The sequence below is a fragment of the Haemophilus haemolyticus genome, from assembly GCF_003352385.1.
Taxonomy (GTDB): Bacteria; Pseudomonadota; Gammaproteobacteria; order Enterobacterales; family Pasteurellaceae; genus Haemophilus; species Haemophilus haemolyticus_I.
The window spans coordinates 1565927-1681269 of sequence record NZ_CP031243.1 but is presented as its reverse complement, the minus strand read 5'-3'; the positions used below and the strand labels follow the sequence as shown (position 1 = coordinate 1681269).

111 protein-coding genes, 1 tRNA gene, 1 other RNA gene and 1 pseudogene (2 of these 114 running past the window's edge) are annotated in these 115343 nt (G+C 37.8%); 68 read left to right on the top strand and 46 right to left on the bottom strand.

Annotated elements, in window-relative coordinates; translation table 11 throughout:
- From tsaE to dksA, 4 genes are all read right to left on the bottom strand, one after another.
- On the bottom strand, positions 1-289 hold the 5' portion of the coding sequence (tsaE, locus tag DV428_RS08140; RefSeq protein ID WP_114909354.1) for a tRNA (adenosine(37)-N6)-threonylcarbamoyltransferase complex ATPase subunit type 1 TsaE. Its footprint begins 188 nt before the window's first position; only the first 289 of its 477 coding nucleotides appear in the window; the start codon lies at positions 287-289; the stop codon falls past the left edge of the window.
- Positions 290-364: 75 nt separating this feature from the next.
- Positions 365-847 (bottom strand): 2-amino-4-hydroxy-6-hydroxymethyldihydropteridine diphosphokinase, encoded by a 483-nt coding sequence (gene folK, locus DV428_RS08135; protein ID WP_114909353.1) that lies wholly within the window; start codon positions 845-847, stop codon positions 365-367.
- A gap of 8 nt (positions 848-855) precedes the next feature.
- On the bottom strand, positions 856-2214 hold the full coding sequence (pcnB, locus tag DV428_RS08130) for a polynucleotide adenylyltransferase PcnB (protein WP_114909598.1): 1359 nt from the start codon (positions 2212-2214) through the stop codon (positions 856-858).
- 248 nt (positions 2215-2462) lie between these two features.
- Positions 2463-2900, bottom strand: a complete 438-nt coding sequence (dksA, locus tag DV428_RS08125; RefSeq protein ID WP_009766772.1) for an RNA polymerase-binding protein DksA — start codon at positions 2898-2900, stop codon at positions 2463-2465.
- 259 nt (positions 2901-3159) lie between these two features.
- Between dksA and DV428_RS08120 the strand changes: the two genes are divergently transcribed.
- The 6 genes from DV428_RS08120 (at position 3160) to DV428_RS08095 (ending at position 12020) form a co-directional block, all read left to right on the top strand.
- Entirely contained in the window at positions 3160-5526 is a 2367-nt protein-coding gene (locus DV428_RS08120; protein WP_114909352.1) for a DNA internalization-related competence protein ComEC/Rec2, read from the top strand.
- Positions 5527-5566: 40 nt separating this feature from the next.
- Positions 5567-7330, top strand: a complete 1764-nt coding sequence (msbA, locus tag DV428_RS08115) for a lipid A ABC transporter ATP-binding protein/permease MsbA (RefSeq protein WP_114909351.1) — start codon at positions 5567-5569, stop codon at positions 7328-7330.
- Between the two features lie 72 nt (positions 7331-7402).
- Complete coding sequence (gene lpxK, locus DV428_RS08110; protein ID WP_114909350.1) at positions 7403-8401, top strand: tetraacyldisaccharide 4'-kinase; 999 nt, start codon at positions 7403-7405, stop codon at positions 8399-8401.
- A gap of 70 nt (positions 8402-8471) precedes the next feature.
- On the top strand, positions 8472-9236 hold the full coding sequence (gene kdsB / locus DV428_RS08105) for a 3-deoxy-manno-octulosonate cytidylyltransferase (protein ID WP_114909349.1): 765 nt from the start codon (positions 8472-8474) through the stop codon (positions 9234-9236).
- Between the two features lie 143 nt (positions 9237-9379).
- Positions 9380-11209, top strand: coding sequence for an excinuclease ABC subunit UvrC (gene uvrC, locus DV428_RS08100; RefSeq protein WP_114909348.1), 1830 nt, complete (start codon positions 9380-9382; stop codon positions 11207-11209).
- 97 nt (positions 11210-11306) lie between these two features.
- A complete protein-coding gene (locus DV428_RS08095) occupies positions 11307-12020 on the top strand; it encodes a TerC family protein (protein WP_114909347.1) in 714 nt (237 codons plus the stop codon).
- A gap of 53 nt (positions 12021-12073) precedes the next feature.
- Here DV428_RS08095 and uxuA read toward each other — a convergent pair whose 3' ends face one another.
- On the bottom strand, positions 12074-13258 hold the full coding sequence (gene uxuA, locus DV428_RS08090) for a mannonate dehydratase (protein ID WP_114909346.1): 1185 nt from the start codon (positions 13256-13258) through the stop codon (positions 12074-12076).
- 27 nt (positions 13259-13285) lie between these two features.
- Positions 13286-14035 (bottom strand): GntR family transcriptional regulator, encoded by a 750-nt coding sequence (locus DV428_RS08085; RefSeq protein WP_005687499.1) that lies wholly within the window; start codon positions 14033-14035, stop codon positions 13286-13288.
- Between the two features lie 160 nt (positions 14036-14195).
- Here DV428_RS08085 and DV428_RS08080 point away from each other — a divergent pair, with 160 nt between their 5' ends.
- From DV428_RS08080 to DV428_RS08050, 7 genes are read left to right on the top strand one after another with little or no spacing between them, the layout of a single operon-like run.
- Positions 14196-15224, top strand: a complete 1029-nt coding sequence (locus tag DV428_RS08080) for a zinc-binding dehydrogenase (RefSeq protein WP_114909345.1) — start codon at positions 14196-14198, stop codon at positions 15222-15224.
- Between the two features lie 26 nt (positions 15225-15250).
- Positions 15251-16237: a DctP family TRAP transporter solute-binding subunit gene (locus tag DV428_RS08075; RefSeq protein WP_114909344.1), complete on the top strand. Its 987-nt coding sequence runs from the start codon at positions 15251-15253 to the stop codon at positions 16235-16237.
- Positions 16238-16275: 38 nt separating this feature from the next.
- Positions 16276-16773, top strand: a complete 498-nt coding sequence (locus DV428_RS08070) for a TRAP transporter small permease (RefSeq protein ID WP_081277682.1) — start codon at positions 16276-16278, stop codon at positions 16771-16773.
- 9 nt (positions 16774-16782) lie between these two features.
- Positions 16783-18054: a TRAP transporter large permease gene (locus tag DV428_RS08065; protein WP_005668000.1), complete on the top strand. Its 1272-nt coding sequence runs from the start codon at positions 16783-16785 to the stop codon at positions 18052-18054.
- A gap of 19 nt (positions 18055-18073) precedes the next feature.
- Positions 18074-19018: a sugar kinase gene (locus tag DV428_RS08060; protein ID WP_114909343.1), complete on the top strand. Its 945-nt coding sequence runs from the start codon at positions 18074-18076 to the stop codon at positions 19016-19018.
- A gap of 11 nt (positions 19019-19029) precedes the next feature.
- Positions 19030-19875, top strand: coding sequence for an SDR family oxidoreductase (locus DV428_RS08055; protein WP_162790802.1), 846 nt, complete (start codon positions 19030-19032; stop codon positions 19873-19875).
- 15 nt (positions 19876-19890) lie between these two features.
- Complete coding sequence (locus DV428_RS08050) at positions 19891-20529, top strand: bifunctional 4-hydroxy-2-oxoglutarate aldolase/2-dehydro-3-deoxy-phosphogluconate aldolase (RefSeq protein WP_114909341.1); 639 nt, start codon at positions 19891-19893, stop codon at positions 20527-20529.
- A 51-nt stretch (positions 20530-20580) separates the two neighbouring features.
- On the opposite strand, the gene DV428_RS08045 is transcribed toward DV428_RS08050, so the two are convergent.
- The gene (locus tag DV428_RS08045; RefSeq protein ID WP_005628024.1) at positions 20581-20907 is read right to left on the bottom strand and encodes a zinc ribbon domain-containing protein YjdM; all 327 of its coding nucleotides are present in this window, start codon (positions 20905-20907) and stop codon (positions 20581-20583) included.
- Between the two features lie 103 nt (positions 20908-21010).
- Between DV428_RS08045 and DV428_RS08040 the strand changes: the two genes are divergently transcribed.
- Complete coding sequence (locus DV428_RS08040; RefSeq protein ID WP_114909340.1) at positions 21011-21565, top strand: YtfJ family protein; 555 nt, start codon at positions 21011-21013, stop codon at positions 21563-21565.
- A gap of 56 nt (positions 21566-21621) precedes the next feature.
- Here DV428_RS08040 and DV428_RS08035 read toward each other — a convergent pair.
- A tRNA-Ser gene (locus DV428_RS08035) sits at positions 21622-21711 on the bottom strand.
- Between the two features lie 180 nt (positions 21712-21891).
- On the opposite strand from DV428_RS08035, the gene DV428_RS08030 reads away from it, so the two are divergent.
- The 5 genes from DV428_RS08030 to DV428_RS08010 are packed head-to-tail and all read left to right on the top strand — an operon-like array spanning position 21892 to position 25990.
- Positions 21892-22554 (top strand): Bax inhibitor-1/YccA family membrane protein, encoded by a 663-nt coding sequence (locus tag DV428_RS08030; protein ID WP_005635459.1) that lies wholly within the window; start codon positions 21892-21894, stop codon positions 22552-22554.
- Between the two features lie 60 nt (positions 22555-22614).
- Complete coding sequence (locus DV428_RS08025; protein WP_114909339.1) at positions 22615-23679, top strand: YcjF family protein; 1065 nt, start codon at positions 22615-22617, stop codon at positions 23677-23679.
- A complete protein-coding gene (locus DV428_RS08020) occupies positions 23679-24353 on the top strand; it encodes a TIGR01621 family pseudouridine synthase (protein ID WP_114909338.1) in 675 nt (224 codons plus the stop codon). The genes DV428_RS08025 and DV428_RS08020 overlap by 1 nt, the downstream gene beginning before the upstream one ends.
- A gap of 47 nt (positions 24354-24400) precedes the next feature.
- Positions 24401-25204 (top strand): exodeoxyribonuclease III, encoded by an 804-nt coding sequence (gene xthA, locus DV428_RS08015; RefSeq protein ID WP_114909337.1) that lies wholly within the window; start codon positions 24401-24403, stop codon positions 25202-25204.
- A gap of 9 nt (positions 25205-25213) precedes the next feature.
- Positions 25214-25990, top strand: coding sequence for a TIGR01619 family protein (locus DV428_RS08010; RefSeq protein WP_114909336.1), 777 nt, complete (start codon positions 25214-25216; stop codon positions 25988-25990).
- A gap of 53 nt (positions 25991-26043) precedes the next feature.
- On the opposite strand, the gene mreD is transcribed toward DV428_RS08010, so the two are convergent.
- From mreD to DV428_RS07990, 4 genes and pseudogenes are all read right to left on the bottom strand, one after another.
- Positions 26044-26532, bottom strand: coding sequence for a rod shape-determining protein MreD (mreD, locus tag DV428_RS08005; protein WP_114909335.1), 489 nt, complete (start codon positions 26530-26532; stop codon positions 26044-26046).
- A pseudogene (mreC, locus tag DV428_RS08000) lies at positions 26532-27586 on the bottom strand (rod shape-determining protein MreC). Before mreC ends, mreD begins: the two are co-directional and overlap by 1 nt.
- An 80-nt stretch (positions 27587-27666) precedes the next feature.
- Positions 27667-28722, bottom strand: coding sequence for a rod shape-determining protein (locus tag DV428_RS07995; RefSeq protein WP_005637582.1), 1056 nt, complete (start codon positions 28720-28722; stop codon positions 27667-27669).
- Positions 28723-28857: 135 nt separating this feature from the next.
- Positions 28858-30636: an ABC transporter ATP-binding protein/permease gene (locus DV428_RS07990; protein WP_114909334.1), complete on the bottom strand. Its 1779-nt coding sequence runs from the start codon at positions 30634-30636 to the stop codon at positions 28858-28860.
- A 204-nt stretch (positions 30637-30840) separates the two neighbouring features.
- Between DV428_RS07990 and DV428_RS07985 the strand changes: the two genes are divergently transcribed.
- The 11 genes from DV428_RS07985 (at position 30841) to miaB (ending at position 42273) form a co-directional block, all read left to right on the top strand.
- Entirely contained in the window at positions 30841-32496 is a 1656-nt protein-coding gene (locus DV428_RS07985; protein WP_114909333.1) for a putative transporter, read from the top strand.
- Positions 32497-32621: 125 nt separating this feature from the next.
- A complete protein-coding gene (gene rsfS / locus DV428_RS07980) occupies positions 32622-32930 on the top strand; it encodes a ribosome silencing factor (protein ID WP_114909332.1) in 309 nt (102 codons plus the stop codon).
- 53 nt (positions 32931-32983) lie between these two features.
- A complete protein-coding gene (gene rlmH, locus DV428_RS07975) occupies positions 32984-33451 on the top strand; it encodes a 23S rRNA (pseudouridine(1915)-N(3))-methyltransferase RlmH (protein WP_114909331.1) in 468 nt (155 codons plus the stop codon).
- Positions 33452-33471: 20 nt separating this feature from the next.
- Complete coding sequence (mrdA, locus tag DV428_RS07970; RefSeq protein WP_114909330.1) at positions 33472-35427, top strand: penicillin-binding protein 2; 1956 nt, start codon at positions 33472-33474, stop codon at positions 35425-35427.
- Positions 35417-36532 (top strand): rod shape-determining protein RodA, encoded by a 1116-nt coding sequence (rodA, locus tag DV428_RS07965; RefSeq protein ID WP_114909329.1) that lies wholly within the window; start codon positions 35417-35419, stop codon positions 36530-36532. The genes mrdA and rodA overlap by 11 nt, the downstream gene beginning before the upstream one ends.
- Before the next feature lie 52 nt (positions 36533-36584).
- The gene (locus tag DV428_RS07960; protein ID WP_114909328.1) at positions 36585-37445 is read left to right on the top strand and encodes a septal ring lytic transglycosylase RlpA family protein; all 861 of its coding nucleotides are present in this window, start codon (positions 36585-36587) and stop codon (positions 37443-37445) included.
- Positions 37446-37460: 15 nt separating this feature from the next.
- A complete protein-coding gene (locus DV428_RS07955) occupies positions 37461-38642 on the top strand; it encodes a D-alanyl-D-alanine carboxypeptidase family protein (RefSeq protein ID WP_046950214.1) in 1182 nt (393 codons plus the stop codon).
- 103 nt (positions 38643-38745) lie between these two features.
- On the top strand, positions 38746-39024 hold the full coding sequence (ybeD, locus tag DV428_RS07950) for a DUF493 family protein YbeD (RefSeq protein WP_114909327.1): 279 nt from the start codon (positions 38746-38748) through the stop codon (positions 39022-39024).
- Position 39025: 1 nt separating this feature from the next.
- Positions 39026-39664: a lipoyl(octanoyl) transferase LipB gene (gene lipB, locus DV428_RS07945; RefSeq protein WP_114909326.1), complete on the top strand. Its 639-nt coding sequence runs from the start codon at positions 39026-39028 to the stop codon at positions 39662-39664.
- 51 nt (positions 39665-39715) lie between these two features.
- Positions 39716-40678: a lipoyl synthase gene (gene lipA, locus DV428_RS07940; protein WP_005628755.1), complete on the top strand. Its 963-nt coding sequence runs from the start codon at positions 39716-39718 to the stop codon at positions 40676-40678.
- A gap of 170 nt (positions 40679-40848) precedes the next feature.
- On the top strand, positions 40849-42273 hold the full coding sequence (gene miaB, locus DV428_RS07935; protein ID WP_114909325.1) for a tRNA (N6-isopentenyl adenosine(37)-C2)-methylthiotransferase MiaB: 1425 nt from the start codon (positions 40849-40851) through the stop codon (positions 42271-42273).
- Between the two features lie 69 nt (positions 42274-42342).
- On the opposite strand, the gene ung is transcribed toward miaB, so the two are convergent.
- Positions 42343-43002: a uracil-DNA glycosylase gene (gene ung, locus DV428_RS07930; protein ID WP_114909324.1), complete on the bottom strand. Its 660-nt coding sequence runs from the start codon at positions 43000-43002 to the stop codon at positions 42343-42345.
- 267 nt (positions 43003-43269) lie between these two features.
- Here ung and grcA point away from each other — a divergent pair, with 267 nt between their 5' ends.
- The 5 genes from grcA to era all read left to right on the top strand — a co-directional run bounded on the left by grcA (position 43270) and on the right by era (position 48265).
- Complete coding sequence (gene grcA / locus DV428_RS07925) at positions 43270-43653, top strand: autonomous glycyl radical cofactor GrcA (RefSeq protein WP_005628746.1); 384 nt, start codon at positions 43270-43272, stop codon at positions 43651-43653.
- A gap of 167 nt (positions 43654-43820) precedes the next feature.
- Positions 43821-45617, top strand: a complete 1797-nt coding sequence (lepA, locus tag DV428_RS07920; RefSeq protein WP_114909323.1) for a translation elongation factor 4 — start codon at positions 43821-43823, stop codon at positions 45615-45617.
- Between the two features lie 8 nt (positions 45618-45625).
- Positions 45626-46675 carry a signal peptidase I gene (gene lepB / locus DV428_RS07915; protein WP_114909322.1) on the top strand — a complete coding sequence of 350 codons (1050 nt, stop codon included), beginning with the start codon at positions 45626-45628 and terminating at the stop codon, positions 46673-46675.
- 1 nt (position 46676) lies between these two features.
- A complete protein-coding gene (gene rnc / locus DV428_RS07910; RefSeq protein WP_114909321.1) occupies positions 46677-47360 on the top strand; it encodes a ribonuclease III in 684 nt (227 codons plus the stop codon).
- Positions 47357-48265: a GTPase Era gene (gene era, locus DV428_RS07905; protein ID WP_114909320.1), complete on the top strand. Its 909-nt coding sequence runs from the start codon at positions 47357-47359 to the stop codon at positions 48263-48265. The genes rnc and era overlap by 4 nt, the downstream gene beginning before the upstream one ends.
- 67 nt (positions 48266-48332) lie before the next feature.
- Here era and rsmC read toward each other — a convergent pair whose 3' ends face one another.
- The gene (gene rsmC, locus DV428_RS07900; protein WP_114909319.1) at positions 48333-49325 is read right to left on the bottom strand and encodes a 16S rRNA (guanine(1207)-N(2))-methyltransferase RsmC; all 993 of its coding nucleotides are present in this window, start codon (positions 49323-49325) and stop codon (positions 48333-48335) included.
- Between the two features lie 94 nt (positions 49326-49419).
- On the opposite strand from rsmC, the gene DV428_RS07895 reads away from it, so the two are divergent.
- From DV428_RS07895 to rimI, 3 genes are read left to right on the top strand one after another with little or no spacing between them, the layout of a single operon-like run.
- Positions 49420-50007 (top strand): YdgH/BhsA/McbA family protein, encoded by a 588-nt coding sequence (locus DV428_RS07895; RefSeq protein WP_114909318.1) that lies wholly within the window; start codon positions 49420-49422, stop codon positions 50005-50007.
- A gap of 1 nt (position 50008) precedes the next feature.
- Positions 50009-50413 carry a DNA polymerase III subunit psi gene (holD, locus tag DV428_RS07890; protein WP_114909317.1) on the top strand — a complete coding sequence of 135 codons (405 nt, stop codon included), beginning with the start codon at positions 50009-50011 and terminating at the stop codon, positions 50411-50413.
- A 2-nt stretch (positions 50414-50415) separates the two neighbouring features.
- Positions 50416-50856 carry a ribosomal protein S18-alanine N-acetyltransferase gene (rimI, locus tag DV428_RS07885; protein ID WP_114909316.1) on the top strand — a complete coding sequence of 147 codons (441 nt, stop codon included), beginning with the start codon at positions 50416-50418 and terminating at the stop codon, positions 50854-50856.
- A 44-nt stretch (positions 50857-50900) separates the two neighbouring features.
- Here the strand turns inward: rimI and fdhE are convergent, their stop codons facing one another.
- The 4 genes from fdhE to fdnG all read right to left on the bottom strand — a co-directional run bounded on the left by fdhE (position 50901) and on the right by fdnG (position 56615).
- The gene (gene fdhE / locus DV428_RS07880; RefSeq protein WP_114909315.1) at positions 50901-51809 is read right to left on the bottom strand and encodes a formate dehydrogenase accessory protein FdhE; all 909 of its coding nucleotides are present in this window, start codon (positions 51807-51809) and stop codon (positions 50901-50903) included.
- A 73-nt stretch (positions 51810-51882) separates the two neighbouring features.
- Positions 51883-52599: a formate dehydrogenase subunit gamma gene (locus DV428_RS07875; protein WP_005628717.1), complete on the bottom strand. Its 717-nt coding sequence runs from the start codon at positions 52597-52599 to the stop codon at positions 51883-51885.
- On the bottom strand, positions 52592-53530 hold the full coding sequence (gene fdxH, locus DV428_RS07870) for a formate dehydrogenase subunit beta (protein WP_114909314.1): 939 nt from the start codon (positions 53528-53530) through the stop codon (positions 52592-52594). The genes DV428_RS07875 and fdxH overlap by 8 nt, the downstream gene beginning before the upstream one ends.
- Position 53531: 1 nt before the next feature.
- Complete coding sequence (gene fdnG, locus DV428_RS07865) at positions 53532-56615, bottom strand: formate dehydrogenase-N subunit alpha (protein WP_153066474.1); 3084 nt, start codon at positions 56613-56615, stop codon at positions 53532-53534.
- Positions 56616-56890: 275 nt separating this feature from the next.
- Between fdnG and fdhD the strand changes: the two genes are divergently transcribed.
- Positions 56891-57703, top strand: a complete 813-nt coding sequence (gene fdhD, locus DV428_RS07855; protein ID WP_114909311.1) for a formate dehydrogenase accessory sulfurtransferase FdhD — start codon at positions 56891-56893, stop codon at positions 57701-57703.
- Positions 57704-57741: 38 nt separating this feature from the next.
- Here the strand turns inward: fdhD and DV428_RS07850 are convergent, their stop codons facing one another.
- On the bottom strand, positions 57742-57975 hold the full coding sequence (locus DV428_RS07850) for a zinc ribbon domain-containing protein (protein WP_114909310.1): 234 nt from the start codon (positions 57973-57975) through the stop codon (positions 57742-57744).
- 198 nt (positions 57976-58173) lie between these two features.
- Here DV428_RS07850 and DV428_RS07845 point away from each other — a divergent pair, with 198 nt between their 5' ends.
- From DV428_RS07845 to DV428_RS07760, 18 genes are all read left to right on the top strand, one after another.
- On the top strand, positions 58174-59760 hold the full coding sequence (locus tag DV428_RS07845) for a carbon starvation CstA family protein (protein WP_114909309.1): 1587 nt from the start codon (positions 58174-58176) through the stop codon (positions 59758-59760).
- A 205-nt stretch (positions 59761-59965) separates the two neighbouring features.
- On the top strand, positions 59966-60421 hold the full coding sequence (gene mraZ, locus DV428_RS07840; RefSeq protein WP_053465430.1) for a division/cell wall cluster transcriptional repressor MraZ: 456 nt from the start codon (positions 59966-59968) through the stop codon (positions 60419-60421).
- A 37-nt stretch (positions 60422-60458) separates the two neighbouring features.
- On the top strand, positions 60459-61424 hold the full coding sequence (rsmH, locus tag DV428_RS07835; protein ID WP_114909308.1) for a 16S rRNA (cytosine(1402)-N(4))-methyltransferase RsmH: 966 nt from the start codon (positions 60459-60461) through the stop codon (positions 61422-61424).
- 2 nt (positions 61425-61426) lie between these two features.
- Positions 61427-61750 (top strand): cell division protein FtsL, encoded by a 324-nt coding sequence (gene ftsL / locus DV428_RS07830; protein WP_114909307.1) that lies wholly within the window; start codon positions 61427-61429, stop codon positions 61748-61750.
- A 12-nt stretch (positions 61751-61762) separates the two neighbouring features.
- Positions 61763-63595 (top strand): penicillin-binding transpeptidase domain-containing protein, encoded by a 1833-nt coding sequence (locus DV428_RS07825; RefSeq protein ID WP_114909306.1) that lies wholly within the window; start codon positions 61763-61765, stop codon positions 63593-63595.
- Between the two features lie 9 nt (positions 63596-63604).
- Positions 63605-65071: a UDP-N-acetylmuramoyl-L-alanyl-D-glutamate--2,6-diaminopimelate ligase gene (gene murE / locus DV428_RS07820; RefSeq protein WP_114909305.1), complete on the top strand. Its 1467-nt coding sequence runs from the start codon at positions 63605-63607 to the stop codon at positions 65069-65071.
- Between the two features lie 13 nt (positions 65072-65084).
- Positions 65085-66458 carry a UDP-N-acetylmuramoyl-tripeptide--D-alanyl-D-alanine ligase gene (murF, locus tag DV428_RS07815; RefSeq protein WP_114909304.1) on the top strand — a complete coding sequence of 458 codons (1374 nt, stop codon included), beginning with the start codon at positions 65085-65087 and terminating at the stop codon, positions 66456-66458.
- On the top strand, positions 66452-67534 hold the full coding sequence (mraY, locus tag DV428_RS07810; RefSeq protein ID WP_005630348.1) for a phospho-N-acetylmuramoyl-pentapeptide-transferase: 1083 nt from the start codon (positions 66452-66454) through the stop codon (positions 67532-67534). Before murF ends, mraY begins: the two co-directional genes overlap by 7 nt.
- Before the next feature lie 121 nt (positions 67535-67655).
- Positions 67656-68969: a UDP-N-acetylmuramoyl-L-alanine--D-glutamate ligase gene (murD, locus tag DV428_RS07805; protein WP_114909303.1), complete on the top strand. Its 1314-nt coding sequence runs from the start codon at positions 67656-67658 to the stop codon at positions 68967-68969.
- 22 nt (positions 68970-68991) lie between these two features.
- Positions 68992-70176 (top strand): putative lipid II flippase FtsW, encoded by a 1185-nt coding sequence (gene ftsW, locus DV428_RS07800; protein WP_005630352.1) that lies wholly within the window; start codon positions 68992-68994, stop codon positions 70174-70176.
- A gap of 11 nt (positions 70177-70187) precedes the next feature.
- The gene (gene murG / locus DV428_RS07795) at positions 70188-71243 is read left to right on the top strand and encodes an undecaprenyldiphospho-muramoylpentapeptide beta-N-acetylglucosaminyltransferase (RefSeq protein ID WP_114909302.1); all 1056 of its coding nucleotides are present in this window, start codon (positions 70188-70190) and stop codon (positions 71241-71243) included.
- A 96-nt stretch (positions 71244-71339) separates the two neighbouring features.
- Positions 71340-72767 (top strand): UDP-N-acetylmuramate--L-alanine ligase, encoded by a 1428-nt coding sequence (murC, locus tag DV428_RS07790; protein ID WP_114909301.1) that lies wholly within the window; start codon positions 71340-71342, stop codon positions 72765-72767.
- Between the two features lie 85 nt (positions 72768-72852).
- On the top strand, positions 72853-73773 hold the full coding sequence (locus tag DV428_RS07785) for a D-alanine--D-alanine ligase (RefSeq protein ID WP_114909300.1): 921 nt from the start codon (positions 72853-72855) through the stop codon (positions 73771-73773).
- Positions 73773-74537 carry a cell division protein FtsQ/DivIB gene (locus tag DV428_RS07780; RefSeq protein WP_114909299.1) on the top strand — a complete coding sequence of 255 codons (765 nt, stop codon included), beginning with the start codon at positions 73773-73775 and terminating at the stop codon, positions 74535-74537. The genes DV428_RS07785 and DV428_RS07780 overlap by 1 nt, the downstream gene beginning before the upstream one ends.
- Positions 74538-74552: 15 nt before the next feature.
- A complete protein-coding gene (gene ftsA / locus DV428_RS07775) occupies positions 74553-75830 on the top strand; it encodes a cell division protein FtsA (RefSeq protein ID WP_114909298.1) in 1278 nt (425 codons plus the stop codon).
- Between the two features lie 81 nt (positions 75831-75911).
- Positions 75912-77174, top strand: a complete 1263-nt coding sequence (gene ftsZ, locus DV428_RS07770) for a cell division protein FtsZ (RefSeq protein WP_005637676.1) — start codon at positions 75912-75914, stop codon at positions 77172-77174.
- Positions 77175-77217: 43 nt separating this feature from the next.
- Positions 77218-78135, top strand: a complete 918-nt coding sequence (gene lpxC / locus DV428_RS07765; protein ID WP_005630366.1) for a UDP-3-O-acyl-N-acetylglucosamine deacetylase — start codon at positions 77218-77220, stop codon at positions 78133-78135.
- 124 nt (positions 78136-78259) lie between these two features.
- A complete protein-coding gene (locus DV428_RS07760) occupies positions 78260-79417 on the top strand; it encodes a chorismate mutase (protein WP_114909297.1) in 1158 nt (385 codons plus the stop codon).
- Positions 79418-79455: 38 nt separating this feature from the next.
- Here the strand turns inward: DV428_RS07760 and rapZ are convergent, their stop codons facing one another.
- From rapZ to yjgA, 6 genes are read right to left on the bottom strand one after another with little or no spacing between them, the layout of a single operon-like run.
- Positions 79456-80313, bottom strand: coding sequence for an RNase adapter RapZ (gene rapZ / locus DV428_RS07755; protein ID WP_114909296.1), 858 nt, complete (start codon positions 80311-80313; stop codon positions 79456-79458).
- A 15-nt stretch (positions 80314-80328) separates the two neighbouring features.
- Complete coding sequence (gene ptsN / locus DV428_RS07750; protein WP_114909295.1) at positions 80329-80823, bottom strand: PTS IIA-like nitrogen regulatory protein PtsN; 495 nt, start codon at positions 80821-80823, stop codon at positions 80329-80331.
- 2 nt (positions 80824-80825) lie between these two features.
- The gene (lptB, locus tag DV428_RS07745; protein ID WP_114909294.1) at positions 80826-81551 is read right to left on the bottom strand and encodes an LPS export ABC transporter ATP-binding protein; all 726 of its coding nucleotides are present in this window, start codon (positions 81549-81551) and stop codon (positions 80826-80828) included.
- Positions 81552-81553: 2 nt separating this feature from the next.
- Positions 81554-82072, bottom strand: a complete 519-nt coding sequence (gene lptA / locus DV428_RS07740) for a lipopolysaccharide transport periplasmic protein LptA (protein ID WP_114909293.1) — start codon at positions 82070-82072, stop codon at positions 81554-81556.
- The gene (lptC, locus tag DV428_RS07735) at positions 82053-82661 is read right to left on the bottom strand and encodes an LPS export ABC transporter periplasmic protein LptC (RefSeq protein ID WP_114909292.1); all 609 of its coding nucleotides are present in this window, start codon (positions 82659-82661) and stop codon (positions 82053-82055) included. The genes lptA and lptC overlap by 20 nt, the downstream gene beginning before the upstream one ends.
- Positions 82662-82711: 50 nt before the next feature.
- The gene (gene yjgA, locus DV428_RS07730) at positions 82712-83248 is read right to left on the bottom strand and encodes a ribosome biogenesis factor YjgA (protein WP_114909291.1); all 537 of its coding nucleotides are present in this window, start codon (positions 83246-83248) and stop codon (positions 82712-82714) included.
- Between the two features lie 88 nt (positions 83249-83336).
- Here yjgA and pmbA point away from each other — a divergent pair, with 88 nt between their 5' ends.
- Both pmbA and hpt read left to right on the top strand, forming a co-directional pair.
- Entirely contained in the window at positions 83337-84692 is a 1356-nt protein-coding gene (pmbA, locus tag DV428_RS07725) for a metalloprotease PmbA (RefSeq protein WP_114909290.1), read from the top strand.
- Between the two features lie 211 nt (positions 84693-84903).
- The gene (hpt, locus tag DV428_RS07720) at positions 84904-85443 is read left to right on the top strand and encodes a hypoxanthine phosphoribosyltransferase (protein WP_105877320.1); all 540 of its coding nucleotides are present in this window, start codon (positions 84904-84906) and stop codon (positions 85441-85443) included.
- A gap of 55 nt (positions 85444-85498) precedes the next feature.
- Here the strand turns inward: hpt and nrdG are convergent, their stop codons facing one another.
- On the bottom strand, positions 85499-85966 hold the full coding sequence (nrdG, locus tag DV428_RS07715; protein WP_050822885.1) for an anaerobic ribonucleoside-triphosphate reductase-activating protein: 468 nt from the start codon (positions 85964-85966) through the stop codon (positions 85499-85501).
- Between the two features lie 128 nt (positions 85967-86094).
- On the opposite strand from nrdG, the gene ffs reads away from it, so the two are divergent.
- Positions 86095-86193, top strand: an RNA gene (gene ffs / locus DV428_RS07710) — signal recognition particle sRNA small type.
- A 20-nt stretch (positions 86194-86213) separates the two neighbouring features.
- Here the strand turns inward: ffs and cydC are convergent.
- From cydC to ydiJ, 7 genes are all read right to left on the bottom strand, one after another.
- Positions 86214-87944 (bottom strand): heme ABC transporter ATP-binding protein/permease CydC, encoded by a 1731-nt coding sequence (gene cydC, locus DV428_RS07705; protein ID WP_114909289.1) that lies wholly within the window; start codon positions 87942-87944, stop codon positions 86214-86216.
- Entirely contained in the window at positions 87944-89704 is a 1761-nt protein-coding gene (gene cydD / locus DV428_RS07700; protein WP_114909288.1) for a heme ABC transporter permease/ATP-binding protein CydD, read from the bottom strand. Before cydD ends, cydC begins: the two co-directional genes overlap by 1 nt.
- Positions 89705-89766: 62 nt before the next feature.
- Positions 89767-90723 carry a thioredoxin-disulfide reductase gene (gene trxB, locus DV428_RS07695; protein WP_114909287.1) on the bottom strand — a complete coding sequence of 319 codons (957 nt, stop codon included), beginning with the start codon at positions 90721-90723 and terminating at the stop codon, positions 89767-89769.
- A gap of 73 nt (positions 90724-90796) precedes the next feature.
- A complete protein-coding gene (locus DV428_RS07690; protein WP_114909286.1) occupies positions 90797-91654 on the bottom strand; it encodes a co-chaperone YbbN in 858 nt (285 codons plus the stop codon).
- Between the two features lie 78 nt (positions 91655-91732).
- Positions 91733-92704, bottom strand: a complete 972-nt coding sequence (gene hemH, locus DV428_RS07685) for a ferrochelatase (protein ID WP_114909285.1) — start codon at positions 92702-92704, stop codon at positions 91733-91735.
- A complete protein-coding gene (locus tag DV428_RS07680; RefSeq protein ID WP_114909284.1) occupies positions 92701-93117 on the bottom strand; it encodes a hotdog fold thioesterase in 417 nt (138 codons plus the stop codon). The genes hemH and DV428_RS07680 overlap by 4 nt, the downstream gene beginning before the upstream one ends.
- 13 nt (positions 93118-93130) lie before the next feature.
- Positions 93131-96214, bottom strand: a complete 3084-nt coding sequence (gene ydiJ / locus DV428_RS07675) for a D-2-hydroxyglutarate dehydrogenase YdiJ (RefSeq protein ID WP_114909283.1) — start codon at positions 96212-96214, stop codon at positions 93131-93133.
- A 380-nt stretch (positions 96215-96594) separates the two neighbouring features.
- Between ydiJ and ompA the strand changes: the two genes are divergently transcribed.
- Positions 96595-97653 carry a porin OmpA gene (gene ompA, locus DV428_RS07670; RefSeq protein ID WP_114909282.1) on the top strand — a complete coding sequence of 353 codons (1059 nt, stop codon included), beginning with the start codon at positions 96595-96597 and terminating at the stop codon, positions 97651-97653.
- A gap of 150 nt (positions 97654-97803) precedes the next feature.
- Entirely contained in the window at positions 97804-98127 is a 324-nt protein-coding gene (gene grxD / locus DV428_RS07665) for a Grx4 family monothiol glutaredoxin (protein WP_114909281.1), read from the top strand.
- A 76-nt stretch (positions 98128-98203) separates the two neighbouring features.
- On the opposite strand, the gene hisC is transcribed toward grxD, so the two are convergent.
- Positions 98204-99304: a histidinol-phosphate transaminase gene (gene hisC, locus DV428_RS07660; RefSeq protein ID WP_114909280.1), complete on the bottom strand. Its 1101-nt coding sequence runs from the start codon at positions 99302-99304 to the stop codon at positions 98204-98206.
- An 89-nt stretch (positions 99305-99393) separates the two neighbouring features.
- Positions 99394-100482, bottom strand: a complete 1089-nt coding sequence (serC, locus tag DV428_RS07655; protein ID WP_114909279.1) for a 3-phosphoserine/phosphohydroxythreonine transaminase — start codon at positions 100480-100482, stop codon at positions 99394-99396.
- A gap of 186 nt (positions 100483-100668) precedes the next feature.
- Between serC and DV428_RS07650 the strand changes: the two genes are divergently transcribed.
- A complete protein-coding gene (locus tag DV428_RS07650; RefSeq protein WP_053465463.1) occupies positions 100669-101013 on the top strand; it encodes a DUF496 family protein in 345 nt (114 codons plus the stop codon).
- Between the two features lie 39 nt (positions 101014-101052).
- On the opposite strand, the gene DV428_RS07645 is transcribed toward DV428_RS07650, so the two are convergent.
- Both DV428_RS07645 and DV428_RS07640 read right to left on the bottom strand, forming a co-directional pair.
- Positions 101053-101619 carry an aminotransferase class IV family protein gene (locus DV428_RS07645; protein WP_114909278.1) on the bottom strand — a complete coding sequence of 189 codons (567 nt, stop codon included), beginning with the start codon at positions 101617-101619 and terminating at the stop codon, positions 101053-101055.
- Positions 101619-102605 carry an aminodeoxychorismate synthase component I gene (locus tag DV428_RS07640; protein ID WP_114909277.1) on the bottom strand — a complete coding sequence of 329 codons (987 nt, stop codon included), beginning with the start codon at positions 102603-102605 and terminating at the stop codon, positions 101619-101621. Before DV428_RS07640 ends, DV428_RS07645 begins: the two co-directional genes overlap by 1 nt.
- Positions 102606-102646: 41 nt before the next feature.
- Between DV428_RS07640 and DV428_RS07635 the strand changes: the two genes are divergently transcribed.
- The 4 genes from DV428_RS07635 (at position 102647) to DV428_RS07615 (ending at position 106246) form a co-directional block, all read left to right on the top strand.
- Positions 102647-103228 carry an anthranilate synthase component II gene (locus tag DV428_RS07635; protein ID WP_114909276.1) on the top strand — a complete coding sequence of 194 codons (582 nt, stop codon included), beginning with the start codon at positions 102647-102649 and terminating at the stop codon, positions 103226-103228.
- A gap of 84 nt (positions 103229-103312) precedes the next feature.
- Positions 103313-104467 (top strand): methionine adenosyltransferase, encoded by a 1155-nt coding sequence (metK, locus tag DV428_RS07630; protein ID WP_114909275.1) that lies wholly within the window; start codon positions 103313-103315, stop codon positions 104465-104467.
- A 700-nt stretch (positions 104468-105167) separates the two neighbouring features.
- A complete protein-coding gene (locus DV428_RS07620) occupies positions 105168-105683 on the top strand; it encodes a SprT family zinc-dependent metalloprotease (protein ID WP_114909597.1) in 516 nt (171 codons plus the stop codon).
- Positions 105684-105733: 50 nt separating this feature from the next.
- Positions 105734-106246: an opacity family porin gene (locus DV428_RS07615; RefSeq protein WP_153066475.1), complete on the top strand. Its 513-nt coding sequence runs from the start codon at positions 105734-105736 to the stop codon at positions 106244-106246.
- Positions 106247-106343: 97 nt separating this feature from the next.
- Here DV428_RS07615 and DV428_RS09680 read toward each other — a convergent pair whose 3' ends face one another.
- The 9 genes from DV428_RS09680 to lpcA form a co-directional block, all read right to left on the bottom strand.
- Positions 106344-109910, bottom strand: a complete 3567-nt coding sequence (locus DV428_RS09680; protein ID WP_208623847.1) for an ESPR-type extended signal peptide-containing protein — start codon at positions 109908-109910, stop codon at positions 106344-106346.
- 91 nt (positions 109911-110001) lie between these two features.
- Positions 110002-110250 carry a hypothetical protein gene (locus DV428_RS09675; RefSeq protein ID WP_208623846.1) on the bottom strand — a complete coding sequence of 83 codons (249 nt, stop codon included), beginning with the start codon at positions 110248-110250 and terminating at the stop codon, positions 110002-110004.
- An 84-nt stretch (positions 110251-110334) separates the two neighbouring features.
- Positions 110335-110922, bottom strand: a complete 588-nt coding sequence (locus tag DV428_RS07585; RefSeq protein ID WP_114909274.1) for a Fic/DOC family protein — start codon at positions 110920-110922, stop codon at positions 110335-110337.
- Positions 110919-111110, bottom strand: coding sequence for a hypothetical protein (locus DV428_RS07580; protein ID WP_105898688.1), 192 nt, complete (start codon positions 111108-111110; stop codon positions 110919-110921). Before DV428_RS07580 ends, DV428_RS07585 begins: the two co-directional genes overlap by 4 nt.
- A 134-nt stretch (positions 111111-111244) precedes the next feature.
- On the bottom strand, positions 111245-111928 hold the full coding sequence (artM, locus tag DV428_RS07575) for an arginine ABC transporter permease ArtM (RefSeq protein ID WP_114909273.1): 684 nt from the start codon (positions 111926-111928) through the stop codon (positions 111245-111247).
- Positions 111928-112593 (bottom strand): arginine ABC transporter permease ArtQ, encoded by a 666-nt coding sequence (gene artQ / locus DV428_RS07570; protein WP_114909272.1) that lies wholly within the window; start codon positions 112591-112593, stop codon positions 111928-111930. Before artQ ends, artM begins: the two co-directional genes overlap by 1 nt.
- Before the next feature lie 3 nt (positions 112594-112596).
- Entirely contained in the window at positions 112597-113316 is a 720-nt protein-coding gene (locus tag DV428_RS07565; protein WP_114909271.1) for a lysine/arginine/ornithine ABC transporter substrate-binding protein, read from the bottom strand.
- Between the two features lie 16 nt (positions 113317-113332).
- Positions 113333-114064, bottom strand: a complete 732-nt coding sequence (gene artP / locus DV428_RS07560) for an arginine ABC transporter ATP-binding protein ArtP (RefSeq protein WP_032824113.1) — start codon at positions 114062-114064, stop codon at positions 113333-113335.
- A 126-nt stretch (positions 114065-114190) separates the two neighbouring features.
- Entirely contained in the window at positions 114191-114775 is a 585-nt protein-coding gene (gene lpcA, locus DV428_RS07555) for a D-sedoheptulose 7-phosphate isomerase (protein WP_005663828.1), read from the bottom strand.
- A 205-nt stretch (positions 114776-114980) separates the two neighbouring features.
- Between lpcA and DV428_RS07550 the strand changes: the two genes are divergently transcribed.
- On the top strand, positions 114981-115343 hold the beginning of the coding sequence (locus DV428_RS07550; RefSeq protein WP_114909594.1) for a DNA ligase. Its footprint extends 414 nt past the window's final position; the window shows 363 of its 777 coding nt (coding positions 1-363); its start codon is at positions 114981-114983; its stop codon lies beyond the right edge, outside the window.

The following is a 115343-nucleotide window of genomic DNA, read 5'->3' as shown; positions in this document are numbered from 1 at the left end:
ATTCGAGTTCTTCAGGATCTGCTAAACGATATAAATCAAAATGATAAATCATTTTGCCAGCAATATTGTATTCTTCAACCAGCGTATAAGTTGGGCTTTTTACATTACCCAGATGACCGATACCTTGCAGCATTCCGCGTGTCAGCGTTGTTTTTCCTGCCCCAAGATCACCGTTAAGATAAACCATAATTGCTTTTTCTGTATGCAATTTTAAAAGAATTTCGGCGAATTTTTTGCCGAAGCGGAGCATAGAAAATTCATCAGGGATATATTGAGCCAAGCTTTCCATAACGGGTCATTAATGAAGAAAAATGTGGGCAGATTCTACCGCACTTTTAAGGTTCATAAAAGTGCGGTGAAATTTCTAGGGAGTTAATTTTACCATTTCATGGTCATCGAATTGCTTGACCAAATCTACTAGTGGTTGAGTGTTAGGTAAGACCAAATTCGATGCAATTTCAAACAACGGCACAATGACAAACTCACGGTTATGCATATCATAATGGGGAATCGTTAAGCGTTCGTTTTGAATGATTTCGTTGCCGTAAAGCAAAATATCCAAATCTAATGTACGCTCACCCCAGCGACGTAAACGTACTCGACCTTGCTTATTTTCAATGCGTTGCAATTCATCTAATAGCGCAAGTGGGTTGAGCTCGGTTTCAATTTTTGCAACAGCATTCACATAATCGGGTTGATCTTGTGGGCCGAGCGGTTTGCTTTTATAAAAAGAGCTCGTCGTTACCAAATGCGAGTTTGGTAACTGACTTATCGCTTTAAGCGCAGCATGTAATTGTTCCACTGGTGTGTTTAAATTGCTACCAAGGGCAATATATACAGTAATCATCTTTTCCCTTATTCTGCGGAGCGCGTTGTTTTACGACGGCGTGGACGGTAGTATTTTTTCTTTGGTTTGGGATGTAAGCGTTGTTGCTCGTGTACCAACTGTTCGCGCTGTTCACCATTGCTGAATTGATATTCGTGCCACCATTTCGCTAATTCAATCGTTTCGCCACCTTCAATTTCCGCACGCATAGCCAGTAAATCAAAGCCTGCACGGAATTTTGGGTGTTCCATGGTACGCATTGGTGCTGAGCCAGTACGTTTTAATAATTGCAGCTGTAAGAACCAAATATCACGAATGACCGCAGTATGACGACGTGGTGCAGCCAAAGCACGACAGAATAAATCTAAAACTTCATTACCTGCTAAAGCATAAGCATCATGATTATTTAAACCACCTTCATTTTTTAAAATTTCCACTTTTTCGCGTAATGGATACCAGAAAAATGCTGCAAATAAGAATGCAGGATTAATACGAAGTTTATCCGTAACACGTTCATCCGTAGAAGTAAGCGCGGTGACGATCATGCGTTCTGCAAAACTATCTTCTTTCTCTGTAAAATATGCGCTTAATGCAGGGAAAAGTTGTTCAAATAAACCATATTGGCGTAATAAACGATAGGTTTTTACCCCTTGTCCCGCCTGCAATAATTTTAAACTTTCATCAAATAAGCGAGCTGGCGGAATATTTTTTAATAAAGGTGCAAGTTCACGAATTGGTTGTTCGCTTGGTTTTTCAAGGAACATATCAAGTTTTGCCATAAAACGAATTGAGCGTAGCATGCGCACAGGATCTTCTTGATAACGTGTAACAGGATCGCCAATTAAGCGTAGCTTACCCGCTTTGAGATCCTTAATGCCTTCGAAATAATCTCGTAACGTATTATCTTGTGGATTGTAATACAGTGCATTGACCGTAAAATCACGGCGCACTGCATCTTGTTCGATCGTACCGTAAACATTATCGCGCAGTAACATGCCTTCATTGCTCTGTTTCGCTTGATTTTCATTGCGAGCATCACTGTGATTAGCACGGAAAGTGGCGACTTCAATAATATCTCGACCAAACATAATATGTGCTAATCGGAAACGGCGACCCACTAAACGACATTGGCGTTGAAAAATATTTTGGATTTGCTCAGGACGTGCGTTTGTTGCAACATCAAAATCTTTTGGTTTTTTACCGAGCAATAAATCGCGGATACATCCACCGACGATATAAGCCTCGAAACCTTGACGTTGCAGTTTTTCCACTACAGTGAGTGCATTACGGCTAAAATCACGCGGTGAAATACCAAATTGAGCCGCTTTAATCACATTTTTATCGTAGCGGTGTGGTTGTTCTGATTTTTTTGCCCGCGCTTTTGGCATTTGACTATTAGAACGCTCAACTCGTTTAGAATGAGCACTTGTTTTAGCAACCTCTTTTGATTTTTTTGTCTTCTTGCCAAACAAATTTTTGATATAAGTAAGAATAATTTACTCCGTTTTTTAGTTGGAAATAAATGACTTGGCTCTTTTTCTGTAAAGAAAAAGGCAAGGGGATTTTTTCGCATTTTAAAATGCAAAAAAAGTGCGGCTAATTTTAACCGCACTTTTGTATTTTTCAATAGAATGAATTAACCAGCGACTTGTTTTTCGCGGATTTCAGCTAACGTTTTGCAATCAATGCAAAGATCTGCTGTTGGGCGTGCTTCTAAACGGCGGATACCGATTTCCTCGCCACAAGAATCGCAGTAACCGAAATCATCGGTATCAAGTTTTTTCAAGGTTGCTTCGATTTTTTTCATTAGTTTGCGTTCGCGATCACGATTACGCAATTCTAGACTAAATTCCTCTTCTTGAGTTGCTCGGTCTGCAGGATCGGGGAAATTGGTTACTTCATCCTGCATATGTGCAACGGTGCGAGAAGCTTCTTCCACGATTTGCTCGTGCCAAGCATTAAGAATTTTTCTGAAATGAAGAATTTGCTCTTCATTCATATATTCTTCATCTTTTTTCATTTGATAAGGCTTAACGCCTGCTAAATCTAGCAAGCTCAATGATGCTCTTGACATCTCTCACTCCTAATACATACAGAATTTAAGCGTGGACTTCACGACTTCCTGTCTTGTTATTTTAGTTTGTTCCTGATTGCTATTTTAGGAACCCAATTTTTGAGGGCGGTATAAATATCAGAAGTTGTTTGTTTTAGCAAGTAAATTTTCCTGAAAAATTTATTTTTACGATATGGATCGCAAAATTTGAGGCAACCGTTTGCATATTTAAATAAAACTAGCCTAGGCTTAGAGAGACTGGAATTAATCTTTTATAAAAATGAAATTAAACTTAATAACTTTAGCTGTCTTGTTAATTGTTGCGGATTTAACGTTGTTATTTCTACCGCAACTGTTGCTATTGCCTTGGCAAGTTGCTCTCGTTATTGCGCTTGTTCTAATTTTTCTTTTTATTTTTTGGCGTAAACATTTCTTAGTTAGCCTTGCTTTTTTTGTTGCCTATCTTGGCTATTTTCATTATTCGGCTTTGAGTTTATTACAACAAGCTCAAAATATTACCGCTCAAAAGCAAGTGGTGACGTTTGAGATCCAAGAAATTTTGCATCAACAGGATTATCAAACACTTATCGCCACAGCAACATTGGCGAATAATTTGCAAGAACAACGAATTTTTTTAAATTGGAAAGCGAAAGAGGTGCCTCAATTATCGGAAATTTGGCAAGCTGAAATTTCCTTACGTCCCCTTTCTGCGCGATTAAATTTTGGCGGATTTGATCGGCAACAATGGTATTTTTCAAAAGGAATTACTGCTGTTGGAACGGTAAAAAGTGCGGTGAAAATTGCTGATGTTTTATCATTGCGTGCAGAAAAATTGCAACAAGTGAGAAAGCAAACGGAAGGGTTATCACTACAAGGTTTATTGATCGCGTTAGCTTTTGGCGAACGGGCTTGGTTAGATAAAACCACTTGGTCAATTTACCAACAAACCAATACCGCGCATCTTATTGCCATTTCTGGCTTACATATTGGGTTGGCTATGGCAATTGGATTTTACTTGGCGCGTGCTGTGCAAGTATTTTTATCCACCCGTTTTATTCATCCTTATTTTCCTTTAGTTTTTGGTGTTTTATTTGCTTTAATTTATGCGTATTTGGCTGGTTTTAGTGTGCCCACTTTTCGTGCCATTTCAGCACTTGTTTTCGTTTTCTTCATTCAAATAATAAGGCGACATTATTCGCCCATTCAGCTTTTTACGGTGGTTGTCGCTTTTTTGATTTTCTGCGATCCATTAATGCCGCTTTCGGTCAGTTTTTGGCTTTCTTGTGGGGCGGTTGGGTGTTTGATCCTCTGGTATCGTTATGTGCCTTTTTCACTTTTTCAATGGAAAAATCGCCCTTTTCCTCCAAAAGTGCGGTGGATTTTTAGTTTATTTCATTTGCAATTTGGGTTATTGCTCTTTTTTACACCTTTGCAACTTTTTCTATTTAATGGCTTATCGCTGAGTGGATTTTTAGCCAATCTTATCGCCGTTCCACTTTATAGCTTTTTGCTTGTTCCTTTGATTTTATTTGCTGTTTTTACCAACGGTGCGTTTTTTTCTTGGCAATTTGCAAACAAGCTGGCTGAAGTGATTACTGGGTTAATTTCTGTTTTTCAAGGAAATTGGCTCACGGTTTCATTTAATTTAGCATTGGTTTTAACCGCACTTTGTAGCGGAATCTTTATGTTAATTATTTGGCGTATTTATCGAGAACCTGAGGTTTCATCATCAAACTGGCAAATAAAACGAGCAAAATTTTTTACATTGAATCTCAGTAAACCCTTGCTAAAAAATGAACGAATCAACGTTTTACGATGTTCTTTTGGCATTATGTCGCTTTGTTTTATGATTTTGTTATTTAAACAATTGAGCAAGCCAACTTGGCAGGTAGATACTTTAGATGTGGGGCAGGGCTTGGCAACGCTGATTGTGAAAAATGGTAAAGGGATTCTTTATGATACAGGTCCAGCATGGCAAGGAGGAAATATGGCTGAATTAGAAATTTTGCCTTATTTACAAAGAGAAGGGATTGTTTTGGAAAAATTGATTTTAAGCCATGACGATAACGATCACGCAGGTGGTGCTTCAACAATTTTAAAGGCGTATCCCAATGTGGAATTTATTACCCCTTCACGAAAAAACTATGGGGAAAATTACCGCACTTTTTGTACTGCTGGGCGTGATTGGGATTGGCAAGGGCTACATTTTCAAATACTTTCTCCTCACACCATTGTGACACGAGCTGATAATCCCCATTCTTGTGTGATTTTAGTCGATGATGGAAAGCATAGCGTTTTGCTGACTGGCGATGCTGAAGCAAAAAATGAACAAATTTTTGCCCGCACTTTAGGAAAAATTGATGTGTTACAAGTGGGGCATCACGGAAGTAAAACATCGACAAGTGAATATTTACTTTCCCAGGTTAGACCAGATGTGGCGATTATTTCTAGCGGACGTTGGAATCCGTGGAAATTTCCCCATTATTCGGTTATGGAAAGGCTTCAACGCTATAAAAGTGCGGTAGAAAATACCGCTGTTTCAGGGCAAGTGAGGGTAAATTTTTTTCAAGATCGATTAGAAATCCAACAAGCACGCACAGAATTTTCCCCTTGGTATGCGCGTGTAATTGGATTATCGAAGGAATAAAAGGTACAATGCGCGCAATTTTTACCATTAGATAGCGATTATGCAAGAGCAAAAATTACAAGAAAATGATTTTTCAACCTTACAAACTTTTAAGCGTTTATGGCCAACAATTAAACCTTTTAAAGCGGGGCTTGTTGTTTCAGGCATTGCATTAGTTTTGAACGCGTTGGCTGATTCAGGTTTGATTTATTTGTTAAAGCCGTTGTTGGACGATGGTTTTGGCAAGGCAAACCATTCATTTTTGAAAATTATGGCTTTTGTCGTTGTTGGGATGATTATTTTACGCGGCATTACCAACTTTATTTCTAATTATTGTTTGGCTTGGGTATCAGGCAAAGTTGTCATGACAATGCGTCGCCGCTTGTTTAAACATTTGATGTTTATGCCAGTGAGTTTCTTTGACAGAAATTCAACAGGTAAATTACTTTCTCGTATTACTTATGATTCTGAGATGATTGCAAGTTCTTCTTCAGGATCTTTGATTACCATTGTGCGAGAGGGGGCATATATTATTTCGCTATTGGCCGTAATGTTTTACACAAGCTGGGAATTAACCCTTGTTTTATTTGTGATCGGGCCAATTATTGCGGTGTTGATCACCATCGTCTCAAAAATTTTCCGTAAATTGAGTAAGAATTTGCAAGATTCAATGGGGGAATTAACCTCTGCAACGGAACAAATGCTAAAAGGGCATAAAGTGGTGCTTTCTTTTGGTGGGCAATTAGTGGAAGAAGAACGTTTCGATATCGTGAGTAACGATATGCGTCGTAAAGGCATGAAAATGGTCACCGCAGATTCCATATCCGACCCTGTTGTGCAGATTATTGCATCTCTTGCTTTAGCTGCTGTATTGTTTTTAGCCACCACGCCATTAATTGCGGAAGATAACCTAAGTGCGGGTTCTTTTACGGTAGTTTTTTCATCTATGTTGGCGATGATGCGTCCATTAAAATCTTTAACCAACGTAAACTCTCAATTCCAGCGTGGAATGGCAGCCTGTCAAACGCTATTTTCCATTTTAGATTTGGAACCAGAAAAAGATAATGGCACTTACCAAGCTGAACCCGCGAAAGGTGCGTTGGAATTTAAGAATGTGAGTTTTGCATATCAAGGAAAAGAGGAACTTGCATTAAATAATATTTCTTTTAGCGTGCCTGCAGGAAAAACTGTTGCTTTGGTTGGACGCTCTGGATCGGGTAAATCGACCATTGCTAATTTAGTGACGCGCTTTTACGATATTGAGAAAGGCGAAATTTTACTGGATGGTGTAAATATTCAAGATTATCGTTTATCCAATTTACGTGAAAACTGTGCGGTGGTTTCTCAACAAGTACATTTATTTAACGATACCATTGCGAATAATATTGCTTATGCAGCACAAGATAAGTATTCTCGCGAAGAAATTATTGCTGCAGCAAAAGTGGCTTATGCTTTAGAGTTTATCGAAAAATTACCACAAGGTTTTGATACGGTAATTGGCGAAAATGGCGCGAGCCTATCAGGTGGGCAACGCCAGCGTTTAGCGATTGCTCGCGCTTTATTGCGTAATTCGCCAGTATTAATTTTAGATGAAGCCACATCTGCGCTAGATACGGAATCTGAACGAGCAATTCAATCTGCATTAGAGGAATTAAAGAAAGATCGTACTGTTATCGTAATCGCCCATCGTTTATCAACTATTGAAAATGCGGATGAAATTCTTGTGATTGATCACGGAGAAATTCGTGAGCGCGGCAACCATAAAGCATTGCTTGAACAAAATGGAGCTTATAAACAGCTACACAGTATGCAGTTTACTGGCTAATTTATTGATTATCGAAAACTCGAGTTGAAAAACTCGCGTTATTTTATCCGCACTTATTAGAAAGGATTTTCTATGCCCTTCTGGTATTCCAACTCCAAACTTATTTGGCTCTTATCGCCTTTTTCTTTATTGTTTTGGTTGATTAGCCAACTTCGTCGCGCCTTATTCTCTTTAGGGCTGAAGTCTTCTTATCGCGCACCAAAACCAGTGATAATTGTGGGGAATTTGTCTGTGGGTGGAAATGGCAAAACGCCCGTGGTTGTTTGGCTTGTGGAAGAATTAAAAAAACGAGGTTTGCGTGTAGGTGTGATTTCTCGTGGTTACGGAAGTAAATCTAAAACGTATCCGTTATGCATCACTGAAAATACGAATCCAATTGAAGGTGGCGATGAGCCTGTATTGATTGCTAAACGTACCAATGTTCCTGTCGTGATTTCCCCGAATCGCCAGCAAGCGATTGAATTACTCTTAAGCCAAGCAGAGTGCGATATTATTATTTCTGATGATGGTTTACAGCATTATCAATTACAGCGTGATTTAGAAATTGTCGTAATGGATGCTGAGCGTGCGTTGGGAAATGGTTTTGTATTGCCAGCAGGTCCATTGCGTGAATTACCTAGCCGATTAAAATCCGTAGATTTTGTGATTACTAATGGCGGAAAAAATCAGTATTCAGATGCGATTATGTATCTTGTACCCCATTTCGCGATTAATTTAAAAACCAATGAAAAACGCCAATTAAATGAATTTCAATCAGGCGTTGCCATCGCAGGGATTGGCAATCCACAGCGTTTTTTTACTATGTTAGAAAAGATAGGAATTCAATTAGAGCGAACTCAAGCATTTCAAGATCATCAACATTTTGAAGCGTCTCAATTAGAAAAACTTGCTGAAAATCAACCGCTCTTTATGACGGAAAAAGATGCCGTAAAATGCCAATCTTTTGCCAAAGATAATTGGTGGTATGTCCCTGTGGATGCAGAAATTATTGAGGCTGAAAAACAAAGTGAAAATTTACCGCACTTTTGGAGCAAAATAGACAAACTTGTGGAGCAATACAGAAATGTCTGAAAGGATTAATCTCCAGTTGTTTTGATTGCTTGCCGATAAAGCTGAAATATTAAAGAATAAGGAATAAATTATGTCATTTACCGTGATTATCCCCGCTCGTTTTGCATCAAGTCGTTTGCCTGGAAAACCTCTTGCTGATATTGTAGGTAAGCCAATGATTCAACATGTATTTGAGAAAGCACTACAGTCTGGGGCGAGCCGAGTGATTATTGCCACCGATAATGAAAATGTTGCTGATGTTGCCAAAAGTTTTGGCGCGGAAGTGTGCATGACTTCGGTTCATCATAATTCTGGTACAGAGCGTTTAGCAGAAGTTGTTGAAAAATTAGCGATTCTCGACAATGAAATCATTGTCAATATTCAAGGCGATGAGCCTTTGATTCCTCCCGTTATCGTGCGACAAGTGGCAGATAATTTAGCAAAATTTAATGTAAATATGGCAAGCCTTGCGGTCAAAATTCATGATGCCGAGGAATTATTCAATCCAAATGCAGTAAAAGTATTAACAGATAAAGAGGGATATGTGCTGTATTTTTCCCGTTCGGTTATTCCTTATGATCGTGATCAGTTTATGAATTTACAAGATCTGCAGAAAGTACAGCTTGCGGACGCTTACTTACGTCATATTGGCATTTACGCATATCGTGCGGGTTTCATAAAACAATATGTGCAATGGACACCGACTCAACTTGAAAATCTAGAAAAACTTGAGCAGCTTCGCGTGTTATATAACGGAGAACGTATTCACGTAGAACTTGCGAAAGAAGTGCCAGCTGTGGGGGTGGATACCACCGAAGATTTGGAAAAAGTGCGGTTGATTTTGGCGAAGGATTAAATACTTGGCTCCCCCTGCTTGCGGGGGAGCTGTCGAAGGCTAAGGGGGGATAAATTTAACATCGCAAGCCCCTTTTGCTCTTTAGGTTTCTTCCCCAGAAAGTAGGGAAGGCAAGATGTCTTTTGTTATTGGTAAAATATTCTATGTACAATTACAAAAAATTCCTCGCTGATGTCTCTCACGAACCTGGTGTTTATCGTATGTATGACGATAAAGATCAGGTTATTTATGTTGGGAAAGCAAAGGATTTAAAAAAACGTCTTTCAAGCTATTTTCGTAAAAATCTGAGCAGTAAAAAAACAGAAGCGTTGGTGGCGTCAATTCATCATATTGACACCACGCTAACTTCATCTGAAACGGAAGCTTTACTGCTAGAGCATAATTTCATCAAGCTTTATCAGCCTCGCTATAACGTATTATTGCGTGATGATAAATCCTATCCATTTATTTTATTAACCAAAGAACGCCACCCAAGAATTACTTCTTATCGTGGTTCTAAAAAATTTGCAGGTGAATATTTCGGGCCTTATCCTCACGCGGGAGCCGTGCGTGAAACGTTATCGCTTTTGCAAAAACTTTTCCCTGTTCGCCAATGTGAAAATTCCGTTTATTCCAACCGCTCTCGTCCTTGTTTGCAATATCAAATTGGGCGTTGTTCCGCACCTTGTGTACAGGGATATGTTTCTGATGAAGAATATAATCAGCAAGTTGAATTAGCGCGCTTATTTTTACAAGGCAAAGATCAACAGGTGTTAGATTATTTAATCGGTAAAATGGAGCAGGCAAGCAGAAATTTAGATTTTGAACAGGCGGCTCGTTATCGCGATCAAATTCAGGCGGTGCGTTCAGTTATAGAAAAACAATTTGTATCCAATGAGCGTTTAGATGATATGGATATTATGTCCATCGCTTATCAACACGGTTTAGCCTGCGTACAAGTGATGTTTATTCGTCAAGGAAAAGTGCTAGGCAACCGCAGTTATTTCCCAAAAGTACCGGCTAATACGGATTTATCGGAACTTACCGAAACTTTTGTGGGGCAATTTTATTTACAAGGTCATCAAGGACGAAGTATCCCGAATAGCATTATTGTCGATCGTCAATTAGCTGAAAAATCAGAGCTTGAACAACTTCTTACGGAGCAAGCGGGCAGAAAAGTGATGATTCAAGAAAGCGTAAAAGGTGATAAGAGTAAATACTTACAGCTCGCACAAGTTAATGCTAAAGCGGCTTTAAATGTACAACTTAAACAATCTTCACGAATGTCAGAACGTTATCAAGCGTTATGTGAGTTGTTAAATCTTCCTGAAATTAAGCGTATGGAATGTTTCGATATAAGCCATACGATGGGAAATCAAACAGTAGCATCTTGTGTTGTCTTTAATCAAGAAGGCCCACTGAAATCTGATTATCGTCGTTTTAATATTGAAGGCATTACTGGTGGGGATGATTATGCAGCAATGGAACAAGCGTTGCAGAAACGTTATGAGCGTGATTTAGAAGAAGATAAAATTCCCGATATTATTTTTATTGATGGTGGAAAAGGGCAATTAAATCGTGCGATGAAAGTATTCCAACATATTCAAGTAAAATGGGATAAAAATAGACCGCACTTAATTGGCGTAGCAAAAGGTGTGGATCGTCGAGCAGGGCAGGAAGTGCTGATCATCAGCAAACAAGACCGCGAAATTCATTTGCCTGATGATAGTTTGGCATTGCATTTGATTCAACACATCCGTGATGAAAGCCATAATCACGCAATAAGCGGACACCGTAAAAAACGTCAAAAAGCCTTTACACAAAGTGGTTTAGAAACCATTGAAGGAGTGGGTGCTAAACGTCGTCAGGCTTTACTTAAATATCTTGGTGGTTTACAAGGTGTGAAAAAGGCGACATTAGATGAAATTGCTTCAGTGCCAGGGATTTCCCCTAAACTTGCTGAAAGGATTTTTGAAACCCTTAAAAACGACTAATCAATCATTTCTCAAATATAAATAACGATTGCTTTTCATTATAAAGCCATTATGATCCGCACTTTCGGATTTATTTAACTCTATTATAGGAAAAATTATGTTTGAATGGATTACTGATCCTGAAGCGTGGATATCACTTGCGACACTTGCTGCTTTGGAGATCGTTTTAGGGGTCGATAATATTATTTTTATTAGTATCCTAGTTGGGCGTTTACCTGAAAGTCAACGCCAGTCTGGTCGTATTGTTGGACTTGGTTTGGCAATGCTGACAAGAATTTTACTTTTAATGTCACTAGCGTGGATGATGAAACTTACTGCACCGTTATTTACTGTGTTTAATCAAGAAATTTCTGGGCGTGATTTGATTTTATTAATCGGTGGTTTATTCCTGATTATAAAAAGTTCTGGCGAAATTAAAGAAGCAATCAATCATCAAGACCATCATGAATCGGAAAGAAAAAATAAAGTGAGTTATCTTGGCGTATTAATTCAAATTGCAGTGCTAGATATTGTATTTTCTTTAGATTCCGTGATTACAGCAGTAGGTATGGCAAGCCATCTTCCTGTGATGATTTTGGCGATTATTATTGCCGTTGGCGTGATGATGTTTGCTGCAAAACCAATCGGCGATTTTGTGGATACACACCCAACGTTGAAAATTCTAGCTTTAGCTTTCTTAGTTTTAGTAGGAATTAGCTTAATTGCAGAAAGTTTAGATATTCACATCCCGAAAGGTTATATCTATTTTGCAATGGGATTCTCTGTTGTAGTCGAAATGATAAATATTAGAATGAGAAGATTGATGAAATAAATTAGAAGTGCGGTCGATAAAAATAATGTTTTGTTATGACCGCACTTTTTCTTTTACTTATTGAAATACACTTTTTTTAATGCCATCTCTAAACCGCGAAATTCAGCTAGACCTTTTAACCGACCAATGGCAGAGTAGCCAGGATTGGTTTTTTTACGTAAATCATCCAACATTTGATGCCCATGATCTGGGCGCATTGGGATTAAACGTGTTTCTCCTTGGCTTAATCGACGATATTCTTCGTTTAATAAAGCTTTTACTACATTAAACATATCTACGTCTCCCTCTAGATGAGCTGCTTCATGGAAGGTTAGTGGATTATCTTCACGTTGAGTAGAACGTAAATGAGCGAAGTAAATACGATCTGCAAATTGTTCTGTCATTTTTACGAGATCATTATCGGAACGTACGCCATAAGAACCAGTACACATTGTAAAACCATTTGCTGGTAATGGTTGAGTTTCTACAAACCATTGCATATCTTCAATAGTTGAAACTATGCGTGGTAAGCCTAAGATTGGGCGCGGAGGATCGTCTGGATGAATCGCCATTTTGATTCCTACTTCTTGGGCAACAGGTACGATCTCATTTAAAAAATAAGCCAAATGCGTACGGAATTTTTCGGGTGAAATATCTTTATAGCGATCTAATTGAGTTTGAAATTCATCAAGAGTGTAACCTTCTTCTGCCCCAGGTAAGCCTGCAATAATATTGCGAGTTAATTGCGCTATATCTTGCTCTGACATCTTGTCATAATAGGTTCTGGCAGCAATTTGTTCTTCTTGATTATAGGTTTTTTCTGCATCAGGACGTTTTAGAATATGAAGTTCAAATGCGGCAAAAGCGATATGATCAAAGCGTAATGCTTTAGAACCATCTGGTAATTCATAAGCAAGATCGGTACGAGTCCAGTCTAAAACTGGCATAAAATTGTAACAAACAGTGTCAATTCTGCATTGAGCAAGATTGCGAAGAGTTTGTTTGTAGTTATTAATCCATTTTTGATAATTTCCAGTCTGAGTTTTAATCTCTTCATGAACTGGTACACTTTCCACTACTGACCAGCTTAAACCAGCATTCTCTATTTCAGTTTTGCGTTTTTTAATTTCTTCAATACTCCATATTTCACCGTTAGGAATATGGTGAAGTGCAGTGACTATACCAGTTGCGCCTGCTTGACGAATATCAGATAAAGAAACAGGATCTTTTGGTCCATACCAACGCCATGCTTGTTCCATTTTTAACTCCTATGTTATTACAAGTATTTAGATACCTACAACAACTGGATTTGTATTGAATAGGTATCCATCAAAATGTGGATCTTCTACATCAGATAATTCAAATAATTTTACTTTTACATTTTCTAAGTGTTGCCACATAGCTTTTCTAGCTTCATTAGCATTTTTCTTTTGAATAGCAGATAAAATTGTTTGATGATCTTCTATCCATAAATGATGATAATCATTTTGTAAAATACGAGAATGTAATTGTGCCCACATCGCACTATTAAAGCGATATTGCCACAATTGTTCTTGTAATTTGACTAACACATCATTTTGTGTAATTTCTGCAAGTGCCAAATGAAAATCTTTGTCTGCACTATAGTCATCTTGATTCTGAGTAAGTAATTCTTTCTCTCGATTCAGTATTTGTTTTAAATTTAAAATATCTTTTTTAGTCGCTTGTAACGCTGCAAATTCAGCAATACTACTTTCTAATAGTTGTCTAGCTTGTAAAAGTTCAAATGGACCTACATCTGGTAAATCTGAATGTTCCATATGTATTGATTCGGGGGTTCTTACTACATAAACGCCTGAGCCTTTTTTTACCTCTACTAACTTTTCTACTTCTAACATAACCATTGCTTCTCTAACAATAGTTCTACTTACACCAAATTTTTCAGAAATTTCTCGTTCTGTAGGGAGTTTGTCTCCAATGCTATAAATTCCTTGAGAAATATCTTGTTTTAGCAATTGACCGATTCGGGTATATGTTCTATTTACTATATTTTCCATATTTTTCCTTAAATTGGTATTCCAATTTTTTATTTTTGTGATGTAGTTCACAAAAATAGATATTTGGTATTCCAAAAAGAGTTTTTATGTTTCATAATCATATCATAGTTAAACATAACAAGTAATTTTATTCTGTCAATGGCATATAAGGAGTCTAAACATGGCGGAGCAAATCAAAGCAATATGCTTAGAAAAACCAAACAATGTAGTTGTTAAAGAAGTGCCTTATCCCGAAAAAAGTGATAATGATGTACTTATCCAGGTAGAATCAATGGGGATTTGTGGTTCTGATATTGGTGCATATAGAGGAACTAATCCATTAGTAACTTATCCAAGAATACTTGGGCATGAAATTGTAGGGAGAGTAATTGAAAGTGGAATTGGTATGCCAGGTGGGGTGGGGGTTGGAGACCGAGTAATTGTTGATCCTTATGTTTTTTGTGGTCAATGCTATCCTTGTTCAATTGGTAGAACCAATTGTTGTGAATCATTAAAGGTAATTGGTGTTCATATTGATGGAGGTATGCAAGAGGTAATTAGACATCCCGCTCATCTTTTAACTAAAGTCCCAGATAACCTACCGATTCATCAATTACCTTTAGCTGAACCTTTAACAATAGCTTTACACGCTTTACATAGAACAACTCTAAAATCAGGAGAACACATAGTAATTGTTGGAGCTGGTGCGATTGGGTTAATGGCTGCATTAGCAGCGGTTCAATATGGAGCGATCCCAATTTTAGTTGATATTTTAGATCAACGTCTTGAGTATGCGAAATCCTTGGGAATTGAACATATTGTAAATCCGCATAAGGAGGATGACATTAAAAGAATTAAGGAAATTACAAGTGGTCGTATGGCTGAAGTTGTTATGGAGGCATCTGGAGCTAATATTTCTATCAAAAATACTCTGCATTATGCCTCCTTTGCAGGAAGAATTGCTTTAACAGGATGGCCAAAAACAGAAACTCCATTACCAACAAATTTAATTACCTTTAAAGAATTGAATATTTATGGTTCTAGAACAAGCAAGGGGGAATTTGAGGAGGCATTGGATATGCTTGCTACTAATAAAATTAATGCATCTCATATCATTACTAAGTGTATCAAATTTGAAGAAATTCCTAGTTTTATTTCTGATTTATCTGATCATCCAGAAAATTATTTAAAAATTAATGCAGTTTTCTAAAAAACATAATCAATAAGGAGAAGGTTATGAAGTCAATTAAAGGCTTAGGTAAATTATTACTTGCTTCAAGTATATTGTTTAGTAGCAGTGCATTTGCAAAAACAATTATTAAGTTAGGACATTATAATTCTGATATGCATCCATCACATATTGCATTACAGGAATATTTTAAGAAAACAATTGAAAATGAAACAAATCATAGATATGAGATTAGACTTTATCCTAATAATCAACTTGGCGGTGAAGATCAAATTGTAAATGGATTACGTAATGGCACTATAGAAGCAGGTATTACAGGTTTATTATTGCAAAATGTAGATCCTATTTTTGGAGTTTGGGAATGGCCTTATTTATTTAAGGATAATCAAGAGGCTAAAAAAGTATTGGAATCTCCAATCGCAAATAAAATTGGCCAAAAAATGGAGAAGTATGGAATTAAATTACTTGCCTATGGTATAAATGGATTTCGTGTTATTTCATCTAATAAAAAATTAGAGAAATTTGACGATTTTAAAGGTTTACGTTTAAGAGTTCCGCTGAATTCACTTTTTGTTGATTGGGCTAAAGCAATGAATATAAATCCACAAAGCATGCCGCTCAGTGAAGTTTTTACTGCATTAGAACAAAAGGTAATTGATGGTCAAGAAAATCCGTATATGTTAATTAAAGACTCTGGGTTATATGAAGTACAAAAATATATTATCCAAAGTAACCATATTTTCTCTCCAGGATTATTGCAAATTAGCTTAAAAACTTGGAATAAAATTCCAAAAGAAGATCAAATTATTTTTGAAAAAGCGGCTAAATTGTATCAAGAGAAAGAGTGGGAATTAGCAATTAAAACAGAATTAGAAGTTAAAGATTATCTAGCTAAACATGGAAATGAAATTATCGTACCAAGTGAAGTATTTAAAAATGATATGGTGAATGCATCTAAGGTGCTTTATGATAGTTTTTATAAAAAATATGATTGGGCTAAGGATGTAGTTCAAAAAATTAATGAAGCTAAATAATTAATAAGATCCCCTATGTTCAATTTTATAAATTGCTCATGGGGGATAAAGAAGGAGCTTGTTTTATGAAAATAGCAAAGTATTTAGACAAAGCATTAGAATATCTTTCTATCTTAGCATTAGTTATTATGATTTCTCTCGTGTTTTTTAATTCTGTCTTGAGGTACTTCTTCGATTCTGGAATTGCATTTTCTGAAGAGTTTTCTAGGATTTGTTTTGTATATATGATTTTCTTTGGGATTATCCTTGTTGCCAAGGATAAAGCTCATCTTACTGTTGATATTATTATTTCTTCGTTGCCTGAAAAGTATAGAAAAATAGTCTTAATAGTTGCAAATATATGTGTCCTAATTGCAATGATTTTTATAGCTTATGGTGCATTACAACTGATGTCTTTGACCTATACTCAACAAATGCCAGCTACAGGTATATCTTCATCTTTTTTATATTTAGCTGCTGTTATATCTTCCGTATCTTACTTTTTTATCGTCATGTTTAGCATGATTAAAGATTATAAAGAATCCTCTGATAAATAGGAGCTTATAATGTTACTATTATTTTTGTGTAGTTTATTCTTATTGTTATTTCTTGGTGTACCTGTAGCACTATCAATGCTGTTGAGTGCGAGTATTATGCTATATCATCTTGATATGTTTGATACGCAATTAATTACAGAAAACTTTGTGATGGGAACGAATAATTTTCCTTTGATGGCTATTCCTTTCTTTATGCTTACTGGAGAAATAATGAAGCATGGAGGAATTTCTGAACGAATCATTAATTTTGCAACAAGTATGGTTGGTCATATTAAAGGTGGTTTAGGTTATGTTGCAATCATCTCTGGGTTGATATTTGCAGGGTTATCTGGTTCTGCGGTAGCGGATACGGCCGCATTAGGTGCAATACTAATTCCTATGATGATTTCTAAAAAATATGATGGTGCTCGTTCCACAGGATTAATTTGTGCTGCAGGTATTATTTCAGTTGTTATTCCTCCAAGCATTCCTATGATCATTTATGGTATTACTGCTGGGGCATCTATCACTAAATTATTTATGGGGGGAACTGTACCAGGCTTATTAATGGTCGTTGGATTATGGGTTACTTGGAAAATTTTGTATAGAAATAATGATACAAGTCTAGAAAGAAAACAAACTGGCAAAGAAAGATGGGTTGCTTTTAAAAAAGCATTTTGGCCTTTATTATTACCTATCATTATTATTGTGGGATTAAGAGGAGGAATTTTTACTCCAACAGAAGCTGGAGTTGTTGCTGCAATTTATGCTGGCATAGTAAGTATTGCTTATAAAGGCTTAACATTTTCTAAATTGAAAGACGTCTTCATTGGTACCATCAAAACAACATCAATGGTAATGTTTGTTGCTGCATCAGCAATGATATCTGCTTTTGCGATTACAGTTGCTCAAATTCCAACAGAATTAGTCCAAACGATTAAAGGATTAACTGATAGTCCGACAATTTTAATGTTTATTATAATGCTATTTTTATTACTTGTTGGATGTGTAATGGATTTAATTCCTGCGGTATTAATCTTTGTTCCAGTCTTATTACCAGTGTTAAGAGCATATAATATTGATATTGCGTATTTCGGAATCATGATGGTGATTAATTTATCTATAGGATTAATAACACCGCCCGTGGGAACAGTTTTGTATGTAGGCTCAGGGATATCAAAATTAGGGATAGGTGCATTATCCAAAGGAATTGCTCCATTCTTATTTGTTTACGCAATTATTATGATGTTGATCGTATTTTTTCCTGAAATTGTAATTGTTCCAATGAATTGGTTATCTTGATTTATTAGGAAGTTACATCATGAAAAAAATAGCATTTATCGGCGAGTGTATGATTGAGCTCAATGGGAAACCCTTTGCGGAAATGTGGCAAAGTTATGGTGGTGATACCTTAAATTCTGCAACTTATCTTAGCCGAGTAAGTTCATCAAAAGAGATTCAAGTTCATTATGTCTCTGCATTAGGAACTGATAATTTAAGTAAACAAATGCTTAAATATTGGCAAGCTGATGGCATCCAAACAAATTGGGTTTTACAGGATGAACAGCATCAACCAGGTCTTTATTTAATCCAATTAGACGCTCAAGGAGAACGCACGTTCCTTTATTGGCGTAATCAATCTGCAGCACATTATATGGTTCAACATCCTGATTTTGCTAAGGTTATTGCAGAACTTCAGCAAGTTGATGTGATTTATTTAAGTGGTATTTCATTAGCAATCTTACCGAAAAATGACCGCACTTTTTTAATTGAGCAATTATCTTCTTTAGCTAAAAAAGGCACAGAAATTGTTTTTGATAGTAATTATCGCCCTGCACTTTGGGGTTCATTAGAAGAAGCTCAAGATTGTTATTTGCAGCTTTTACCTAGTGTCAATATAGCTTTGGTGACTTTTGATGATGAACAAGCATTATGGAAAGATAAAACATCTAGGGATACTTTAGAACGATTACATAAAATTGGTATACCAAAAGTGATTGTGAAGTGCGGTAAGAATGGTGCTATTTTTTCAGATAGGTATTTATCTCAATATGGGCAAGTGATGCCTGAACCTATTTTAAATGTAGTGGATACAACCTCTGCTGGTGATTCTTTTAATGCTGGATTTCTGAACGGTTATTTACGAAATAAATCTCTCGAAATTTGTTGTCAGCAAGGCAATCGTATTGCTGGCATCGTCATTCAGCATAAAGGTGCGATTATAGATAAAGTCGCAACGTCTCATCTTCAATCTGAATTTAATTAATGGAGTTTACTATGAATATTGCAGCAAACCATAACTTAGAAAATAAGCTAATTGTAATCACGGGGGCTGGTGGAGTGTTATGTTCATTTCTAGCCAAGCAGTTAGCATATACTAAAGCTAATATTGCCCTGTTAGATTTGAATTTCGAGGCAGCAGACAAAGTAGCAAAGGAAATTAACCAATCAGGTGGAAAAGCAAAAGCTTATAAAACTAATGTGTTAGAACTTGAAAATATTAAAGAAGTGCGTGATCAAATAGCTATTGATTTTGGCACTTGTGATATTTTAATTAATGGTGCTGGTGGGAATAATCCAAAAGCGACAACAGATAATGAGTTCCATCAATTTGATTTAAATGAAACGACAAGAACATTCTTTGATTTAGATAAATCTGGTATAGAATTTGTATTTAATCTCAATTACTTAGGTTCATTATTACCAACCCAAGTTTTTGCAAAAGATATGCTTGGTAAACAAGGGGCAAATATTATTAATATTTCCAGTATGAATGCCTTTACGCCACTCACAAAGATACCTGCTTACTCTGGTGCAAAAGCTGCAATCAGTAATTTTACTCAATGGCTTGCTGTATATTTCTCAAAAGTTGGTATTCGTTGTAATGCTATAGCACCAGGATTTTTAGTTAGTAATCAAAATCGCGCTTTATTATTTGATGCAGAAGGTCATCCAACCGCTCGCGCAAATAAAATCCTAACTAATACACCAATGGGACGTTTTGGTGAGCCAGAAGAATTGCTCGGTGCATTACTTTTCTTAATAGATGAGCATTATTCTGCTTTTGTCAATGGGGTAGTTTTACCTGTTGATGGTGGTTTTTCAGCGTATAGTGGAGTCTAATAGGAGAAAATTAAAATGTCATACACAACTCAACAAATTATTGAAAAACTTCGTGAACTCAAGATTGTGCCTGTAATTGCGTTGGATAATGCAGAAGATATTTTGCCGCTAGCAGATACGTTGGCTAAAAATGGTTTACCTGTGGCGGAGATTACTTTCCGTTCTGAAGCTGCGGCAGATGCAATTCATTTACTGCGTACTCATCGACCCGATTTTTTGATTGCTGCAGGCACAGTTTTAACTGCGGAACAAGTAGTTTTAGCTAAAAGTAGCGGAGCAGATTTTGTGGTTACTCCTGGGTTAAATCCAAAAATTGTGAAATTATGTCAAGATTTGAATTTTCCAATAACACCGGGGGTGAATAATCCTATGGCAATTGAAACTGCATTAGAAATGGGAATTTCGGCGGTAAAATTTTTCCCTGCGGAGGCTTCAGGCGGAGTGAAAATGATTAAAGCATTGCTCGGTCCTTATGCTCAGTTACAGATCATGCCGACTGGTGGTATAGGGCTTCATAACATAAGGGATTATCTCGCTATTCCTAATATTGTTGCTTGTGGAGGCTCTTGGTTTGTGGAGAAAAAATTGATTCAATCTAAAAATTGGGATGAAATTGGACGATTGATCAGGGAAGTAATTGATATTATTAAATAAATTTATTTCTTTAAAGAGCAAAGTGCGGTCTATTTAGACCGCATTTTTTGATTAAGCTTTTTTCAAAAATTCGGATTTCAACATGATTTTGCCGCAATCGACGTTATGATCGCCATTTACTAAGCGGATGTTTTTGAATTTTGTACCTTTTTTCAATACTTCTGATGAACCTTTTAATTTTAAATCTTTAATCAAAAGTACATCATCACCATCCGCAAGCAAATTCCCATTGCTGTCTTTTACGATGAGTTGATCGTCATCTGATTCTTGAATTTCATTATTGTCCCATTCATTACCGCAATCAGGGCAAACAAAATTAATTGAATCGTGGTAAACGTATTCACTTTGACATTTTGGGCAATTAGGCATTTGATCCATTGGGTTTTCCTTCTTGATTACATATAATAGGCGCGCGAGTATAGCAAAAAAGATATCTTTCGCCAAAGCGTGAAAGTTTTTGATGAATTTTTGAGGAAAATGTATGAAAAAACAAATTCTTGCCTTAGTTTGTGGCGTGATGTTTAGTAGTTCGACTTGGGCACACAATTTGCAATTAGAGCAATCTTTACCATCGGTAAAAGTGAGTGAGTACGGTGAAATTGTACTTTCTGGAAAAGATATCGAGTTTCAACCTTGGGGTTCTGCGGGATTAGCGGGTAAAGTGCGTGTAGTCCATCATTTGGCTGGTAGAACTGCAGCAAAAGAGAAAAATCAGCCAATGATTGATGCGATAAAAGCATCTCATTTTAATCCTGTAAAATACCAAACAACGACTATTATTAATGCTGATGATGCGATTGTTGGTACTGGTATGTTTGTAAAAAATAGTGCACAAAAAGGAAAACAGGAAAATCCACATAGCCAGGTTGTATTAGATGATAAAAGTGCGGTGAAAAATGCTTGGGGATTAAATCCTAAAGATAGTGCAATTATTGTGTTAGACAAAATGGGAAAAGTAAAATTTGTGAAAGAAGGAAAATTGTCTGATAGCGATATTCAGGCTGTTATTTCACTGGTGAATGGATTAACCAAATAATGTAATAAAAAGTAAAAATCCCTAAGCCTTTCGACTTAGGGATTTTTTAATTCTGATGGCGGAGGAATAGGGATTCGAACCCTAGGAGGGCGTAAACCCTCGCCGGTTTTCAAGACCGGTGCCTTCAACCACTCGACCATTCCTCCGTGATTGATGGGCGTAGTATAATGAATATTTTATTGATGTAAACAGAAATCTCATGATTTAAGTTTAGGTGATGATAATTTATTCATTTTGATGAAATTAATTCTATCAATACCATTGACTTTTTTACCCCTAGCCCTTACTTTACAGAAGACTTTTTACTTATTTTACAAGGAGCTTTTATGCAATCACGTCTTATTGTGGATGCTCAGCAGGAATCGCTACTCAGCACACATAAAGTGTTGCGTAACACGTATTTTTTATTGGGATTAACCATGGCATTTTCAGCGGTTGTTGCATTTATTTCAATGAGCCTAAACTTGCCATATCCAAATATTATTGTGTTACTAGTAGGTTTTTATGGCTTACTTTTCTTAACAAATAAATTAGCTGATCGCCCTGCTGGTATTTTGGCGGCCTTTGCTTTCACCGGATTTATGGGATATACCATCGGGCCAATTTTAAATATGTATGTGGCACGTGGAATGGAAGATTTGATTATGCTTGCATTCGCAGGAACTGCTATCGTATTTTTCGCGTGTTCCGCTTATGTATTGACTACGAAAAAAGATATGTCATTTTTATCAAGCGCAATGTTCGCATTATTTATTGTGTTATTACTTGGTATGGTGGCAAGTTTCTTCTTCCAAATTCCTGCGTTATCAGTCGCAATTAGTGCATTATTTGTTGTGTTCTCTACAATGACTATTTTGTATGAAACCAGTAATATCATCCATGGTGGTGAAACGAATTACATTCGCGCAACCGTGAATATTTATGTTTCAATCTACAATTTATTCTTGAGTTTATTAAGATTACTTTCTATCTTCTCAAGCGATGAATAATGATTGAATTTTGACGTTGTGACCCCACTTTTCAGTGGGGTTATTTTTTTGGAATAGGCAATGGAAAAACAAATTTTTGAACATTCAGTTAATGTAGAGGAAGAACACTATCAGCCCAAGCAAGAATTCCATAATATGGAAGCAAAGCTAGATGAAGCGTTGGACGGAGAGTTACTTGATGCTCAACTTGAACAAGCATTGAAACCAAAATCCAGTTTTAGAAAAACTTTATTAAAATTTACCGCACTTTTATTTGGTGCAGCGACAGTTGCGCAATCCGTGCAGTGGATTTGGGATAGCTATCAACAACATCAATGGATTTATCTTGCTTTTGCTTTAGTCAGTTTAATTGTCATTTTATTGGGTATTAAAGAGATTATTGGTGAGTGGCGACGTTTAGTTTGTTTAAAAAAACGTGAGCAATTGCAACAACAAAGTCAGCAGATCTGGTTGGAAAGTGCGGTAAAAAATGGTGATGTTTTTTCCGTTCATAACGCAGAAAAAAGTAAAATTCTTTGCTTAGATATTGCAAAATCTCTACGTTTGGAAAATGATTCTCCAGCAGTAATTCAATGGCAACACCAATTAAATGAAGCTTATTCAGCGCAAGAAATTACGCATTTATTCAGTCGTCATGTTTTGTCTTCTTTTGATGCACAAGCTAAAAAATTGATTAGTAAAATGGCTGCTGAATCAGCTGTGATTGTCGCGATTAGTCCACTTGCTGTAGTAGATATGTTTTTTATTGCGTGGAGAAATCTTCGATTAATGAATAAGATTGCTGAAATTTATGGAATTGAATTAGGGTATTTTTCGCGTATTCGATTGTTAAGAATGGTATTGGTCAATATCGCTTTTACTGGGGCAACCGAAGTAGCACAAGATATTGGAATGGATTGGCTTTCTCAAGATGTGACAGCAAAACTTTCTGCGCGTATAGCTCAAGGAATCGGCGTGGGATTGCTCACTGCTAGATTAGGCGTGAAAGCAATGGAGCTTTGTCGCCCATTAGCATTTCAATTAAATGAAAAACCAAAGCTCTCACATATTCAACAGGAATTACTTAGCTCGGTGAAAGATATTGTTCTCGGTAAAAACAAAATTTACAAAAAGGAGCAAATCTGATGGAAATCGAGGTTGTTTATCAACATAGCGATTTTATTATTATCAACAAGCCTGAAGGTATTAGTGTTCATAAAGATCAAGAAGAACAAGGCTTAACAGAACTTGTTGCAAAACAATTGAATGTGCCTCAAGTATGGTTAGTTCATCGCTTGGATAAAGTGACGTCGGGGCTATTAATTTTGGCGCTGAATGCTGAAAGTGCGGCTGAATTTTCACGACTTTTTTCTGAACATAAAATTCATAAAACGTATCTGGCATTAAGTAACCAAAAGCCTAAAAAGAAACAAGGATTGATCATTGGGGATATGAAGAAAGCCCGAGATGGCGCATGGAAACTTTGCCAAACAAAAGATAATCCCGCAATTACGCGTTTTGCAAGTGTAAGCTGTGAGCCTAATTTACGTTTATTTATTTTAAAACCACAAACGGGGAAAACGCATCAATTACGTGTTGCGATGAAAAGTTTAGGTAGTCCGATTTTAGGCGATGGGCTTTATGGTAAAAACACTGAAAAAATTGACCGCACTTATTTGCATGCTGCTCAATTGGAATTTGATTATTTGAATGATTTTATTTCGGTAACTTGTTTACCCTCTCAAGGTCAATTTTGGATTAAATCCAGTGTGTTTGAGCAAATTAAGGCTTATCTGGCAAAGCCGTTTTTATCAAAATAGAAATCTCTGTATAATAAAGACAATTTTACTCTTTAATAGGAACAAAAATGAAATTTATCTCTTTTAATATAAATGGTTTACGTGCTCGCCCACATCAACTTGAAGCCATTATTGAAAGATATCAGCCAGATGTAATCGGCTTGCAAGAAATTAAAGTCGCTGATGAGGCTTTTCCTTATGAAATTACAGAAAACTTAGGTTATCACGTATTTCATCACGGACAGAAAGGTCACTATGGCGTAGCATTATTGACTAAACAAGAACCTAAAGCGGTTCGTCGTGGTTTTTCAACTGACAATGAAGATGCGCAAAAACGCATTATTATGGCTGATCTTGAAACTGAATTTGGTTTGTTGACTGTCATTAATGGCTATTTCCCTCAAGGGGAAAGCCGTGCGCACGAGACTAAATTTCCAGCTAAAGAGAAATTTTATGCAGATCTTCAAAAATATTTAGAAACAGAACACGACAAATCGAATCCTATTTTAATTATGGGCGATATGAATATTAGCCCAAGTGATTTAGATATTGGTATCGGAGATGAAAATCGTAAACGTTGGTTACGCACGGGGAAATGTTCTTTCTTACCTGAAGAACGAGCGTGGTATCAACGTTTATATGATTACGGATTAGAAGATAGTTTCCGTAAGCTAAACCCAACAGCAAATGATAAATTCTCGTGGTTTGATTACCGTTCTAAAGGTTTTGATGATAATCGAGGTTTACGAATTGATCATATTTTAGTAAGTCAAAAATTAGCTGAACGCTGTGTCGATGTGGGCATAGCATTGGATATTCGAGCTATGGAAAAACCTTCTGATCATGCACCGATTTGGGCTGAATTTAAATAGGAAAGCGAAATGGATATGGCAAATTGGCAGAATTATCGTTCTACCGTGAATGGTATGCCTGCCGTGTTTACCGCAAATATTGAAGATGTTGAAAAATATCACGGTAAAGATCTCGATAAAATAGTGCAATTCACTATCGCTTATAAAGCAGATGATGAAACCGGTTTGCCTTCAGAAGTTGAGTACGATAAGTTAATTAATCGTGTATTTAAAATTCTGGCGCAATTAACCGCACTTCCGAATGTATTTTTTGCAGGACATTTTATTTGTAATTCCCAAGCGAAAATGCATTTTTACTGTGAGCATGAAAATCTTGTTGTAGAAACTTTACAACAAATTGATTTTGTTAAAGATATTAATGTACAAAAGGATTTAAGTTGGGATACTTATTTTGACTTTTTGCTCGCTTCACCATTAGAGATTAAGTTAAATGCAACGGAAGAGTTACTTGATTTATTGAAAAATAAAGGTCGTGATTTAAGTGATACATATCTGGTAGAGCATAGTTTTCATTTTGATGAAGAAGAAAAAATGTTTCCTTTTATGGATGAACTTAGTTTAGGGGATTATTCTTTCACGACATTACAATATTCCGCACAAGCTATTCAGTTTAATGAAGATGATGAACCTTATTTCTTGGTGAAATTAGAGCAAGAAATTTCATTAGATAATGGTGAAATTTTTGAACAAGTAGAACGGTTTGAAAAACTGGCTGGACAATTTGCGGGAGAGTATATCGGCTGGGAATGTGATTCTTTGATGGATTCTAATAAGCAGTTGAATTAGTTTTTTAGATACTCGTAAGTCATAAAAAAAGAGAGATATTTATCTCTCTTTTTTTAATGTAATTTAACTTTTCGGCGTATTTTACGCATTAATAAAAATACCCATGGCCATAATATTCCTGACGCTAAAGCCCCAAAGATTTCTTGCCAGTTAAAAAATGCGGTATGCAGGGAGAATTCGACTAAGAAAATAGCTAATCTAACAATAAATATAAACGCAATCACTAAAAGGCTTTGAAACCAAAGCGATAAATTTCTTAGTACCAGATAGTTTTTTGCCACCAAATAAATTGTCACAGAAAGGACTAGGGCATGAATACCCAATGTGGAACCTAGGATTAAATCCCATACCAGACCCAATAAAAATGCCCATCCAATACTGACTTTATTTGGAATAGCCAGAACCCAGTAAAGTAAAACGAGAACTAACCAAGCAGGCTTAAATGCCTGAAAACCAAGTGGCCAGGGTGCGAGTTCTAGCACTAATGCCACGACAAAGAAGCTTAAAATTGTGAGCCATTGTAGAATAAAGCGAGTTTGCATTAGTCTTCTTCCCTATGTTCTTGTTGTTCTGACGGTACAGCTTCTTCATTTTGTGGTGCATCGGTTGGAATTTCAGGTTCAACCGTTGATTTATCCTTATTTTCTTGAAGATTATCGTCTGTTAATGGGGCTTTTTTTACTTTGTAATCAGCTTCATTTGCTTGGCTTTCTAAACGTTTTTGCACTAAATTACGCACTTCTTCTGGAGACATCGATTTTACTTTAGACATATCTAAATTGCTTGGCCAAAGAAGTAATACATAGCGCAAGCGTTCAAGGGCGGCGAGAGGTTTAGCTTTGACAGTCGCAAAGTAATTGGAACCATCTCGTGAAACACTTTGTACAACCGCTACTGGATAGCCTTCAAGGAAACGGCCACCAAGACCAGACGTTACAAGTAAGTCGCCTTTCTCAATATCCACAGAACGAGGTACATTATCAAGAGTTAGCTCATCAGTATGCCCAGTTCCACTTGCAATGACGCGAACATCGTTACGTAGAACTTGTACTGGAATAGAATGAGTGACATCAGTTAAGAGTAATACTCGGCTGGTATTCTCACCCACAGAAATAATTTGACCAATGACGCCTTTTTCATCAATTACAGGTTGGCCTACATATGCACCGTCTTTTTCGCCTTGGTTAATAACAATTTGTTGACGATAAATATCAGTTTCTGCAGTTAAAATTTCCGCAATCTTTTTGTATTCATCTGTGCGTAAAGGGGAGTTTAACAATAAACGTAAACGCTGATTCTCGACTTTGAGTTGATCTAGTAAGAGTAAATCTGCATTTTTTTCACGTAATTGTTCGCGTAATACTTTATTTTCGATTTGTAATTTACTTGTATCCACTAAATTATCTGATACCCCATCTAATACGGTACGAGGGCTATTGGCAAGATAATAGAGCCCACCCACTGCAGTTTCCATGGCGCTGCGAGCTTTAGTCATTGAATTAGTTTGACCATCAGCTAAGATTAAAGAAAGGGAAGCTGCTACAGCTAATAATAACCGAATGCCAAGCGGGGGGCTTTACCGAAAATAGGCTTCATTAAGCGTCCTACGTTGAGATAAAAAGATTAAAAGGAAAAGTGCGGTCATTTTTAACCGCACTTTTTATTTTTGTTCTAAATTAAATTTCGTCACTAAAAATATCGCCACCGTGCATATCGATCATTTCTAATGCTTCACCACCACCGCGAGCAACACAGGTTAATGGATCTTCAGCAATGATGACTGGCACTCCCGATTCTTTAGAAAGGAGAATATCGATATTGCGTAGTAGTGCACCACCACCAGTTAATACCATACCACGCTCAAAAATGTCTGCTGCATGTTCTGGCTGACATTCTTCAAGTGCGGTTCGAACGGCTGCAACAATACCATTTAAGGGCTGTTGAATAGCTTCTAACACATCACGTGAGGTTAAGGTGAATGAACGAGGCGCACCTTCTGCAAGATTGTGACCATGCACTTCCATTTCTTTAATTTCATCACCTTCTTGAATATAGGCTGTACCGATTTCTTGTTTGATTCGTTCTGCCGTTGGTTCACCGATAACAGAACCAAAAGTGCGGCGAACATAAGAAATGATCGCTTCATCAAAACGGTCACCACCGATACGAACTGAAGAAGAATATACGATACCGTTTAAAGAAATAACAGCGACTTCAGTCGTACCACCACCGATGTCAATTACCATGGAACCAACCGCAGTAGAAACGGGTAATTTAGCGCCGATTGCGGCTGCCATTGGTTCTTCAATTAAATATACTTCACGCGCACCAGCACCGATTGCGGATTCTTTAATTGCACGACGTTCTACTTGTGTTGCACCAGCAGGCACACAGACAAGTACACGAGGGCTTGGGCGCATAAAATTACCGCTGTGAACTTGTTTGATAAAGTATTGCAACATTTTTTCTGTAACAAAGAAATCTGCGATTACGCCATCTTTCATTGGGCGAATGGCAGCGATGCTTTTTGGTGTACGTCCAAGCATTAATTTTGCTTCTTTACCTACAGCCGCGATGCTTTTTAGTGAACCAACGCGATCTTGTCGAATGGCAACAACCGAAGGCTCATCTAAGACAATACCTTGACCTTTCACATAAATTAATGTGTTTGCAGTACCTAAGTCGATAGAAAGATCGTTTGAGAAAAGTCCACGAATTTTTTTAAATAACATAATTATCCTATTTCTAAAATCAGAGTTAATTTTGCTTGGCTGAAAAAAGTGAAATTATCTCATTGCCAAGCACGCAAAAAATTGTGCTAAATGTACCAAAAAATGCGTTGAAATTACAGTTGTTTTTCGTGTTTTTTACATTAGTTGCCACTGACCTTTATCTTGCAAAATCAGTTGTTGTTGATGTAATGCTTTTAGCGTTGAACGGTGGCCAACACTGATTAGCGTGGTTTTTGGTAGCTCTTGTTTTAATAGTTGATACATCGCAAATTCTAAACCTTCGTCCATACTTGCTGTGGCTTCATCTAAGAAGGCTACGGCAGGCTTGTGTAGAATCAAACGCGCAAACGCTAAACGCTGTTGCTCACCAAGAGAAAGAATACGCGTCCAGTCTTGTTCTTTTTCTAATTGTTCAGCCAAATGTCCCAGTTGCACTTTGTTTAATATTTCTACCGCTTGCGTATGTGAAATATTGTCTGGCTTATTGGGATAAGTTAATGCTGAAATCAAATTTCCTTGTGGCAAATAGGGTTTTTGCGATAAGAAAAGTTGACTGTTTATTGGACAAATTACTTCACCTTCTGCGTAGCTCCAGAGCCCAGCGATTGTTCGTAAAAGTGTCGTTTTCCCTGCACCAGATTTTCCTTGAATGAGTAAACTACTTCCTTGTGGTAGCGTAATATTGAGATTTTCTACCAGTGTGTGGCCTAATGGATTTTTAATACTTAAGTTTTTGAAAATCACATCTGTGGGGTGATTGTGGATTTGTGTTTGCGATTCATGATTCACCATTTCAATGGCATAGCTGAAACCGGTTAAACGATCGAGCGTTGCTTTATATCCAGCAAAACTATCGTAAGTATTACGGAAAAATGAAAGATTACTGTGCAATTTTCCAAATACTTGTAAAGTTTGCATTAAATCACCGAGTTTTATTTGTTTTTCAAAGTAACGTCCAACTTGAATTAACAATGGGAAAACAACAGAAACCTGGCTTACGACTAAGTTAAATCCTGAAAATTTTAGCGTTCTAAATACTATGACCCACATGTTATGGATGACAGCATTGAATTGTTGATAAAGCTGATTTTTTTCTACCTTTTCACCTGCATAAAAAGCAATACTTTCGGCATATTCTTTTATGCGAATTAAAGAATAACGATAGTTTGCGTTTAAGCGTTCATTAATAAAATTCAAAGAGATTAATGGACGACCGAGCCAAAATGCAATGAGGGTAGTGAAAATGACATAGCCAAATACTAAGAACACCATCATATGTGGAATTTCCACGCCAAGTATCATCATTGGACCGGCTAATCCCCATAACAAAATCGTGTAAGAGATCATCGAGGTGACCGCATCAATGACTCCAGTGCTTAAAGAAAGCGTGGTTTTTACATAAGATTGGACATCTTGTTGAATACGTTGATCGGGGTTATCTAGATTTTCTGATAAATACTGTGTTTTGTAATAGGCGCGATGTGCCATCCATTTATCAACAAGCTGTTCGTTAAGCCACTCAATCCAGTTGATGACGAAACGTTGCTCTAAATAATAGCTTACTAATGCTGCTGAAACAGAGCTTGCGGCAATGACGCAGAACAAGCCCATTTGTTGCCAAAATACATGTTCATTAAATTCTTGCAATGATGTGTACATATTTTTGTACCACTCAGAATGTACAAGACTGATACGTACGCTGAGTAATGTCATCGCAACAATAAGTAGAAAGAATAGGATCGGTTTTATGCTACGTTTAGGTGAAAGATAGCCACCTGCAAACATCCAAAATTGTTTTCCCCATTGGGTAAAACGCACCAAAAGAAAAATGCCAAAACTAAAGACGACAGAGGTGATGGCTAGCGTTTGTAAAATCCAAATAAGAGAAGTAATGGCTTCTTGGCCGTAATCCATAAATATTCCATCCGAGATAAAAGTGCGGTGAAAAATAACCGCACTTTTTGTAAAAGGTCAAAAATTTTCGGTATTGTAGAGTCTATGTTCAATTTCGCAAGAAAAAATGTGACGAACGTATCATTTTTTGAGTTTGGTTAAGGTTTTCAAAAAACAACTTGGATATAATCCGAAGGAGTTAAATTTCATTTTTAAGGGGTCAATATGAGTGATATTGCAATCACGATTAGTCTTCTTGCCCTTGTTGCCGTAATCGGTTTATGGATCGGGCATTGGAAGATTCGTGGGGTTGGACTTGGCATAGGTGGTGTGCTGTTTGGCGGCATTATTGTTGCCCATTTTACTAGTCAATATGGCTTGAAACTGGATGCGCATACGCTGCATTTTGTGCAAGAATTTGGTCTAATTTTATTTGTTTACACTATTGGTATTCAGGTTGGGCCGGGCTTTTTTTCTTCTTTACGAAAATCTGGTTTAAAGCTAAATGCCTTTGCTATTTTGATTGTTTTACTGGGTTCTGTTGCGGTGGTTCTTGTACATAAAATTACAGATGTTCCACTTGATATTGCCTTAGGTATTTATTCTGGTGCTGTCACCAATACGCCTGCGTTGGGGGCTGGACAGCAAATTCTGGCAGAATTAGGGGTACCTCAAACCACTGTAACTATGGGGATGTCTTATGCAATGGCTTATCCATTCGGTATTTGCGGTATTTTGCTTGCAATGTGGTTAATCCGCTTGTTTTTTAAAGTTAAAGTGGACGATGAAGCCGCTCGTTTTAATGCTGAGAGCGGTCAAGAAAAAGAAAGTTTACATAATATTTCTTTAAAAGTGACTAATCAAAATTTGGACGGTTTGACATTAATCCAAATTCCTGGGTTTAGCGATGAAGAAGTCGTATGTTCGCGTTTAAAACGCGATGATATGGAAATCGTTCCAAAGGCAAGTACTGAGATTCGTACCAACGATATTTTACAACTAGTTGGGGATGATAATTCGCTTGCCAAAATGCGTTTGATTATCGGGCACGAAGTTGATGCACCAACCGTTGCCTATAGTGGCGAAATTCGTTCCGAGCGAGTGGTAGTGACGAACGAAAAAGTCTTAGGTAAAAAGATCCGCACGTTGGGGATTCATCAAAAATATGGGGTTGTGATTTCACGTTTAAATCGTGCAGGTATTGAGCTAGTTCCAACGGGAAATACCACACTGCAATTTGGCGATGTGCTACATATGGTCGGACGCAGTGATGTACTAAATCAAGCCATTTCAGTCATTGGCAATGCACAACAAAAATTGCTTCAAGTGCAAATGTTACCAGTGTTTATCGGCATTGGTTTAGGTGTGCTTGTAGGCTCGATTCCATTTTATATTCCAGGGTTCCCTGTTGCGTTAAAATTAGGGCTTGCCGGTGGACCATTGGTGGTTGCGTTGATCTTAGCGAGAATTGGCACGATTGGTAAACTTTACTGGTTTATGCCACCTAGTGCTAACTTGGCATTGCGTGAAATAGGGATTGTCCTTTTCTTAGCAGTGGTAGGTTTAAAATCAGGTGGAAGTTTCTTTGATACCTTGTTGAATGGCTCTGGTCTTGAATGGATGGGATACGGTATTTTTATCACCTTTATTCCATTAATGATTACTGGTGTTTTGGCTCGTCTATATGGCAAACTGAATTACCTCACAATCTGTGGTTTACTTGCCGGTTCCATGACAGATCCTCCCGCTTTAGCATTTGCTAATGAAATTAAAGAAGATAACGGTGCGGCCGCACTTTCTTATGCCACTGTGTATCCATTGGTGATGTTCTTGCGGATAATGTCACCACAATTATTAGCAGTGCTATTGTGGGCAGCATAGCCAAAATAAGTTCAATTTATACAAACAAAAGCGCGGTTAATTTCGCGCTTATTTTTTGCGTGGATTTTGCGCGAGAGAGTATTCAATGATAGAATCTCGCACTTTTATTGCGAAGCGAGAACAAAATGGCATTAGTTGAATTTTTGATGAAAACCTTAGATGGGTTAAAGGGAACAGATATTGTACATTTTGATGTACGTGGAAAATCATCGATTACCGATAATATGATTATTTGCACGGGTACATCGAGCCGCCAAGTTTCTGCAATGGCAGATAATTTAATTACAGAATGTAAAAAAGCAGGTTTTGAAACTTTTGGTGAAGAAGGTAAAAATACTGCGGATTGGATTGTAGTGGATCTTGGTCAAGCAATCGTACATATCATGCAACGTGACGCGCGTGAAATGTATCAATTAGAGAAACTTTGGACGTAAATTTTAGTAAAGTGCGGTGAAAAATAACCGCACTTTTTAGATAAGGATGACTTGTGAAAATCACGTTAATTGCTGTCGGAACAAAAATGCCTTCTTGGGTTACAACGGGTTTTGAGGAATATCAACGCCGTTTCCCAAAAGATATGCCTTTTGAACTGATTGAAATCCCGGCAGGCAAGCGTGGAAAAAATGCTGATATTAAACGTATTTTAGAACAAGAAGGCAAAGCGATGTTAGCTGCCTGTGGAAAAGGTAAAGTCGTGACGTTAGATATTCCAGGTAAACCTTGGACCACCCCGCAGTTAGCCGAGCGATTAGAAGCATGGAAAAACGATGGCCGTGATGTATGTTTGTTGATCGGTGGGCCAGAGGGGCTTTCATCTGAATGTAAAGCGGCCGCAGAGCAAAGCTGGTCGCTTTCACCATTGACATTACCTCACCCACTTGTTCGAGTTGTAGTGGCAGAAAGCTTGTATCGTGCGTGGTCGCTCACGACTAATCATCCTTATCACCGAGAATAGTAAATCCTCATTTTAGTCAGATGAATTTAAAACGATTCTTCAATACGCCAACTCATGAATCGTTCCGCGATAAAAAAGCGGAGCGTAACCTTTTTGCACGCCGAACTTTAGTGGCTTTTTTGGGGATTTTGCTATTAACAGGCGTGTTATTCACCAATATTTATCAGCTACAGATTGTTAATTTCGATACTTACCAAACGCGTTCTAATGGTAACCGAATTAAATTATTACCTTTACCTCCAACGCGAGGTTTAATCTATGATCGTTACGGTAAATTATTAGCCGAAAATCTTACTTTTTTTGGTTTATATATTGTGCCAGAAAAAACCGAAAATTTAGACCGCACTTTAGATGAATTACGCTACATTGTGGGATTGACGGATAACGATATTGAAAATTTTAAAAAGGAACGTCGTCGCGGAACGCGTTACACGCCTATTTTATTGAAACCTAATTTAACAGAAGAACAAATCGCACGTTTTGCAGTGAGTGGCTATCAATACCCGAGTTTAGATGTACGTCCTTATTTCAAACGCTATTACCTATATGGCGAGATTATGACTCATATTTTAGGTTATGTGGGAAAAATCAATGATAAAGACGTTGAACGTTTGAAAAAAGATGAAAAATTTGCCAATTATTCTGGTAGCAATGATATGGGCAAATTGGGGATTGAACGCTATTACGAAGATGAGCTACATGGCACCACAGGTTTTGAAGAAGTAGAAATCAACAACCGCGGTAAAGTTATTCGTAAGTTACGTGAACAACCTTCAGTTGCAGGAAAAAGTATTTATCTTACTATTGATTTAGAGTTGCAGCGTTACATCACAGATCTTTTGGCTGGGCAAAAAGGTGCGATTGTTGTATTGGATCCGAAAGATAGTGGTGTGCTGGCTATGGTGTCCACGCCAAGTTATGACAATAATTTGTTTGTTGATGGTATTTCGTCAGAAGATTATAAGCGCCTATTAAATGATCCCGCTCGTCCGCTTTATAGTCGTGCGACCCAAGGTGTGTATCCTCCTGCTTCTACGGTGAAACCTTTTATTGCGGTAGCCGCACAAACTGAAAATGTGATTAGCCAAAATACGACGATTTTTGACCCTGGCTATTGGGTATTGCCAAATACGACTAAGCGATTCAGAGATTGGAAAAAGAGCGGTCATGGTTATACAGATTTAAATAAAGCAATTACAGAATCATCCGATACTTATTTTTACCAAGTCGCTCATAGTATGGGAATTGATCGTCTTTCTGATTGGATGAAACGCTTTGGTTTCGGCATGCCAACAGGTATTGAAATTCAGGAAGAAGCGGCTGCCAATATGCCAAGTCGTGAATGGAAACAAAAACGCTATAAACGTCCTTGGGTATTGGGTGATACGATTTCAGTTGGTATTGGGCAAGGTTATTGGACTGCTACGCCGTTACAAGTAGCAAAAGCAACAGCAATATTAGTCAATAACGGTAAAGTAAATACACCACATTTAATGAAAGCTATTGAAGGTGCGGAATTATCACCTTATAAAGATCCATTGATTTATCCTGATATTAGTGAGCCAAAACAAAATTATTGGGATGCAGCAAAACGTGGAATGTATAATGTTGTTAATTCTGCAGCAGGCTCTGGACGAAAGGCATTTGCCGGTGCTAATTATAGAGTTGCGGGTAAGTCGGGTACGGCACAAGTTTTTAGTCTCAAAGAAAATGAAAAATACAATGCGGCTGAATTGAAAAAAGAATTGCACGATCACGCATGGTTTACCTCATATGCACCTTATGAAAACCCTAGATTGGTTGTGACAGTTATTTTAGAGAATGCGGGTGGTGGTTCAAGTAATGCCGCACCGTTAGCGCGTAAAGTGATGGATTACTATTTAAATCAGCGTTTACCACAAGTTGAAAAATATAATGCAACCATTCAGCAAAAAGAAGATTTACCACAAGAGAGCGAGCAGATAAATGGAAGATAAAATCCCTTTCTGGTTGCGCGCATGGCAACGTTTGCATATTGATTTTTGGCTTTTTATTGGCTTAGTTGCAATAACAGCCTATGGCATGCTTGTGCTTTATAGTGCCACTGGTGCGAGTGAAACCATGTTTAATAACCGGATTATTCAGGTTTTTCTTGGATTTACTGTTATGCTCGTCATGGCACAATTTCCACCTAAATTTTATCAACGTATTGCGCCTTATCTTTACTTAATAGGCTTTATCATGTTGATTTTAGTGGATGCTATTGGAACAACGAGTAAAGGTGCACAGCGTTGGCTTGATCTCGGATTTATTCGTTTTCAGCCATCTGAAATTATAAAGCTTGCGGTACCATTAATGGTCGCTGTGTATTTAGGTAATCGACCACTTCCACCTAAATTAAGTGAAACATTTATTGCGATTGCAATGATTATGATTCCGACTTTACTTGTAGCTATACAACCTGATTTAGGCACATCAATTTTGGTAAGTGCGTCAGGTTTATTTGTAGTATTTTTAGCGGGAATGAGTTGGTGGCTAATTTTAGCAGCAGTGATTGGCTTAGCTGGATTTATTCCGATCATGTGGCTATATCTAATGCACGATTATCAACGTACTCGCGTTCTCACATTATTGGACCCAGAAAAAGATCCTCTCGGTGCTGGCTATCATATTTTACAATCAAAGATTGCGATTGGTTCTGGTGGCCTTTGGGGAAAAGGCTGGATGCAGGGTACGCAATCCCAGCTTGAATTTTTACCTGAACCTCATACAGATTTTATTTTTGCTGTAATGAGTGAAGAACATGGAATGGTTGGTTTTCTTATTTTGATCTCCATTTATATGTTCATTATTATACGTGGTTTGATAATTGCCGTGAACGATCAAACTTCTTTTGGGCGAATTCTTGCTGGTGCAACGACGTTAATTTTCTTTGTTTATGTGTTTGTTAACATAGGCATGGTAAGTGGTATTTTGCCTGTAGTGGGGGTACCATTACCTTTATTCAGCTATGGTGGCACTTCTTACGTTGCTATTATGGCTGCTTTTGGCTTGGTGATGTCAGTTCATACACATCAAGTAAAATTTATTAAAGGGAACTAATTTCATTTTTGCTTTTCTTAAAAGGGTAAATAAATGAAAATAGTCAACGCTTATGAAATTAAAAACATTATTAAATCTGACCGCACTTGCTTTGTTTGCTATAATTACTAGCTTTTCAGCCCATGCGGACACTCACAAAATGTATGGTATCCAAGGGGATAAACTTTCGATTATAACTAAAGTACCTTCTCCTAGTACTTATTCTGTGAAAGGGCAAACTTATACGACAAAAACTGAAGATGATGCTAAATCCTATACGAAAGAAGGGATGGCAAGTTACTATCATCTCAAATTTAATGGGCGTAGAACTGCAAGTGGTGATGTTTATAATTCAACGCAATTTACTGCAGCACATAAAACATTGCCAATAAATTCTTATGCTTTGGTGACTAATTTACATAACAATCGTAAAGTTATCGTACGTATTAATGATCGTGGGCCTTTTAGTGATAAACGTTTAATTGACCTTTCCCATGCTGCAGCGAAAGAAATAGGATTAATTTCTCGCGGTATGGGGAATGTTAGAATTGAGGCGTTGCATGTTGCTAAAAATGGGCGTTTATCGGGCGCAGCGACAAGAACGCTGGCTAAGCATGCAAAAACTCAAGAAGCAGCTGATCGTTTAGTAAAATCTAATGAATCTTCTAATAAGTCCTTTAAGATGGTAAATGAAAAAAAAGGAAATGAAGTTTATCGTTTGAAAATGCTTGAGGTTACTTCTCGTAGTCAAGCTGATAAGTTAATTACGCAACTCGCATTAGATAATATTCAAGCTGAAGTAAATCGCTCAGGCAATAAATACGAAATTCACATTGGGCCTTTTGATAACGAAACACAAATGTCACAAGTGAGAACCAAATTACAAAAAATGGCAGTAAACAAGCCACTAATTGTTTACACATATAAAAATTAATTGTAGGAACACACTATGTTGAAAAGAACAACAAAAATCGCATTTTTATCAAGTTTTGTGGCACTTAGTGCTTTTTCGGTATCTGCAGAGGATATGCAGTTTGGCGTAACTCCACCACAAATTACTGCTCAAACTTATGTATTGATGGATTACAATTCAGGCGCAATTTTGGCCGCACTTAATCCTGACGAGCGTCAATATCCTGCATCTTTAACTAAAATGATGACAAGTTATGTGGTAGGGAGCGCTTTAAAACAGGGTAAAATTCATAACACCGATATGGTAACCATTGGTGAGAGTGCGTGGGGGCGTAATTTCCCTGATTCATCAAAAATGTTTTTAGATTTAAATACACAAGTATCTGTAGCAGACTTGAATCGTGGTGTGATTGTTGTATCTGGTAATGATGCAACAGTGGCATTGGCTGAACATATCTCCGGCAATGTACCGAACTTTGTAGAAACAATGAACAAATATGTTCAACAATTTGGTTTGAAAAATACAAATTTCACCACGCCGCATGGTTTAGATGATCCTAATCAATATTCTTCTGCTCGTGATATGGCGCTTATTGGTGCACATATTATTCGTGATTTACCTGAAGAATATAAAATTTACTCCGAAAAAGATTTTACATTTAACAAAATCAAACAACCTAACCGTAATGGACTATTATGGGATAAAACCATTAATGTGGATGGAATGAAAACAGGCCATACTAGCCAAGCAGGATATAACCTGGTTGCTTCAGCGACTACACCAAACAATATGCGTTTAATTTCTGTAGTAATGGGCGTTCCAACTTACAAAGGTCGTGAAGTAGAAAGTAAAAAACTTTTACAATGGGGTTTTGCTAATTTCGAAACATTTAAAACTTTAGAGGCTGGCAAAGAAATTTCAGAGCAACCTGTTTATTACGGTAATAAAGGTAGTGTGAAATTAGGTACGTTACAAGATAGCTTTATCACAGTTCCGAAAGGCAAACAAAATGAGCTGAAAGCTCGCTATGAGTTAGAAAGTAAAAACTTACAAGCACCTTTAGCAAAAGGCCAAGTCGTAGGTAAAGTTATTTATCAATTAGAAGGTAAAGATATTGCAGCGGTAAACTTACAAGTGATGGATGAAGTGGGCGAAGCGGGTATTTTTGGAAAAGCTTGGGATTGGCTCGTGCTCACTGTAAAAGGCTTATTTGCATAAAATATGCCAGAAACTTACCGCACTTTTTTCATTTTTAACTGAGGCATTCGTAGTGTGTGGGTGGTGTACCATCCACACATCATTTTTATTATTGGGAAATAATATGACAACAGAAAACGATTACACAAAACTTAAAGAATTAATGGAATTTCCAGCAAAAATGACATTTAAAGTTGCTGGAATTAATCGCGAGGGATTAGCGCAAGATCTAATTCAAGTCGTTCAAAAATATATTAAAGGTGATTATATTCCTAAGGAAAAACGGAGTAGTAAAGGTACCTACAATTCGGTTTCAATCGACATTATTGCTGAAAACTTTGAGCAGGTAGAAACACTTTATAAAGAACTTGCTAAAGTTGAAGGCGTAAAAATGGTTATCTAGTATGAATAATTCCCTTATCGTTCGTCAGTTAGGATTGCAAGATTATCAAGAAATTTGGCATAAAATGCAGAATTTTACAGATAGTCGCACTGCGGAAACGCAAGACGAAATTTGGTTGGTGCAACATCTTCCTGTATTTACCCAAGGGCAAGCAGGTAAACCAGAGCATCTTTTGCAACGAAGTGAAATACCTGTGGTGCAGTCGGATCGTGGTGGGCAAATAACCTATCATGCACCCGGTCAGCAAGTGATGTATGTGCTCATTGATATTAAGCGTCATGAAAATTTAAATGTGCGTCAATTAGTTACCGCACTTGAACAAACAGTGGTAAAAACCTTAGCTGAATATGGTATTGGAAGTTATCCAAAACCTGATGCACCGGGAGTGTATGTGGATGGAAAAAAGATTTGTTCTCTTGGGCTGCGTATTCGTCGTGGTTGCTCTTTTCATGGGTTAGCATTGAATATCAATATGGATCTGAATCCATTTCATTATATTAATCCATGCGGCTATGCTGGTCTTGAAATGTGTCAATTAGCGGATTTTGTTGATCAAGATGAAGCTAATTGCGATAAGGTTTCACCAAAATTAATTAAACACTTTGCCGAGCTTTTAGGCTATAATGTAACAAATTTGTAATATTTAATGATCAAAAATGCCCTGGTTGGGCATTTTTATTTAGGAACGCTTATGTCAACGCCTTTCAAAATGGAACGCGGTGTAAAATATCGCGATGCGGCAAAAACGTCGATTATTCCAGTAAAAAATATTGATCCAAACCAAGAGCTATTGAAAAAGCCTGAATGGATGAAAATTAAACTTCCGGCAAATTCACTTAAAATTGAAAGCATCAAAAATGGAATGCGTCGTCATGGTTTGCATTCCGTGTGTGAAGAAGCATCTTGTCCAAATTTACACGAATGTTTTAATCATGGAACAGCAACTTTTATGATTTTAGGCGCAATTTGCACGCGCCGTTGCCCGTTCTGTGATGTTGCGCATGGAAAACCATTACCGCCAGATCCTGAAGAGCCACAAAAATTGGCTGAAACTATCCAAGATATGAAACTTAAATATGTGGTGATTACATCGGTGGATCGCGATGATTTGCCTGATCGTGGTGCAGGTCATTTTGCTGAATGTGTAAAAGCTGTGCGTGAGCTTAATCCTAACATTAAGATTGAAATTTTAGTGCCTGATTTCCGTGGTCGCATTACACAGGCATTGGAAAAATTAAAAGATAATCCGCCAGATGTTTTCAACCATAATTTAGAAAACGTGCCGCGCCTATATAAAGAGATTCGTCCTGGAGCAGATTACGAATGGTCACTGAAATTATTGCGTGAATTTAAAGAAATGTTCCCTAATATCCCAACTAAATCAGGTTTAATGGTGGGATTAGGAGAAACTAACGAGGAAATTTTACAAGTCATGCAAGATTTACGTGATAATGGTGTGACAATGCTCACATTGGGCCAATATCTTCAACCTAGCCGCCATCATTTGCCAGTTGCGCGTTATGTTCCGCCAGCTGAATTTGATGAATTCCGAGAAAAAGCCAATGAAATGGGCTTTGAACATGCGGCTTGTGGGCCATTTGTTCGTTCTTCTTATCACGCTGATTTACAAGCCAGTGGCGGATTAGTGAAATAATTTAAAACTGCGTTGAATTAAGCCGCACTTTTTGCTTGTCACGAAAGTGCGGTTTATTTTTGATGTTTTTTTTCACCGAATATTTACTAGCCAGAATTATTGCAAGCCTGTAAAATAGCCGACCGCTTTATTCGACTAATTATTTATAACACCTGACGATATTGTAGAAAATGACTCAAAAATTACATATTAAAACTTGGGGCTGCCAGATGAATGAATATGATTCATCTAAAATGGCAGATCTTTTATTAAGTACTCATGGACTAGAACTTACCGAAATTCCTGAAGAAGCAGACGTATTATTATTGAATACCTGTTCTATTCGTGAAAAAGCACAAGAAAAAGTGTTCCACCAACTTGGGCGCTGGAAAGAATTAAAGAAAAATAATCCAAATTTAGTGATTGGTGTAGGTGGCTGTGTGGCTTCTCAAGAAGGGGAACATATTCGTCATCGTGCGCCTTATGTAGATATTATTTTTGGTCCGCAAACTTTGCACCGCCTGCCTGAAATGATTAACCAAATTCGTGGTGGTAAGAGCTCTGTTGTAGATGTAAGTTTCCCTGAAATTGAGAAATTTGACCGCTTACCTGAACCTCGTGCAGAAGGTCCAACAGCATTTGTTTCGATTATGGAAGGCTGTAATAAATACTGTACTTTCTGTGTTGTACCTTATACACGCGGTGAAGAAGTCAGTCGCCCTGTGGATGATGTCTTATTTGAAATTGCGCAGCTTGCGGATCAAGGTGTGCGTGAGGTCAATCTACTTGGTCAAAATGTAAATGCTTATCGTGGGCCGACACATGATGGTCAAATTTGTAGCTTTGCTGAATTGCTTCGTCTTGTCGCATCAATTGATGGTATTGACCGTTTACGTTTTACAACCAGTCATCCAATAGAATTTACGGATGATATTATTGACGTATATCGTGATACGCCTGAATTGGTGAGTTTCTTGCATCTTCCAGTCCAAGCGGGTTCTGACCGTGTATTAACGATGATGAAACGTGGTCATACAGCATTAGAATATAAATCTATTATTCGTAAGCTTCGTGCTGTGCGTCCTGATATTCAAATCAGCTCAGATTTTATTGTTGGTTTCCCGGGGGAAACTGCGGAAGATTTTGAGCAAACTATGAATTTGATTGCACAAGTGAACTTTGATATGAGCTTCAGTTTTGTGTATTCTGCTCGACCAGGTACGCCAGCTGCAGATATGCCAGATGATGTCACGGAAGACGAAAAGAAACAACGTCTTTATGTGTTACAAGAGCGTATTAATCAACAAGCCGCACAGTTTAGCCGTCGCATGCTTGGCACAGAACAACGCGTGTTAGTTGAAGGGCCATCGAAGAAAGACATTATGGAATTAACGGGACGTACTGAAACGAATCGTATTGTCAACTTCCAAGGTTCTCCGGAAATGATTGGTAAATTTGTGGATGTGAAAATCACTGATGTTTATACCAATTCTCTACGTGGTGAAGTGGTGCGTACTGAAGATGAAATGGGATTACGTATTGCGCAATCTCCACAAGACGTGATGAATCGCACACGTAAAGAAGATGAATTAGGTGTAGGGCGTTATCACGGCTAATTGAAATCTTGAAATATTTAACCGCACTTTGAGAAATTAAAGTGCGGTTATTTTTTTAGGGTATATGGTTTAGATTTGCCAATCTATCGGTTTTATTCCGTGGCTTTCCAAATATGAATTTGTTTTGGAAAAATGATGACAGCTAAAGAAACCTCGATGTGCTGAAAGTGGGGAAGGATGTGGCGCCGTTAAAACAAGGTGACGAGTGCGGTCAATAATTTGCCCTTTTTTTTGTGCGTGACTGCCCCAAAGTAAAAACACGAGTTTTTCACGATGTTCATTAAGCGCCGTAATAACACGATCAGTAAACGTTTCCCAGCCGAAATTAGCATGTGAATGTGCCATACCACGTTCTACGGTAAGCACTGTGTTGAGCAGCAATACCCCTTGTTCTGCCCATTTGACTAAATAACCATGTGATGGCATTTGGAATCCCGAAATATCTTGTGTGAGTTCTTTATACATATTTAATAGGGAAGGGGGAATGGCGACTTCAGGTTTTACTGAAAAAGCCAATCCATGGGCTTGGTTTGGACCATGATATGGATCCTGACCTAAAATCACCACTTTTACATCTTCAAAAGCCGTATATTTGAATGCATTAAATACATCTTCTTGTGGGGGATAAATTGTTTTCCCGCTTGCTCTTGCAAGATGAACCTGTTGTAGTGCGTGTTGAAAGTAAGGTTGTTCTTTTTCTTTTCCGATAACATCTGTCCAGGTTTTCATCATTTTGATCCTACTAATAAGTCTGCTCTTATTATAAACAAAAAGATTAAGGCAATAAAAAGTTTAAAGGTTAAATTAATGTTAAATTATTTTGGGCGAATCGTGATTTAAATAAGTAAAGTTTAATTTAGATCAAATTTGTAAAATTGTCTTAAAAAGATAACCTGTTCTTTATCAAAAAAATCCAAAATAATTTGAAATCTTCAAATTATTTGATAAAATTTGTACAGTTTTTATGATTATTCCAATGCCAATTAGGAGGCTATTATGATTAAAGGTATTCAAATTACTCAAGCGGCAAATGACAATTTGCTTAATTCATTCTGGTTATTAGACAGCGAAAAAAATGAAGCGCGTTGCTTATGTGCAAAAGGCGAATTTGCTGAAGACCAAGTTGTTGCTGTTAGCGAATTAGGTCAAATCGAATACCGTGAATTACCGGTAAACGTAGCACCAACTGTTAAAGTTGAAGGTGGTCAACACTTAAACGTAAACGTATTACGTCGTGAAACTTTAGAAGATGCGGTAAATAACCCAGATAAATATCCACAATTAACTATCCGTGTTTCTGGTTACGCAGTACGTTTCAACTCTTTAACTCCAGAACAACAACGCGACGTTATCACTCGTACTTTCACTGAAAGTCTATAATTTCAGTTTGAATAAAAAAAGAAACCCCGAAGTCATTCGGGGTTTTGTTTTATCTAAAAGGTTAAAAAATTTGACCGCACTTTTCCCTTTCATCCCTAGCGATTTCCGCGCTTTTCAGGTACAATCCGCCAGTTAAATTTAATGATTTTTGAGAAAAACTATCTTTTATGAAGAATATTCGCAACTTTTCTATTATTGCCCATATTGACCACGGTAAATCGACGCTTTCTGACCGTTTGATTCAAACTTGTGGTGGCCTTTCGGATCGTGAAATGGAAGCGCAAGTGCTAGATTCAATGGATCTTGAGCGTGAGCGTGGAATTACCATCAAAGCACAAAGTGTTACTTTAAATTATAAAGCTAAAGATGGCGAAACTTATCAATTAAACTTTATCGATACGCCAGGACATGTGGATTTTTCCTATGAGGTCTCTCGCTCTCTTGCTGCTTGTGAAGGGGCGTTGTTGGTAGTCGATGCAGGCCAAGGGGTAGAAGCCCAAACTTTGGCAAACTGTTATACCGCAATCGAAATGGATTTAGAAGTAGTACCGATTTTAAATAAAATCGACTTGCCTGCCGCAGATCCTGAGCGTGTGGCAGAAGAAATTGAAGATATTGTTGGAATTGATGCGATGGAAGCGGTTCGATGCTCAGCTAAAACGGGGGTAGGTATCGAAGATGTATTAGAAGAAATCGTTGCGAAAATTCCTGCACCAGAAGGTGATCCTAATGCGCCATTACAAGCATTGATTATTGATTCTTGGTTCGATAATTATTTGGGCGTGGTATCTTTAGTGCGTATTAAAAACGGGGTATTACGTAAAGGCGATAAAATTAAAGTGATGTCTACCGGACAAACTTACAATGTTGATCGTTTAGGGATTTTCACGCCAAAACAAGAAGATACTACCGTTTTAGAATGTGGCGAAGTTGGTTGGGTTGTTTGTGCCATTAAAGATATTTTAGGTGCACCAGTTGGGGATACTTTAACGCTTCAACATAATCCAGCAACTGAGGTTTTACCAGGCTTTAAAAAAGTAAAACCGCAAGTGTATGCAGGTCTTTTCCCTGTTAGCTCAGATGATTATGAAGCATTTCGTGATGCGCTGAGTAAGTTGAGCTTAAATGATGCTTCACTTTTCTATGAGCCGGAAACTTCAACCGCACTTGGCTTTGGTTTCCGCTGTGGTTTCCTCGGCCTTTTACACATGGAAATCATTCAAGAACGTCTAGAGCGTGAGTATGATTTAGATCTTATTACTACTGCGCCAACAGTAATTTACGAAGTGCAATTAACGAATGGTGACGTTGTTTACGTTGATAGTCCATCGAAATTGCCTCCGCTTAATAATATTGCTGAAATCCGTGAACCGATTGCTGAATGCAATATGTTAGTGCCGCAAGAATATTTAGGTAACGTCATTACACTTTGTGTGGAAAAACGTGGCGTGCAAACCAATATGGTATATCACGGTAATCAGATTGCGCTGACTTACGAGATTCCAATGGGCGAAGTTGTTCTAGACTTCTTTGACCGTTTAAAATCAACATCGCGTGGTTATGCTTCGTTAGATTACGGTTTCAAACGTTTCCAAGCTGCAGATATGGTTCGCGTGGATATTATGATTAACAGCGAACGAGTAGATGCTTTGGCTTTAATCGTTCATAAAGATAATTCACAATATCGTGGTCGTGAATTGGTTGAAAAAATGCGTGAGTTAATTCCTCGTCAGCAATTTGATATCGCTATCCAAGCCGCGATTGGAAACCACATTATTGCCCGTTCTACGGTGAAACAATTACGTAAAAACGTATTAGCAAAATGTTATGGTGGCGACGTGAGCCGTAAGAAAAAACTCTTACAGAAACAGAAAGAAGGTAAAAAACGTATGAAGTCTTTAGGTAACGTAGAAGTACCGCAAGAAGCGTTTTTAGCAATTTTACATGTAGGAAAAGATAAATAAGGGAAATTATGTCAAATTTATTTTTTGTGATTTTACTTGCGGTTGGTTTTGGTGTTTGGAAAGTTTTAGATTATTTTCAATTACCAAATACATTCAGTATTGTATTGCTAATTTTGACCGCACTTTCAGGCGTATTATGGTGCTACCATTATTTTGTGGTAACGCCAAAACGTAATCGTAAAATTGCACGTGCTGAACAGCGTTCAGGCCAAGTATTAACTGATGAAGAAAAAGCAAAAATTGAACCGATTTCTGAAGTCTCTGAGTTTTTATCATCTCTTTTTCCTGTTCTTTCTGTCGTATTCTTAGTACGCTCTTTTTTATTTGAACCATTTCAAATTCCATCAGGTTCAATGGAATCAACCTTACGAGTTGGTGACTTTTTGGTCGTGAACAAATATGCTTATGGCGTGAAAGATCCGATTTTCCAAAACACCATTATTGCTGGTGAAAAACCACAACGAGGTGATGTAATTGTATTTAAAGCACCACAACAAGCTTTAATTCGTACTGGTCTTGGGGCAACTCGAGCAGCCTTTGCAGAAAATTTAGCGTTAAGCTCAAAAGATAATATGTCTGGTGTCGATTATATTAAGCGTATTGTTGGAAAGGGCGGAGATCGAGTGATTTTTGATGCGGAACAAAAAACGCTAAAAGTGGTATATGGCAAAGAAGGTAAACCTTGTGAAGTTGATTGCGAAACTAAGGCGTTTGAATATACACAAAATCCAACAAATCCTGCTTTTCCGAATGAATTAGAATTGACTGAAAAAGGCGATGTAACACATAACGTGTTAATTAGTGAATATCGTCGTTATTCAGGTCCTGAGTTTTTCCCACAAGAAGGTATGCAAACTGCAGAATGGCTCGTGCCAGAAGGACAGTATTTTGTGATGGGAGATCACCGCGATCATAGCGATGATAGCCGTTTCTGGGGCTTTGTGCCTGAAAAAAATATTGTGGGTAAAGCCACTTATATTTGGATGAGCTTAGAAAAAGAAGCGAATGAGTGGCCAACAGGTTTCCGTTTTGATCGTTTCTTTACAGCAATAAAATAAGATGAATCATTTAGATCGACTTGAGCGTAAAATCGGTTATCGTTTTAATGATATTGCGCTCTTAAAGCAGGCACTTACGCATCGAAGTGCTGCGACTCAACATAATGAACGCCTAGAATTTCTAGGCGATTCTATTCTTAATTTCACTATCGCTGAGGCGCTTTATCATCAGTTTCCACGTTGTAATGAAGGTGACCTGAGCCGTATGCGTGCTACTTTGGTGAGAGAACCCACTTTAGCGATTTTAGCGCGTCAATTCGAATTGGGCGATTATATGTCTCTCGGTTCTGGTGAGCTAAAAAGCGGTGGTTTTCGCCGTGAATCTATTCTTGCCGATTGTGTGGAAGCGATTATAGGTGCAATGTCTTTGGATCAAGGATTGGCTGTGACGACCCAAGTGATTCGAAATTGGTATCAACAATTATTGGCTGAAATCAAACCGGGTGATAACCAAAAAGATGCGAAAACTCGTTTGCAAGAATATTTACAAGGTAAACATCTGCCATTGCCAACTTATGAAGTAGTCAATATTCAAGGGGAAGCCCATTGCCAAATTTTCACGGTTGAATGCAAAGTGAAAAGTGCGGATAAAATTGACCGCACTTTTGTGGCAAAAGGATCTAGCCGTCGTAAAGCTGAACAAGCGGCAGCAGAACAAATTTTAAAAGAACTGGACATCAAATGACCGAACAATTCGACAAAACCTATTGCGGCTTTATTGCTATCGTAGGTCGCCCAAATGTGGGTAAATCAACGCTCTTAAATAAAATTTTAGGACAAAAAATTTCAATTACATCGCGTAAAGCACAAACCACGCGTCACCGTATTGTTGGGATTAAAACTGAAGGGGCGTATCAAGAAATCTATGTGGATACTCCAGGACTTCATATTGAAGAGAAACGTGCGATTAACCGTTTAATGAACCGCGCAGCAAGTAGTGCTATCGGCGATGTTGATTTAATTATTTTTGTAGTAGATGGTACACACTGGAATGCAGATGATGAGATGGTGCTAAACAAGTTACGCAATGCAAAAGCACCAGTTGTGTTAGCTATTAACAAAGTAGATAACATCAAAAATAAAGATGATTTGTTGCCGTTTATTACAGAACTTAGCAATAAATTTAATTTTGCTCATATTGTGCCAATTTCTGCACAGCGTGGTAATAATGTTCATGAATTAGAGAAAATTGTACGCCAATCTTTACGCGAGGGTGTGCATCATTTTCCAGAAGATTATGTCACAGACCGTTCGCAACGTTTTATGGCATCGGAAATAATCCGTGAAAAATTAATGCGTTTTACCGGTGAAGAATTGCCTTATTCTGTTACTGTTGAAATCGAACAGTTCAAAGTGAATGAACGTGGCACTTATGAAATAAATGGCTTAATTCTCGTTGAACGTGAAGGTCAGAAAAAAATGGTAATTGGTGCGGGCGGTCAAAAAATTAAAACTATTGGTATGGAAGCGCGTGCTGATATGGAACGTTTATTTGATAACAAAGTCCATCTTGAACTTTGGGTGAAAGTGAAGTCAGGTTGGGCAGATGATGAACGTGCGCTGCGTAGTTTAGGATATATGGATGAATAAAGTGCGGTGAAATCCATAAGTAATAAATAGAAAAATCCCCATTATTGCGATGGGGATTTTTTTGTTTCTAATTTTTCACTGAATACACTTTAAATTTTCCTGTTTGAGCAAGCACTTCGTAATTACCGAAATGCTGTCTGAGTAATTCAGGATAAGGCAGAAATGAATTGGCGACAATACGTAATTCTCCACCTTGATTGAGGTGCCATTTTGCTTGAGTGATGAGTTCTGTCACTGCTCGATAGGCACTATCAATACCATCATGGAATGGTGGATTCGAAATAATTAAATCAAATTTTCCTTCTATATCAGAAAAGACATCACTGGCGTAAACTTCGCCTTGTAATTGATTTTCAGAAAGTGTTTTACGCGCTGATTCTAACGCCATCGCATGAATATCAGTCATGGTAATTTGTGTGTTAGGAGAGCGTTTTTTGATCATAGATCCAATTACTCCCGCCCCACAGCCAAGATCGAGCACTTTTCCTTTTATTTTATTATCAATGGTTGAAAGTAACAGTTCTGTGCCCGTATCTAATTCCGCTGCACTAAATACACCAGGTAAACTATATATAGTTAAGTCTTGTATCGTAGGATGTTGGTAGGTTTTCCAGAAATTTTTAAGTTCAAAGTGCGGTTTGTTTTGTAGTGAAAAATGATATAACCCACAACGACGAGCAGAGTCAATTTTTGCTATTTCACCATAGGGTTCTAATGTTTTTTCTACTGAACGCACGCCACAACGGTTTTCTCCAATAATTAATATTTCTTGGCCAATAGGCGCCTGAGCGAATAGTTGAAGCAGTTGGAAATTGACTTCTTGTTTGTTTTTAGTCCAATAATAAACGATTAAATCTGCTTGATCTTGAAATTCAACGGAAAAATTGACCGTACTTTGTGTTCTTGCATAGTCAAAATAGCAACTCCAAATTTGGATTGATTGGCATTTAGAGGCTAATGTTTGAGGAAAATTATCAGAAATACCGCCAGCAAATAATACTGATTTTCCATCAAAAAATGAAAGATGTCGTTCTAAAACTTGGCTCTCTAGAGAAATCACGCTTTGAATCCTGTTGGTTATTAGTTAAAATTACGCACTATTTTAGCAAAATTATTAATAAAAATTGATTAAAACTATTTTAGGAAAATCCTTTATGAAAAAAATTCTCTCTGTAGCCTTAATGGCAACATTACTATCTGGATGTCAAGTTCTCGACCTTGTTCAAGGTACGCCTCAAAAGGTATCTAAAGTATCAAAGCCGGTATTAACGCCTGCTCAAACTGAAGTATTACAAAAATTAGATGCACAGTTTCAGCGTATTTCAGCTAAAGGTATCGAAATTGAATTCAATGGTGAGAAATATGTGAAACAAACACAAGCGGTAAAAGGTGATGATCCTCGTTTTGTGAGTTTGGCATTAAGTAAAAATAGTGAGGCACGTAAAGCTGTGCTAAGTGATACATTCTATTTAACTGATGTTTCTCATGAGAAAGCTATTACGGAACGTTATTTTGTAAAAAATAAAGAGACCTGCCAGTTACAGGCTGTGAAATCAGATATTCATGATTATTATGCTTGTGCCAGTGATAAATTTAAACGTTACGTTGCTTTAGTGCATAAAGATAAAAACATTATTGCTTATCGTAGTTATACCTCATATCAAGTGGAACCCACACAGGCTGAAGAACGTGCGATTATTAAGGCATTAGTCGATTATCCATTTGATAGTATTGCTCGTTAATATGAATAGACGCGATCTTCTTTTACAAGAAATGGGTATTTCTCAGTGGACGTTATATCGCCCAGAGGTGCTACAAGGTTCGGTAGGAATTAGTGTTGCTGAGAATATCCGCTTTATCACAGTTTCTGATGAAAATATAAGTGGCTCGTCTTTGTTGACTGATGTGTTACTTAGCCTTGATCTTAAAAAAGAAGATTGCTTATGTTTGAATTACGATCAAATCCAGCATATCGAATGTAAGCAGCCTATTTGTTACTGGTTACTATCAGAAAATAATGACAAAATTGACCGCACTTTATCATTTTGTATGCAGGCTGAGCGTGTTTATCGCTCTCCAAGTTGGCAACAATTTCAATCTAATCACTACGCCAAACGAGAGTTGTGGCAACAAATTCAGCAGTCTTAATTATGTCTATTATTTCTCAAATTGAAGCCAGTGATTTCGACCGATTGTATGAAATCGAGCAGCAAGCACATCTTGTGCCTTGGTCATTTGGTACGTTAAAAAATAATCAAGGTGAGCGTTATCTCAATTTAAAATTAATAGAGAATAATCAGATTATTGGTTTCGCTATTTGCCAAACAGTATTGGATGAAGCGACTTTGTTTAATATTGCTATTTTACCGTCTCATCAAGGTAATGGATTGGGGAAATTATTGTTGAATGAGTTAATCGCTAGGTTGAAAGAAAAAGGCGTGCAGACCTTATGGCTAGAAGTCAGAGAGTCTAACCCAGCTCGTTTCTTGTATGAAAAAATTGGTTTTAATGAAGTCGATATTCGAAAAAATTATTATCCGAAACCTAGTGGCGGACGAGAAAATGCCGTAGTAATGGCCTGTTATTTATAGATACAAATAATATAGCCTAGGATGTTTATCCTAGGCTATATTTTTTATGCTTCTTCCGCAGGAAAAACAAATGGATTTAATCCGCTGCGTGCGAAACCTTTTTCTTCCATTTCAATATCTAAGAAAATAGAAGCCAAATCGTCTGCTACTGGTTCTACATGAGGATCTTTTTCTTGGAACATAATTTTCAAGTAACTTTCACAGCTACCACAGGTTTCAGCACGAACAAGTGCAAGTTCTTCATCTAACGACCACATTTCGAGTTTGTCATGACTATTACAGTTTGTGCATTGTGCACGTACTAAATTCCATTCACTTTCACATAAATTACAATGTAAGTAGCGTAAACCTTGTGATGTACCAATTTGTACAATACTTGCAACAGGCAATGAGCCACAAACAGGGCAGTGATGTAAATTTTCGGCATTTTCAACTCGGCTATTATGAGGAATTTGTTGAGTTGCTTGTAACCAATAAAGGGAAAGTGCGGCCCAAATAAAGACGGCTTTATCACTGCTGACTAAATTAAATTCTTGTGCTAAGAGTTTATTTGCCATTTCTTCTAATTCGGCAGAGGATGCTTTTTCAAGAAATTCAATTGTCGCGGCGACTTGCTCATTAGCCTTTAGTTTAATCTCATCAAGAATTTCAGTTAAGTATTCACGCCAGATGCTGTTTCTTTTAAAGGTTTTTGCATTTAGTGGCTCGATATCATTTAGCTGTTCAAACTGTTGTAGAGGTAAAGGATTTTTTTCTAACGTGGAAAGTTGGCTTTCAACTATGTCTGCAGCAAATAATAAATAATCTGATAGTGGGTGATTTTGTGCTAAGTCTCTTAAACGTTTTGCTCTGCGTTGATAAAGATTTTTAGGATTGGCAAATAATACAGCAGGTGTTTGGAAAGAATTCGCTGCTTGTTTGATTTCTGATTCTGATAAGATTTTGATACTCATGTTCTTTTCTCACTTTCATAATAAAAAGTGCGGTCAATTTTAACCGCACTTCTTTCTTTTTCAAGATTTCAGCTTATTTGCCAAATCCTTTAAATAATACTTTGGTTTTGCCTTTTTTACCTGATTGCTCGTTGAGTAAATCTTTTTCAAGCTCAGGTAAAATTTCTTCGCGATACCATTTCGGGTGGTGCTTCTTCGCCCAACGAACAGTTACCCAACCTTCAATGATTCCTCGAATTGAACCTTTAATCCAGAATGCCATATACATATGCACTAAGATACCAGTGAATAACATAAATGCACTCAAAGAATGGAGCAGAATCGAGAAACGCAATACTGGGATTGAGAAGTAGTGCGAAAAATATTGACGCCACATAATGATACCAGTCACTAATAACGTTACCATCGCCAAATTTAATGTCCAGAAGAGCATTTTTTGACCAAGGTTATATTTGCCATTATCAGCAACCGCGTGTTCATTCCCTTTAAGGACTTCAACGACACCTTTTGCCCAGCGAATATCGTTTTTCTCTGGAATATTGTGATCCCAGTACAATAATGCCAAGTAGATGAAGGCGAAGAACATTAAAATCCCAGTGAATGGGTGAATTGCACGCGCAATTTGTGGTGTACCTAAAATTTCTGTTAACCATGCGAAATCAGGGAAGAAAAATGCAACACCAGTGAACATTGTCATAAAGAAACAAATTACCAACATCCAGTGACTGATACGCGCTGGTGTTCTATGGCGGACGATTCGAGTATCGTTGTTGATCTCAATTTTACTCATTGTTTTCCCCCTTAGATGGTTTTTCTTCTTCAAATTCGTGGTGATGATCTTCCACATCATCTTCAATATTCGGACCTACAGTTAAGTAGTGAGCGATTTCAGCTAATGCCAAGCCACCCATTGCAACTGCCGCTACTGGTTTCAATACATCTTTCCATAAGGTCACACTTAAATCAATTTGTGGATCTTTTGGAAGACCACTGTAAAGCTCTGGTTTATCAGCGTGATGTAACACATACATTACGTGTGTTCCGCCTACGCCTGGAGGATCGTAAAGTCCTGCATTTTCATAACCACGAGATTTTAAATCAGCTATGCGTTTTTCTGCGTAGAGCTTCATTTCTTCTTTAGAACCAAAACGAATAGCACCAGTAGGACAAGTTTTCACACATGCAGGCTCTTGACCTACAGAAACACGGTCCACACAAAGAGTACATTTGTACACACGGTTGTCATCTGGGTTCATACGTGGAATGTTGAATGGACAACCTGCAATACAGTAACCACAACCGATACATTTATCAGATTGGAAATCCACGATACCGTTCGCATATTGGATGATTGCACCAGGTGCAGGACAAGCTTTTAAACAGCCTGGTTCTGAACAGTGCATACAACCATCTTTACGGATTAACCATTCTAAACGATCATTTTCTTCTACTTCGTTAAAGCGCATTACCGTCCATGCTTTTGCATTGAGATCTACTGGGTTATCGTAGATCCCCACAGATTTTGCATTGACGTCAGAGCGGATATCATTCCACTCTGAACAGCCCACCTGACAGGCTTTACAACCGATACAGGTGGATACGTCGATTAATTTTGCTACTTCAACTTTATGATCACGCGCTTGAGGTGCCGGCGTTAAGCCTGACGTAGCGGAGACCTTAATAATGTCTTGCGATTGAACGCCTTGACCATTTCCTGCCATATTATGCCTCCGCTTTCTCAATGTTTACCAAGAATGTTTTATATTCTGGTGTTTGAGTGACTGCTTCACCCCAAGATGGTGATAAGGTGTTGGTGGAGAAACCACGGTTACCTTTACCATTTAAGGCTTTCATATTCCAGTGAATTGGAAGACCTATATGGTGTACGGTACGTCCGTCGACTTCTAAGTCTTTCAAACGTTTTGTTACTACTGCAACGGCTTTAATGTAGCCACGGCGAGAAGTAATTTTCACCATATCACCTTTTTGGATACCTTTTTCTGCTGCTAATTTCTCACCAATTTCCACGAATTGTTGTGGTTGAGCGATGATATTTAGCGCAGATTGAGCAGTCCAACTGTGGAAGTGCTCGGTCAAACGATAAGTCGTTGCCACATACGGGAAGTCTTTATTTGAGCCGATAAATTCGCGGTCTTCTTTATAGATACGAACTGTCGGATCAGAGACTACACTTGGATGCAGTGGGTTAGTATCAATTGGGCTTTCAATTGGTTCATAGTGCTCAGGCACTGGACCACTTGCAATTTTATCTACTGCAAATAAACGGCCTACACCTTCTGCAGACATAATGAATGGACCTGCATCAGAACCTGGTGGTTGTGTGCCATAGTCAGCTATATCTAACCAGTTCCAGTTTTTACCATTCCATTTGATTAATTGACGGTGTTTATCCCAAGGATTACCGTTAATATCAAGTGAAGCACGGCTGTAAAGGATACGACGGTTTGCCGGCCATGCGAAGCCCCAACCTAATGTACAACCTAAACCTGATGGGTCTGAGTTGTCACGGTTTGCAGTTTGGTTACCTTTTTCAGTCCATTGACCCACATAGAGCCAGTTACCTGATGAAGTTGTACCATCATCACGTAAGTGAGCGAATCCGTTAAGTAATTGACCTTTTTTATACATGACGTTGCCATCTGCATCGAGAAGATCAGCAAGTGCGTAACCATTCAATTCTTTTGCTAATTCTACAGAACTTGGTGAATGCGGTTGAGCATAATTCCAAGTCATCGCTTCGAAAGATTCGATACCACGACCACCTTCTTTTTGATAAAGGTGATGCATTTCTTCACGAATCATAGAAAGAATTTCAACATCTGGTAACGCTTCACCTGGTTGGTCACAGCCTTTCCAGTGCCATTGAGCCCAACGACCAGAGTTAACAATAGAACCATCTTCTTCGGCAAAACAGGTGGTTGGTAAACGGAATACTTCAGTTTGAATATCTGCTGGATTCACATTGTTTGATTCACCAAAGTTTTTCCAGAATTCAGATGATTCAGTTTGAAGTGGGTCCATCACGATTAAGAATTTCAATTTGCTCATACCCGCAACAGTTTTGTTTTTGTTCGGTAATGAGTTTAATACGTTGAAACCTTGTAAAATCCAACCGTTCAATTTGCCATCATTCATTAACTTAACATGAGTGATAGGATCGTATAAACGATCTGCTTTTGGTAAGAAATCGAAGCCCCAACCATTTTCTTTGGTTGCTTTATCACCATAGAACGTTTTCATCATACTCACGAAGAATTTCGACGTATTACGATAGTAGTTTACTTGGTTTGGTACGATATCTTTTGGCGTAATCGCATTAATGTATTGTTCGTAAGAGCTATCTTTGTCATTTGGTAGACGCATATAACCCGGTAAAGACATCGGCAATAAGCCCATATCTGTTGTACCTTGAACGTTTGAGTGTCCACGCAATGCATTAATACCGCCACCTGGCATCCCCATATTACCTAAGAGTAATTGGATTATCGCCATTGAGCGAATGTTTTGTGTACCGATTGTGTGCTCAGTAAAGCCTAACGCATATAAGTGCGTCATGGTTTTATTTGGTGCAGAGGTCTTACCAATTTCTTCACAGATTTGTAAGAAGAGTTTTTGTTTAACACCGGTGATACGTTCAACCATTTCTGGCGTATAGCGAGAAACGTGATCTTTCAAGATATTAATCACACAACGTGGATTTTGTAAGGTCATATCACGTTTAGCAAAACCATTCTCATCAAATTGATAATTCCATTTTGATTTATCGTAAGCACGTTTTTCTTCATCAAAACCTACGAATAAACCATCTTCAAATTTGAAGCCTTCATCAACTAAGAATGAAGCATTGGTATAGTGTTTAACGTATTCGTGTTGAATTTGATTCGTTTCCAATAAGTAACGGATCACACCCATTAAGAATGCGATATCAGAACCGGAACGAATTGGCGCATGAAGGTCAGCTACAGAAGCTGTACGGTTAAAGCGAGGGTCAACCACGATGATTTTCGCACCGTTTTTCTTCGCTTCGATCGCCCAACGGAAGCCAACAGGGTGAGCTTCAGCAGGGTTACCGCCTTGAACAATAATAAGATTGGCGTTTTTGATGTCAACCCAGTTGTTTGTCATGGCACCGCGACCAAATGATGGAGCAAGACTTGCTACCGTTGGTCCGTGTCAAGTATTCGCTTGGTTACACATCGGCACCATGCCCAACATCCGCACCCATTTATGAGTAAGAAGTGCGGCCTCGTTGCTCATGGCGGAGGCGGTCATAATACCAGTAGAAGTCCAACGGTTAACGGTTTTGCCACTTGCATCTTTTTCAACAAAGTTAGCATCACGGTCATCTTTAAGTAAACGAGAAACGCGTTTGATTGCTTCTTCCCAAGAAAGACGAACCCATTTGTCAGAACCCGGTGCTCGATATTCAGGGTATAATGCACGGCTTTCACTATTAACATAGTCCAACGCGCCAGCACCTTTAGGACATAATGCCCCACGGCTTACTGGATGGTCTGGGTCACCTTCAAGGTGGAATAATTTAGAACGGGTATTGGTGCCTGTATGGCTGCTTAAAGCATTGTAAGGTTTGCCTGTGCTATATAACAACATACCACAGCTCACTGCACAATATGTACAGGTGTTACGGGATTCAAACGCCCGTAATAATTTGTATTCACGTGGAGCTGCTAAGACCGATGATGGTGCAAAGCCCAACATTGCCGCAGACGTCCCCGCCATACCACCTGCACAGACCTTAAAGAATTTTCTTCTTGAGATCTGCATAATCACTCCTTTCAACAACAAGTTGTTGAGATGTTTAGATAGTAATAAATTCGTCTAGTATAACTAGATAATTTGGTTGATTTCGTTAAAATAACGTTACTCAACATCGCAAATTGGTTCAAAAATAGGCCAATTTATGGGCGCTTAGAATAACGATTTTTTAACGATAAATCTATAATCAAATGGCATTATAATGCAGAAATATTATGATCTAGATCATAAATTTACCAAAATATTAACATTTTTTTTACATTTTAGTAATGGGTAGGTAAAGAATGGATTGGCTGATTAAACAAACGATTAACTTTTTTAAAAGAAATAAAAGTATAGAAAATTCAACTGCACTTTTACAATCAAAAGAAGATTTTCTAGCGGTCGAAATGCCAGTTTCATTAGTTTATAACGGTATTTCTCATGCGGTTATGATGTGTTCACCGAAAGATTTAGAGGTGTTTGCTTTGGGATTTTCTCTCACAGAAGGCATTATTGAAAAACCTTCGGATATTTACGGCATTGATGTTGTGGAAGCTTGCAATGGTATTGAAGTGCAAATAGAACTGTCTAGCCGAAAATTTATGGCATTAAAAGAGCATCGTCGTACCCTAACTGGACGTACGGGATGTGGCATTTGTGGCACGGAGCAGCTTAATCAAGTGTATAAAAATTTTCCGAAATTAGACCGCACTTTTAAGTTTAATTTGAATTTGCTCGATGGCTGTTTGTCAGAGCTTCATAAAAATCAACGATTAGGTCAGCAAACAGGTTCGACACATGCTTGTGGCTTTTTTGATTTAGAAGGTAATATGCTTGCTATTTTTGAAGATGTGGGTCGTCATGTTGCGCTTGATAAATTACTTGGCTGGCATGCAAAATCAGGCAAGCCTAATGGAATTATTGTCGCTTCGAGTCGCGCAAGTTATGAAATGGTTCAAAAAACTATTTCTTGTGGGGTGGAAATGTTAGTGACTATTTCTGGGGCAACTGATCTTGCTGTGAAAATGGCTGAAGCACATCATTTGACTTTGATTGGTTTTGCAAGAGAAGGTAAAGGAAATATCTATAGTGGAGATGGACGAATTAATAGTTAATATCTGAAGTAACTTTATATACATACGAGATATTTTTTCTATTTATTTGTAATCCAACTAGCCAGCGCGATAAAAATAGCAAAAATGCAAAACCAAATTATGTGGAGTTTTGTACTTTTACGATTGATTTCAGCATTATGCAGCCGACGTCTTTCTAATTGTTGTTTATAAATTTCTAAATCTGCTTGTTTGAAAGAAAAACCACAATTAGGGCAGTTTTTTGCATTTTCACTAATCTTTTTTCTGCATTCAGGGCATCGAGTTAAGGCCATCTTTTTCTCTATAATTATAAAATTACTTATTTATTAGTATATTAATTGAATTTTTAGATTTTACAAATGTGATATAAGTCACAAATCTATAAAAATCTTTAAATTCAATTTTTGATTTAGAACAATTTGAAATAGAATACTGCGGCTTGTTTAGGGCATCTACTAAATACTTTCTTTTATCTTTTGAGGAGCCTTTCTATGTTATGGTTTTTCTTTTGTGTAGCCATTTTGATTCTTGGTTACTTTGTTTATGGAAAAATTATCGAAAAAATCTTTGTGATTAATCCACAACGTCAGACCCCTGCTTACCAGGTAAATGATGGCGTGGATTATATGCCAATGTCAAAAACCAAAATTTGGTTAATTCAATTATTAAACATTGCTGGAACTGGTCCTATTTTTGGTCCGATTCTTGGTGCGTTATACGGACCAGTGGCAATGCTTTGGATTGTAATCGGTTGTATTTTTGCCGGTGCAGTGCATGACTATTTCTGTGGTATGTTAAGTATCCGTCATGGCGGTGCAACTATGCCTCATTTAGCCGGTAAATTCTTAGGTCGTCCTGTAAAAGTATTTATTAACACATTAGCACTTGTACTTTTATTATTAGTAGGTGTTGTATTTGTATCAAGCCCAGCTCAATTAATGGGTACGATTACCATGGACTTATTGGGCGCATCTCAAGGCGCGTTACAATTAGGTGATGCTGAAGCTGTTCATCATGCAGTTGAAGCCGGTGGTATCAAAGTATGGGGAATGGATAAAGCAACTGTTGTTGCAGTTTGGACTATTATTATTTTTGCTTACTATATTCTTGCGACTTTATTACCGATCGACAAAATTATCGGTCGAATCTATCCGCTCTTTGGCGCGTTGTTGCTATTTATGTCTATGGGTATGGTGTATGGCTTAGTTTCTGCACACTTTAGTGCTGTTGATCCTATTGAGTTCTTCCGTACTATCAATGTAGATGGTCAAGGTTTAACTTTAGAGAAATTCACGCAAAACTTCCAAGTGAAAGGTGATGTTCCAATTTGGCCATTATTGTTCTTAACTATTTCTTGTGGTGCATTATCTGGTTTCCATGCAACTCAAACTCCTTTAATGGCGCGTTGTGCTGAAAATGAAAAAGAAGGCCGTTTTATCTTTTACGGTGCAATGATTGCTGAAGGTGTAATTGCGTTAATCTGGTGTATGGTTGGTCTTGCATTCTATGAAAACCCACAAGCGTTACAAGATGCAATTGCAGCAGGTTCACCATCTAAAGTTGTATATGACAGTTCATTACACTTCTTAGGTTTTATCGGTGGTATTTTTGCAGTGTTAGGTGTGGTGGTTTTACCTATTACTTCTGGTGATACCGCATTCCGTGCTGCTCGTTTACAATTAGCGGAAATTTTCCATATCGACCAACGTTCATTACCTAAACGTTTATTAATTGCTGTACCACTATTCGTATTAGGCTATTTCGTTTCAACCATTGACTTTAGCGTATTATGGCGTTACTTCACTTGGGCAAACCAAATGACTGCAATGGTAATGTTATGGACTGCAGCAGCATACTTATATCGCTACCATAAATTCCACTGGGTTGCGTCTATTCCGGCTTGGTTTATTACAACAGTATGTGCAACTTACTTGTTCTACAACAAAATCGGTTTCGGTTTAGATTATCAACTTTCAGTTTATCTTGGTTTTGCAACAACAATTGTTTGTATCGTGTTATTCTTCGCTATGCTTAAGCCATTAGGTGAGCGTGATGAAGAAGCGTATGTGAATAATTAATCAAGATAATTTGGTTTAAAAAAAGCCGTTTGGGATATTTTCTCAAACGGCTTTTATTTTGATAAAAAATAGGGTTGTTTCAGGGTTAATCGCTTGCAACTTAATCAAACAAATTATAAACTTACGGCAGATGTGGAGAAAAGTGGTGTTTTGTGGGGATTTTTAGAAAAATTTCTCAAAATAAGTTCAATTTTTAAGGCGTAATATGTTTCGTGGTGCAACAGCGGTTAATTTAGATTCTAAGGGACGCGTAGCGATCCCAACCCGCTATCGCTCTGAAATTCTTGAAAAGAATCAAGGGCAAATGGTTTGCACTGTGGATATCCGTCAACCCTGCCTTTTACTTTATCCCCTTGATGAATGGGAAAAAATCGAACAAAAACTTCTCGCACTTTCTAACTTTGATCCTACCCAACGCCGTTTGCAACGAGTAATGCTTGGCCACGCCACTGAATGTGAGATGGATGCTCAGGGCCGTATTTTGCTTAGTGGGCCATTACGTCAACATGCAAAATTAGAAAAAGGTTTAATGTTGGTAGGACAACTTAATAAATTTGAAATTTGGAGTGCTGTAGAATGGCATGCCCAAATTGAAGAAGATATGGAAATTGGTTCAAGTACAGACTTTGCGTCTGAGGCTTTGAAAGATTTCTCATTATAGAAAATGATTCACCGTTTTTTACTTTTATATTGTATTTATGGATACCGAAAATTCCTTTTCTTCACCTGAACATATCACAGTTTTACTTCACGAAGCCGTGAATGGCTTGGTATTGAAGGAAAATGGAATTTATATTGACGGTACTTTTGGCCGTGGTGGTCATTCTCGCTTAATCCTTTCTAAATTATCCTCAAATGGTCGTCTCATTGGCGTTGACCGTGATCCTAGAGCCATTGCTGAAGCTCAAAAAATTCAAGATTCACGTTTTCAGATTGAACACAACAGCTTTTCCCATATTCCTGAAATTTGTGAAAAATTAAATTTAGTGGGCAAAATTGACGGTATTTTGCTTGATCTTGGTGTGTCATCCCCACAGCTTGATGAAGCAGAGCGTGGTTTTAGTTTTATGAAAGATGGCCCGCTTGATATGCGCATGGACACGACTCAAGGTTTATCAGCAGAAGAATGGTTAAAACAAGTATCGGTTGAGGATTTAACCTGGGTTTTGAAAACTTTTGGCGAAGAACGTTTTGCTAAACGTATTGCCACTGCCATTGTTGGTTACAACAAAAGTGCGGCTAAAAATGGCACAGAATTTTTATCGCGAACTAGTCAATTAGCTGAGCTTATTTCACAAGCGGTACCTTTCAAAGATAAACATAAACATCCTGCGACTCGCAGTTTCCAAGCTATTCGTATTTTCATCAATGCAGAATTAGATGAATTGGAAAGTGTACTTAATTCTGCTTTAGACATGCTAGCGCCAGAAGGGCGTTTATCAATCATTAGTTTCCATTCTTTAGAAGATAGAATGGTGAAACATTTTATGAAAAAACAAAGTAAAGGTGAGGATATCCCTAAAGGTTTACCACTGCGAGAAGACCAAATTCAACGTAATCAAAAATTAAAAACTATAGGTAAAGCAATTCAACCAAGTGATGCAGAAATTCAAGCAAATCCTCGTTCAAGAAGTGCGGTATTGCGTGTAGCGGAGAGAATTTAGTGATGTCTGAAAATAATAAACCTCGTTATCCGTTACAGCAGATTTTGGTCGAAGATCTATTTTCTTCAAATAAATTAATTGTGTTGTTATTGGTGGCGATTTTGATTTCATCAATGGGCGTGATTTGGGTAACTCATCAGACTCGTCGATTAATTTCTGAAAATGGTCAATTGGTTTTGCAGCGCCAAGCGCTTGAAAGTGAATATCGAAATTTGCAAGTACAAGAAGCAACAGAGGGAGATAGTACTAGAGTAGAGTCTATTGCTGTTGGCACCTTAAAAATGAAAACATTATCCCCAGAACAAGAAGTTGAAATTAGAGAATAATAGGTAGAAAAGATGGTTAAGTTCAATTCTTCTCGTAAATCAGGTAAAGCAAAAAAAACAATTAGAAAATTGACCGCACCTGAAACCGTAAAACATAACAAACAGAAAATTGTGTTTGAAAAATGTTTTATGCGTGTTCGTTATGGAGTTTCTGCTTTTTTTATTTTGGCTGGTTTATGTGCTTTAATTGCTCGTGCGGCTTATGTGCAGTCTGTTGATTCGAGTACCTTATCTGGAGAGGCTGATAAACGTTCTTTGCGTAAAGATGAAGTGTTATCTGTGCGTGGTTCAATTTTAGATCGTAATGGTCAGCTTTTATCTGTAAGTGTACCGATGAATGCTGTGGTTGCAGATCCGAAAACCATGTTAAAAGAAAATGCACTTGCAGATAAAGAACGGGTTACTGCTTTGGCTCAAGAGTTGGGGATGAGCGAAAATGATTTGGTGAAAAAAATCGAGAAGAATTCCAAATCTGGTTATTTGTATTTGGCCCGTCAAGTAGAATCTAACAAAGCAGATTATATTCGTAAACTTAAGATTAAAGGTATTAATTTAGAAACTGAGCATCGTCGTTTTTATCCTCGCGTAGAAGAAGCTGCGCATGTGGTGGGTTATACCGATATTGATGGAAACGGTATTGAGGGCATTGAGAAAAGCTTTAATTCCATGCTTGTGGGTAAAGATGGTTCACGTACTGTTCGTAAAGATAAACGCGGAAATATTGTTGAACATATTGCGGATGAGAAAAAATATGATGCGCAAGATGTCACCTTAAGTATCGATGAAAAATTACAATCCATGGTATATCGTGAGATTAAAAAGGCGGTGTCTGATAATAATGCCGAGTCTGGCACTGCGGTATTAGTCGATGTTCGAACTGGTGAAGTATTGGCTATGGCTACTGCACCATCTTACAATCCAAACAACCGTGTCGGTGTGAAATCAGAATTAATGCGTAACCGTGCAATCACCGATACGTTTGAGCCAGGTTCTACTGTAAAACCTTTCGTAGTTTTAACCGCACTTCAACGCGGAGTAGTGCGCCGCGATGAAATTATCAACACGGGATCATTCACCGTGAGTGGCAAAGAAATTGTGGACGTTGCACCTCGCGCACAACAAACTTTAGATGAGATTTTAATTAATTCTAGTAACCGTGGTGTGAGTCGCCTTGCATTGCGTATGCCACCTAGTGCATTGATGGAAACTTATCAAAATGCAGGTTTAAGTAAACCGACAGATTTAGGCTTGATCGGTGAACAAGTTGGGATTTTGAACGCAAACCGTAAACGCTGGGCAGATATTGAACGTGCAACAGTCGCTTATGGTTACGGTATTACTGCGACACCTTTACAAGTTGCTCGTGCCTATGCAACCCTTGGTAGTTTCGGTGTTTATCGCCCGCTTTCTATCACTAAAGTTGATCCGCCAGTTATTGGGAAACGGGTTTTCTCTGAAAAAATAACTAAAGATATTGTGGGAATTTTAGAGAAAGTCGCAATTAAAAATAAACGCGCAATGGTGGAAGGCTACCGCGTCGGCGTGAAAACGGGTACGGCACGTAAGATTGAAAATGGACATTATGTAAAGAAATATGTGGCATTTACTGCGGGTATTGCACCAATTAGTGACCCTCGTTATGCTTTAGTGATTTTGATCAATGATCCAAAAGCAGGCGAATATTATGGTGGTGCGGTTTCTGCCCCTGTATTCTCTAGCATTATGGGTTATGCGTTACGTGCAAATGCTATTCCGCAAGATGCTGAACCTGCTGAAAAAACAGCAACAAAGAGCGCAAAACGTATAGTGTATGTTGGTGATCACAAGAATCAAAAAGTGAATTAAGGAAAAATTATGAAAAAACTCACCGCACTTTTTAATTTGCCTGAATTAAAGAATGATATAGAACTCCATAATATGGTGTTAGATAGCCGTAAAGTTAAAGCTGGCGATCTTTTTGTGGCGATAAAAGGTCATCAGGTGGATGGAAATCAATTTATTGATTCTGCTATTCATTCTGGTGCGAGTGCGGTGGTTTCTGAGACAGAATTATCTAGCGAGCATTTAACTGTGGCGTTTATCGAGAATGTGCCAGTAGTTAAATATTATCAACTTGCGCGTCATCTTTCATCTTTGGCGGATGTTTTCTATGATTCGCCTTCTAAAAAATTAACGCTTGTTGGTGTCACGGGGACAAATGGTAAAACCACTATTTCTCAATTATTAGCGCAATGGGCGGAGTTATTAGGTCATCGTGCGGCTGTGATGGGGACTATTGGCAATGGCCTTTTAGGTCAAGTTGTCGAAGCCAAAAATACAACTGGCTCAGCAGTAGAAATCCAATCATCACTTTCCAGTTTTAAGCAAGCTGGCGCAGATTTTGCCTCTATTGAAGTTTCATCGCATGGTTTGGCACAACATCGTGTTGAGGCGCTGCGTTTTAAAGCAGGGATTTTTACGAACTTAACGCGTGATCATCTAGATTATCACCAGACTATGGAAAATTATGCTTCCGCTAAAAAACGCTTATTCACCGAATTAGATACGCAAATTAAAGTGATTAATGCTGATGATGAGATTGGATGCCAATGGTTAAGTGAATTGCCTGATGCTATTGCGGTAAGTACGAGCGCTGATTTCCAATCAAACTCACGTCAATGGATGAAGGCAACAAATATCTACTATCACGCTAAAGGCGCTGATATTACTTTTGAATCTAGCTGGGGTAATGGCGTATTGCATAGTCCATTAATCGGTGCTTTCAATGTAAGCAATTTGTTATTAGTGATGACCACGTTATTATCATTTGGTTACCCATTGGAAAATTTACTCGCTACGGCGAAATCTTTGAAAGGAGTATGTGGAAGAATGGAAATGATTCAATATCCAAATAAACCAACAGTTATTGTAGATTATGCGCATACACCTGACGCACTAGAAAAAGCCTTGATGGCAGCGCGTGAACATTGCCAAGGTGAGTTATGGTGTATTTTTGGCTGTGGTGGAGACCGCGATAGAGGTAAACGTCCATTAATGGCACAAGTTGCAGAACAGTTTGCTGAAAAGGTGATTGTAACAAAAGATAATCCTAGAACAGAATCACAAAGCCAAATTGAATCAGATATTGTTGCTGGCTTTAAAAATATGGATAAAGTCGGCATTATTCCCGATCGAGAACAGGCCATTCAGTTTGCGATTGAAAGTGCGGTTGAAAATGATGTGATTTTAATTGCTGGCAAAGGCCATGAAAATTATCAAATTATTGGCACTGAAATCGTGCATTTTTCAGACCAAGAAATTGCCCATGATTTTTTAAAATAATAACAATTAAATTATGATTAAACTCTCTACTGAACAATTAGCACAGATTCTTCAAGCTAAATTAATTGGCGATAAAAATGTGCAAGTTGAAGAAATTAATACAGATACCCGAAAAAGCGTATCAAATAGTTTATTTTTTGCGTTGAAAGGTGAAAAGTTTGATGCTCACCAATATCTTGAACAAGCGGTAGCACAAGGTGCGGTAGCCGTTGTTGTTCAGCAAGAAAATTCTTCCATTTCTGTTCCACAACTGGTGGTTAAGGATACTCGTATTGCTTTGGGAGAACTTGCAAAATGGTTACGTGAAAAAATTAACCCGCGTACTGTCGCGATGACAGGGTCTTCTGGTAAAACCACGGTGAAAGAAATGACGGCAAGTATTTTGCAACATACTGCTGGTGATTCAGACGTGGTACTTTTTACCAATGGTAATTTTAATAATGATATTGGTGTGCCTTTAACCCTTCTTCGTTTAACAGAAAAACATCGTTTCGCAGTGATCGAACTTGGTGCAAATCATCAAGGTGAAATTGATTACACCACAAAATTAGCTCAACCTGATGCCGCATTGATTAATAATATTGCGCCCGCGCATTTAGAAGGCTTTGGTTCTTTAGAAGGCGTTGCACAAGCTAAAGGTGAGATTTATCGTGGTTTAACATTGAATGGTGTAGCGATTATTAACGCAGAACATAATCATTTAAATGTTTGGCAAAAAGAAATCGGTGAACATGAAATTCAATATTTCAACGGTAAAGATTATTCCGCAAAAAATATCCATCATACTGATCAAGGTTCCACTTTTACACTTATTTCCCCACAAGGTGAAATTGAGATTATCTTACCTTACCTTGGTGAACATAATGTAAAAAATGCTTTGGCAGCAACCGCACTTGCAATGAATGTCGGCGCCACTCTTGCAGATGTAAAATCTGGATTAGAACAACGTTCACAAGTGAAAGGACGTTTATTCCCAATTCAAGTAACGCCTAATTTATTGCTGTTAGATGATACTTATAATGCGAATAAAGATTCTCTCTGTGCTGCCATTGATGTCCTAAAAAGTTATGATGCTTTCCGTATTTTGTGTGTCGGCGATATGAAAGAGTTAGGAGAAAACTCTCTCGCTATTCATCGTGAAGTAGGACAACATGCTAATTCGGCAAATTTAGATTTAGTTTGTTCTTATGGCAACGAAAGTGCGGTTATTTCTGAGGTTGTTTCGGGTAAGCATTTTATTGATAAGGTGGAGATGGTTGATTTTCTTGTACCATTGATTGAAATCCAATTACAACAAAATAATAAAGTCGTGGTGCTAGGAAAAGGCTCGCGCTCAATGAAAATGGAAGATGTGATCTATTCATTAAAGGATAAAATTAAATGTTAGTCTGGCTTGCTGAATATCTTGTTCGTTATGAAACCGCGTTTAATGCGATTTCTTATATTACTGTCCGTGCAATTCTTGCATTATTAACCGCACTTTTTATCTCACTTTGGATTGGCCCAAAAGTGATTAAGCGTTTACAGATTTTAAAATTTGGCCAAGAAGTGCGAAATGATGGTCCTGAAAGTCACTTTGCTAAAAAAGGCACCCCCACAATGGGCGGTGTGATGATTTTATTCTCTATTGGCGTAAGTACTTTATTATGGGCAAATCTTGCTAATCCTTATATTTGGGTCTGCTTATTTGTATTATTTGGATACGGTGCAATTGGTTTTGTGGATGATTTCCGTAAAATTACCCGTAAAAATACAGATGGTTTGATTGCTCGTTGGAAATATTTCTGGATGTCTGTTGTGGCATTAGTGGCAATCCTTTGGCTTTATTGGCTTGGCCACGACACTGATGCAACCCGTTTAGTGATTCCATTCTTTAAAGACATTATGCCTCAATTAGGTTTGTTCTATATTGTGTTGTCTTACTTTGTGATTGTTGGAACCGGTAATGCGGTGAATTTAACAGATGGTTTGGATGGATTGGCGATTATGCCTACTGCGCTTGTTGCAGGTGCGTTTGCTTTAATTGCTTGGGCTACAGGTAACGTGAATTTCGCAGAATACTTACACATCCCATACATTAAATACAGTTCTGAAGTGGTTGTGTTCTGTACAGCCATTGTTGGAGCAGGGTTAGGATTCTTATGGTTCAATACTTATCCCGCACAAGTCTTTATGGGCGATGTAGGTTCCCTTGCATTAGGCGGAGCGCTTGGTGTCGTGGCGATTCTAGTTCGTCAGGAATTTTTGCTTGTGATAATGGGCGGGGTATTTGTTGTTGAAGCGCTCTCTGTTATTTTGCAAGTGGGCTCTTATAAGTTACGTAAACAACGCATTTTTAGAATGGCACCGATTCACCACCATTTTGAATTGAAGGGATGGCCTGAGCCAAGAGTGATTATTCGGTTTTGGATTATTTCCTTAATGCTGGTGTTAATGGGATTGGTCACCTTGAAGTTGCGTTAATAAATATAGCTAGGCTCGCTCTTTCAGTTTTTGAAAGGGCGACCTTTTTTACATTAGTAAAAGAAATTTATATTCTCATCAGTCACATAGTTTAAAACTTACAGTACTTAAGAAGAAAAAAATGAACACCTATCAAAACAAAAATATTACTATCATCGGGCTTGGCAAAACAGGTCTTTCTTGCGTAGATTATCTTTTATCCCAACAGGCTAATATTCGTGTGATTGATACCCGAAAAAATCCTACTGGTGTTGATAAACTTCCTAAAAATATCCCTCTTCATACTGGTAGTTTAAATCAGGAGTGGTTACTTGAAAGCGATATTATTGTTATTAGCCCAGGGCTTGCGGTAAAAACACTTGAAATTCAAACCGCACTTAAAGCTGGCGTAGAAGTAATCGGTGATATTGAATTATTCTGCCGCGCGGCGACAAAGCCAATTGTGGGGATTACCGGTTCAAATGGAAAAAGTACCGTGACTACTTTAGTTTATGAAATGGCGAAAGCTGCTGGCGTGAAAGTTGGTATGGGGGGAAATATTGGGATTCCCGCTTTGTCATTGTTGAATGAAGATTGTGAACTTTATGTATTAGAGCTGTCTAGTTTTCAGCTTGAAACAACTTACAGCTTAAAAGCTGCCGCTGCAACTGTCTTGAACGTGACTGAAGATCATATGGATCGCTATGTGGATTTAGAAGATTATCGCCAAGCAAAATTACGCATTTATCACAATGCTGAGGTCGGAGTTTTGAATAATGAGGATAAGCTGACTTTTGGTGAAGGTGAAAATCAAGCGAAACAAAACGTTTTTTTTGCGGAAAATACAGCAGATTATTGGCTAAAAACGGAAAACGGCAAGCAATATTTAATGGCAAAAGATGAAGTGATTTTGCCTTGTGAAGAAGCCACATTAGTCGGTCGTCATAATTATATGAACATTTTGGCAGCAACGGCATTGGCACAAGCTGTCGGTATTAATTTAGATTCAATTCGTACCGCACTTCGTCATTTCAAAGGATTAGATCATCGTTTTCAATTAGCGCATCAAGCTAATGGCATCCGTTGGATTAATGACTCTAAAGCAACAAATGTGGGGAGTACAGTTGCCGCATTAGCAGGACTTTATGTGGAAGGCAAATTGCATTTGTTGTTAGGTGGTGATGGAAAAGGGGCTGATTTTTCGGAATTAGCTGACTTAATTAATCAACCACACATTATTTGTTATTGTTTTGGTCGAGATGGTGCGCAACTCGCTAAGCTTTCATCGCAAAGTTATTTGTTCGATACAATGGAACAAGCGATAGAATTTTTACGCCCAACATTGCAAAACGGAGATATGGTATTATTGTCGCCAGCTTGTGCAAGCCTCGATCAGTTTGCCTCTTTTGAAAAGCGCGGTGAAGAATTTACTCGTTTAGCGCAATATTCAGCCTAATTTAGTCATTAATAAAAATAAGATGGAATTTTTACAGAATATCAAAAAAAATTACGATGAATGGACACGCATCACACCGCAAGGTTTGCTGTATGATCGTGCGCTATTTTGGTTATTTGTTATTTTGCTTTTAATTGGTTTAGTTTCGGTAACATCTGCATCTATTCCTTATAGCTCTCGTTTATTTAATGATCCTTTTTACTTTGCAAAACGCGATGCTTTTTATGTATTTCTTTCTTTAGCGACTTGTTATGCCATGTTGTATATTCCAACTGAAAAGTTGGAAAAATGGAATGTAAATATTTTCTGGGCAGCCGTGGCTTTATTGATAGCTGTATTATTTATCGGTACATCAGTCAATGGTGCTAAACGTTGGATTTCATTGGGAATTTTGAATTTTCAGCCAGCCGAATTTGCGAAGCTTGCACTGACTTGTTTCTTGGCAAGCTATTTTACTCGTCGTTATGATGAGGTTCGAGGTAGAAAATTTAGTGCGATAAAACCCTTTATTGTGATGGGCGTGATGGGGATGTTCCTATTAGTTCAGCCTGATATGGGAAGTACAGTTGTACTGTTTGTTATTACTTTCGGTATGCTATTTATCGTCGGCGCGCACTTTTTCCAATTTATTTTGCTTGGTGCAACAGGTGTAATTCTTGGCGCTTGGTTAATCATCTCTGCCTCTTATCGTTTAAAACGTTTCACCGGTTTTTTAGATCCATTTAAAGACCCTTATGGTACAGGCTTCCAATTAACGAACTCTCTTATGGCATTTGGTCGTGGTGAAATAACGGGGGAAGGGTTAGGTAATTCAATTCAAAAACTAGATTATTTACCTGAAGCGCATACTGACTTTATCATGGCTATTATTGGTGAAGAGTTTGGCTTTATAGGCATTTTAATTGTTGTTATTTTGCTCGGTTTACTTGTTTTTCGCGCCCTGAAGATTGGTAAAGAATCTTTAATGTTAGAACAACGTTTTAGAGGATTTTTAGCGTTAGGCATTGGCTTTTGGATTTTCTTCCAAGGCTTTGTTAATTTAGGTATGGCGCTTGGAATGTTGCCGACTAAAGGTTTAACCTTCCCACTCGTGAGTTATGGTGGTTCGAGTATTATCATTATGTCAGCGACTATTGGCATTTTATTACGTATTGATCACGAAAACCGTTTACTTCGCGCGGGCCAAGCACGCCTACGCGATGATTAGAGATAAAGAAGATGAAAAATAAAAAATTATTAGTAATGGCTGGTGGAACTGGCGGTCATGTTTTTCCAGCGATAGCAGTGGCCCAATTTTTACAAAAACAAGGATGGGATATTTGCTGGTTAGGTACCAAAGATCGAATGGAGGCTCACCTTGTACCAAAACATGGAATCCCGATTAGATTTATCCAAATTTCGGGTTTGCGTGGTAAAGGTATAAAAGCTTTATTAAGCGCTCCTTTTGCGATTTTCCGTGCTGTGTTGCAGGCAAAAAAAATTATTCAAGAAGAAAAGCCTGACGCGGTACTTGGAATGGGGGGATATGTTTCAGGTCCTGGCGGTATTGCTGCAAAACTTTGTGGTGTATCGATAATTTTGCATGAACAAAATGCGATAGCAGGTTTAACGAATAAATGGTTAGCTAAAATTGCTACTCGCGTATTGCAAGCATTTCCAAGTGCTTTTCCTCATGCTGAAGTTGTAGGAAATCCAGTTCGAGAAGATTTATTTAAGATGCCATATCCAACGCTCCGTTTTTCTGAGCGTGAGGAAAAATTACGTGTCTTAGTGGTTGGTGGTAGCCAAGGAGCGAGAGTGCTTAATCATACTTTACCTAAAGTAGTCGCCCAGCTTGCAGATAAATTATACGTTCGTCATCAAGTAGGTAAAGGTGTGGTAGAAGAAGTTACCAAACTTTATGGTGAGAATTCAGAACAAGTTAAAATAACAGAATTTATTGATGATATGGCTGAGGCTTATGCCTGGGCTGATGTGATAATTTGCCGTTCTGGCGCATTAACTGTATGTGAAATTGCGGCAGTTGGTGCAGCAGCTATTTTTGTACCTTTCCAGCATAAAGATCGTCAACAATATTTGAATGCGAAATATTTGGCTGATGTAGGGGCTGCAAAGATTGTAGAACAGGCAGATTTAACGCCTGAAATTCTGGTGAATTATTTAAAAAACTTTACTCGTGAAAATTTATTACAAATGGCTGAGAAAGCGAAAGCAATGTCGACACCTCTCTCTGCACAGCGAGTTGCTGAGGTTATTATAGAAAACTCAAACTAATTGATATTCCAAAGAATAAGAAAAATATTGCGATTTTTAACCGCACTTTTAGAATAGGCACCAATATTTTGCCAATGTGTCAAAAAGGAAAAATAAATGAAACATTCCCACGAAGAAATTAGAAAAATTATCCCTGAAATGCGTCGAGTGCAACAAATTCATTTTATTGGAATTGGTGGCGCGGGAATGAGTGGTATTGCTGAGATTTTATTGAATGAAGGCTATCAAATCTCTGGCTCAGATATTGCTGACGGCTTAGTAACTCAGCGTTTAGCTCAAGCTGGAGCAAAAATCTACATTGGCCATGCAGAAGAACATATTGAAGGTGCTAGTGTTGTTGTCGTATCTAGCGCGATAAAAGATGATAACCCTGAATTAGTTGCAGCGAAACAAAAACGTATTCCAGTGATTCAACGAGCACAAATGTTGGCTGAAATCATGCGTTTCCGTCATGGTATTGCTGTTGCAGGAACACATGGGAAGACGACAACAACCGCTATGATTTCCATGATTTACACTCAAGCAAAGCTCGATCCAACGTTCGTTAATGGTGGTTTGGTTAAATCTGCAGGTAAAAATGCACATCTAGGAGCAAGTCGTTATTTAATTGCTGAAGCGGATGAAAGCGACGCCTCGTTTTTACATTTGCAGCCAATGGTATCTGTTGTGACTAACATGGAACCAGATCATATGGATACTTACGAAGGTGATTTCGAAAAAATGAAAGCCACCTATGTAAAATTCCTGCATAATTTGCCATTCTATGGTTTAGCTGTGATGTGTGCAGATGATCCTGTATTAATGGAACTTGTGCCAAAAGTTGGTCGTCAAGTGATTACATATGGTTTTAGTGAACATGCAGATTATCGCATTGAAGATTATGAACAAACAGGTTTTCAAGGGCATTACACAGTGATTTGCCCAGATAATGAGCGTATTAATGTTCTGTTAAATGTTCCTGGAAAACATAATGCGTTAAATGCAACGGCTGCACTTGTTGTAGCAAAGGAAGAAGGTATTGGCAATGAGGCTATTTTAGAAGCACTCGCTGATTTCCAAGGTGCAGGCCGTCGTTTTGATCAGTTAGGTGAATTCATTCGTCCAAATGGTAAGGTTCGTTTAGTTGATGATTATGGTCATCACCCAACAGAAGTGGACGTAACGATTAAAGCCGCACGAGAAGGATGGGGAGATAAACGTATTGTGATGGTTTTCCAACCTCATCGTTATTCTCGTACTCGTGATTTATTTGATGATTTTGTACAAGTGCTTTCACAAGTGGATGCATTAATTATGCTTGATGTGTACGCAGCAGGAGAAGCCCCAATTGTTGGAGCTGATAGTAAATCTCTTTGTCGTTCAATTAGAAATTTAGGAAAAATCGATCCAATCTTGGTTTCTGACACATCACAATTAGGCGACGTTCTTGATCAAATTATTCAAGATGGCGATTTGATTTTGGCACAAGGTGCGGGTAGCGTAAGTAAAATCTCTCGTGGCTTAGCTCAATCTTGGAAAAATTAAGACTTTTATAAATAGATTTTAGAAATTTGAGATGGTCTTATCTATTAACTAAGGCCATCAGAATAAGATATATAAGTAGGATAAAATGAATTTAAAACAAGAAAAAATTGCAGTGTTATTAGGCGGAACATCCGCTGAGCGTGAAGTTTCTCTCAATTCAGGTAAAGCGGTATTAGAGGCTTTATTAAACCAAGGTTATGATGCTCATCCTATTGATCCTAAAGAATATAATGTTGCTAATCTTAAAAAGGATGGTTTTCATCGAGTGTTTAATATTTTGCATGGTCGAGGTGGTGAAGATGGCATAATGCAAGGTTTATTAGAGCAAATCGGTTTACCTTACACTGGTTGTGGAGTGATGGCTTCTGCATTAACTATGGATAAAATGCGTACAAAAATGTTGTGGAAAGCATTTGGATTACCTGTAGCAGATATGGAAGTGGTAACTCGAGAAACCTTTGCTGAATTAGACGCTCAGGCTGTAGTGGAAAAACTAGGTTTACCATTAATGGTGAAACCTTCTTTAGAAGGCTCTAGTGTTGGATTAACTAAAGTTAAAGCCGTGGATGAGCTAAAAAGTGCGGTGGAATATGCACTTAAATTTGATAATACGATTCTGATTGAAGAATGGTTATCTGGCGATGAATTAACTGTGCCTGTATTGGATAGTCAAGTGCTTCCGGCTATTCGTATTGTTCCTGAAGGTGAGTTCTATGATTACAATGCGAAATATATTTCTGATAATACTCAATATTTCTGTCCTGCAGGTTTAACATCTGAGCGTGAGCAAGAGTTAGCTCTATTAGTAAAACGCGCTTATAATGCGGTGGGTTGTCGTGGTTGGAGCCGTATTGATGTCATGTGCGATGCGAAAGGTGATTTTCGTTTAGTTGAAGTGAATACGAATCCAGGAATGACGAGCCACAGTTTATTCCCAAAATCTGCCGCAAGCGTGGGAATTTCTTTTGAACAGCTTGTTGTGAAAATTTTGGAGCTAAGTGTGTAATGAACATTCTGAAAAGGAAAACTCCACAGAATATTCGTTTTGGTGAACAAAAGCCTAAATATTATTTTCATATTCGGGCTTTCTTGGCTTTGCTTGGTATACTTTTTGCTCTTGGTATCTATTTTAATTGGCAAACTCTGCTAGAGAAAATGGATGATAAGCCTATTAGCGGTTTTGCATTGGCTGGACAAAAGGTTTTTACTACGGATGCCGATATTAAGGAAAGTTTATTAAAAATGGGCACTCTTAAAGGCTTTTGGGGGCAAGATGTTGAGCCAATTCAAGCACAAATAGAAGCTTTACCTTGGGTTAAAAGTTCAATTGTGCGAAAAATATGGCCAAATCGTTTAAGTATTTGGATTACTGAATATCAACCAGTGGCATTTTGGAATCAGAATCAATTTGTTACTCAGGATGGCGTTGTATTTCAACTTCCAATTGAACGCTTAAAAGAGAATGCTTTGCCTTATTTAGGGGGGCCTGATTATCAAAGTTTAAAAGTATTGGAAGCATGGAATCAGATTTATGCCGATTTTAAATCAAAAAATTTAATTGCAAAAGGCATGAATATTGATGAACGCGGTGCATGGCAAGTAACACTTGATAATGACATTGTGTTAAAGTTAGGTCGTGGAGAATGGAAATCTAAGCTTGAACGATTTGTCACGATTTATCCGCAAGTTGATGTTCCAGAAAATAAAAAAATAGATTATGTAGATTTACGATATGCGGCAGGCGCTGCAGTGGGTATGGCTGATAAATAAAAACTAGGTGCAAAAATGGTTAAAGGTGTGGAAGCTAAAACAATTGTAGGATTAGAAGTCGGTACGTCAAAAGTTGTTGCCGTAGTAGGCGAGGTATTTCCTGATGGCGTAGTGAATGTGTTAGGTGTTGGTAGTTGCCCATCTAAAGGGATTGATCGTGGCAGTATCACCGATCTTGAAGCTGTCGTAAATTCTATTCAAAGAGCCATTGAAGCCGCTGAATCTATGGCTGATTGTCAGATTATGAGTGTCACTTTGGCAATTACTGGTGAACATATTCAAAGTTTAAATGAAAGTGGTTTTGTGCCAATTTCAGATGGTGAAGTAACACAAGATGAAATTGATTCCGCACTGCATACAGCGAGCTCCATCAAGTTGCCTGAAGGCTTATCCTTATTACATGTGATTCCGCAAGAATATGCGGTGGATCGCCAGTTGAATATTAAAAATCCATTGGGTTTGCAAGGTGTCCGTTTAAAAGCACAAGTACATTTAATCGCCTGTCATCAAGATTGGCAAAACAACCTGAAAAAAGCGGTTGAGCGCTGCGGTTTACAAGTGGATAAAGTGGTTTTCTCCGGTTTTGCAGCAACGCATTCAGTATTAACCGAAGATGAAAAAGACCTTGGTGTTTGCTTGATTGATTTCGGGGCTGGCACTATGAATGTGATGGTTTATACAAACGGCGCATTACGTTTCAGTAAGGTTATTCCTTATGCGGGAAATATTGTGACTAACGATATTGCCCACGCTTGTACTATTTCGCGTGCAGAAGCTGAACGAATTAAAGTTAATTATGCAAGTGCATTTTACCCGGCTCGTTTGCACGGTGATAAAAAAATTGAAGTTGCAAGTATTGGTGGACGAGCTCCTCGTTCATTAACAAAAAGTGATTTATCCTTAATTACATCAGCTCGCTACACGGAACTTCTAGGTGTTGTGAAAGATGAATTAGATAAATTAAAGTCTGAGTTAGAAACAAAACATGTGAAGTTTGAGCTTATTGCTGGCGTAGTGATTACTGGTGGTGGGGCGCAAATAGAAGATTTGAAAGAATGTGCATCTGACGTATTTAATTGCCAAGTACGTATTGGTAGCCCGCTGAATATTACTGGATTGACAGATTACGTGAATCGCCCTCAATATTCAACGGTGGTGGGTTTGTTGCAGTATAACCATAGTAACAGTGATGATGATTTGATTTCAGAAAATGATGAATCTGATGACGGAGTACTAAAACCAATTTGGAATGGAATTAAAAAAATTGTGAATAAAGTGCGGTCAGAATTTTGATTATTTTGATTTTTCATCTACAATAGAGAGAATTTAGGTTTTATATTGAGCCAGCTTATCTGGCCTTAACGGAGAACATCGATGTTATACCCAGAGTACCCTGAGTACGATAATTTTAATGAGTCCGGCGCACTGATCAAAGTCGTAGGCGTTGGCGGCGGTGGCGGTAATGCTGTAAATCATATGGTTATGAGTATGGTCAAGCAAGAAATGGGTGGAACTTATTTGGGTGAAAGCTCATTAACTTCAGAAGAGCATGGCCGTATTATTTTTTACGCTGTAAATACAGACGCTCAAGCATTACGTAAAAGCCAAGTTCAACAAACCGTGCAAATTGGTGGAGAAACTACCAAAGGTTTAGGTGCAGGGGCAAATCCAAATGTTGGTCGTAAGGCTGCTGAAGATGATCAGGAAGAAATTCGCAAAATGCTTGAAGGTGCGGATATGGTCTTTATTGCAGCTGGTATGGGCGGTGGTACTGGTACTGGTGCAGCGCCTGTTGTCGCAAAAATAGCTAAAGAATTAGGCATTTTAACTGTTGCTGTTGTGACCAAACCATTTGCTTTTGAAGGCAAGAAGCGTATGCAATTTGCAGAGCTTGGTATTAAAGATTTAGCTCAGTATGTTGATTCGATGATTATTATCCCTAATCAACAAATCCAAAAAGTTCTCCCTAAAAATGCTAAATTAATTGATGCTTTTGCTGCAGCAAACGATGTGTTACGTAATTCGGTTATGGGCATTTCGGATATGATTACATCACCTGGTCTAATCAATGTGGACTTTGCCGATGTAAGAACGGTTATGTCTGAAATGGGTCAAGCGATGATTGGTTTCGGTTCTGCTATTGGTGCTGCAGGTGAGGGGCGAGCAGAAGAAGCTGCTCGTATTGCTGTACGTAATGATTTATTGGAAAAAATCGATCTTTCTAATGCTAAAGGTATTTTGGTAAACATCACAGCTGGTATGGATCTTTCTTTTGAAGAGTTTAATATCGTTGGTGAAACTGTCGGTAGCTTTGCTTCAGAAGATGCAACAGTGGTTATTGGTACGAGTTTAGTGCCTGAGATGAGTGATGAAATTCGAGTGACTATTGTGGCAACAGGATTAGGAGAAATCGCCCCAACTGAGTCTGTTCAAGTATTGCGTCCTTCTCGTCCAGTTGAGCCAGAAGGTACAGGTCGCGTAAATATTGTGCCTGATATACATACTCGTGAGCCAGTAGAAACTCAAAAAACTCCAGCAGAAGAATATCATCGTCCGTTGGATAAACCTATCACAGATCGTTTAGAAGCATTTAAGAAAAACAGTTTCTTTAATCCTGCGCAACGTGAAGAGAATTAATTTAATTGGTTTTGAGAAATACCTGGAATATTAAGGTAGTAGAATGATTAAACAAAGAACATTAAAACAAAGTATTAAAGTAACAGGTGTTGGTTTACATAGCGGTAAGAAAGTGACTTTAACATTACGTCCTGCTATGCCAAATACTGGTGTTGTTTACTATCGTACAGATTTAAATCCAGCTGTGGCATTCCCAGCTGATCCAAATTCAGTGCGTGATACAATGCTTTGTACTGCATTAATTAATGAGCAAGGTGTACGCATTTCTACTGTTGAACATTTAAATGCAGCATTATCTGGCCTTGGTATTGATAATATCATTATTGAGGTTGATGCGCCTGAGATTCCTATTATGGATGGTAGCGCGAGTCCATTTATCTATTTGTTGTTAGATGCGGGAATTGAAGAACAAAATGCGCCTAAGAAATTTATTCGTATTAAGGAATATGTTCGAGTTGAAGATGGTGATAAATGGGCTGAATTTAAACCTTACAATGGTTTCCGTTTAGATTTCACTATTGATTTTGATCATCCAGCTATTGGCAAAAATGTTCGTAATTATGTCATGGATTTCTCTGCTCAAGCATTTGTTCATCAAATTAGCCGAGCAAGAACATTTGGTTTCATGAAAGATATAGAATATCTTCAATCTCAAGGTTTAGCATTAGGTGGTAGCCTTGATAATGCTATTGTTCTTGATGATTATAGAATTTTAAATGAAGATGGCTTACGCTTTAAAGATGAACTTGTTCGTCATAAAATGTTAGACGCAATTGGTGATCTTTATATGGCTGGTTATAACATTATTGGTGATTTTAAAGCTTATAAGTCTGGTCATGGTTTAAATAACAAGTTACTACGTGCTGTATTAGCAAATCAAGAAGCGTGGGAGTTTGTAACTTTCGAAGATAAAGAACAAGTACCGCAAGGGTATGTTGCGCCTGTTCAAGTATTTATCTAATTATTTTATTTTTGAAAAAGCTATATTTCTGCTAAGAAGTATAGCTTTTTTATTTTCATCGCACTTTAAATGACTAATGCTTAAAAGTGCGGTTTATTTTTCTTATTTTTTATAAGGGGATGCTATGAAGCTAGAATTAGCTGAAATTCGCCAACAAATTACGCAAATAGATCGTAGTTTATTAAAATTGCTTTCTGAGCGTCATCGTTTAGCTTTCGATGTAGTGAGAAGTAAAGAGATTTCGCAAAAAGCTTTACGTGATGTAGAGCGAGAACAACAACTTTTACAAGAATTAGTTCAATTTTCAGAAAATGAGAATTATCAACTTGAACCACAATATATCACTTCAATTTTCCAAAAAATTATTGAAGATTCAGTATTGACCCAGCAAGTCTATTTGCAGAATAAACTTAATGAACAACGTAATCAAAATTTACATATTGCTTTTTTAGGTAAGAGAGGGTCTTATTCAAATTTAGCTGCACGTAATTATGCTGCTCGTTATCAAAAACAATTTGTAGAACTAGGATGTCAGTCTTTTGAGCAAGTATTTGAAAAAGTGCAAAATGGTGAAGCAGATTTTGGTGTATTGCCTTTAGAAAATACAACATCAGGCGCTATTAATGAAGTCTATGATTTGCTCCAGCATACTGACTTATCATTGGTAGGCGAGCTAGCTTACCCAATTCAGCATTGTGTTTTGGTAAATGGCACGACTGAATTAAGTGAAATCGATACTTTATATAGTCATCCTCAAGTGATTCAACAATGTAGTCAATTTATACATAGTCTTGATCGAGTACATATTGAGTATTGTGAAAGTAGCTCTCATGCAATGCAACTTATTGCAAGTTTAAATAAGCCGAATATTGCGGCATTAGGGAATGAAGATGGTGGTAAATTGTATGGGCTTAGTGTATTAAAAACTAATATTGCTAATCAAGAGAACAATATTACGCGTTTTATTGTTGTTGCTAAAGAACAGCGTGAGGTTTCACCACAGATACCGGCAAAAACATTATTGCTAATGACAACTTCACAGCAAATTGGCTCATTAGTTGATGCACTTTTAGTTTTCAAAAAACATCAAATTAATATGACGAAATTAGAGTCTCGTCCAATTTATGGAAAACCTTGGGAGGAAATGTTTTATCTCGAAATAGAAGCGAATATCCATCATCCTGATATTCATCAAGCTTTGGAAGAGTTAAAGAATTGTAGTAATTATCTAAAGATTTTAGGTTGTTATCCTAGCGAGATTGTAAAACCAGTTAATTTATAAGAAAGTGCGGTCAATAAAATTATTTTTGACCGCATTTTTTATGCTTTTTTATTTCGTTCTAAAGATTTGTGCTGAATTTGGACGATTTTCCCTTTAGCTTGAAAATATTCGCCTAACTGCTGTGCTATATAAACGGAGCGGTGTTTTCCCCCAGTACACCCAATGGCAATGGTTAAATAGCTACGATTGTTTTTTTCTAACATAGGCAACCAAGTATCAATATAGTTACGAGTGAGGTAGATGAATTCATTCACTTGCGTGTGACTATTTAGAAATTCTGCTACTGGGGCATCTAATCCTGTCATTGGGCGTAACGTTGGATCCCAATGCGGGTTAGGCAAGAAACGCACATCGAAAACATAATCAGCGTCTAAAGGAATCCCATATTTAAAGCCAAAAGATTCAACAACGATTTTTAGTTCTTTATCACTATTTCCTCGTAAAAATTCGCGTAGGCGTTCCGCAAGGGTATGAGTAGAAAGATGGGTGGTATCAATAATAAAGTTTGCGTGTTGAATTAACGGCTCAAGGTAGCGATATTCTTCATCAATTGCGGCTTCAAGAGATAGATCTTTCAAGGAAAGTGGGTGCAGACGGCGTGAATCGCTATAACGACGAATCAATGTGCCACGATCTGTTTCAAGGAAAATAATCTTTAATTGATGATATTTTTGTAAGGTATTTAGAGTTTGTTCAAGAGTATTGGCTGAATTAGGAATATTACGAATATCAAGGCTGATTGCGACCGAAGATTGGGATTGAGATAGAATATCAGTCAATTGAGGAAGTAAATCTAGAGGAATATTATCAACACAATAATATCCGGCATCTTCTAATGCTCGTAAGGCTACGGATTTTCCTGCGCCAGAACGTCCACTAATAATGATAATTTCCATAATTTCCCCTTTAAATTATTCTTGCATTTCTTCCGGCGAGCTTTCTGCCCTATCTGAAATCTCAAAAACTTGCCAAATTTCATCCGCACTTTTGGCTGAACGTAATTGTTTTAACATATTTTTATCGGTAAGTTTTTCGATTAATGATGCCAATATAGGGATGTATGTTTCGCACTGGTTCTCTGGAATAAGTATAGCAAAAATTAAATCTACAGGTTTACTATCAAGCGAATCATAATTAATTGGGTTATCCAATTGCATAAACATGGCAATTGCTTTGTCACATACCTCAAGAGGAATTTTCGCCTTAGGCATTGCTATGCCATTTCCTAGTCCTGAGTTACCTAGCTTTTCGCGCTCAAAAAGGGATTCAAAGCACGCTTGCTCACCTTTATCACAGTGAAGTTTTTCTTCTACAAAATGTGCGATAGATTCAAATAATCGTTTTTTGCTAGAAAAACTAACGCCCTGACGAATATTCTCAGGGCTTAATAGTTCAGTTATTTTCATTTTTATAATTTGAATTGTTCGCCCAAATAAACGCGTTTAACGTGTTCATCGTTCATAACTTGTTCTGGTGTGCCTGTTGCGATAATTTCACCTTCGCCAACAATATAAGCGCGTTCGCAAACATCAAGGGTTTCACGAACATTATGGTCAGTAATTAATACGCCTAATCCACGATTGCGCAAATCAGTAATAATTTTCTTAATATCGCTCACAGAAATAGGATCTACACCAGCAAAAGGCTCGTCTAATAGAATAAATTTTGGATTTGCTGCTAATGCCCGTGCGATTTCAACTCGACGACGTTCACCGCCAGATAATGACTGACCTAAACTATCCCGAATATGGCCAATATTAAATTCCTCAATCAACTCATCAGCTTTTTCTCGACGTTGTTGAGAGGTTAAATCTTTGCGGATTTCTAATACAGCCATTAGATTTTCATATACAGTCAAACGGCGAAAAATAGAGGCTTCTTGTGGTAAATAACCGATTCCACGTTGCGCACGATTATGCATTGGGAGTAAACTAATGTCTTCTCCGTCAATAATAATTTTACCTTGATCTTGGCGAACTAACCCGACAACCATGTAGAAGGTTGTTGTTTTCCCAGCGCCGTTTGGTCCGAGCAAACCAACAATTTCATTAGAGTTTACAGTTAAACTTACATCCGAAACAACTTTACGGCTTTTATAGCTCTTAGCTAAATTTTCAGCAGTCAGAATTGACATAATTACTTCCCTTTAGCTTGTTGTAATTGCGATGGAATAAGGACTGTGGTTACACGTGATTTTCCATTGCCATTAGCTTTAAGTTGCTGTTTTTTCACATCGTAGGTAATTAGTTGTCCATTAATCTTACTATCAAGTTGCTTTAATTCAGCATTGTCAGTTAATGTTAAAAATTCAGTACCAAGATCATAGTGAACTTTGTTTGCTTTCCCATTCACTGGCTTACCATTATCTAGCTGTTGATGGAATGTTACTGGAGTACCAAATGCTTCTACGGTTTCTTTTTTACCTGAACTTTCAGGTGGGCGCGTAATGACAACTTTATTTGCCTTGATTAAAATTGAACCCTGAGTAATTGAAACGTTATCAGTAAAAGTAACAACACTTTTTTCCATATCTAATGATTGATTATCAGAAACAATGTTAATTGGTTGATTCGTATCATCTTTCAACGCTAAAGCAGAGAAAGAGGTCATGATTAATGTGGCGAGTAAAATAATTTTATTGTTTGTTAATTTCATAATATGTTTTTACCTGTTCTTTTAATGTTGCAATTTGTTGGCGTAGATTGCCCATCATTTTTAAGCCAGTTGAGTTAAAATTTTGTCCGTTTATTTTCACCGTTGTATCTGATGAAATATCTTGAGTTTTTAAGTTAACCTCTGCAACTTGTGTTTCGATTCGCTGTAAACGAGAAGTCGGTTCTAAACTTTCAGCAATGACATCATCCTCTAAATAAAGCATTTCATCTTTCGTCAATTTGGCTTTTTTTGCGCTAAGTTTCCAACTTTGTGATTCTAATAATTTTGCTGAATTATTTGATTTTTCAGCATTATTAGATGTAGAGACATCGAATAAGTACACCAAAGGCATTTCAAACTCAGTATGGCCATCAGCTGTATAATGTTTCACTTTGTCTGCGGTCGAAAGATATTGTTTCTTACCCTCAGGGGAAAAAACCGTTGTTTCCATTTTATAACCCACATAATCAGGACTATCTGGTTTTTTCACAAGTTTAGATAAATCTGCGGTTTCCTGATTTAAGGAATAAAACCACGCCAAAGCACAAAGTGCGATAACGCCCAAAATTACATTCCAACGAATATTCATTTTTATTTCAATCACTTATCCACAAAGTGCGGATGAAAATTTCAATGTTTTTAATCTTCTAACATCAATGCCTTGAGCATTTGATAAATTTCTCGATAGGCTTTCGATGGTTTATTTTGCTCCAGTTCTTTTTGTGCAGAACGAATTAGATTGCGTAGTTGCTGACGATCGCCATTAGGATAATCATTTAATAAATCTGTTAAAGCCACGTCGCCTTTTTCCACCAATTCATCGCGCACTTTTTCGATTTTGTGCAGCATAGCCTGCTGTTGGTTATGTTTATTTTCGATTTTATCTAAGGCTTCACGAATCGGTTCAACATCAATTCCTCGAAATAATTTGCCGATATACTGTAATTGACGGCGACGAGCTTCTTTTTGTAAACGCTGTGCAAGTTCAATGGCATCAAGTAAGGATTCATCAAGTGGGATTTTGGCAAGATTAGCTTTGGTTAAATTTACAATTTTTTCACCAAGTTGTTTTAAATCTTCAGCATCGCGTTTGATTTCGCTTTTACTTACCCAAATAATTTCTTCTTGCTCTTCATCTTCCCAATCGAAAGCTTCTTTTTTCTTACGTTTCGCCATAATTTCTCTCAACTAAAATTTGGCGCGTATTTTAGCACAAAGTTTCAAAATAATATAAAATGTGACAAATTTTTAACGGGAAAAAATAATGAAAATAGCCGAAAATCAAACCGCACTTTTGAAAGCTCAAGAACAAGAATTACGTCAAGCAGTCAGCTTTGCTATTGAATTAGCAACAAAATCAGGCGCGAGTGCAGAAGTCGCCGTTACTAAAGTGAGCGGATTGTCAGTATCCACACGCTTGCAAGAAATTGAAAATGTTGAATTTACTAATGATGGAGCATTGGGGATCTCTGTTTATATGGGACAACAAAAAGGCAATGCATCGACATCAGATTTAAGTGAAGGCGCTATTCGAAACACAGTGGAAGCCGCACTTGCTATTGCAAAATACACTTCACCCGATGATTGCACAGGCCTTGCGGATAAGGATTTAATAGCTTTTAATGCGCCTGATTTAGAACTTTATCATGCTGCTGATGTGAATGTTGATAAAGCAACAGAACTTGCACTTCAGGCTGAAAAGGCGGCTTTAGAGGCGGATGAACGCATTATAAATAGTAATGGTACAAGTTTTAATTCACATACAGGCGTGAAAGTGTATGGAAATAGTCATGGCATGTTGCAAAGTTATTTATCAAGTCGTTATTCCTTATCTTGTTCGGTTATTGGTGGCGTAGAAGATGCTTTGGAAAATGATTATGAATACACGATCTCTCGTGAATTCGATAAACTCCAATCGCCAATTTGGGTTGGCGAAAATTGTGCAAAGAAAGTCGTTTCTCGTTTAAATCCTCAAAAATTGAGTACACGAGAAGTGCCTGTCATTTTCTTAAATGATGTTGCAACGGGGCTTATATCTCACTTTGCCGCTGCAATAAGTGGTGGTAGTTTATATAGAAAATCAAGTTTCTTGCTCGAACATTTGGGTAAACAGGTCTTACCAGATTGGTTCAATATCAGTGAGAGACCACATTTATTACGCCGTTTGGCTTCAACGCCTTTTGATAGTGAAGGTGTTCGTACGCAAGATCGTGAAATTGTCGAAGACGGGATATTACAAACTTATTTAGTGACAAGTTACAGTGGTAAAAAACTCGGTATGCCAAGTACTGGCCATGCTGGTGGAATTCACAACTGGCTTGTTAAGCCAAACTTAACTGGAGGATTGACCGCACTTTTACGTCAAATGGGAACTGGATTGTTAGTAACGGATGTCATGGGACAAGGTGTCAATATCGTTACAGGCGATTATTCGCGTGGTGCATCAGGGTTTTGGGTGGAAAATGGTGAAATTCAATATCCCGTCGCCGAAATTACTATTGCGGGGCAATTGCAAGATATGTTGAAGAATATGGTTGCTGTAGCGGATGATATAGAGCATCGTTCTAACATTCAAACTGGTTCTATTTTGTTAGATAAGATGAAAATTTCAGGAAATTAAAAAATATTTTTAAAATTGAGAATTATTCTTATTGACAATAACTAAATATCTGCTACTATACGCACATCTGTTAAGCGATTGCAGGTTGCTCCAACAGGTAGAGTAGAAAGTAAATTCGTTAGGGTTCAAAAAGGCTGAAGGTTTAAACTTCGGCCTTTTTTTTGTAAAATAGCAAACGATTTTATCCCCTGTCATTTCATAAGGAAACACAATGAAAAAACACCACGTTGACGTTTTAATCTCAGAGAACGATGTTCATGCTCGTATTGCTGAATTAGGTGCTCAAATTACAAAATTTTATCAAGAAAAACAGATTGATAGCCTTGTTGTTGTGGGGCTTTTACGTGGTTCCTTTATGTTTATGGCGGATATCGTTCGTCAGATAAATTTACCTGTGGAAATTGAATTTATGACTACTTCAAGTTACGGTACTGGCATGACCACTAATCACGACGTTCGTATTACAAAAGATTTGGACGGCGATATAAAAGGTAAACACGTTTTAATTGTGGAAGATATTATTGATACGGGTTATACGTTGGAAAAAGTGCGTGATATTTTGAATTTGCGTGAACCTGCGAGTCTTGCAATTTGTACGTTACTTGATAAACCTTCTCGCCGCGAAGTGGAAGTACCTGTTGAATGGATTGGTTTTGAAATTCCTGATGAATTTGTGGTGGGGTATGGTATCGATTACGCGCAACGCCATCGTAATTTAGGCTATATCGGTAAAGTTGTTTTAGAAGAATAATTTGATTTTATTGAAAAGTGCGGTTGAAATTTTAAATGAATTTTTAGCCGCACTTTTATAACTTAAATCGATGAATAATTTGATTTGCTGAACCTCGCCAAACTAAACTTGGATCTGCCTGTTCTTGAATAAATTTCCCATCAATTAACACATCAATATAAGGCAACATAGCACGTTGTTGTTCGTCTAATTCATCTAGCTTATAACCCGTCCAAACCCAGATGTCTTTATCAGGGCATTCTCGTTTTACGCGTTGCACAAATGGCAATAATGTTTCTACGTTACGGGGATGAAGTGGATCGCCACCTGAAAGCGTCAGCCCTTGGCGTTTAATGCGTGTGTCTTTTAAATCATTGATGATTTGTTGTTCCATTGCGTCATCAAATAATACACCCGCTGAAAATGACCAACTTTTTTGGTTATAGCAACCTTTGCAAGCATGTGTACATCCACTGACGAAAAGTGTGCATCTTGTACCTTCGCCATTGATAACATCGGTCGGGTAGTATTGGAGGTAGTTCATTTCATTAAAATCCTGAAAATGTGGCTTAAATTCTCGCCAAATTCACCGCACTTTTGAATTAGTCTTTGCAATACGGCGGTAATTTTTGCATAATAGCGCGGAATCGCATTGCGATATCAATGGAAACCTTCTCGGTCTCTCGCAACGGTGTCTGGTTTACTCGGTCAGGTCCGGAAGGAAGCAGCCAAAGTCGGAATTACTGTGTGCCGAGAAGAAGCTGGGAAGGTTTCCGCCCAACTTTCTTTTCTTATACTCGCTCAATCAATCTTTTAAAGAACCCATTTTCTTTTGTGATTAAACTATTGTAATCGCCTTCTTCGATTAATCTTCCGTTATCAATTACACAAATTTTATCGAATTGTTCAATTGAACTGAGACGGTGAGTGACCATAATTAGGGTTTTATTTTCGGCATGTTGCAGAATTAAACGTAAAATTTGACGTTCAGTTTCGCGATCTAAGCCTTCTGTCGGTTCATCCAATAATAAAATTGGTGCATTATTGAGTAAAATACGTGCTAAACCTAAACGGCGTTGTTCCCCACCAGAAAGTGGACGACCGCCATCCCCAAGCCAAAGCTCTAAACCTTTTCCTTCTTGCTCAAGTAATTTTCTTAAACCAACTTGATGTAGCACTTCAATCATTTTCTCATCAGAAATTTCATCCGCACTTGCAAATTGTAAATTTTGACGAAGTGTATCGCTGAATACGTGAACACGTTGAGTTAAAAAACAAATTTGGCCGCGTAATGTCTCTTCTGAATAGGCGGAAATGGGTTTTTCTGCCAATAAAAGCTCACCTTGATTCGCATCATAATTGCGTACTAAAAGTTGAAGAAGTGAAGATTTTCCACTTCCAGTTTTGCCTAAAATAGCAATTTTTTGGCCTTGTTCTAAATCTAATGTAAGATTTTTTAATACAAGCGTTTCTTGCCCTGGATAGGAAAAACTTAAATCCTTCGCAGAAATCAACCGCACTTTTGTTTCAAATTTCTCGTTACCATTAAACTCAACAAGCGGTTTTTGCTCAATGATTTCAGTCACGCGTTCTGCAGCCGCAATAACTTGACCTATATGTAAAAATACCGCACCCAATGGCATGATGATCTCAAAGGCTGCAAGTGCAGCAAAAGTGAAAAGTGCAATATAAGCCGTGTGGTATTCATCTGTGCCAAAATCGGCGTTACTTGCAAACCATAGCATTCCAGAAATCAACAAACCATTAAGAAAGAGAATAAGTGCGGTAGAAAATCCGCTTAATTTTGCTTCTTTGGCTTGATCTTCCTGCCATGTTTTTTCTGTAGCTGACATTTTCTCTTTTAATTTATCTTCTGCATTAAATAATAAAAGCTCAGCTTGTGCTTGGATAAATTCTAAAAACTGGGTTCGATAGGTCGCGCGTGCTTGGATTAAGCGTTCGCCAAATTCCTGTCCTAGTCGATAGAAAACAGTTGGGATAATTATTAATAAAATCAACAAAAATAAGCCTAAACCAAGAGCGAGTGGAATATTGACGAAGCTGAGTCCAATCGTCATGGCAATGATTACAAATGCAGCAGTGAAAAATGGCGCAAGTAAACGTAAATAGAGGCTATCAAGTGTATCCACATCGGACACCAAACGATTTAACAAATCGCTGTTGCGATAACGATTTAATACCGCTGGGCTTAAAGGAATGATTTTTTCAAATACTTGTACGCGCAATTTCGACAAAATACGGAATGTTGCATCATGCGTCACTATTTTTTCAAAATAGCGCATGACGGTTCGCCCGATAGCTAAACCTCGCACACTGGCTGAAGGGTAGAAAAAGTTAAATAGCGTACCTAGTCCAGCAATGGCTGTGGCGGCTAGAAACCAGCCCGAAACTGTAAGCAAGCCCATGCTAGATCCCAGACCTAAAATCATTAGCACCAAGCCTAAAATAAGCGGAAATTTGGCGAACTTAAATAAACGTATAAACGGAAGTAATGTGCGCATTATTGGATATCCTGTTGTCGTTGAGCGAGTAGTTCAGCAAAGAAACCTTCATGTTGTAATTCGGCAAATTTACCTTGCTGTACTATTTCTCCTCGTTGCATCACAAAAATTTGATCACATTGTTTCAAATCTTCAATTCGGTGGGTAATCATAAGTGTAGTTTGATGCTTGCTTGCTTCATTCAATGCTTGTAAAACAAGATTTTCTGATTGCGCATCTAAGCTTGCGGTTGGCTCATCGAGCAGAAGTAAATCACCTTTGCGTAACAAGGCACGAGCAATGGCAAGGCGTTGCGCTTGTCCCACAGACACGCCTAATCCACCATCTTTGATTTCGTGATGAAGTCCAAGTTTATCGGTAAATTCTTTCGCTTGAGAACGCATTAAAGCTTGATTAATTTCTTCATCCTTGGCTTGAACATCGCCAAGTAGTAAGTTTTCTTTAATCGTGCCTTGTAATAACAATGGATTTTGTCCTACCCAGGCAATATGTTTGCGCCAGTCAGCTAGATTGCTTTCACGAAGTTCTTGACCATTAATTTTGAGCGAGCCCTCATAAGGTAAAAAGCCTAAAATTACATTCATTAATGAGGTTTTCCCTGCGCCACTTTGTCCTACAAGTGCAACATTGTGATTTGCTGGGATTTGGAAATTTAACGGCTTGGTTAACGCTGAACCCTGTGTAGAAAGTACCACTAGATTTTCGGCAGAAATTTCAACCGCACTTTCTAAAGAAATCGCTTTTTCATTTTGATGTACAGTTAAATAATCGGATTCTAAGAAATCAACAATGGCATCTGCGGCACCAATACCCGCTGCGCGGTCGTGGTAATAAGCGCCAAGATCGCGTAAGGGTTGATAAAATTCAGGTGCAAGAATTAAACAAAAGAAACCTGTGAAAAGTGTAAGTGGTGCATTATAGGTACCAAATTCAATTTGGCCTAAGTAGCTAAAACCAAAATAGACCGCCATCAGTGCAATGGAAATAGAGGTAAAAAATTCCAATACGGCAGAAGAGAGAAAAGCGAGTTTTAGCACATCCATTGTGGTTTCACGGAAATCTTCAGTGGCGTTTTCAATATGCTCCGTTTGTTCAGAAGTGCGGTTAAAAAGGCGCAAGGTTTCCAAGCCGCGTAAGCGATCTAAAAATTGGGCACTTAGGCGAGAAAGGGTATCCATATTTTTTTGGCTGTTGTCAGCCGCAGCAATACCGACAATGATCATAAAAAGAGGAACAAGCGGTGCAGTAATCATTAAGATTAAGCCTGCAGCCCAGTTCAACGGAAATACAGCAATTAAAATAACGACTGGAACAATGGCTGAAAGACTTTGTTGAGGCAGAAAACGGGCATAGAAATTATGTAAGTTTTCTACTTGTTCCAACATAATGCTTGCCCAACTTCCAGCTGGTTTTTGATTGATTGTCGCAGGGCCGACAAGATGTATTTTATCCAGAATTTTTTGACGAATATGATTGCGTAATAATTGTCCGCTTTGGAAACCTATTTTTTCGCGTGCCCATAAAATAATAGCACGCATCCCAAAGCCGATAATTAGCCCGAGAAAATAAGGAATAAGTTCATCACGAGGCACATTTTGCATAATCAGTTTATCGAGCAAAGTCGCAAGAAAATAAGTTTGCGCGACTAAAATGAGTGCAGAAAGCGTAGCTAGGACAATGTTTGCGCGCATTAATTTTTTGATAGGTTCTTGTTGTACGCGAAGCCATTTTTGTAAATATTTTTGGCGAAGTTTGTTCATAGTTTTATCGTGATATAGAAAAAGTTCCCCTCTTTTTAAAAGAGGGGAATGAGTTGGAGAATTTATGCTTCTTGAGCGTCTAAATAGCGTTCTGCATCCAATGCTGCCATACAACCAGTTCCCGCAGAGGTAATGGCTTGGCGATAATTATGATCCATGACATCGCCTGCTGCGAACACGCCCTCCACAGAAGTGGCTGTTGCATTTCCTTCAAGACCAGATTTTACAACGATATAGCCATTATTCAATTCTAATTGTCCTTGGAAAATGTCCGTATTTGGCGAGTGACCAATCGCCACGAATAAACCATCTAATTTGAGTTCTTCTTTCTCCCCAGTTTTTGTGTTGGCTAAACGTAAGCCTGTTACGCCCATATTATCGCCCAACACTTCATCTAAAGTGCGGTCAGTATGAAGAATGATTTTTCCTTCTTCTACTTTTTTGTATAAACGGTCGATAAGGATTTTTTCTGCACGGAAGCTATCGCGACGGTGAATTAAATGCACTGTACTTGCAATATTGGCTAAGTAAAGCGCTTCTTCTACCGCAGTATTTCCACCACCAATCACACCGACTGGTTTATTACGATAAAAGAAACCATCACAGGTTGCGCAAGCTGAAACCCCACGGCCTTTGTAGCCTTCTTCTGAAGGCAAGCCAATATAGCGTGCAGAAGCACCTGTTGCGATAATTAACGCATCACAAGTGAAATTTTGCACATCGCCAAAAAGTTTGAATGGGCGAGAAGATAAATCTACGCGATTGATATGATCGAAGATGATTTCTGTCTCAAATTTTTCTGCATGTTGCAACATACGTTGCATTAAACCTGAACCAGTAGTCATCTCAAAATCACCCGGCCAGTTTTCGATTTCATCTGTGGTGGTAAGCTGACCGCCTTGTTGCAAACCTGTCACCAATACAGGTTTTAAGTTTGCACGTGCCGCATAAATGGCTGCTGTATAACCAGCAGGGCCTGAGCCTAAAATTAAAAGTTTTGCGTGTTTGATATCTGACATAAAGAATCCTTGTTTGTAGTTAAGTAATAATATAATGCAATAAGTTGCATTTTACTGATTATAAACTTTTTGCTTAATAAAGCAGCGAATACAGTAATCGACGAAATTTATTTGTCAGCGGATCAGCATTGCCCATTGCACTTAAAATGGATAAAAATTGTTGTTTAACTTCACCATTCTGCGCGTCTAAGTCGGTTTTTAAAATACCGAAAAGTAGTGTCAGCGCTTCTTCATTTCGTCCTGCTTGATGAAGTTGCACGGCAAGTTTTATTGCAATTTCAGCTGTTGGGTTTTTAGCATAATCGGCCTGTAATTGTTGGATTTCAGGTGTGTCGGCTGCTTGAATTTGTAGCTCAATTTGTGCTTGTAATCCGTGCCAACGACTATCACGATCTTGCAATGGAATTTGTTTTAGAATTTCTTGTGCTGGCTCCGTTTTTTTCATTGCAATATAGGTTTCAGCGTAGAGCAGGGCGACATCACTATTTTTCTTATCAGAAAGCTCCCATGCGTCTTTTAATAATGGCAATGCTGCCTCATAATTTTCTACTTGCAAGAAATCTAACGCTTGTTGGAATTTTAAATCTTCCTCTTTAGGTAAAATAATGCTTAATCGTTGGATTAATGAAGATTTATCAAGCGCGCCTGGAAATGCATCTAATGCCTGTGCTTCTTTAAACAAATAGGTGGTTGGTAATGCTTGGATGCGGAATTGTGCGGCAATCATTTGCTCTTTTTCACAATTTACTTTTCCTAGAATAACTTGTCCTTGATATTGTTCTGCAACTTGCTCAAGTTGTGCCAAAAAATCCGCGGATTCTTTATGTGTTGGCGCGTAAAAATTGATGACAAGTGGTTTTTCTAAGGATTGTTGCAGTATTTCAGTAAGATTTTGTTCGTTGATGTCAACGATAAAAGGAAAATCAGCCATGTTTTATCCTTGTGAAAAAATAATGGCTGATTTTAGCAAAGTGCGGAAGATTTTAGAAACGTTTTACCATTTCTATTATTAAGCAAGTTTTTCTAGGATCAATTTTCCCATCATTTCAATATGAGCATGCTCTACATTAAGTGCGGGAATATATTGATAAGATTGTCCGCCATTGTTTAGGAAATTTTCTCGATTTTCTTTGTCAATTTCTTCAATGGTTTCTAAACAATCTACGGAGAAACCTGGGCAAATAACGGCAATTTTTTGAATGTTCTGTGTTGCAGCAGATTCTAAAAATTTATCGGTATAAGGCTGTAGCCATTCTTCACGCCCAAAGCGAGATTGAAACGTCATTCCCCATTGGTTTTCTGTTAAGCCCAGCTTATTAACAACTGCAATAGTCGTTTGTTTACAATGTTCACGATAATAATCGCCCATTTTTTCATAACGCAAAGGAATACCATGATAAGAAAATAACAAAAACTCATCGGGTTTTAACCGCGCTTTTATGGAATTGACTAACGCATCAATGTAATTCTCATCGACATGATAAGAATGGATAAAATCAAAGGGCACTAATCCTCGTTCTTCTTTAAGGGCGTTAGCGAAAGCATCAAATACTGCGCCCGTGGTTGAGCTAGAGTATTGCGGATAAAGTGGCAAAACAATAATTCGCTCAACTTGATTTTCAAGCAAGTTTTTTACCGCACTTTGCATTGATGGATTGCCGTACGTCATGGCAATTTCTACTTGAGTATCGATATTTTGATTATCTAAATAGGCTTGTAATGCATCTTTTTGTTGTCGCGAAATGGCAAGTAAAGGCGAGCCTTGCGCTGTCCAAATTGATTGATAATTTTTGGCAATACGTTTAGAACGTAATGGCAAAATAATGGCTTTGAGCAGTGGATACCATTTACAACGCGGTAAATCGACCACGCGAGGATCCGTTAAAAATTGCCATAAATAACGGCTAATTGACTTCGGTGTCGGGCTATCTGGCGTGCCTAGATTGGCAAGTAATACGCCGATTTTTGCAGGTTTTGTCATAAATTGATTACGGAAAGGGTTAATCTAGAAATACAGCAAAGTTTATTCTCTTCTGTGCGGATGTCAATTTGCCAAACTTGGATATTTCTGCCCAAATTAATTGGCGTGGCTCTCGCAGTCACTTTACCTGAACGAACTGGGCGAAGATGATTGGCGTTAATATCCAATCCAACCGCAGCTTTGCCTTCTTCTAAACAAAGCGAACCCGCAAGGGAAGCAACTGTTTCAGCTAAAGCAGCCGAAACCCCGCCATGCAACACACCAAACGGCTGCATAGTTCGATGATCCACAGGCATTGTCGCTTCAATCCAATCCTCGCCAAAAGCAGAAATTTCAATGCCAAGATGGCTAACTGCACTGTTGGAGCAAAGTTGATTTAAGTTTTCGAGCGTGAAGTTTTTTTGCCAAATCATGATGTTCCTTTCATTACGCTAAAATTTCTAATAATGCCTGCACAGGGTGTTTTAACACCACATGTTCATAACGTTTTACCTGACTGCGGCAAGAATAACCAGTTGCTAAACAAAAGTGCGGATCTTTTTCATGCAGTTTTTTATGCCAGGATACATCGTAGATTTCTCGGCTCATTTTTTGATTTTGCACTTCATGTCCAAATACACCAGCCATACCGCAACATCCTACTTTTTCTACATTAAGTTGTTGTCCAAATCTTCCAAAAATTTCTTGCCATTCTTTTGGGCTGTTTGGCATAAAGGTAGATTCCGTACAATGCGGGAATAAATACCAATCGAAAGTGCGGTCAGTTTTGGCGATGTTTTTTAACTTCTCTTGTAACTCCGCATTTTGTAATCTTTGTTTTAACCATTCGTGTGCGGTGAGAACGTGAAAATCGCCCCGTTTTTCTTGTAGTGCTTCTTTGTATTCATCTCGATAAGACAGCACGATGGCTGGATCAACGCCCACAAGAGGAATGCCTAATTTTGCCATTCGATTTAAAAACTCGGCTTGGTTTTGTGCTGTTTTGCTAAAGCGTTTTAAGAAACCTTTAATATGCATTGCTTTGCCGTTTGGTTTAAATGGCAACAGAATTGGTTTGAAGCCTAATTTCTGCGTAAGCATAACAAAATCGCGTACCACTTTGGCATCATAGTAAGAGGTATAGGGATCTTGCACAATAAATAAAATATCATTTTTTTCTACCGCACTTAGGCCTTCCAATTCTTCCAATGATTGTCCTTGATAGCGGATTTCTACAAGTTGTCGTTGCAAATTTGGTTCAGAAAGCAAGGGCAAATCAGTCATGCCTAGTGTTTTTTCCACTAATGTTTGCGTGACTTTTAGCTTGATAAAATAATTAAAGAATTTTGCCTGTTTTGCCATATAAGGCGCAGCAATTTCTAAATTTGCCACAATGTGATCTTTTGCCGGTCGTAAGTAGCGGCTGTGATAAAAATGAAAGAATTTTGCGCGGAAACTCGGCACATCAATTTTAATTGGGCATTGACTCGCACAGGCTTTACAAGCAAGGCAAGTATCCATTGCAGCTTTCACTTCGTGAGAAAAATCATAATCCCCTCGCCATTTTTGAACTGTATTGCTTACTCTTTTCACAAGTGCGGTTAGTTTTATTTCTGTTTTACGGAAGTCTAATTGTTCGGGCGAAACATCTTCATTTGCCATTAATCGAAGCCATTCTCGAACCATGGCTGCGCGACCTTTTGGCGAAAATACACGGTTTTTACTGACTTTCATCGACGGGCACATAATGCTGTGTTCATCAAAATTAAAACATAAGCCGTTTCCATTGCAGTTCATCACACCCTTAAATTCATCTCGTATTTGGATAGGAATTTGGCGATCGTTATCAGCCCGCATCGGCGAAAGAATTGAATGAAGTTCATCTCTGGAATCTAAAGGCGTACAGATTTTGCCGGGATTTAAGCGATTGTTCGGATCGAATAAGGTTTTGATATAACGAAGTTCGTGCCAGAGTTCTGGCGTAAAGAATTTTTCGCCGTAATGGGAACGCACGCCTTTTCCATGCTCTCCCCAGAGTAATCCGCCATATTTAATCGTAAGTTCTGCCACTTCATCTGAAATTTGTTTGAATAATTTCACTTGTTCTTTATCGCATAAATCAAGCGCTGGGCGAACGTGTAACACGCCAGCATCCACGTGACCAAACATGCCATATTGTAAATTGTGTTTGTCTAATAAAGCACGAAATTCACTGATGTAATCCGCAAGATTTTCTGGGGGGACACAAGTATCTTCTACAAAAGGAATTGGTTTGGCTGCACCTTTTGCATTACCAAGTAAGCCCACGGCTTTTTTTCGCATTGCATAAATACGTTCAATAGAGGGTAAATCTGAGCAAACTTGATAGCCAATAATGTGATCTCGGTTGTGTTCGATTTTTTCATCAAGTGAGCGACAAAGTGCGGTGACTTGGCGGTCTATTTTTTCTTTATTATTACCAGCAAATTCTACAATATTTAAACCGAGAATTGGATCTGTTTCATCTTCTGTAAGAAGTTCATTCACAGAGTGCCAAATAATATCTTGTTTGGCGAGGTTTAAGACTTTGGAATCAACGGTTTCCACCGAAAGCGCATTTGCTTTCACCATAAAGGGTGCATTGCGTAATGCCGCATCAAAAGAACGATATTTAATATTGATGAGCGTGCGATACTGCGGAATAGGCAGAAGATTGAGTTTGGCTTCACAAATAAATGCGAGAGAACCTTCAGAGCCAGTGAGAATTCTGGTGAGATTAAATTTACTTTCATCTTCATTGAATACATTTTTGAGATCGTATCCCGTTAAAAAACGGTTAAGTTGTGGCAAATCTTTAATGATAGCCGCTCTTTTTTCTTTACAGTGTTGGGCGATTGTTTGATGGAGTCTTTTGCTACTGTCACTTAATTCAAGCGTATCGATGTTTTCTAAAACATCAACAGAATTGACCGCACTTGTATCTAAAATCTCACCGTTCATTAATACTGCGCGTAATGTCAAAACATGATTAGAGGTTTTACCGTATTGCAATGAACCTTGCCCCGAGGCATCTGTGTTAATCATTCCGCCTAAAGTCGCTCGGTTACTGGTGGATAACTCTGGGGCAAAGAACAAACCATGTGGTTTTAAAAATTGATTAAGTTGATCTTTTACTACGCCGGCTTGTACACGAACCCAACGTTCTTTTACGTTGAGCTCTAAAATAGCAGTCATATGGCGAGAGAGATCCACTATTATATTGTTATTGATAGATTGTCCATTTGTGCCAGTACCTCCACCGCGAGGCGTAAAGGTGAGCAATTGATATTCAGGTAAATTTGCCAATTTGGTTATACGCACTATATCAGCAACAGTTTTCGGAAAAAGAATCGCTTGTGGAAGTTGTTGGTAAACGCTGTTATCCGTAGCAAGGCTTAATCTATCTGCATAATTTTTAGCGATATCTCCTTCAAAATGTTGTTTTTTAAGTGCTTGGAGATAGTTAAGGACATCTTGTTCAATTTGTGGAGTGAGATTTAGACTTGGCAACATAGTATTTAACTCATTTAAAGATATAAATAGCCGGGTGTTCTCGATGATATCTTAAGGTGCGAATAATGTCGAATTAGATTTTCAGCGTTTTTAAGAAGCTTTTTATGGAGTAAATTAGTCAAGAAAAGAGTATTTTTGGATAAAAAAATAAACAAAAAGTTCAAAAGAATTTGATCTTTTCAATTTTTATAGGATAATAGGCGCACTTTTGAACGTTCCTTTGGCGTAAACAAAGGAATTGAATTTGTCAAAAGGTAAAAAGTAGGGCAAATTCAAAACCCTAGTTAAGCGACTGTTTAGAGTGTAACTTTAATTAAAAGTTCAGTATAAACAAGGACACTTTTTTATTACTATTCGATGACTAAATAGAGGACATCAAAATGAAAAAAACTGCAATCGCATTAGTAGTTGCTGGTTTAGCAGCAGCTTCAGTAGCTCAAGCAGCTCCACAAGAAAACACTTTCTATGCAGGTGTTAAAGCTGGTCAAGCATCTTTCCATGATGGCGTTCGTGCTATAGCTCGTGAAGATGGTTTTGGTTATCATCGTAATTCTTTCACTTACGGTGTATTTGGTGGTTACCAAATCTTAAATCGTGATAACTTAGGTTTAGCGGTTGAATTAGGTTACGATGATTTCGGTCGTGTTAAATTCAAAGATGCTGGTAAAGTAGCAGTAAAACACACTAACCACGGTACTCACTTAAGCTTAAAAGGTAGCTATGAAGTGTTAAATGGCTTAGATGTTTATGGTAAAGCAGGTGTTGCTTTAGTTCGTTCTGATTATAAATCCTACGATCCAGATGGCGTTCGTGATCACAAAGAAGGTCGTCACAGCTTACGTACCTCTGGTTTATTCGCTGTAGGTGCAGAATATGCAGTATTACCAGAATTAGCAGTTCGTTTAGAATACCAATGGCTAACTCGCGTAGGTAAATACCGCACTCAAGATAAACCAAATAGCGCAATTGACTACAACCCTTGGATTGGTTCTATCAACGCGGGTATTTCTTACCGTTTTGGTCAAGGCGCAGCGCCAGTTGTTGCAGCACCTGAAGTTGTAAGCAAAACTTTCAACTTAAACTCAGATGTAACTTTTGCGTTCGGTAAAGCAAACTTAAAACCACAAGCTCAAGCAGCTTTAGATGGTATTTACGGTGAAATCGCACAAGTTAACAACGCTAAAGTAGCTGTTGCTGGTTACACTGACCGTATCGGTTCTGACGCTGGTAACTTAAAACTTTCTCAACGTCGTGCTGACACTGTAGCTAACTACTTCGTGTCTAAAGGTGTTTCTGCGGATGCGATCTCTGCAACTGGTTATGGTAAAGCAAACCCAGTGACTGGCGCAACTTGTGACCAAGTTAAAGGTCGTAAAGCGCTTATCGCATGTCTTGCTCCAGACCGTCGTGTAGAAATCGCAGTTAACGGTACTAAATAATTTTAGTGTTCGTTTAACGAAAGATTAAATACAGCAAAAGGCTTAAACTTCGGTTTAGGCCTTTTGTTTTATATGAATCTAAAACCAAGCATTTCAATCAAGTTTTAACTTGTGATAGAATGCGGTACTCATTTATTTATAGGGAACATTATGGAAACCTTAGACAAAATCAAAAAGCAAATTAGTGAAAATCCAATTCTTATTTATATGAAAGGTTCACCAAAATTACCATCTTGTGGCTTTTCTGCTCGTGCATCTGAAGTATTGATGAATTGTAAAGTACCTTTTGGTTATGTAGATATTTTGCAACATCCAGATATTCGTGCTGAATTACCAGCATATGCAAACTGGCCAACTTTTCCGCAATTATGGGTAGAGGGGGAATTAATTGGTGGTTGTGATATCATTTTAGAGATGTATCAATCTGGTGAATTACAAACTTTATTATCTGAAGTTGCAGCAAAACACGCTTAATTACATTAGAAAAATGAAACCCGCTTATAGCGGGTTTTTTTATACAAATAAATTTGTTTTTTATTGAATAAATAGTCTAGGCAAGTTTTAATACCTTAGAAAGTGCGGTAAAAAATCGATTATTTTCTTCAGGTAAACCAATACTTACGCGCAAATGATTCGGCATGCCATAACCAGCAATAGGGCGAACAATTACGCCTTCATGTAATAATGCATCATAAATTGGGGCAGCAGGTTGTTTGAAGTCAATCGTTATAAAATTTCCTTTAGAGGGAATATAATCCAATTGATTTTTTTGACAAAAGTCTTCATAACGTCGCATTTCTACTCGATTATTTTCAGCGACTTTTTCAACAAATTCATCATCATTCATTACGGCAACTGCAGCGGTTAATGCCAATGAATTACAGTTAAATGGTTGTCGAACTCGATTTAATAAATCTGCGATTTCAGGATTAGATACCGCATAACCAATGCGTAAACCCGCCAAGCCATAGGCTTTGGAAAGAGAGCGTGAAATAATTAAATTTGAATATTTTTTTAATAAACTGAAAGAGTCCACTCGTTCTTCAGCTTTGGTAAATTCCGTGTAGGCTTCATCTAATACCACGATTACATTTTGAGGGACTTCTGCTAAAAAATCTTCAATTTCTTGCGACGTTAAAAAATTACCCGTTGGATTATTGGGATTAGCAATGTAAATGAGCTTTGTTTTATCAGAAAGTGCGGTCAAAAATCCTTGTAAATCATGCCCCCAATTTTTAGCTGGAATTTCTTTTGCAACTGCATTAATCGCTTTAGTTACTAAAGGATAAACAATAAAGGCATATTGTGAATAAATGATTTCATCGCCTTCACTTGCGAAAGTATGAGCAAAAAGTTCTAATAAATCATTTGATCCATTTCCGAGCGTAATTTGATTTGGTTGAACACCAAATTTTTTTGCGATAGTTTGTTTTAGTTCAAAGCCATTCGCATCTGGATAACGAGTCAGTTTATCTAATTGTTCGGAAATTGCTTTTTTTGCACTTTCTGGAAAACCAAATGGGTTTTCGTTTGAGGCCAGTTTAACGATATTGGAAATACCAAGTTCTCGTTCTAATTCTTCAATCGGTTTACCTGCTTGATAAGGTGATAAGGATTTTACGCCATGATTGGCAACATTGATGTACTGCATAGTGTTATTTGAAAATATTGATGTGGATTAGGATGAATTTTCAAGTAAATTTGGGCGTAGTGAATACGCCCATTGAAAATGTTCTTTAACTATTGAGGAAGATTTTCAGCTTCAAATTTTTTCATAAATGAAATGAGTGCCTCAACGCCTTCTTGTGGCATAGCATTATAAATAGATGCACGCATTCCACCTAAAACCTTGTGACCTTTCAAGGCTTGTAAGCCCGCAGCAGTGGATTCTGCGACAAATTTGGCATCTAATTCAGGATTGCCTGTAATGAAAGTGACATTCATTGTTGAGCGGTTTTCTTTTGCTACCACATTGCGGTAAAGTTTGCTCGAATCAATATAATCATAAAGGGTTTGTGCTTTTAGCGCATTACGTTTTGCGATCACCGCTAAGCCCCCCATCTCTTTAAGATGTTTAAATACGAGGGAACATAAATACCAAGCAAATGTTGGTGGTGTATTGATCATTGAGTCTGCATCACGTTGAGTTGCATAATTCCAAATAGATGGGGTTTCTTTACGTGCATTACCGATCAAATCATCACGAATAATGACTAACGTAATGCCAGCAGGGCCAAGATTTTTTTGAGCACCTGCATAAATTACACCAAATTTACTAATATCGATTTGGCGTGAAAGAATATTTGAAGACATATCCGCGACCAATACGGCATCGCCCACATTTGGTACATCAAAAATTTCTACACCACTGATGGTTTCATTTGGGCAATAATGAACGTAGTCATACTGATTAGCAATATGGCTGAAATCAAGATTGGTAATTCGAGTCTGTTCGCCATTTTCTACAATAGTGATTTCATCAATTTCTGCAAAATTTCTTGCTTCTTTTGCCGCTGTCGCTGACCAATGCCCACTATTTAAATAAAGGGCTTTACCTTTTTTACCGATTAAGTTCATCGGAATGGCTGCAAATTGACCGCGAGCACCGCCTTGTAAAAAAAGTACGCGATAGTTATCAGGAATATTGTAAACCTCACGTAGATCTTTTTCTGCTTGAGCAATAAGTTCCATGAAATATTTACCGCGATGGCTCACCTCCATCACTGATACGCCTTGATTGAGCCAGTTTGTCAGTTCACCTTGTGCTTTTTGTAGCACTTCTGGAAAAATCATCGCTGGGCCAGCGCTAAAATTAAAGACTTGTGACATTGTGTTTCCTTATTTTTGTAGATAGTTGAATCTGTTTTATCACTAGAAAAGCAGAGAATCAAACGCTTTTTCGGTAAATAAAAAATTTTTTTGAGCTGACTCACAAAATTTACTTTCAGCTTTTGACGAATTATCAAAAAGAGGATACATTACCGCCATCAATTTTCTTATTAAAAGAGAGTCATTATGGAAACTGTAAACAAGCAATCTTTCCAAGAAGTACTGGAATACGTGCGTATGTATCGTTCGAAAAACAAAATTAAGCGCGACATGGAAGACAATAATCGTAAAATCCGTGACAATCAAAAACGCGTATTATTGTTAGATAACTTAAATCAATACATTCGTGATGATATGACCATCGAAGAGGTGCGTGGAATTATTGAAAGTATGCGTGATGACTATGAAAGTCGTGTTGATGATTATACGATTCGCAATGCGGAGCTTTCTACGCAACGTCGTGAGATCAGTGCGAAAATGAAAAGCCAGAAAAAGGCACATGCGGAATTATTGAAAAATTCTGAAAAATAATTGTAATAAAATAGCCGGCTGAATCAGTCGGCTTATTTTTTATAAGCTATTCATTGCGTTAATGATTTTAATTTCATCAAAATTGACAATATCTTCTTGGAATATTGTGCGTTCTTGAATTTTCCCCTCTTGTAATAATTTTTCTCGTTGTGTGCCTAAAAGCAATGGCGTGTCTGGTGTGTACCATTTTTCCCCTTGGCGGAAAATTAAATTACCAATGGAACAATCTGTCACTTTTCCATTTTTGATAATAATAATTTCATCACAAGAACCACGTTGAGCAAACAATGTGTTAATTAAACAGCGATCAGCATATTTCAAGCTATATTCGATATCGTCACAAATTACAGGTTGAAAAGTGCGGTAAATTTTTTGATGGTATTCAAAATATTGAATTTGTGTGGTTTTGGCATTGTAATCAATGCGGCAGCGAACTAATCGATTTTGTAAGTAAGCAGGCAGTTGAATGAGTGAAAAAAGATTAAAAATTTTCACCGCACTTTTGCCATAATATTCACGCAAACTACGTTCATACCGTGTTTGGTGTAAATCGATATTTTGAATTTTCCCGTTTTCAATACAAAGGGTTTCAAATAGAGGATACATTAATCAGCACCTTCAATCGGTAAATAGACTTTTTCTAACAATTCTTCATATTCATCTCGCACATTGCTATGAATGGTAATCCCGCCTCCACTATGAAAATAAAATTTTTCATCTACTTGAGAAATAAATCGAATTGCTACCGCACTTTGTAGTGTTTTACCATCAAATATGCCAAAAATTCCTGTGTAATAACCGCGTTTTTGTTTTTCTGCTTGTTGAATAATCTGCGTGGTTTTCTCTTTTGGGGCGCCACTAATGGAACCAGCAGGCAAGAGTTTCGCTAAAATATTCCCAATTTGATTTTGCCAGTTTTCACTCAATTTTCCGCAAATTTCAGAACTGGTTTGTAGTATTTCGCCTTTCTGGGTTTTGATGCGATCGATATAACGAAATTTTTTCACCTGAATGTTTTCTGCCACCATGGATAAATCATTACGCATCAAATCAACAATTGTGTAATGTTCTCGTTGTTCTTTTTCATTTATGAGTAACTGATTTTCTGCATCGGGCAGAGACGCATTAATTGTCCCTTTCATGGGATAAGTAAAAATGCTGTTATCATGAATATTGACAAAACATTCTGGTGAGAAGCAAACAAATTGATCTTGTAACCACAATTTATAAGGTGCATTTGTTTGATGAAAAATTTGTTCAAGTGAAAGATTACCTGAAATTTCAGTGGGGTAGGTGAGATTTAATAAATAAGAATTGCCTTTTTGCAATTCACGTTGAACAAGTTCAAAACCTTGTTGATAACGCGAGAAGGGCATTGGATGTTTGGTAAAATTAAGAGGGAGAGGTTGTGGAGAAATTGTGCAATTTCTTTTCCCTAAAATATCAAAATAAATGCCTTGTTGTGCAGAATTTTCTAGAGGACAAATCAATGGTTTTTCTTTTTCAAAATCAATGAGAAAGAAAAATGGCGTGCGTTGTTTGCCATAATGATTAGCCTGTTCAATAAAATGTTGCATTGTGCTTTGTGCCATTTTGCGTAAAATTGCCCGATTATAACGAATGCCGAGCGGTTATGAAATTACTCATCATTAATAATCACGATTCTTTTACTTTTAACTTGGTGGATTTAATTCGAAAATTAAATGTGCCTTATGATGTTTTAAACGTGGAAGATTTAAAGGAAAGTACAGCGGAAAAATATAGTCATATATTGATTTCGCCAGGGCCTGATGTACCACGAGCTTATCCACAACTTTTTTCCATGTTGGAAAAATATCATCAGAAAAAATCTATTTTAGGTGTGTGTTTAGGGCATCAAACCTTATGTGAATTTTTTGGAGGTACATTGTATAACTTAGAGAATGTTCGTCATGGCCAGAAACGAATTTTAAAAGTGCGGTCAAATTCTCCATTATTTTTTAGCCTTCCAAGCGAATTTAATATCGGGCTATATCATTCTTGGGGCGTACAGAAAAAAGATTTTCCTAGTTGCCTAGAAATTACCGCATTTTGTGATGAAGGTGTGGTAATGGCGATTCAGCATAAATCGTTACCAATTTATGGTGTTCAGTTTCATCCAGAGTCTTATATGTCAGACTTCGGTGAGCAAATTTTGCTTAATTGGTTGACTATTCCTGCTGCGATTAATCAATAATAGCGCTTGCTTATTAAGCTAAAATACGTATTATAGACGTCTATACGTCAATACATCCAAATTTAAAAGAAAAAGAGAGAAAATATGTCTAGCTATTTATTTACATCTGAATCTGTATCTGAAGGGCATCCAGATAAAATTGCCGATCAAATTTCTGATGCGGTACTTGATGAAATTCTAAAACAAGATCCAAAAGCACGAGTAGCTTGTGAGACCTACGTAAAAACCGGTATGGCATTGGTTGGTGGTGAAATTACCACATCAGCATGGGTCGATATTGAGAATTTAACGCGTAAAGTGATTTGTGATATTGGTTATGAACATTCTGAAATGGGTTTTGATGGCCATTCTTGTGCGGTGCTTAATGCGATTGGTAAACAATCTGCAGATATTAATCAAGGCGTTGATCGTGAAAATCCATTAGATCAAGGCGCAGGCGACCAAGGTATTATGTTTGGTTATGCCACTAATGAAACGGATGTATTAATGCCTGCAGCTATTACTTATGCACATCGTTTAATGGAAAAACAAGCTGAAGTGCGTAAAAGCGGTAAACTAGCATGGTTACGCCCAGATGCGAAAAGCCAAGTAACGTTAAAATATGAAGATAATAAAATTGTTGGTGTGGATGCGGTTGTGCTTTCTACTCAACATTCTGAAGAAGTTAGCCAAAAAGATTTACATGAAGGTGTGATGGAAGAAATTATTAAACCAGTATTACCAAGTGAATGGCTTTCTAAAGAAACAAAATTCTTCATTAACCCGACTGGCCGTTTTGTTATTGGTGGGCCGATGGGGGATTGTGGTTTAACTGGTCGTAAAATTATCGTAGATACTTACGGTGGTGCCGCTCGTCACGGTGGTGGCGCATTCTCAGGAAAAGATCCCTCTAAAGTAGACCGTTCAGCAGCTTATGCTGCACGCTATGTCGCAAAGAATATTGTGGCAGCTGGTTTGGCAGATCGTTGTGAAATCCAACTTTCTTATGCGATTGGTGTGGCTGATCCAACATCTATCATGGTCGAAACCTTTGGAACTGGAAAAGTTGCGAATGAATTATTAGTGTCATTAGTTCGTGAATTCTTTGATTTACGTCCTTATGGCTTAATTAGAATGTTAGATTTAATCCAACCAATCTATCGTGAAACGGCAGCTTATGGTCATTTCGGTCGTGAGCAATTCCCTTGGGAAAAAGTGGATCGTGCAGAAGATTTACGTATTGCGGCAGGTTTAAAATAATAGGCTTGAATTTTTAGTTTGAAAGGCTTATATTGGAAAGGCAACAAGGTTTCTTGTTGCCTTAGTTGGTTTAGGTTGCTACCAAGCTGGGGAGCTAAAGGACAGCAACAAGAACCCGATAATAATCATTAATATGATTTTTATCATAAGGCTATCTCCTTTCAGAGTTGTTAAACAAAGCTGATCGAGATTGAGTTACTGCCTGACCCGCCAGTCAGGCAATAACGTACCTGACCAACCACTGTTTATTCTATCATATAAAAGCCGCTTATCTAGCGGTTTTTGCTTTTACCGATGACATCAATATCACTTATTCCATTTCGTCATTTAAAAATGCAAGTGAAATGTAAATTGAATAAATCCTTGTAAAATTTAACCGCACTCTTACGTATTGCGGCAGGTTTAAAATAATAGGCTTGAATTTTTAGTTTGAAAGGATTATATTGGAAAGGCAACAAGGTTTCTTGTTGCCTTGACTGATAAGTGTTACCAAGCTGGCGAGCTATACAGTAACACAATAAATATGATGACGATTATAAAGATAATTTTCATCAATTTTGTCTCCCAATCAGTGTTAAAACAAACTGATCGAGATGATTGCATTACCTGACCCCCCAGTCAGGTAATGACAACACCTGACCAGCCACTGATCATTCTATCATATAAAAGCCGCTTATCTAGCGGTTTTTTCTTTTTAATCATGACATCAATAGAGCAAATTCCATTTCATCATTTAAAAATGCAAGTGCAACGTAAATTGAATCAGTCTTTGCAGCTTGCAGAGGTTTATTTTAAGCGAAAATTTACAATGCCTGAGGTAAATTATGAGTTGCGTGGAATAAAGGCAGGCGTGGCTTACCTACAAAAAAATGAAATAAAATTTAACCTCACTTTGTTATTAGAAAATACAGATGAATTTATTCGACAAGTCGTGCCACACGAGCTTGCGCATTTGATTGTGTATCAAATGTTTGGTTGTGTAAAACCACATGGGCGGGAATGGCAGCTTGTAATGAATGAAATTTTTAAGCTTCCCGCAGACACTTGCCATCAATTTGATATAAAAAATGTGCAAGGTAAAACCTTTGAATATCGTTGTGCTTGCCAAACACATTTCTTAAGTACTCGTCGTCATAATAGAATAGTAAGAGAAAAGATTGAATATTTATGTAGAAAATGTAAGGAAAAATTAGTTTTTGTCGATGAAACAGAATAATTTTTGTGATATATTTTTCCAGTTTATTCAATAAATAAAGGAGTTATCCAATGAAAAAATCTTTATTAGCAGTTATTGTGGGTGCATTTGCCTTTGCTTCTGTTGCAAATGCGAATATTTATGCTGAGGGCGATATCGGTTTATCTCGAACCAAAGCAAATGGTAGTAACAATACAAGAATTGAACCTCGTGTATCCGTTGGATATAAAGTAGGAAATACACGCGTTGCAGCTGATTATACATATCACGGAAAAGTTGATGGCACAAAAGTTCAAGGTTTAGGTACTTCTGTATTTTATGATTTTGATACAAATTCTAAAGTGCAACCTTATGTTGGTGCTCGTGTAGCGGCTAATCAATTTAAATACACCAACCGTGCAGAACAAGATTTTAAAAGTTCTTCAGAAATTAAGCTCGGCTATGGTGTTGTAGCAGGTGCGAAATATAAATTAGATGGCAACTGGTATGCAAATGGTGGTGTTGAATACAATCGCTTAGGTAGCTTTGATAATACCAAAGTTAATAATTATGGCGCGAAAGTTGGCGTGGGTTACGGATTCTAATTTTTAGAATACAAAGATCCTTTTTATAAAACACTTTAATTTAACGGTGATCGTTTAAAACAATCACCGTTATTTATTTTTGGATTATTTCAATACGCTAAAACCCAAAACTTACCCCAGTTGCAGCACCCACACCATTATTGGTATCAGCAGAGCCAGAAAGGCTAATTACCACATTTGGTTTAGGTGTATAACGAACCCCAACTGCAACAGCAGATTGTCCTCGATAAGTCCCTGCAGCCGCCCCAACGGTAAAGCGTTTTCCTTGCACTGGGTAAATTTGCCCCATTGCCATTGCAGCTGCAATACCCGCACGGCTTTCACGAGTGGTTTTTCGGATTTGTCGATTGATTTCGCCAGTCGCTTGATTCAATCCTTTGATTGCTGCACGAGTGAGATCAGTTTCATTGGTAGAAAGTCCATTTGAACCATTGTTACCATTTATACCGTGATTAGCGTTAGCTCCATTTTGTCCATTAGCACCGTCTTGACCCGCCGAACCATTGTGACCTGCTGTACCATCAGCCCCTTGATTACCTGTAGAACCTGCATTACCTGTTGAACCTACGCCACCAGATTGTCCATTTTGTCCGTTGGCACCGTCTTGACCCGCCGAACCATTGTGACCTGCTGTACCATCAGCCCCTTGACCACCTGTAGAACCAGCATTACCTGTCGAGCCTGTGCCACCAGCTTGTCCATTTTGTCCATTAGCACCATCTTGACCTGCCGAACCGTCTTGACCTGCTGTACCATTTGAACCTTGACCACCTGCAGAACCAGCATTACCTGTCGGGCCTGTGCCACCAGCTTGTCCATTTTGTCCATTAGCACCGTCTTGACCTGCTGCACCGTTGGAACCTTGGCTACCTGCAGAACCTTCATTACCTGTCAAGCCTGTGCTACCAGCTTGTCCATTTTGTCCATTAGCACCGTCTTGACCTACCGAACCGTCTTGACCTGCTGTACCATTGGAACCTTGGCTACCAGCAGAACCTGCATTACCTGTTGAACCTGAACCACCAGCTTGTCCATTTTGTCCATTAGCACCGTCTTGACCTGTCGAACCATTGTGACCTACTGAACCATCAGCCCCTTGACCACCTGCAGAACCAGAATTACCTGTCGAACCTGAACCACCAGCTTGTCCATTTTGTCCATTAGCACCGTCTTGACCCGCCGAACCATTGTGACCTGCTGTACCATCAGCCCCTTGACCACCTGTAGAACCAGCATTACCTGTCGAGCCTGTGCCACCAGCTTGTCCATTTTGTCCGTTGGCACCGTCTTGACCCGCCGAACCATTGTGTCCTGCTGTACCATCAGCCCCTTGGCTACCTGCAGTACCTGTCGAACCTGAACCATCAGCTTGTCCATTTTGTCCATTAGCACCGTCTTGACCTGCTGTGTTGTGATTACCGTCTGTGCCATTATTCGGGGTTTGTGGTTTTTCTTTGACTGCATTGTCTGCTTCAGGTGCTTTTTCTGCCTGAATTAAATGGGCTTTGCCATCGTCGCCTGTTTTAGCATAAAGTTCTAAAGATTTACTCGGATCATCTTTATTAACTAAGGTTAAACGATCAAATACGGGATTAGTTTTCATTGCAATGCGAATACCGTCATTGTCGTGATAAGTAATCAAGTTGCGACTACTATACAAATCTGCTTTATAGCCAACACCACTCTCGCCTAAAATAGAGAGCGTTTCGCCCACGTGTTTGTAGAAGTTGTGGGTTTTATCTGTGCCAGCAAAACCTTGATTGTCAGAATTAACTGCAAAACGCAAGCCTGCCGATTTCAACTGTGCCAAGTTTACGGCATCAGTGTCTGCCGTCCCTGCTGCTACGCCAGTAATTTGGCGGGTTATGCCTGTTTTTTCATTCCCTACTGAAACCGAACCCGCAGTGCCTTTCCAAGTTGAAACTAATTTATTTTGCTCTTGTTGTTTTTTATTTAGGTCTGATTCGGCTTTATCCGCTTTCTTTTCCGTATCAGTTAATTTAGCTTCAATTAGTGGTTTTGCTTTATCATAATCCTTTTCTTGAATACCTGTTTTGGTTTGAAGAGCGGTCAATTTTTCCTGCATTTTTTCTAATTCATTTTTAGCTGTTTTATAAGATTTAGTTGCGTTGTCAATCTCAGCTTGATTTGGCTTAGCTGCAGCTTTCAATTTTTCCATATTGATTTTTAACCCATTAACTTCCGCTTCTTTTTTCGGCAAATCGTAAAGTATATTGCGTAACTCTGCCAAGTCGGCATAATTTTGATGCTCTGTTTCATAAGCCTCTTTCAATGGCTTAATTTCATCTTGCAATTCCTGATATTTTTTACCCGCTTCGCCTAACAAGGTCATTTGTTTCTTATTGCCATTTATTTCAAGTTTTGTTGCTTGCTCACTAATGTCATAGCCAATAGTAGCAAGGTCACGATAATTAAATGAATCCGAACCTAAAGCTACCCCGCCATTTACGCCCTCGTTAATACGAGTATTCTCCCCTAAAGCGAGGGATTTTTCTGCACGAGCGGCGGAAAAATATCCAAATGCAGAAGAATAATCTTTATAGGCAATAGCTCCAGCACCAACTGCTGATGAATAGAGCCCTCGTGATTCTGCCCCAATACCAACTGATAAAGAATCAGATCCTGATGCCTCTGCTGCACCGCCTATGGCAATAGTTTGAAAGCCATAGCCTTTTGCGTGTAAACCAATGGCAATTGAGCCTTTGTGTCGTTTTTCAGGTTCAGGATTAGCAATGCTATAATCATTAGCTATAGTACGACGACTACCTGTTTCTCCAACATTACCATCTACCACGAGAGTATCACGCGCTTTATCCACATGAAGAATGCTGCCTGGTGCAGGGGGACGTTTTTTGCCAACGTATGCACCGTTACCCATTGCGATGGAATAATCAGATGCATCTTCAATTTTACTATTTCTCCCAATAGCAATGGTATCTTCCCCACGAGATAAAGCAAAATCTCCGAGAGATAAACCATATTTCCCATAGGCTTGTGCCCCGACCCCTACAGAAAGTGATCTTGCCCCTATAGATTTAGAACCTGTACCTAATGAAAGGGAAAGTTCACCTTGTGATAAGGCTTGTATACCAAAAGCATATGATTGTAGCCCCAGAGCCTGGGAGCCGTAACCAATCGCTGTTGATAAATATCCACTAGCTGTAGTCTCAGAACCTATCGCCATAGAAAAATCACTAAGAGCCTTTGCCTTTTTACCAATGGCAATTTGTTGGTTTTGTTGTTTGTTATCTTTCCCTAAACCAATCGTCGCATCGACCCCAATAGCAATAGACTCATATCCTATAGCACCATTATTATTGCTATTTATTCCTTGACTAAGTCTTCCATTTGATGCACTGAAATAACGCATATTATCAAGCCGTTGTTTCAACTCATTTATTGTTTTTTCTTGGGCTTTATATTTTGTTTTTAAATCTGCTAATTCTTTCTGAGTATTATCCGCAGCAGGTGCTGACGTAGACGCAGGGTCATCTGCTAACACCGCACCACTCACTAATGCCATACAAAGTGCGGTTAATTTTACCGATGTTTTTGCAGATTTTACTTTTCCTTTAGCAAGTTCAGAGACCACTTGAAAAACATCTGATGCCCGATTAAAAATAATTCTATAAATATGATTCATACTAACCTCGATTTGATTCTTCGTTTATGTTTACAATAAAAAAGACAAAGAAAATCCCAGCCGTGTTTTAACGTTGAAAAACACAGCGAGACTAAAGAATAATGTTTTCTTTAAAATGAAATGGATTTGTGCGATGAAGTGCAGAAAAAAGACATCCACACAACACAGAAGAGATGTATCGCCTCAGCTTAAAAGGTATTGTGCCTCTGGCGGAAAGTGCTAGTATTGTTTGTTTGTTTGTTTGTTTGTTTGTTTGTTTGTTTGTTTGTTTGTTTGTTTGTTTGTTTGTTTGTTTGTTTGTTTGTTTGTTTGTTTGTTTGTTTGTTTGTTTGTTTGTCATCACGTTTATCCTTTTTTGATTTTGAGATATATAAAATTAACGTGCTTTTAACAAATTACTATATACAACCTGAAGTAATTAATATTAAATGATCAGAGATTCTATTTCTCGCTCTAAAAGCGATAAATCAGTATCAAATCCGTGAGCCATAGCCATATACCAAGAATCTTTATTGACTTTTGTTAGGTCAATAGAATTACCATTTTTTTCAACTAAATCTTGTAAGAAAAGTCGTGTGATTCTACCATTTCCATCAAGAAAAGGATGAATAACATTAAATTCATTAATGAAATATGCAGCCTGATAAATAAAATTTTCTTTGATAGGAAAAGTTAGATTTTCTAATCTTTTTGTAATCATCTTATTATAGTAAGAATAAATATACTTAGGTGCACAAAAAATAGCGTTTTTACCTCTCATTGTTTGGTAATCTCTTATTTCACCTGCCCATTCATAAATTTCATTGAATAAATGATAATGAAGTAATTGAATTTCTTGTAGAGAAAAAGATTGAAGTTTAGGTCGAGTCGGCATTTTTAATGAAACAATCATATCTTCATATTGAAGAAGTTTCGATTTGTCTTGAATGCTTAGTTTGTTCTTTAACGTATTATTTGGATAAAAATATTTGTTAAAGATTTGTGTTTCAAATAATTGATAGTCTTCTCTCATTGGGCGAATAATTGTTTAACAAATAATAGTTCTTGTCGTTCAAATTCTTCATTGGTAATCGGTGCGCTAGCTCTTTCAAGCATAGTAGAAAATGCGCTATCGCCCATATCCGCTCCTTCAATTTGATTACTGATATGGGCTTCTTTTAGGGCTTTAATACGTTGTTCAATAATTTGCTCAAAATTCATTATTTTCCTCGCTAATACTATATTTTGGCAAAGTATAGCACAAGGCAAAGATGTGACGAAGTAGCTTTTACTTTTCAAATAAAAAAATCCCAACCTAGGTTGGGATTTAAAATCACTAAAAATTTTACCGCACTTTATGCTTTGCTTACTTCAAAACGTTCAAATGCCAACACTTTTTTCTCTAATTTACGTAGTAATAAAGTCGCAATGCCTGTGATAATTAAATAGATACCGCCTGCGATGCCGTAAATTGTGAGTGCATCATATTCTGTACCATAAAGTTGGCGTGCGTAGCCCATAATATCCATAATGGTAATGGTGGAAGCTAACGCCGTGCCTTTAAATACCAAAATAATTTCGTTACTGTAAGACGGCAATGCTCGTTTTAAAGCGTAGGGAATTAAGATTTTGAGTGTCTGTAATCGGCTTAACCCTAACGCTGCACAACTTTCCCATTGTCCTTTATGAATGGCTTTTACTGCACCGTGAAATAATTGGGTGGAATAGGCTGCGCTGTTTAGTGCTAAAGCTAATGCGGCACAGAACCACGCATTGGATAAGAAAAACCATAATGGGCTGTCAATAATCCATTGGAATTGACCTGGCCCCGCATAAATTAAAAAGAACTGTACTAACAGTGGAGTGCCTGTGAATAAAGTAAGGTATAAATTAACCGCTCTTTTTACCCATTTGTTTTCCATTGAAAGTAAAAAAGTAAGAAATAAGGCTAAAAAGAAAGCAATCAGTAAGGATACGACAGTAAGCAATAAACTCGTTGGGATCCCTTGTGCGATCACAGTTAAATATTCTTGAAACATTATTTCACGCCCCTTTCAAAACGAGTAAAACGCAGCTCTAATTTTCGAATACCAACTTGGCTAATTAATGTTACCACTAAATAAATTAACGCAGCAATACCGTACCAAGTAAAGGGTTGATGTGTATTGGTATTAATCAGATCTGCTTGGCGCATCAAATCGTCCACACCAATTAATGAAACTAATGCCGTATCTTTTAGTAATACAAGCCATTGATTACTTAAACCCGGTAAGGCGTGACGCCATACTTGTGGCATGACAATGTGAATGAACGTATAGCTTTTGCTTAAGCCTAACGCTGCGCCAGACTCCCATTGACCTTTCGGGATAGCTTGAATGGCTCCGCGTAATGTTTGTGAAGCATAAGCTGCAAAAATGAGAGAAAGTGCAAATACACCGCAACCAAATGCCCCAAATTCAATGTATTCGCCTGTTAGCATTTCGACTAATTCGGTGGAACCAAAATAGACAAGTAATACAACAAGAATTTCGGGTAAGCCACGTAATAATGCCACAAATACTGTCATCGGCTTGCCAGCAAAACGATTTGCCTCAAGTACGGCAAAAATTAGGCTTAAAAATAGGCCTAAGATCAATGAACAGACCGCAAGCCCTAAAGTCATTAGGGCAGCGGTAAGCATTAAAGAAAGAAAATCATAACTCATAGATTATTTTGTCATCCATTTATCATAGATTTTTTGGTATTCACCATTTGCTTTAATTGCAGCTAAACCTTTGTTTAATTGTGCAGCCAAATCTTTGTTTGATTTGTGCATTGCAATACCTAAACCATTACCAAAATATTTTTTATTGGTCACTTTTTCGCCTACAAATTGAATTTCTGGTTCCTTGGAAATCATATCAGCAAGCACTGCAGTATCGCCAAAAATAATATCAATCCGACCGCTCTTTAAGTCTAAAATAGCACTTTGTAAACTTGCATAGGATTTTGGACTATATTGCTTGGTTTCCGCTACGGTATATTGTTGGAATGTGGTGCCATTTTGAACACCTACATTTTTTGCACTTTCTAAGGTCGCTTTGCCTTTAAGAGCAACATAGCTGGCTGTGCTGTCGTAATATGCATCAGAGAATAAAACCTGTTTTGCACGAGCATCAGTAATATCAATAGCGGAAATTGAAGCATCAAAACGTTTTGCTTTTAAATTTGGAATTAACGCATCAAAGGCTTCGCCTTTGAATTTACAGGTTGCTTGGATTTCTTGACAAATTGCATTCGCCACATCCACATCAAACCCGATAATTTCGCCTTTTTCATTTGTGGTTTCAAATGGTGGATAGCTAGGTTCCATTGCAAAAGTTAGTTCTTGTGCGCTTGCAGCAATAGATGACCCCAATAAAATGGCAGTTAATAATGTTTTTTTCATCGTAAGCTCCTTATTTCTAGTGAGAAAGATAGTGTTTAAATTGTTCCGTTTTTGGATTTTCAAAGCAATCGGCCGATCCCATTTCGACGATTTTACCTTGTTCCATATAGACGACTTTTGTCGCCACTTTTTGCGCCACATTGACTTCATGGGTTACAATCACTTGCGTAATGCCAGTTTCTTGTAATTCTTTAATAATATCTACAACTTGCGCAGTAATTTCTGGATCTAATGCTGCCGTTGGTTCATCAAATAACAGAACTTGTGGCTTCATCATAAGCGCACGCGCTATTGCTACACGTTGTTGCTGCCCCCCTGATAAATGTAATGGAAAGCGATCGGCAAGTTGTTCTAAACGTAAACGTTTTAACAATTCCATTGCATCGGTTTTTGCTTCATTTTCACTCACACCACGTACTTTCATTGGTGCTTCAATTAAGTTTTCAATTACCGTTAAGTGCGGCCAAAGATGATATTGTTGAAACACCATTCCTACATCTTGGCGTAATTGTCTAATTGCTTTGGGATTTGCCATTGCATTGGATAAATTAAATTCATTGTTTGCAATGCTTAATTCGCCAGATTTTGGCACTTCTAACAAATTTAATGTGCGAATCAATGTGCTTTTACCTGCGCCACTTGGGCCCAGCAACACAACGGTATCGCCCTCTTCAGCTTCAAGGTTAATATCAAATAACGCTTGTGATGAACCGTAAAAGAAATTGAGATTTTTAACACGAATAGCCATTTTTCTTCTCTATGCTTTATAAGGTGAAAAAATATTACATTTTTATGCATAATTATGCAAGTGCTATTAATAAAAAATCCCAAAAAATTTTGGGATTTTAAAAACTCGCTTGAAATCAACCGCACTTTAGGCTTGTTTTGCCATTTCAAACTCAATTAACATCATTAAAATATGAATAACTTTGATATGGATTTCTTGAATACGATCTGCATAACGGAAATGTGGTACACGAATTTCAACATCCGCTAATCCAGCCATTTTTCCTCCATCTTTACCTGTCATTGCAATGACTTTCATGCCTTTTGCTTTTGCGGCTTCAATGGCATTTAAAATATTTTTTGAATTACCAGAGGTCGATAAACCGAATAACACATCGCCTTTTTGACCCACCGCTTCAACATAGCGTGAAAATACATATTCATAACCAAAATCATTACTTACACAGCTTAAATGGCTTACATCTGAAATCGCAATGGCAGGGTAGCCAGGACGATTTTCACGATAACGACCCGTTAATTCTTCTGCAAAATGCATCGCATCACAGTGCGAACCGCCATTACCACAAGAAAGCACTTTGCCTCCTTGTTTGAAGCTGTTGGAAATTAATAATGCTGCTTCTTGAATTAATTTAATGTTATTTTCGTCAGAAATAAATTTGTTTAATACATCTTGTGCTTCCACAAGTTCCGCTTTGATTTGATCTAAATACATTGATTGCTCCTTTTAGCATAAAATCGCGATGGCATTGTATAGCAGATAAACATTCTTCGCTAGCGTAAATAAAAATTCATCTTTTTTCGATGAAATGATGATTTTTTGCGATTTAGATCGAAAAAAGAAGTTTGAGTGGTTGGGGATTTTTCAAGATATGTTTATCTTGCGTAAACTTATTTGCCCTTTAATTTTCAAAAACACAATGAAATTTTACCGCACTTTGTTACTTTTCTTTGCTAGTTCTTTTGCTTTTGCTAACTCAGATTTAATGCTTCTTCATACCTACAATAATCAACCCATAGAGGGTTGGGTAATGTCTGAAAAGTTGGATGGCGTACGCGGTTATTGGGATGGAAAGCAATTATTAACCCGACAAGGGCAACCTTTATCGCCGCCAGCTTATTTCATTAAGGATTTTCCACCTTTTTCCATTGATGGCGAATTATTTAGTGAGCGAAATCATTTTGAGGAAATTTCATCCATCACAAAATCTTTTAAAGGCGACGGTTGGGAAAAACTGAAATTGTATGTTTTTGATGTGCCTGATACAGAGGGGAATTTATTT

Coding starts and splice junctions, on each gene's coding strand:
- folK (WP_114909353.1), bottom strand. CDS start 847: ATGATTACTGTATATATTGCCCTTGGTAGCAATTTAAACACACCAGTG.
- pcnB (WP_114909598.1), bottom strand. CDS start 2,214: ATGCCAAAAGCGCGGGCAAAAAAATCAGAACAACCACACCGCTACGAT.
- dksA (WP_009766772.1), bottom strand. CDS start 2,900: ATGTCAAGAGCATCATTGAGCTTGCTAGATTTAGCAGGCGTTAAGCCT.
- DV428_RS08120 (WP_114909352.1), top strand. CDS start 3,160: ATGAAATTAAACTTAATAACTTTAGCTGTCTTGTTAATTGTTGCGGAT.
- msbA (WP_114909351.1), top strand. CDS start 5,567: ATGCAAGAGCAAAAATTACAAGAAAATGATTTTTCAACCTTACAAACT.
- lpxK (WP_114909350.1), top strand. CDS start 7,403: ATGCCCTTCTGGTATTCCAACTCCAAACTTATTTGGCTCTTATCGCCT.
- kdsB (WP_114909349.1), top strand. CDS start 8,472: ATGTCATTTACCGTGATTATCCCCGCTCGTTTTGCATCAAGTCGTTTG.
- uvrC (WP_114909348.1), top strand. CDS start 9,380: ATGTACAATTACAAAAAATTCCTCGCTGATGTCTCTCACGAACCTGGT.
- DV428_RS08095 (WP_114909347.1), top strand. CDS start 11,307: ATGTTTGAATGGATTACTGATCCTGAAGCGTGGATATCACTTGCGACA.
- uxuA (WP_114909346.1), bottom strand. CDS start 13,258: ATGGAACAAGCATGGCGTTGGTATGGACCAAAAGATCCTGTTTCTTTA.
- DV428_RS08085 (WP_005687499.1), bottom strand. CDS start 14,035: ATGGAAAATATAGTAAATAGAACATATACCCGAATCGGTCAATTGCTA.
- DV428_RS08080 (WP_114909345.1), top strand. CDS start 14,196: ATGGCGGAGCAAATCAAAGCAATATGCTTAGAAAAACCAAACAATGTA.
- DV428_RS08075 (WP_114909344.1), top strand. CDS start 15,251: ATGAAGTCAATTAAAGGCTTAGGTAAATTATTACTTGCTTCAAGTATA.
- DV428_RS08070 (WP_081277682.1), top strand. CDS start 16,276: ATGGGGGATAAAGAAGGAGCTTGTTTTATGAAAATAGCAAAGTATTTA.
- DV428_RS08065 (WP_005668000.1), top strand. CDS start 16,783: ATGTTACTATTATTTTTGTGTAGTTTATTCTTATTGTTATTTCTTGGT.
- DV428_RS08060 (WP_114909343.1), top strand. CDS start 18,074: ATGAAAAAAATAGCATTTATCGGCGAGTGTATGATTGAGCTCAATGGG.
- DV428_RS08055 (WP_162790802.1), top strand. CDS start 19,030: ATGAATATTGCAGCAAACCATAACTTAGAAAATAAGCTAATTGTAATC.
- DV428_RS08050 (WP_114909341.1), top strand. CDS start 19,891: ATGTCATACACAACTCAACAAATTATTGAAAAACTTCGTGAACTCAAG.
- DV428_RS08045 (WP_005628024.1), bottom strand. CDS start 20,907: ATGGATCAAATGCCTAATTGCCCAAAATGTCAAAGTGAATACGTTTAC.
- DV428_RS08040 (WP_114909340.1), top strand. CDS start 21,011: ATGAAAAAACAAATTCTTGCCTTAGTTTGTGGCGTGATGTTTAGTAGT.
- DV428_RS08030 (WP_005635459.1), top strand. CDS start 21,892: ATGCAATCACGTCTTATTGTGGATGCTCAGCAGGAATCGCTACTCAGC.
- DV428_RS08025 (WP_114909339.1), top strand. CDS start 22,615: ATGGAAAAACAAATTTTTGAACATTCAGTTAATGTAGAGGAAGAACAC.
- DV428_RS08020 (WP_114909338.1), top strand. CDS start 23,679: ATGGAAATCGAGGTTGTTTATCAACATAGCGATTTTATTATTATCAAC.
- xthA (WP_114909337.1), top strand. CDS start 24,401: ATGAAATTTATCTCTTTTAATATAAATGGTTTACGTGCTCGCCCACAT.
- DV428_RS08010 (WP_114909336.1), top strand. CDS start 25,214: ATGGATATGGCAAATTGGCAGAATTATCGTTCTACCGTGAATGGTATG.
- mreD (WP_114909335.1), bottom strand. CDS start 26,532: ATGCAAACTCGCTTTATTCTACAATGGCTCACAATTTTAAGCTTCTTT.
- DV428_RS07995 (WP_005637582.1), bottom strand. CDS start 28,722: ATGTTATTTAAAAAAATTCGTGGACTTTTCTCAAACGATCTTTCTATC.
- DV428_RS07990 (WP_114909334.1), bottom strand. CDS start 30,636: ATGGATTACGGCCAAGAAGCCATTACTTCTCTTATTTGGATTTTACAA.
- DV428_RS07985 (WP_114909333.1), top strand. CDS start 30,841: ATGAGTGATATTGCAATCACGATTAGTCTTCTTGCCCTTGTTGCCGTA.
- rsfS (WP_114909332.1), top strand. CDS start 32,622: ATGGCATTAGTTGAATTTTTGATGAAAACCTTAGATGGGTTAAAGGGA.
- mrdA (WP_114909330.1), top strand. CDS start 33,472: ATGAATTTAAAACGATTCTTCAATACGCCAACTCATGAATCGTTCCGC.
- rodA (WP_114909329.1), top strand. CDS start 35,417: ATGGAAGATAAAATCCCTTTCTGGTTGCGCGCATGGCAACGTTTGCAT.
- DV428_RS07960 (WP_114909328.1), top strand. CDS start 36,585: ATGAAATTAAAAACATTATTAAATCTGACCGCACTTGCTTTGTTTGCT.
- DV428_RS07955 (WP_046950214.1), top strand. CDS start 37,461: ATGTTGAAAAGAACAACAAAAATCGCATTTTTATCAAGTTTTGTGGCA.
- ybeD (WP_114909327.1), top strand. CDS start 38,746: ATGACAACAGAAAACGATTACACAAAACTTAAAGAATTAATGGAATTT.
- lipB (WP_114909326.1), top strand. CDS start 39,026: ATGAATAATTCCCTTATCGTTCGTCAGTTAGGATTGCAAGATTATCAA.
- lipA (WP_005628755.1), top strand. CDS start 39,716: ATGTCAACGCCTTTCAAAATGGAACGCGGTGTAAAATATCGCGATGCG.
- miaB (WP_114909325.1), top strand. CDS start 40,849: ATGACTCAAAAATTACATATTAAAACTTGGGGCTGCCAGATGAATGAA.
- ung (WP_114909324.1), bottom strand. CDS start 43,002: ATGAAAACCTGGACAGATGTTATCGGAAAAGAAAAAGAACAACCTTAC.
- grcA (WP_005628746.1), top strand. CDS start 43,270: ATGATTAAAGGTATTCAAATTACTCAAGCGGCAAATGACAATTTGCTT.
- lepA (WP_114909323.1), top strand. CDS start 43,821: ATGAAGAATATTCGCAACTTTTCTATTATTGCCCATATTGACCACGGT.
- lepB (WP_114909322.1), top strand. CDS start 45,626: ATGTCAAATTTATTTTTTGTGATTTTACTTGCGGTTGGTTTTGGTGTT.
- rnc (WP_114909321.1), top strand. CDS start 46,677: ATGAATCATTTAGATCGACTTGAGCGTAAAATCGGTTATCGTTTTAAT.
- era (WP_114909320.1), top strand. CDS start 47,357: ATGACCGAACAATTCGACAAAACCTATTGCGGCTTTATTGCTATCGTA.
- DV428_RS07895 (WP_114909318.1), top strand. CDS start 49,420: ATGAAAAAAATTCTCTCTGTAGCCTTAATGGCAACATTACTATCTGGA.
- holD (WP_114909317.1), top strand. CDS start 50,009: ATGAATAGACGCGATCTTCTTTTACAAGAAATGGGTATTTCTCAGTGG.
- rimI (WP_114909316.1), top strand. CDS start 50,416: ATGTCTATTATTTCTCAAATTGAAGCCAGTGATTTCGACCGATTGTAT.
- fdhE (WP_114909315.1), bottom strand. CDS start 51,809: ATGAGTATCAAAATCTTATCAGAATCAGAAATCAAACAAGCAGCGAAT.
- DV428_RS07875 (WP_005628717.1), bottom strand. CDS start 52,599: ATGAGTAAAATTGAGATCAACAACGATACTCGAATCGTCCGCCATAGA.
- fdxH (WP_114909314.1), bottom strand. CDS start 53,530: ATGGCAGGAAATGGTCAAGGCGTTCAATCGCAAGACATTATTAAGGTC.
- fdhD (WP_114909311.1), top strand. CDS start 56,891: ATGGATTGGCTGATTAAACAAACGATTAACTTTTTTAAAAGAAATAAA.
- DV428_RS07850 (WP_114909310.1), bottom strand. CDS start 57,975: ATGGCCTTAACTCGATGCCCTGAATGCAGAAAAAAGATTAGTGAAAAT.
- DV428_RS07845 (WP_114909309.1), top strand. CDS start 58,174: ATGTTATGGTTTTTCTTTTGTGTAGCCATTTTGATTCTTGGTTACTTT.
- mraZ (WP_053465430.1), top strand. CDS start 59,966: ATGTTTCGTGGTGCAACAGCGGTTAATTTAGATTCTAAGGGACGCGTA.
- rsmH (WP_114909308.1), top strand. CDS start 60,459: ATGGATACCGAAAATTCCTTTTCTTCACCTGAACATATCACAGTTTTA.
- ftsL (WP_114909307.1), top strand. CDS start 61,427: ATGTCTGAAAATAATAAACCTCGTTATCCGTTACAGCAGATTTTGGTC.
- DV428_RS07825 (WP_114909306.1), top strand. CDS start 61,763: ATGGTTAAGTTCAATTCTTCTCGTAAATCAGGTAAAGCAAAAAAAACA.
- murE (WP_114909305.1), top strand. CDS start 63,605: ATGAAAAAACTCACCGCACTTTTTAATTTGCCTGAATTAAAGAATGAT.
- murF (WP_114909304.1), top strand. CDS start 65,085: ATGATTAAACTCTCTACTGAACAATTAGCACAGATTCTTCAAGCTAAA.
- mraY (WP_005630348.1), top strand. CDS start 66,452: ATGTTAGTCTGGCTTGCTGAATATCTTGTTCGTTATGAAACCGCGTTT.
- murD (WP_114909303.1), top strand. CDS start 67,656: ATGAACACCTATCAAAACAAAAATATTACTATCATCGGGCTTGGCAAA.
- ftsW (WP_005630352.1), top strand. CDS start 68,992: ATGGAATTTTTACAGAATATCAAAAAAAATTACGATGAATGGACACGC.
- murG (WP_114909302.1), top strand. CDS start 70,188: ATGAAAAATAAAAAATTATTAGTAATGGCTGGTGGAACTGGCGGTCAT.
- murC (WP_114909301.1), top strand. CDS start 71,340: ATGAAACATTCCCACGAAGAAATTAGAAAAATTATCCCTGAAATGCGT.
- DV428_RS07785 (WP_114909300.1), top strand. CDS start 72,853: ATGAATTTAAAACAAGAAAAAATTGCAGTGTTATTAGGCGGAACATCC.
- DV428_RS07780 (WP_114909299.1), top strand. CDS start 73,773: ATGAACATTCTGAAAAGGAAAACTCCACAGAATATTCGTTTTGGTGAA.
- ftsA (WP_114909298.1), top strand. CDS start 74,553: ATGGTTAAAGGTGTGGAAGCTAAAACAATTGTAGGATTAGAAGTCGGT.
- ftsZ (WP_005637676.1), top strand. CDS start 75,912: ATGTTATACCCAGAGTACCCTGAGTACGATAATTTTAATGAGTCCGGC.
- lpxC (WP_005630366.1), top strand. CDS start 77,218: ATGATTAAACAAAGAACATTAAAACAAAGTATTAAAGTAACAGGTGTT.
- DV428_RS07760 (WP_114909297.1), top strand. CDS start 78,260: ATGAAGCTAGAATTAGCTGAAATTCGCCAACAAATTACGCAAATAGAT.
- rapZ (WP_114909296.1), bottom strand. CDS start 80,313: ATGGAAATTATCATTATTAGTGGACGTTCTGGCGCAGGAAAATCCGTA.
- ptsN (WP_114909295.1), bottom strand. CDS start 80,823: ATGAAAATAACTGAACTATTAAGCCCTGAGAATATTCGTCAGGGCGTT.
- lptB (WP_114909294.1), bottom strand. CDS start 81,551: ATGTCAATTCTGACTGCTGAAAATTTAGCTAAGAGCTATAAAAGCCGT.
- lptA (WP_114909293.1), bottom strand. CDS start 82,072: ATGAAATTAACAAACAATAAAATTATTTTACTCGCCACATTAATCATG.
- lptC (WP_114909292.1), bottom strand. CDS start 82,661: ATGAATATTCGTTGGAATGTAATTTTGGGCGTTATCGCACTTTGTGCT.
- yjgA (WP_114909291.1), bottom strand. CDS start 83,248: ATGGCGAAACGTAAGAAAAAAGAAGCTTTCGATTGGGAAGATGAAGAG.
- pmbA (WP_114909290.1), top strand. CDS start 83,337: ATGAAAATAGCCGAAAATCAAACCGCACTTTTGAAAGCTCAAGAACAA.
- hpt (WP_105877320.1), top strand. CDS start 84,904: ATGAAAAAACACCACGTTGACGTTTTAATCTCAGAGAACGATGTTCAT.
- nrdG (WP_050822885.1), bottom strand. CDS start 85,966: ATGAACTACCTCCAATACTACCCGACCGATGTTATCAATGGCGAAGGT.
- cydC (WP_114909289.1), bottom strand. CDS start 87,944: ATGCGCACATTACTTCCGTTTATACGTTTATTTAAGTTCGCCAAATTT.
- cydD (WP_114909288.1), bottom strand. CDS start 89,704: ATGAACAAACTTCGCCAAAAATATTTACAAAAATGGCTTCGCGTACAA.
- trxB (WP_114909287.1), bottom strand. CDS start 90,723: ATGTCAGATATCAAACACGCAAAACTTTTAATTTTAGGCTCAGGCCCT.
- DV428_RS07690 (WP_114909286.1), bottom strand. CDS start 91,654: ATGGCTGATTTTCCTTTTATCGTTGACATCAACGAACAAAATCTTACT.
- hemH (WP_114909285.1), bottom strand. CDS start 92,704: ATGACAAAACCTGCAAAAATCGGCGTATTACTTGCCAATCTAGGCACG.
- DV428_RS07680 (WP_114909284.1), bottom strand. CDS start 93,117: ATGATTTGGCAAAAAAACTTCACGCTCGAAAACTTAAATCAACTTTGC.
- ydiJ (WP_114909283.1), bottom strand. CDS start 96,214: ATGTTGCCAAGTCTAAATCTCACTCCACAAATTGAACAAGATGTCCTT.
- ompA (WP_114909282.1), top strand. CDS start 96,595: ATGAAAAAAACTGCAATCGCATTAGTAGTTGCTGGTTTAGCAGCAGCT.
- grxD (WP_114909281.1), top strand. CDS start 97,804: ATGGAAACCTTAGACAAAATCAAAAAGCAAATTAGTGAAAATCCAATT.
- hisC (WP_114909280.1), bottom strand. CDS start 99,304: ATGCAGTACATCAATGTTGCCAATCATGGCGTAAAATCCTTATCACCT.
- serC (WP_114909279.1), bottom strand. CDS start 100,482: ATGTCACAAGTCTTTAATTTTAGCGCTGGCCCAGCGATGATTTTTCCA.
- DV428_RS07650 (WP_053465463.1), top strand. CDS start 100,669: ATGGAAACTGTAAACAAGCAATCTTTCCAAGAAGTACTGGAATACGTG.
- DV428_RS07645 (WP_114909278.1), bottom strand. CDS start 101,619: ATGTATCCTCTATTTGAAACCCTTTGTATTGAAAACGGGAAAATTCAA.
- DV428_RS07640 (WP_114909277.1), bottom strand. CDS start 102,605: ATGGCACAAAGCACAATGCAACATTTTATTGAACAGGCTAATCATTAT.
- DV428_RS07635 (WP_114909276.1), top strand. CDS start 102,647: ATGAAATTACTCATCATTAATAATCACGATTCTTTTACTTTTAACTTG.
- metK (WP_114909275.1), top strand. CDS start 103,313: ATGTCTAGCTATTTATTTACATCTGAATCTGTATCTGAAGGGCATCCA.
- DV428_RS07620 (WP_114909597.1), top strand. CDS start 105,168: ATGACATCAATAGAGCAAATTCCATTTCATCATTTAAAAATGCAAGTG.
- DV428_RS07615 (WP_153066475.1), top strand. CDS start 105,734: ATGAAAAAATCTTTATTAGCAGTTATTGTGGGTGCATTTGCCTTTGCT.
- DV428_RS09680 (WP_208623847.1), bottom strand. CDS start 109,910: ATGAATCATATTTATAGAATTATTTTTAATCGGGCATCAGATGTTTTT.
- DV428_RS09675 (WP_208623846.1), bottom strand. CDS start 110,250: ATGACAAACAAACAAACAAACAAACAAACAAACAAACAAACAAACAAA.
- DV428_RS07585 (WP_114909274.1), bottom strand. CDS start 110,922: ATGAGAGAAGACTATCAATTATTTGAAACACAAATCTTTAACAAATAT.
- DV428_RS07580 (WP_105898688.1), bottom strand. CDS start 111,110: ATGAATTTTGAGCAAATTATTGAACAACGTATTAAAGCCCTAAAAGAA.
- artM (WP_114909273.1), bottom strand. CDS start 111,928: ATGTTTCAAGAATATTTAACTGTGATCGCACAAGGGATCCCAACGAGT.
- artQ (WP_114909272.1), bottom strand. CDS start 112,593: ATGAGTTATGATTTTCTTTCTTTAATGCTTACCGCTGCCCTAATGACT.
- DV428_RS07565 (WP_114909271.1), bottom strand. CDS start 113,316: ATGAAAAAAACATTATTAACTGCCATTTTATTGGGGTCATCTATTGCT.
- artP (WP_032824113.1), bottom strand. CDS start 114,064: ATGGCTATTCGTGTTAAAAATCTCAATTTCTTTTACGGTTCATCACAA.
- lpcA (WP_005663828.1), bottom strand. CDS start 114,775: ATGTATTTAGATCAAATCAAAGCGGAACTTGTGGAAGCACAAGATGTA.